88 protein-coding genes and 4 tRNA genes (2 of these 92 running past the window's edge) are annotated in these 91,955 nt (G+C 59.3%); 52 read left to right on the plus strand and 40 right to left on the minus strand.

Features of this window, described 5'->3' with window-relative positions:
• Together AABM55_RS03510 and AABM55_RS03515 are read left to right on the plus strand one after the other, a co-directional pair.
• On the plus strand, positions 1-2,266 hold the 3' portion of the coding sequence (locus AABM55_RS03510) for a Lon protease family protein (protein WP_054595507.1). It extends 179 nt beyond the left edge of the window; 2,266 of the gene's 2,445 nt are visible here — the last part of the coding sequence; its start codon lies off the left edge, out of view; the stop codon is at positions 2,264-2,266.
• Positions 2,267-2,537: 271 nt separating this feature from the next.
• Positions 2,538-2,879, plus strand: a complete 342-nt coding sequence (locus tag AABM55_RS03515; RefSeq protein ID WP_019691608.1) for a hypothetical protein — start codon at positions 2,538-2,540, stop codon at positions 2,877-2,879.
• 3 nt (positions 2,880-2,882) lie between these two features.
• Here the strand turns inward: AABM55_RS03515 and AABM55_RS03520 are convergent, their stop codons facing one another.
• Entirely contained in the window at positions 2,883-4,712 is a 1,830-nt protein-coding gene (locus AABM55_RS03520) for a hypothetical protein (protein ID WP_347928842.1), read from the minus strand.
• A gap of 161 nt (positions 4,713-4,873) precedes the next feature.
• Between AABM55_RS03520 and AABM55_RS03525 the strand changes: the two genes are divergently transcribed.
• The 3 genes from AABM55_RS03525 (at position 4,874) to AABM55_RS03535 (ending at position 6,656) form a co-directional block, all read left to right on the plus strand.
• Positions 4,874-5,362: a TIGR00645 family protein gene (locus AABM55_RS03525; RefSeq protein WP_019691610.1), complete on the plus strand. Its 489-nt coding sequence runs from the start codon at positions 4,874-4,876 to the stop codon at positions 5,360-5,362.
• Positions 5,363-5,617: 255 nt separating this feature from the next.
• Positions 5,618-5,911, plus strand: coding sequence for a DUF6482 family protein (locus AABM55_RS03530; protein ID WP_054598231.1), 294 nt, complete (start codon positions 5,618-5,620; stop codon positions 5,909-5,911).
• Positions 5,912-6,038: 127 nt separating this feature from the next.
• A complete protein-coding gene (locus tag AABM55_RS03535) occupies positions 6,039-6,656 on the plus strand; it encodes an FKBP-type peptidyl-prolyl cis-trans isomerase (protein WP_054595509.1) in 618 nt (205 codons plus the stop codon).
• 128 nt (positions 6,657-6,784) lie between these two features.
• Here the strand turns inward: AABM55_RS03535 and AABM55_RS03540 are convergent, their stop codons facing one another.
• The 3 genes from AABM55_RS03540 to AABM55_RS03550 all read right to left on the minus strand — a co-directional run bounded on the left by AABM55_RS03540 (position 6,785) and on the right by AABM55_RS03550 (position 8,752).
• Positions 6,785-7,042 carry a hypothetical protein gene (locus AABM55_RS03540; protein ID WP_054595510.1) on the minus strand — a complete coding sequence of 86 codons (258 nt, stop codon included), beginning with the start codon at positions 7,040-7,042 and terminating at the stop codon, positions 6,785-6,787.
• Positions 7,043-7,247: 205 nt separating this feature from the next.
• Positions 7,248-7,589 (minus strand): zinc ribbon domain-containing protein YjdM, encoded by a 342-nt coding sequence (locus AABM55_RS03545; protein ID WP_054595511.1) that lies wholly within the window; start codon positions 7,587-7,589, stop codon positions 7,248-7,250.
• A 194-nt stretch (positions 7,590-7,783) separates the two neighbouring features.
• Positions 7,784-8,752, minus strand: coding sequence for a polyprenyl synthetase family protein (locus tag AABM55_RS03550; RefSeq protein ID WP_054595512.1), 969 nt, complete (start codon positions 8,750-8,752; stop codon positions 7,784-7,786).
• Between the two features lie 240 nt (positions 8,753-8,992).
• Between AABM55_RS03550 and rplU the strand changes: the two genes are divergently transcribed.
• The 5 genes from rplU (at position 8,993) to AABM55_RS03575 (ending at position 12,737) form a co-directional block, all read left to right on the plus strand.
• On the plus strand, positions 8,993-9,307 hold the full coding sequence (rplU, locus tag AABM55_RS03555) for a 50S ribosomal protein L21 (RefSeq protein WP_003176051.1): 315 nt from the start codon (positions 8,993-8,995) through the stop codon (positions 9,305-9,307).
• Between the two features lie 35 nt (positions 9,308-9,342).
• Positions 9,343-9,600 (plus strand): 50S ribosomal protein L27, encoded by a 258-nt coding sequence (rpmA, locus tag AABM55_RS03560; protein WP_003176049.1) that lies wholly within the window; start codon positions 9,343-9,345, stop codon positions 9,598-9,600.
• Between the two features lie 195 nt (positions 9,601-9,795).
• Positions 9,796-11,019: an Obg family GTPase CgtA gene (cgtA, locus tag AABM55_RS03565; protein WP_019691616.1), complete on the plus strand. Its 1,224-nt coding sequence runs from the start codon at positions 9,796-9,798 to the stop codon at positions 11,017-11,019.
• Positions 11,020-11,142: 123 nt separating this feature from the next.
• Complete coding sequence (proB, locus tag AABM55_RS03570) at positions 11,143-12,261, plus strand: glutamate 5-kinase (RefSeq protein ID WP_054595513.1); 1,119 nt, start codon at positions 11,143-11,145, stop codon at positions 12,259-12,261.
• A gap of 11 nt (positions 12,262-12,272) precedes the next feature.
• Complete coding sequence (locus tag AABM55_RS03575; RefSeq protein WP_019691618.1) at positions 12,273-12,737, plus strand: CreA family protein; 465 nt, start codon at positions 12,273-12,275, stop codon at positions 12,735-12,737.
• Between the two features lie 120 nt (positions 12,738-12,857).
• On the opposite strand, the gene rpsT is transcribed toward AABM55_RS03575, so the two are convergent.
• Positions 12,858-13,136: a 30S ribosomal protein S20 gene (rpsT, locus tag AABM55_RS03580; RefSeq protein WP_003185593.1), complete on the minus strand. Its 279-nt coding sequence runs from the start codon at positions 13,134-13,136 to the stop codon at positions 12,858-12,860.
• Between the two features lie 251 nt (positions 13,137-13,387).
• Here rpsT and murJ point away from each other — a divergent pair, with 251 nt between their 5' ends.
• The 6 genes from murJ (at position 13,388) to ispH (ending at position 20,870) form a co-directional block, all read left to right on the plus strand.
• Entirely contained in the window at positions 13,388-14,926 is a 1,539-nt protein-coding gene (gene murJ, locus AABM55_RS03585; RefSeq protein WP_347928844.1) for a murein biosynthesis integral membrane protein MurJ, read from the plus strand.
• A 129-nt stretch (positions 14,927-15,055) separates the two neighbouring features.
• Positions 15,056-15,994, plus strand: a complete 939-nt coding sequence (gene ribF / locus AABM55_RS03590; protein WP_347928845.1) for a bifunctional riboflavin kinase/FAD synthetase — start codon at positions 15,056-15,058, stop codon at positions 15,992-15,994.
• A gap of 13 nt (positions 15,995-16,007) precedes the next feature.
• Positions 16,008-18,839 (plus strand): isoleucine--tRNA ligase, encoded by a 2,832-nt coding sequence (ileS, locus tag AABM55_RS03595; protein ID WP_054595516.1) that lies wholly within the window; start codon positions 16,008-16,010, stop codon positions 18,837-18,839.
• Positions 18,832-19,344 carry a signal peptidase II gene (gene lspA / locus AABM55_RS03600; RefSeq protein ID WP_019691622.1) on the plus strand — a complete coding sequence of 171 codons (513 nt, stop codon included), beginning with the start codon at positions 18,832-18,834 and terminating at the stop codon, positions 19,342-19,344. Before ileS ends, lspA begins: the two co-directional genes overlap by 8 nt.
• A gap of 7 nt (positions 19,345-19,351) precedes the next feature.
• Entirely contained in the window at positions 19,352-19,789 is a 438-nt protein-coding gene (fkpB, locus tag AABM55_RS03605) for an FKBP-type peptidyl-prolyl cis-trans isomerase (protein WP_173860013.1), read from the plus strand.
• A gap of 133 nt (positions 19,790-19,922) precedes the next feature.
• Positions 19,923-20,870 carry a 4-hydroxy-3-methylbut-2-enyl diphosphate reductase gene (gene ispH, locus AABM55_RS03610; protein ID WP_347928846.1) on the plus strand — a complete coding sequence of 316 codons (948 nt, stop codon included), beginning with the start codon at positions 19,923-19,925 and terminating at the stop codon, positions 20,868-20,870.
• Here ispH and AABM55_RS03615 read toward each other — a convergent pair.
• On the minus strand, positions 20,847-21,395 hold the full coding sequence (locus AABM55_RS03615; RefSeq protein ID WP_054595519.1) for a GspH/FimT family protein: 549 nt from the start codon (positions 21,393-21,395) through the stop codon (positions 20,847-20,849). The genes ispH and AABM55_RS03615 overlap by 24 nt on opposite strands.
• Before the next feature lie 123 nt (positions 21,396-21,518).
• Between AABM55_RS03615 and AABM55_RS03620 the strand changes: the two genes are divergently transcribed.
• The 7 genes from AABM55_RS03620 to thiO are packed head-to-tail and all read left to right on the plus strand — an operon-like array spanning position 21,519 to position 28,356.
• Positions 21,519-21,992: a GspH/FimT family pseudopilin gene (locus AABM55_RS03620; RefSeq protein ID WP_054595520.1), complete on the plus strand. Its 474-nt coding sequence runs from the start codon at positions 21,519-21,521 to the stop codon at positions 21,990-21,992.
• On the plus strand, positions 21,989-22,435 hold the full coding sequence (gene pilV, locus AABM55_RS03625) for a type IV pilus modification protein PilV (RefSeq protein WP_347928847.1): 447 nt from the start codon (positions 21,989-21,991) through the stop codon (positions 22,433-22,435). Before AABM55_RS03620 ends, pilV begins: the two co-directional genes overlap by 4 nt.
• Positions 22,432-23,142, plus strand: a complete 711-nt coding sequence (locus tag AABM55_RS03630) for a prepilin-type N-terminal cleavage/methylation domain-containing protein (RefSeq protein ID WP_347928848.1) — start codon at positions 22,432-22,434, stop codon at positions 23,140-23,142. Before pilV ends, AABM55_RS03630 begins: the two co-directional genes overlap by 4 nt.
• A gap of 11 nt (positions 23,143-23,153) precedes the next feature.
• Positions 23,154-23,633: a PilX N-terminal domain-containing pilus assembly protein gene (locus tag AABM55_RS03635; protein WP_347928849.1), complete on the plus strand. Its 480-nt coding sequence runs from the start codon at positions 23,154-23,156 to the stop codon at positions 23,631-23,633.
• The gene (locus AABM55_RS03640) at positions 23,620-26,781 is read left to right on the plus strand and encodes a PilC/PilY family type IV pilus protein (RefSeq protein ID WP_347928850.1); all 3,162 of its coding nucleotides are present in this window, start codon (positions 23,620-23,622) and stop codon (positions 26,779-26,781) included. The genes AABM55_RS03635 and AABM55_RS03640 overlap by 14 nt, the downstream gene beginning before the upstream one ends.
• 15 nt (positions 26,782-26,796) lie before the next feature.
• Positions 26,797-27,198, plus strand: coding sequence for a type IV pilin protein (locus tag AABM55_RS03645; protein ID WP_054595524.1), 402 nt, complete (start codon positions 26,797-26,799; stop codon positions 27,196-27,198).
• Between the two features lie 57 nt (positions 27,199-27,255).
• Positions 27,256-28,356, plus strand: a complete 1,101-nt coding sequence (gene thiO / locus AABM55_RS03650; RefSeq protein ID WP_347928851.1) for a glycine oxidase ThiO — start codon at positions 27,256-27,258, stop codon at positions 28,354-28,356.
• 52 nt (positions 28,357-28,408) lie between these two features.
• Here thiO and AABM55_RS03655 read toward each other — a convergent pair whose 3' ends face one another.
• The 4 genes from AABM55_RS03655 to AABM55_RS03670 all read right to left on the minus strand — a co-directional run bounded on the left by AABM55_RS03655 (position 28,409) and on the right by AABM55_RS03670 (position 32,705).
• The gene (locus AABM55_RS03655; RefSeq protein WP_347928852.1) at positions 28,409-29,755 is read right to left on the minus strand and encodes a sigma-54 dependent transcriptional regulator; all 1,347 of its coding nucleotides are present in this window, start codon (positions 29,753-29,755) and stop codon (positions 28,409-28,411) included.
• Positions 29,752-31,341, minus strand: coding sequence for an ATP-binding protein (locus tag AABM55_RS03660; protein WP_347928853.1), 1,590 nt, complete (start codon positions 31,339-31,341; stop codon positions 29,752-29,754). The genes AABM55_RS03655 and AABM55_RS03660 overlap by 4 nt, the downstream gene beginning before the upstream one ends.
• On the minus strand, positions 31,331-31,564 hold the full coding sequence (locus AABM55_RS03665; RefSeq protein WP_054595528.1) for a PP0621 family protein: 234 nt from the start codon (positions 31,562-31,564) through the stop codon (positions 31,331-31,333). Before AABM55_RS03665 ends, AABM55_RS03660 begins: the two co-directional genes overlap by 11 nt.
• Positions 31,565-31,688: 124 nt before the next feature.
• Complete coding sequence (locus AABM55_RS03670; protein ID WP_054595529.1) at positions 31,689-32,705, minus strand: outer membrane protein assembly factor BamD; 1,017 nt, start codon at positions 32,703-32,705, stop codon at positions 31,689-31,691.
• A gap of 152 nt (positions 32,706-32,857) precedes the next feature.
• Between AABM55_RS03670 and rluD the strand changes: the two genes are divergently transcribed.
• The 7 genes from rluD to AABM55_RS03705 all read left to right on the plus strand — a co-directional run bounded on the left by rluD (position 32,858) and on the right by AABM55_RS03705 (position 37,950).
• Positions 32,858-33,820 (plus strand): 23S rRNA pseudouridine(1911/1915/1917) synthase RluD, encoded by a 963-nt coding sequence (rluD, locus tag AABM55_RS03675; protein WP_054595530.1) that lies wholly within the window; start codon positions 32,858-32,860, stop codon positions 33,818-33,820.
• A complete protein-coding gene (gene pgeF / locus AABM55_RS03680) occupies positions 33,817-34,542 on the plus strand; it encodes a peptidoglycan editing factor PgeF (RefSeq protein WP_347928854.1) in 726 nt (241 codons plus the stop codon). Before rluD ends, pgeF begins: the two co-directional genes overlap by 4 nt.
• Before the next feature lie 129 nt (positions 34,543-34,671).
• Positions 34,672-37,236 carry an ATP-dependent chaperone ClpB gene (gene clpB / locus AABM55_RS03685; RefSeq protein WP_054595532.1) on the plus strand — a complete coding sequence of 855 codons (2,565 nt, stop codon included), beginning with the start codon at positions 34,672-34,674 and terminating at the stop codon, positions 37,234-37,236.
• 296 nt (positions 37,237-37,532) lie between these two features.
• Positions 37,533-37,608: transfer RNA gene (locus tag AABM55_RS03690), tRNA-Asn, on the plus strand.
• Positions 37,609-37,617: 9 nt separating this feature from the next.
• Positions 37,618-37,694: transfer RNA gene (locus AABM55_RS03695), tRNA-Pro, on the plus strand.
• 5 nt (positions 37,695-37,699) lie between these two features.
• Positions 37,700-37,775, plus strand: a tRNA-Lys gene (locus AABM55_RS03700).
• Between the two features lie 98 nt (positions 37,776-37,873).
• A tRNA-Pro gene (locus AABM55_RS03705) sits at positions 37,874-37,950 on the plus strand.
• 120 nt (positions 37,951-38,070) lie between these two features.
• Here AABM55_RS03705 and AABM55_RS03710 read toward each other — a convergent pair.
• The 3 genes from AABM55_RS03710 to AABM55_RS03720 form a co-directional block, all read right to left on the minus strand.
• Positions 38,071-39,369 (minus strand): NAD(P)/FAD-dependent oxidoreductase, encoded by a 1,299-nt coding sequence (locus AABM55_RS03710; protein ID WP_347928855.1) that lies wholly within the window; start codon positions 39,367-39,369, stop codon positions 38,071-38,073.
• Positions 39,370-39,429: 60 nt separating this feature from the next.
• Positions 39,430-39,603 (minus strand): DUF3094 family protein, encoded by a 174-nt coding sequence (locus AABM55_RS03715; RefSeq protein ID WP_054595534.1) that lies wholly within the window; start codon positions 39,601-39,603, stop codon positions 39,430-39,432.
• 76 nt (positions 39,604-39,679) lie between these two features.
• The gene (locus AABM55_RS03720; protein WP_054595535.1) at positions 39,680-40,306 is read right to left on the minus strand and encodes a DUF1780 domain-containing protein; all 627 of its coding nucleotides are present in this window, start codon (positions 40,304-40,306) and stop codon (positions 39,680-39,682) included.
• A 252-nt stretch (positions 40,307-40,558) separates the two neighbouring features.
• Between AABM55_RS03720 and AABM55_RS03725 the strand changes: the two genes are divergently transcribed.
• The 3 genes from AABM55_RS03725 (at position 40,559) to AABM55_RS03735 (ending at position 44,132) form a co-directional block, all read left to right on the plus strand.
• Complete coding sequence (locus AABM55_RS03725; RefSeq protein WP_347928856.1) at positions 40,559-41,902, plus strand: aromatic acid/H+ symport family MFS transporter; 1,344 nt, start codon at positions 40,559-40,561, stop codon at positions 41,900-41,902.
• A gap of 74 nt (positions 41,903-41,976) precedes the next feature.
• A complete protein-coding gene (locus tag AABM55_RS03730; RefSeq protein WP_347928857.1) occupies positions 41,977-43,245 on the plus strand; it encodes an OprD family porin in 1,269 nt (422 codons plus the stop codon).
• Positions 43,242-44,132: a methyl-accepting chemotaxis protein gene (locus AABM55_RS03735; RefSeq protein WP_347928859.1), complete on the plus strand. Its 891-nt coding sequence runs from the start codon at positions 43,242-43,244 to the stop codon at positions 44,130-44,132. Before AABM55_RS03730 ends, AABM55_RS03735 begins: the two co-directional genes overlap by 4 nt.
• A gap of 20 nt (positions 44,133-44,152) precedes the next feature.
• Here AABM55_RS03735 and AABM55_RS03740 read toward each other — a convergent pair whose 3' ends face one another.
• The gene (locus AABM55_RS03740; protein WP_347928860.1) at positions 44,153-44,392 is read right to left on the minus strand and encodes a DUF2790 domain-containing protein; all 240 of its coding nucleotides are present in this window, start codon (positions 44,390-44,392) and stop codon (positions 44,153-44,155) included.
• A 121-nt stretch (positions 44,393-44,513) separates the two neighbouring features.
• Between AABM55_RS03740 and AABM55_RS03745 the strand changes: the two genes are divergently transcribed.
• The 3 genes from AABM55_RS03745 (at position 44,514) to AABM55_RS03755 (ending at position 46,542) form a co-directional block, all read left to right on the plus strand.
• The gene (locus AABM55_RS03745; protein WP_347928861.1) at positions 44,514-45,446 is read left to right on the plus strand and encodes a LysR family transcriptional regulator; all 933 of its coding nucleotides are present in this window, start codon (positions 44,514-44,516) and stop codon (positions 45,444-45,446) included.
• A gap of 130 nt (positions 45,447-45,576) precedes the next feature.
• The gene (locus AABM55_RS03750; protein ID WP_347928862.1) at positions 45,577-46,263 is read left to right on the plus strand and encodes an energy-coupling factor ABC transporter permease; all 687 of its coding nucleotides are present in this window, start codon (positions 45,577-45,579) and stop codon (positions 46,261-46,263) included.
• A 63-nt stretch (positions 46,264-46,326) separates the two neighbouring features.
• Positions 46,327-46,542 (plus strand): hypothetical protein, encoded by a 216-nt coding sequence (locus AABM55_RS03755; RefSeq protein ID WP_054595542.1) that lies wholly within the window; start codon positions 46,327-46,329, stop codon positions 46,540-46,542.
• Between the two features lie 9 nt (positions 46,543-46,551).
• On the opposite strand, the gene yacG is transcribed toward AABM55_RS03755, so the two are convergent.
• The 5 genes from yacG to pilB are packed head-to-tail and all read right to left on the minus strand — an operon-like array spanning position 46,552 to position 51,165.
• Positions 46,552-46,752 carry a DNA gyrase inhibitor YacG gene (gene yacG / locus AABM55_RS03760; protein ID WP_054595543.1) on the minus strand — a complete coding sequence of 67 codons (201 nt, stop codon included), beginning with the start codon at positions 46,750-46,752 and terminating at the stop codon, positions 46,552-46,554.
• Positions 46,749-47,372, minus strand: a complete 624-nt coding sequence (gene coaE / locus AABM55_RS03765; RefSeq protein WP_054595544.1) for a dephospho-CoA kinase — start codon at positions 47,370-47,372, stop codon at positions 46,749-46,751. Before coaE ends, yacG begins: the two co-directional genes overlap by 4 nt.
• On the minus strand, positions 47,369-48,241 hold the full coding sequence (locus AABM55_RS03770; RefSeq protein ID WP_347928863.1) for an A24 family peptidase: 873 nt from the start codon (positions 48,239-48,241) through the stop codon (positions 47,369-47,371). The genes coaE and AABM55_RS03770 overlap by 4 nt, the downstream gene beginning before the upstream one ends.
• A gap of 2 nt (positions 48,242-48,243) precedes the next feature.
• On the minus strand, positions 48,244-49,461 hold the full coding sequence (locus AABM55_RS03775; protein WP_054595546.1) for a type II secretion system F family protein: 1,218 nt from the start codon (positions 49,459-49,461) through the stop codon (positions 48,244-48,246).
• A gap of 3 nt (positions 49,462-49,464) precedes the next feature.
• Entirely contained in the window at positions 49,465-51,165 is a 1,701-nt protein-coding gene (gene pilB / locus AABM55_RS03780; RefSeq protein ID WP_347928864.1) for a type IV-A pilus assembly ATPase PilB, read from the minus strand.
• A gap of 226 nt (positions 51,166-51,391) precedes the next feature.
• Here pilB and AABM55_RS03785 point away from each other — a divergent pair, with 226 nt between their 5' ends.
• Together AABM55_RS03785 and AABM55_RS03790 are read left to right on the plus strand one after the other, a co-directional pair.
• A complete protein-coding gene (locus AABM55_RS03785; RefSeq protein ID WP_054595548.1) occupies positions 51,392-51,802 on the plus strand; it encodes a pilin in 411 nt (136 codons plus the stop codon).
• A gap of 277 nt (positions 51,803-52,079) precedes the next feature.
• Positions 52,080-52,436: a BON domain-containing protein gene (locus tag AABM55_RS03790; protein ID WP_347928865.1), complete on the plus strand. Its 357-nt coding sequence runs from the start codon at positions 52,080-52,082 to the stop codon at positions 52,434-52,436.
• Between the two features lie 111 nt (positions 52,437-52,547).
• Here AABM55_RS03790 and AABM55_RS03795 read toward each other — a convergent pair whose 3' ends face one another.
• The 16 genes from AABM55_RS03795 to dksA form a co-directional block, all read right to left on the minus strand.
• Entirely contained in the window at positions 52,548-52,847 is a 300-nt protein-coding gene (locus AABM55_RS03795) for a DUF2845 domain-containing protein (RefSeq protein WP_054595550.1), read from the minus strand.
• 2 nt (positions 52,848-52,849) lie between these two features.
• Positions 52,850-55,792, minus strand: coding sequence for a DUF748 domain-containing protein (locus tag AABM55_RS03800; RefSeq protein ID WP_347928866.1), 2,943 nt, complete (start codon positions 55,790-55,792; stop codon positions 52,850-52,852).
• A gap of 106 nt (positions 55,793-55,898) precedes the next feature.
• Entirely contained in the window at positions 55,899-56,915 is a 1,017-nt protein-coding gene (locus tag AABM55_RS03805) for a class I SAM-dependent methyltransferase (RefSeq protein ID WP_347928867.1), read from the minus strand.
• 244 nt (positions 56,916-57,159) lie between these two features.
• On the minus strand, positions 57,160-58,032 hold the full coding sequence (locus AABM55_RS03810; RefSeq protein WP_347928868.1) for an oxygenase MpaB family protein: 873 nt from the start codon (positions 58,030-58,032) through the stop codon (positions 57,160-57,162).
• A gap of 63 nt (positions 58,033-58,095) precedes the next feature.
• The gene (gene acs / locus AABM55_RS03815; protein WP_347928869.1) at positions 58,096-60,033 is read right to left on the minus strand and encodes an acetate--CoA ligase; all 1,938 of its coding nucleotides are present in this window, start codon (positions 60,031-60,033) and stop codon (positions 58,096-58,098) included.
• Between the two features lie 174 nt (positions 60,034-60,207).
• Positions 60,208-61,872: a glucose-6-phosphate isomerase gene (gene pgi, locus AABM55_RS03820; RefSeq protein WP_145022128.1), complete on the minus strand. Its 1,665-nt coding sequence runs from the start codon at positions 61,870-61,872 to the stop codon at positions 60,208-60,210.
• Between the two features lie 244 nt (positions 61,873-62,116).
• Positions 62,117-62,497 (minus strand): aspartate 1-decarboxylase, encoded by a 381-nt coding sequence (panD, locus tag AABM55_RS03825; protein ID WP_003228271.1) that lies wholly within the window; start codon positions 62,495-62,497, stop codon positions 62,117-62,119.
• A gap of 158 nt (positions 62,498-62,655) precedes the next feature.
• Entirely contained in the window at positions 62,656-63,516 is an 861-nt protein-coding gene (gene panC, locus AABM55_RS03830; RefSeq protein WP_054595556.1) for a pantoate--beta-alanine ligase, read from the minus strand.
• The gene (gene panB / locus AABM55_RS03835; RefSeq protein WP_054595557.1) at positions 63,513-64,313 is read right to left on the minus strand and encodes a 3-methyl-2-oxobutanoate hydroxymethyltransferase; all 801 of its coding nucleotides are present in this window, start codon (positions 64,311-64,313) and stop codon (positions 63,513-63,515) included. Before panB ends, panC begins: the two co-directional genes overlap by 4 nt.
• A 325-nt stretch (positions 64,314-64,638) precedes the next feature.
• Positions 64,639-65,121: a 2-amino-4-hydroxy-6-hydroxymethyldihydropteridine diphosphokinase gene (gene folK, locus AABM55_RS03840; RefSeq protein WP_347928870.1), complete on the minus strand. Its 483-nt coding sequence runs from the start codon at positions 65,119-65,121 to the stop codon at positions 64,639-64,641.
• A gap of 4 nt (positions 65,122-65,125) precedes the next feature.
• Positions 65,126-66,529, minus strand: a complete 1,404-nt coding sequence (locus AABM55_RS03845) for a polynucleotide adenylyltransferase PcnB (RefSeq protein WP_054595559.1) — start codon at positions 66,527-66,529, stop codon at positions 65,126-65,128.
• Between the two features lie 712 nt (positions 66,530-67,241).
• Positions 67,242-68,675: a sigma-54 dependent transcriptional regulator gene (locus AABM55_RS03850; RefSeq protein ID WP_054595560.1), complete on the minus strand. Its 1,434-nt coding sequence runs from the start codon at positions 68,673-68,675 to the stop codon at positions 67,242-67,244.
• 22 nt (positions 68,676-68,697) lie between these two features.
• Positions 68,698-71,652, minus strand: a complete 2,955-nt coding sequence (locus tag AABM55_RS03855; protein WP_162491270.1) for a sensor histidine kinase — start codon at positions 71,650-71,652, stop codon at positions 68,698-68,700.
• Complete coding sequence (locus tag AABM55_RS03860; RefSeq protein WP_003176118.1) at positions 71,636-71,812, minus strand: hypothetical protein; 177 nt, start codon at positions 71,810-71,812, stop codon at positions 71,636-71,638. Before AABM55_RS03860 ends, AABM55_RS03855 begins: the two co-directional genes overlap by 17 nt.
• 77 nt (positions 71,813-71,889) lie before the next feature.
• Complete coding sequence (gluQRS, locus tag AABM55_RS03865; RefSeq protein ID WP_347928871.1) at positions 71,890-72,786, minus strand: tRNA glutamyl-Q(34) synthetase GluQRS; 897 nt, start codon at positions 72,784-72,786, stop codon at positions 71,890-71,892.
• A gap of 84 nt (positions 72,787-72,870) precedes the next feature.
• Complete coding sequence (dksA, locus tag AABM55_RS03870; RefSeq protein ID WP_054595563.1) at positions 72,871-73,317, minus strand: RNA polymerase-binding protein DksA; 447 nt, start codon at positions 73,315-73,317, stop codon at positions 72,871-72,873.
• A gap of 332 nt (positions 73,318-73,649) precedes the next feature.
• On the opposite strand from dksA, the gene AABM55_RS03875 reads away from it, so the two are divergent.
• Together AABM55_RS03875 and sfsA are read left to right on the plus strand one after the other, a co-directional pair.
• Positions 73,650-74,822, plus strand: a complete 1,173-nt coding sequence (locus AABM55_RS03875; RefSeq protein WP_054595564.1) for a pyridoxal phosphate-dependent aminotransferase — start codon at positions 73,650-73,652, stop codon at positions 74,820-74,822.
• The gene (gene sfsA, locus AABM55_RS03880) at positions 74,822-75,535 is read left to right on the plus strand and encodes a DNA/RNA nuclease SfsA (protein ID WP_347928872.1); all 714 of its coding nucleotides are present in this window, start codon (positions 74,822-74,824) and stop codon (positions 75,533-75,535) included. The genes AABM55_RS03875 and sfsA overlap by 1 nt, the downstream gene beginning before the upstream one ends.
• Positions 75,536-75,547: 12 nt before the next feature.
• Here sfsA and AABM55_RS03885 read toward each other — a convergent pair whose 3' ends face one another.
• Positions 75,548-75,865 carry a Rieske (2Fe-2S) protein gene (locus AABM55_RS03885; protein WP_054595566.1) on the minus strand — a complete coding sequence of 106 codons (318 nt, stop codon included), beginning with the start codon at positions 75,863-75,865 and terminating at the stop codon, positions 75,548-75,550.
• A gap of 185 nt (positions 75,866-76,050) precedes the next feature.
• On the opposite strand from AABM55_RS03885, the gene AABM55_RS03890 reads away from it, so the two are divergent.
• From AABM55_RS03890 to AABM55_RS03905, 4 genes are read left to right on the plus strand one after another with little or no spacing between them, the layout of a single operon-like run.
• The gene (locus AABM55_RS03890; RefSeq protein ID WP_347928873.1) at positions 76,051-76,938 is read left to right on the plus strand and encodes an ABC transporter substrate-binding protein; all 888 of its coding nucleotides are present in this window, start codon (positions 76,051-76,053) and stop codon (positions 76,936-76,938) included.
• A 50-nt stretch (positions 76,939-76,988) separates the two neighbouring features.
• The gene (locus AABM55_RS03895; RefSeq protein ID WP_347929988.1) at positions 76,989-77,972 is read left to right on the plus strand and encodes an iron ABC transporter permease; all 984 of its coding nucleotides are present in this window, start codon (positions 76,989-76,991) and stop codon (positions 77,970-77,972) included.
• A complete protein-coding gene (locus AABM55_RS03900; RefSeq protein WP_054595569.1) occupies positions 77,972-78,739 on the plus strand; it encodes a heme ABC transporter ATP-binding protein in 768 nt (255 codons plus the stop codon). Before AABM55_RS03895 ends, AABM55_RS03900 begins: the two co-directional genes overlap by 1 nt.
• Before the next feature lie 9 nt (positions 78,740-78,748).
• Complete coding sequence (locus AABM55_RS03905; RefSeq protein WP_347928874.1) at positions 78,749-79,600, plus strand: ChaN family lipoprotein; 852 nt, start codon at positions 78,749-78,751, stop codon at positions 79,598-79,600.
• A gap of 255 nt (positions 79,601-79,855) precedes the next feature.
• On the opposite strand, the gene AABM55_RS03910 is transcribed toward AABM55_RS03905, so the two are convergent.
• The 3 genes from AABM55_RS03910 to AABM55_RS03920 form a co-directional block, all read right to left on the minus strand.
• Positions 79,856-80,128, minus strand: a complete 273-nt coding sequence (locus AABM55_RS03910) for a TfoX/Sxy family protein (protein ID WP_019691679.1) — start codon at positions 80,126-80,128, stop codon at positions 79,856-79,858.
• 224 nt (positions 80,129-80,352) lie between these two features.
• Positions 80,353-80,697 carry a pentapeptide repeat-containing protein gene (locus AABM55_RS03915; RefSeq protein WP_054595571.1) on the minus strand — a complete coding sequence of 115 codons (345 nt, stop codon included), beginning with the start codon at positions 80,695-80,697 and terminating at the stop codon, positions 80,353-80,355.
• A 90-nt stretch (positions 80,698-80,787) separates the two neighbouring features.
• Positions 80,788-82,344, minus strand: a complete 1,557-nt coding sequence (locus AABM55_RS03920) for a bifunctional aminoglycoside phosphotransferase/ATP-binding protein (RefSeq protein WP_347928875.1) — start codon at positions 82,342-82,344, stop codon at positions 80,788-80,790.
• Between the two features lie 117 nt (positions 82,345-82,461).
• Here AABM55_RS03920 and mrcB point away from each other — a divergent pair, with 117 nt between their 5' ends.
• From mrcB to AABM55_RS03935, 3 genes are read left to right on the plus strand one after another with little or no spacing between them, the layout of a single operon-like run.
• Positions 82,462-84,786, plus strand: a complete 2,325-nt coding sequence (gene mrcB, locus AABM55_RS03925; RefSeq protein WP_103320101.1) for a penicillin-binding protein 1B — start codon at positions 82,462-82,464, stop codon at positions 84,784-84,786.
• A gap of 16 nt (positions 84,787-84,802) precedes the next feature.
• Positions 84,803-85,561: a M48 family metallopeptidase gene (locus tag AABM55_RS03930; RefSeq protein WP_054595574.1), complete on the plus strand. Its 759-nt coding sequence runs from the start codon at positions 84,803-84,805 to the stop codon at positions 85,559-85,561.
• Complete coding sequence (locus AABM55_RS03935; protein WP_347928876.1) at positions 85,561-85,896, plus strand: YqcC family protein; 336 nt, start codon at positions 85,561-85,563, stop codon at positions 85,894-85,896. The genes AABM55_RS03930 and AABM55_RS03935 overlap by 1 nt, the downstream gene beginning before the upstream one ends.
• 22 nt (positions 85,897-85,918) lie before the next feature.
• Here AABM55_RS03935 and AABM55_RS03940 read toward each other — a convergent pair whose 3' ends face one another.
• Positions 85,919-86,341 (minus strand): DUF4124 domain-containing protein, encoded by a 423-nt coding sequence (locus AABM55_RS03940; protein ID WP_347928877.1) that lies wholly within the window; start codon positions 86,339-86,341, stop codon positions 85,919-85,921.
• A gap of 399 nt (positions 86,342-86,740) precedes the next feature.
• Between AABM55_RS03940 and AABM55_RS03945 the strand changes: the two genes are divergently transcribed.
• The 5 genes from AABM55_RS03945 to msrP form a co-directional block, all read left to right on the plus strand.
• Positions 86,741-88,465 (plus strand): acetolactate synthase 3 large subunit, encoded by a 1,725-nt coding sequence (locus AABM55_RS03945; protein ID WP_054598234.1) that lies wholly within the window; start codon positions 86,741-86,743, stop codon positions 88,463-88,465.
• A gap of 2 nt (positions 88,466-88,467) precedes the next feature.
• A complete protein-coding gene (gene ilvN, locus AABM55_RS03950; RefSeq protein WP_003205610.1) occupies positions 88,468-88,959 on the plus strand; it encodes an acetolactate synthase small subunit in 492 nt (163 codons plus the stop codon).
• A 48-nt stretch (positions 88,960-89,007) separates the two neighbouring features.
• Entirely contained in the window at positions 89,008-90,024 is a 1,017-nt protein-coding gene (gene ilvC / locus AABM55_RS03955; RefSeq protein WP_003185459.1) for a ketol-acid reductoisomerase, read from the plus strand.
• 144 nt (positions 90,025-90,168) lie between these two features.
• Positions 90,169-91,026 carry a CDP-diacylglycerol--serine O-phosphatidyltransferase gene (gene pssA, locus AABM55_RS03960; protein WP_054595577.1) on the plus strand — a complete coding sequence of 286 codons (858 nt, stop codon included), beginning with the start codon at positions 90,169-90,171 and terminating at the stop codon, positions 91,024-91,026.
• A gap of 63 nt (positions 91,027-91,089) precedes the next feature.
• On the plus strand, positions 91,090-91,955 hold the 5' portion of the coding sequence (gene msrP / locus AABM55_RS03965; RefSeq protein ID WP_347928878.1) for a protein-methionine-sulfoxide reductase catalytic subunit MsrP. Its footprint extends 148 nt past the window's final position; 866 of the gene's 1,014 nt are visible here — the first part of the coding sequence; its start codon is at positions 91,090-91,092; its stop codon lies beyond the right edge, outside the window.

A 91,955-nucleotide genomic window follows, 5' to 3' on the forward strand; every position in this document is an offset into this window, starting at 1 on the left:
CAACGTGTTTGTCATGGGTGAGCCCGGTACCGGCCGGTTCTCTTTCGTCAAACGCTACCTGAAAGCCGAAGGCAAACGCCTGCAGACCCCGGCGGACTGGGTCTACGTCAACAATTTCGATGAGCCGCGCGAACCTCGCGCACTGGAGTTGCCATCGGGGACGGCCGGTGCGTTCATCACCGACATCAACGGCCTGATCGACAACCTGCTGGCGACGTTTCCAGCAGTCTTCGAGCACCCGTCCTACCAGCAAAAGAAGAGTGCCATCGACCGCGCCTTCAATCAGCGCTACGACCGTGCACTGGACGTGATCGAGCGCCTGGCGCTGGAGAAAGAAGTCGCGCTGTACCGTGACAGCACCAACATCGCTTTCACCCCGATGAGCGAAGGCAAGGCGCTGGACGAAGCGGAATTCGCCCAGTTGCCGGAGGCCGTTCGCGAGCGCTTCCACGACGACATTTCCGGACTGGAAGAACGGCTGAACGAAGAGTTGGCCAGCTTGCCGCAGTGGAAGCGCGAGTCGAGCAATCAGCTGCGCCAGCTCAACGAAGAAACCATCACGCTGGCCTTGCAGCCATTGCTTTCGCCGCTGTCGGAAAAGTACGCAGAAAACGCGGCGGTGTGCGGTTACCTGCAAGCGATGCAGGTGTATCTGCTCAAGACGGTGGTCGAGCAACTGGTCGATGACAGCAAGACCGACGCGGTCGCCCGTAAGTTGCTCGAAGAACAATATGGCCCGAGCCTGGTGGTCGGTCATCCGCACAGTGGCGGTGCCCCTGTGGTGTTCGAACCGCACCCGACTTACGACAACCTGTTCGGCCGTATCGAGTACAGCACTGATCAGGGCGCGCTCTACACCACTTATCGGCAGTTGCGTCCGGGCGCGCTGCACCGGGCCAACGGCGGCTTCCTGATTCTGGAAGCCGAAAAAATGCTCAGCGAACCCTTTGTCTGGGATGCGCTGAAGCGGGCCTTGCAGTCACGCAAACTGAAAATGGAATCGCCGCTGGGCGAGCTGGGCCGACTGGCCACGGTGACCCTGACGCCGCAACATATTCCGCTGCAGGTCAAAGTCGTCATCATCGGCGCGCGCCAGCTGTATTACACGCTGCAAGACCTCGATCCGGACTTCCAGGAGATGTTCCGGGTTCTGGTGGACTTCGATGAAGACATCCCGATGGTCGATGAGAGCCTCGAGCAGTTTGCTCAGTTGCTCAAGACCCGGACCTCGGAAGAAGGCATGGCCCCGCTGACCGCCGATGCGGTGGCGCGTCTGGCGACCTACAGTGCGCGGCTGGCCGAGCATCAGGGCCGTTTGTCGGCGCGCATTGGCGATCTGTTCCAGTTGGTCAGCGAGGCGGACTTCATTCGCGATCTGGCCGGTGACGAGATGACTGATGCCGGGCACATCGAACGTGCGCTCAAGGCCAAGGCCACTCGCACCGGGCGTGTGTCGGCACGGATTCTCGATGACATGCTGGCCGGGATCATCCTGATCGACACCGCTGGAGCGGCGGTCGGCAAGTGCAACGGGCTGACGGTGCTGGAGGTCGGCGACTCGGCGTTCGGCATACCGGCGCGAATCTCTGCCACGGTTTACCCCGGTGGCAGCGGCATCGTCGACATCGAGCGTGAGGTCAACCTCGGGCAGCCGATCCACTCCAAGGGTGTGATGATCCTCACCGGGTATCTGGGCAGCCGTTACGCCCAGGAATTCCCGTTGGCGATTTCGGCCAGTATCGCGCTGGAACAATCCTACGGTTACGTCGATGGTGACAGTGCATCGCTGGGCGAGGCCTGCACGTTGATTTCGGCATTGTCGAAAACCCCGCTCAAGCAGTGCTTCGCGATTACCGGTTCGATCAACCAGTTCGGTGAAGTGCAGGCGGTGGGCGGGGTCAACGAGAAGATCGAAGGCTTCTTCCGTCTTTGCGAGGCGCGTGGCTTGACCGGCGAGCAGGGCGCGATCATTCCTCAGGCCAACGTTGCCACGTTGATGCTCGATGAGCGGGTGCTGGCGGCCGTGCGTGCCGGGCAGTTCCATGTCTATGCGGTGCGTCAGGCCGATGAGGCACTGAGCCTGCTGGTGGGCGAGGCCGCCGGCGAGCCGGACGAAGAGGGTCAGTTCCCTGAGGGCAGCGTCAACGCGCGCGTGGTGGAGCGTTTGCGGGTGATCGCGGAAATGATCAGCGAAGATGACTTGAAAGAGGCCGAGAAGGAACATGTGCAGGCGCAGGAAATATTGGCTGCGGCCAAGCCTGCCTGACACCCGAAGCTGTACACAGCCATTGTGGCGAGGGAGCAAGCTCCCTCGCCACGGGGTTTGTGCATGGTACTGGGTCGTCATTGTGATAGCGCTTTTTGCCGCCCGCATGGCGTCAAAAAACCAACAACGACCATTCGGCGCCTTCTAAGCTCCGTCAACTTGCTGACTCGACTTTTCTTCTATGCTCAGGACAAGGACATCGACAGTCATCACTGGATCGAGACAGCCTTCCCGTGGAGGCTGAATACCCGATTTACCGAGGGTCGCCGCCATGCCGCGCAACCTCTGCCTCACCCGCCAATGCCTGGGCCTGGTTACCCGTATTGAATGCAGTATTCGTCCGCTTGCCGGGGACACCGGTATGTGGACCTTGTTGTTTGCCGCCGGAATGGCCGGTGAACAACCTTCCGCCATCAAGGCCCAAGGCCCGTTTCATGGTCCTTTCGTGGCCGAGTCGATACTCGATACCATCGTTGAAAGCCTGACTCTGCACGGCTATCAGCTGGCCGATGACCCGCAAATCTGGTGTTTGCACTTGCAAGCCCAGCTGCGGGAAATCAATGGTGGACGCTGCCGAAATCCGGGTGGTTTCCAGTTCAACCCCGAGCATTAGTGACTATTCGACAGGGTTGGGGTTTTCGGCCTTGTCGAGCTTGACCTCGAATCCGTATTCGACGGTATTGAGGTTGGTGCGCTGGTAGGTTTCCAGGCTGCTCGGCTGACCGTAGAAATAATGCACCTCAAACACCGCCGGGCCTTCTGCGCTGGCGTCGTGGCTGACCGCAAGAATCTCCTTCAGGTAATTTCCGCTCGCGTCCTTGGCGAAGAAGCGCCAGTTCTGGGCGGGGAATACTTTCTGGTCAACCACCAGGGCGTTGCCTTTGAGCTCCAGGCCTTTGGGCAGTTTCTGGGTGTCGAGGTTGTCTTTTGCAATATTGGCCAGAAACAACGGCATCGAGCCGACAGCATACGCCGGCGTTTCGGGGAACAAGGTCAGGTCGTAGGTGATGGTGGCGCGTAGCGGGTCGATTTCGAAGGCCTCGGCTGGTAATTCGATGGGCTCGCCACGTTTACCCTTATCGTCCTGGGTGAAGAAGGTCACGGGGGTGTCGCCAGGGCTGAAGGAGGAGCCGAGCAGTTCGTCGTTGAAGGTTTTCGGGTGATCGAATTCGATACGTGCCGCACTGGCGTCCTCGACGGACTGATTGACGTGGATGTTCTTTTTCAGCTGTTCCTCATCCAGTGCGGCGCCTTTGAGCCAGGTTGCGGCCTGATCGTCGTACACGACCACGGGCAGGTTCAGGCTCTGGATGGTTTTATCCGTGGTATTGCGGTCGAAGCGGCGTACTGGCAGTTCCAGGTCTTTGCGGGTGACGGTGACGGCCGAGAAGTCGAGGACGTTGACTTCGAGGTTTTCGATGGGACCGTTGAAGTACACCTTGGTGTAATGATGAGTCTGCTTGTGCTCGAACGCCTGTTGCTCGTCTTCTAGCTGTTTTTCGAACGCATCGCTCCAGGCGGTCTGCTTCTGCATCTCGGCCAGTTGTTTTTGATAGAACCCGATTTGTGCGGCATCTTCGTTGATCGAGCCCGAGCGTGAGAGAAGCTGCCCGGTCGTGTCCCTGGCCTGGACAATCAGCGGATTGAGCGGAGTATCGCTGACGTCTGGTGCCAGTGCTGCGCTGTTGTTGACTTCGATCTCGGCGTAGTTCTTTTCGAGGGCCTTCAGGGTGACGCTGATGTTGTCGTCAGTGCGGGTCTGGCCCACGTCCTTTTTCGTCAGGTCGAAGGTGAATATCTTGCGCGGTGCAATGACCTCGACTTTACCTTTCAGGGTTGTCGGTTGCGGCTGGCTTTTGCTGTCGATGTTCTCGCCCTCGACAAAAGGGTAGGCCACGGTCAGGTCATCCGGATTGGTCAGGCCGGCGCTTGAAGGGCTCAACTGAATGCCGGGATCGGTTTCCGACCATTCGGGCTGGAAAGGGACGACCTTCTTGTTGCTTAGCGTGACCGACTGCCATTCCAGCCCATGCGGAAAGGGGAACTCGGAAGGCATGTTGAAGCTGAAGGGAAACACCGGCTGCAAGTCGGTCAGATACTCGGAGCTGGAGTCCTTGCGCAATACGAACAGGCCATTGATGTAGGTGTCGACCAGCGCCTGTGGGCTGGGATAGTGCTTGAGCAGGGCCATGGCATCTTCACCGTATTCGGTGGCGATCGGCTTGATGGCAAGCTTTTGCTGTGCGCGCTCGAGCAGCAGCAACGAGCCACCGAGGTTGGCCACGGCATCCTTGAGCTGGGGATCCTGAATCGCGTCCAGCGACTTCTCGAACTGTGCAGTCTTCTCCTCGAGGCTTTGCGGGCGCTTCTCATCGCTGGGTGAGCAGCCGCCGATCAGTACCGCAAGGCAAAGGCCGACAGTCGTTAAAGGCAATCGCAAATCCATTTTCCGGTTTTCCTCTACAACGCAAATAAACAATGCGAATGCTTTGGACACTAGCAGAAAAACGCTTTGGCAGACTCGCAGGTTGTGGATTTGTCTGCGGTTTATGGGGTTTTGAGCGGCTGATATACTCGCCGCCGTTTAAAACCCTTGTGTGAGATTCAATGGAACGTTTTGTCGAAAATGCAATGTACGCCTCGCGCTGGCTGCTGGCGCCGATCTACTTCGGTTTGTCCCTGGGCCTGCTGGCCCTGGCGCTGAAATTCTTTCAGGAAGTCTTCCACGTTATTCCCAACGTGTTCTCGATGGCCGAGTCCGATCTGATTCTGGTGCTGTTGTCGCTGATCGACATGGCGCTGGTGGGCGGCTTGCTGGTGATGGTGATGATTTCCGGCTACGAAAACTTCGTGTCCGAACTCGACATTGATGAAGGCAAGGAGAAGCTCAACTGGTTGGGCACGATGGACTCTTCTTCCCTGAAGATGAAAGTCGCGGCCTCGATCGTGGCGATTTCCTCGATTCACCTGTTGCGCATCTTCATGGACGCCAGGAACGTCGATCCCGAGCACCTGAAGTGGTACGTGATCATTCACATGACCTTCGTGATCTCGGCGTTTGCCATGGGCTACCTGGACAAGCTGACCAAGCACTGATCCGCTTTGGAATGTCCCCTGTGGCGAGCGAGCTTGCTCGCGCTCGGCTGCGCAGCAGTCGTAAAACCTGAGGGCGCGATTTACCTGATTAACTGCATTGGCAGGTTTCAGGACCGCTTCGCGCCCCAGCGCGAGCAAGCTCGCTCGCCACAGCCATTGTGAAACGGACGGGCGGCGGCGTTTGTGGCTTGTGCTTTTGTGCGCCGAGGCATATCCCTGTAAATGTCTTGGCTCGCCATCGCGCGGGGTGCGCTCATGAACCTGCAAGAGTTGAACGCCTATGCCATCGCCGGGAAGGTCGATGAGCTGAATCTGATTTCGATGGAAGGCGGGATCTATCTGTTAGAGGCACGGATACATGGCGCCGCTCATCCAATCGACGACACCCATGGGCAAACACTGCATTTGCGTTCGGTAGAGCATGCTCGTGAAGTCCTTCATGCCTTTCCCAAGCTGACGTTCAACCTGATTCACACCTCGGTGCACGATGAGATGTGCGGTCTGGGCACCAGCGGGGAAGAGAGCCTGAAGTTGCCCATATCCCAATAGCGCTGACAGCCCTGATCACCGCAATGGCATCTGTGCTAGTCTGCTCGCCCTTTTGGTTCCGGGCGCTCCGGGATGCGCTGTGCACGCACGGCAATGTCCCGAGCCGTCCGCACAGCGGAGCAGTGTCATGTCCGAAGTAAATCTGTCCACCGACGAAACCCGCGTCAGCTACGGCATCGGCCGTCAGTTGGGCGACCAACTGCGCGACAACCCGCCACCGGGCGTTAGCCTGGACGCGATCCTGGCCGGTCTGACCGACGCATTCGCCGGCAAGGAAAGCCGCGTTGGCCAGGAAGCAATGTCTGCCAGCTTCAAGGTCATCCGCGAAATCATGCAAGCCGAAGCTGCTGCCAAGGCTGAAGCGGCCGCTGGCGAAGGCCTGGCATTCCTGGCTGAAAACGCCAAGCGTGACGGCATCACCACTCTGGCTTCCGGCCTGCAGTTCGAAGTACTGACTCAAGGTGAAGGCGCCAAGCCAACCCGTGAAGATCAAGTGCGTACTCACTACCACGGCACGCTGATCGACGGCACTGTGTTCGACAGCTCCTACGATCGTGGTCAGCCTGCAGAATTCCCGGTTGGCGGCGTGATCGCCGGCTGGACCGAAGCCCTGCAACTGATGAACGCCGGTAGCAAATGGCGCCTGTACGTGCCGAGCGAACTGGCTTACGGCGCACAAGGCGTTGGCAGCATTCCGCCGCACAGCGTTCTGGTGTTCGACGTCGAGCTGCTCGACGTTCTGTAAGCCCCCGAATGTGTAGAAGCAGAGCTTGCTAGCGATCGCATCACCGCGGTTTTACCGTTGAGCCGGGTCGGTCGGGTGCGACCCCGGCACATCGCGAGCAAGCTTTGCTCCTACGGGGTTTACGTCACTCATATTTCGAACTTGGTGTTCGAATCATTCATCGGGCGCAATGCCCGGGCATAGCAGAACAGAAACAGGTTGCGCACCAGTTCCTTGAGCACCACTGGCTCGCTGGAACTCAGGCCATTGAGGTCGAGGTCGCCCTGGTCCTGCAGCTCACTCAAGGCTTCTTCTTCCAATACCGCACACACTTCCCCGGTTTCCCGATGCAGGATCCTGAGGTACGGGTGTGGACGATCCAGCCATGCATCGATCAAGTAAGTCATGATGCTCATCTCCTTTTTAATGGTTTGATGAGAATAATTCCTATTCAATTAATAGCAAGTACCTATTGGCGGTTTCTGCTGTTTTCTGTAGGGGAATTGCTGAGGGTCAAAACGGCTGGCGTTTTGCTATTGGGCAGGATTGCTGGGGGATCGGGCGAGGGTGAGGCTCCATCCCACGCAGGGCGCAGGATGGAATACAGCAGGTTCAGACTTTTCTGACGAACTCGGATTTGAGCTTCATCGGGCCGATACCGTCGATCTTGCAGTCGATGTCGTGGTCGCCATCGCACAGGCGGATGTTCTTGACCTTGGTGCCGACCTTGACCACCAACGATGTGCCCTTGACCTTGAGGTCCTTGATCACGGTGATGGTGTCGCCATCTTGCAGGACGTTGCCGACCGAATCCTTTTTCACGGTTTCATCGGACGCTGCGTCGGCTTCGCCGTTGGCGGACCACTCGTGGGCGCACTCTGGGCAGATCAGTTGGGCGCCGTCTTCATAGGTGTATTCGGAATTGCATTTCGGGCAGGGTGGCAACGTGCTCACTAAAGCTCCTTGGATTCAGGATGGCTAAAAGCGCACATTATATAGGGTTTTAGGCGGGTATGGGGTCAACACTTGCAGCAGGCTGTCTTCGATGTCGCACTATCGGATAGAGGCATCTGTAGGAGCACGGCTTGCCAGCGATGGCGTTCTTGAGATCGCTATCGCGAGCAAGCTCTGCTCCTGCAAAGAGCGGGTCAGTGCGTACGGGCGACCGCAAACTCGCTCAACTCGACCAATGCATCCCGGTATTCGCTGGCAGGCAGCATTTCGAGGCATTTGATCGCACGGGCCACGTAATCGCGGGCCAGTTGTGCGGTGTAGTCCAGCGAGCCCGAGGCTTCCACGGCAGCGCGGATGCTTTCCAGGTCTTCGATACCGCCTTTCTGAATCGCCCGGCGCACCAGTGCCGCTTGCTCCGGCGTGCCTTCGCGCATGGTGTAGATCAACGGCAGGGTCGGCTTGCCTTCGGCCAGATCGTCACCGACGTTCTTGCCCAGGGTTTCTGCGTCGCCTTTGTAATCCAGCAAGTCGTCGACCAGCTGGAAGGCCACACCGAGGTGGTCGCCAAAGGTGCGCAAGGCTTCGCTCTGTTCTGGTGTAGCGCCAGCCAGGGCCGCGGCACTGTGGGTCGAAGCCTCGAAAAGCATCGCGGTTTTGCCGCGGATGACTTCCATGTAGGTTTCTTCGGTGGTGCTGGCGTCGCGCACCTTGGACAGCTGCAAGACTTCGCCTTCGGCGATGATCCGCGTGGCTTGCGAGAGAATCTTCATCACCGGCATCGAGCCCAGTTCGACCATCATCTCGAACGAGCGCGAGTACAGGAAATCACCCACCAGCACGCTCGGGGCATTGCCCCACATGGCGTTGGCGGTCGAGCGGCCACGGCGCATGCCGGACATGTCGACCACGTCGTCGTGCAGCAGGGTGGCGGTGTGCAGGAATTCGATGGTGGCGGCCAGCAAGCGCATGTCGTCGCCTTCGCGCCCCAGGGCCTTGCCACACAGCAACACTAATAAAGGGCGCAGGCGTTTACCGCCAGCCGAGGTAATGTAATCGCCGATTTTCGATACCAGCGGCACTCGGGAAGTCAGCTGCTTCTTGATGATGCCGTCGACGGCGTTAAAATCGTCCGCCACCGCGCGGTAGAAAGCTTGGGGTTGCATCAGCGACAGTCGCTCCAGAAGGGTTGCGCGGCATGCTAGGACCCACGTCCGGGCCTGTCAAGGCGCGATGGACGGCCACTTGCAACGCGCTCGTGGCTTGCGTACAATCGCGCACCCTGAACTTCCTGGGCAGCACCTGCCTTACGCAATTGCATTTGGGTCGTTCCATCCCATGCAGCCATGCCAGCCAATACCTCTTCTTATAAAGAGCTGGGTGAGCAGGATTATCGGAGAAATACCATGTCGTACGCAGTAATCGTTACTGGTGGCAAGCAATACAAGGTCGCCCCAGGTGAATACCTGAAGATCGAGAAACTGGAAATCGCTACCGGCGAATCCGTAACTTTTGATCGCGTTCTGTTGGTCGCCAATGGCGATGACGTGAATATCGGCGCTCCAGTTGTTGCTGGCGCTACCGTTGTGGCTGAAGTGATCTCCCAAGGTCGTCACGATAAAGTCCGCATCATCAAGTTCCGTCGTCGTAAGCACCACATGAAGCGTATGGGCCACCGCCAGTGGTACACCGAGATCAAAATCACCGGTATTCAGGCTTAATTTCAGCCTAATTCCTCACTAGGAGAATTGAACTCATGGCACACAAAAAAGCTGGTGGTAGTACCCGTAACGGTCGCGACTCAGAAGCCAAACGCCTTGGCGTGAAGATGTATGGCGGCCAGAAAATCATTCCGGGCAACATCATCGTGCGTCAGCGCGGCACCCAATTCCACGCCGGTTACGGTGTTGGCATGGGTAAAGATCACACCCTCTTCGCGAAAATCGAAGGCGTGATCAAGTTTGAAGTAAAAGGCGCGTTCAACCGCCGTTACGTGAGCGTTGTCGCGGCTTAATTGCGCGATCGCTGGAAAAGCCCTGTCTTGCGACGGGGCTTTTTCGTTTGTGGGGTGAGTCTCTTGCAAAACTGTTTGTATGGGCTGCCGGCGCTGGATTATGCGGTCGTTGATTGAGGTCGCTGCGCTCATTTTTGCAAGAGTCTTATGTCTTAGTGTTTTTCGGCTCGTCCGTATGGCGAGAGGCGTTTTGTTATGAAGTTTGTTGATGAAGTATCGATTCGAGTAAAAGCTGGCGACGGCGGCAATGGCTGCATGAGTTTCCGTCGGGAAAAATTCATCGAAAACGGCGGTCCTAACGGCGGTGACGGTGGTGACGGCGGCTCGGTCTACATGATCGCCGACGAAAACCTCAACACCCTGGTCGACTACCGTTACACCCGGCACTTCGATGCCGAGCGTGGCGCCAACGGCGGCAGCACTGACTGCACCGGTAAAAAAGGTGAGGAGCTGGTCCTGCGGGTTCCGGTCGGCACCACGGTCATTGACTCTGCTACGCAAGAAGTCATTGGCGACCTGACCAAGGCTGGTCAGCGTCTGTTGGTGGCGCATGGCGGCTGGCACGGTCTGGGTAACACCCGTTTCAAATCCAGTACCAACCGCGCACCGCGCCAGACTACGCCAGGCAAGCCGGGCGAGCAGCGTGATCTCAAGCTGGAAATGAAGGTGTTGGCCGACGTGGGTCTGCTGGGCTTGCCGAATGCCGGCAAAAGTACCTTTATCCGTTCGGTCTCGGCGGCCAAGCCGAAAGTTGCCGATTATCCGTTCACCACGCTGGTGCCAAACCTCGGCGTGGTCAGCGTCGATCGCTGGAAGAGCTTCGTCATTGCCGACATTCCGGGTCTGATCGAAGGTGCGTCCGATGGCGCGGGCCTGGGGATTCGCTTCCTCAAGCACTTGTCGCGTACTCGCCTGTTGCTGCACCTCGTCGACATGGCGCCGCTGGATGACACCAGTGCTCCGGACGCGGCTGAAGTCATTGTCAGCGAGCTGACCAAGTTCAGCCCTTCGCTGGCAGAGCGTGATCGATGGCTGGTGCTGAACAAGTGCGACCAGATCCTTGAAGAAGAGCACGAAGAGCGGGTCAAGGAAATCGTTGATCGTCTGGAGTGGACCGGTCCGGTCTACGTGATCTCGGCCATTGCCAAAGAAGGCACCGAGCGCCTGACGCGCGACATCATGCGTTACCTGGAAGATCGTGCCGATCGTCTGGCTAACGACCCGGTCTACAAGGAAGAGCTGGCCGATCTCGATCAGCGCATCGAAGACGAAGCCCGTGCCCAGTTGCAGGCGCTGGATGACCAGCGTGCCCTGCGCCGCAGCGGCGTGAAGTCGGTCCATGACATCGGTGACGATGACTGGGATGAAGAAGATGTGGATGATGAAGATGGTCCGGAAATCATTTACGTGCGCGACTGATTCGTTGCAGTAAACTTAAGCGCCGCTCTATCGAGCGGCGTTTTGGTATCTGGAAATCGGTAGTCACGAATAACGTTACGGGCAGCGCTGGGTCGCGCTGTCCTCAAGCTAAGGTTGAAGATGATGCGGAGCAAGGTGACAGGTGCGCAGCGTTGGGTCGTGAAGATCGGCAGCGCTTTGCTGACGGCTGACGGCAAGGGTCTGGATCGCGCAGCAATGAGCGTCTGGGTTGAGCAGATGGTCGCGCTGCATGAGGCGGGTGTCGAGCTGGTGCTGGTGTCCTCGGGGGCGGTGGCGGCAGGTATGAGTCGCCTTGGCTGGACCGCACGACCCAGTGCGATGCACGAGTTGCAGGCGGCTGCCGCCATCGGTCAGATGGGGTTGGTGCAGGCCTGGGAGTCGAGCTTTGCCGAGCATGGCCGGCACACGGCGCAGATTCTCCTGACTCACGATGACTTGTCTGATCGCAAGCGTTACCTCAACGCCCGCAGCACCTTGCGTGCGCTGGTCGATCTCAAGGTCATTCCGGTGATCAACGAGAACGATACGGTGGTCACCGACGAAATCCGTTTCGGTGACAACGATACGCTGGCGGCGCTGGTGGCCAACCTGGTCGAGGCTGACCTGTTGGTGATCCTCACTGATCGTGACGGCATGTTCGACGCCGATCCGCGCAACAACCCTGATGCCAAGCTGATTTACGAAGCGCGCGCCGATGATCCGGCGCTGGACGCGGTCGCGGGCGGCACTGGCGGTGCGTTGGGTCGTGGCGGTATGCAGACCAAGTTGCGCGCGGCGCGTCTGGCGGCGCGTTCGGGGGCTCACACGATCATCGTGGGCGGGCGTCTTGAGCGTGTGCTGGATCGTCTGAAGGCGGGCGAGCGCATCGGCACCTTGCTGTCGCCTGAGCGCGGCCTGCTGGCGGCGCGCAAGCAGTGGCTGGCCGGGCACTTGCAGACTCGCGGCACGCTGGTGCTGGATGAGGGGGCGGTCACGGCGTTGTCTCGGGGTAATAAAAGTCTGCTGCCGGTTGGCGTCAAGCTGGTTCAGGGCAGCTTCCGTCGCGGTGAAATGGTGGTGTGCGTGGCGCCGGACGGTCGTGAGATTGCTCGTGGTTTGGCCAACTACAGTGCGCTTGAGGCGCAAAAAATCATCGGTCAATCGTCTGAGGCGATTGTCGGTTTGCTGGGTTACATGGCGGAACCGGAGCTGGTTCACCGCGATAACCTGATTCTGGTTTAAGGAAAACGCGAATGCGCATGGCAAAAGGATTGTTGGGGTTGCTGTTGGCGATGCCGCTGCTGGCTTCGGCTGAAGAAATCGGTCAAGTATCGACCGTGTTCAAATTTGTCGGGCCGAATGACCGCATTGTCGTCGAGGCATTTGATGATCCGAAGGTCGATGGCGTGACCTGCTACCTGTCGCGAGCCAAGACGGGTGGTGTGAAGGGTGGTCTGGGGTTGGCCGAGGATCGGTCGGAAGCGTCCATTGCTTGTCGTCAGGTCGGCCCGATCAGCTTCAAGGGTGAGCTCAAGGATGGCGAAGAGGTGTTCAAGGAGCGCACATCGCTGGTGTTCAAGACCATGCAGGTGGTGCGTTTCCTCGACAAGAAGCGCAACACCCTGGTGTACCTGGTCTACAGCGATCGCCTGATCGAAGGTAGTCCGCAGAATGCCGTGACCGCGATTCCGATTTTGCCGTGGGCGCACGCTCAGTAATCTGATGCAAATCCAGTGTGGGAGCGAGCGGGCTCGCGCCCACTTTTTTTGCACTGCATTCGCTAAATCGCAGGCAATAAAAAACCGACCCTGGGGTCGGTTTTTTAATGAGCGTGTCGCTTAGGCAGCAGCGGCAACGTTCAGAGCCTTGACGTGGCCATTCAGGCGGCTCTTATGGCGAGCAGCTTTGTTCTTGTGGATGATGCCTTTATCGGCCATACGGTCGATAACTGGCACAGCCAGAACGTAAGCGGCTTGCGCTTTTTCAGCGTCTTTTGCGTCGATGGCTTTAACTACATTCTTGATGTAGGTACGAACCATGGAACGCAGGCTGGCGTTGTGGCTGCGACGCTTCTCAGCCTGTTTTGCACGTTTTTTGGCGGAAGGTGTGTTGGCCACCGTCGAGCTCCTCGAAAGACTTTTTAGGAAATAGCAAACAAAATAGGCCGCGAATCATGCCGATGAGTTGAAGTCTTGTCAAGGGCGGGTGATGCGTTCCGCTGAGTGGTCGATCTAAAGAGGCGGGATATTTATTTCCGGCGCTTGACCTGTAAACTCGCGAGCTTTGGCTCTGTGCTGTTGCGGCGCGGAGTATCGCATAAGTGGGCGGTTTGTTCGCCTGCTGTTTATCGACAGGCAAAAACTCTTCAATGAACCTGCTTAAATCGTTGGCCGCCGTCAGCTCTATCACGATGCTTTCCCGGGTTCTGGGGTTCGTCCGTGACACGCTCGTCGCACGCATATTTGGCGCCGGGATGGCCACAGACGCCTTCTTTATCGCCTTCAAACTGCCCAATCTGTTGCGGCGAATCTTCGCCGAGGGGGCGTTTTCCCAGGCCTTTGTGCCGATCCTGGCGGAATACAAAAGTCAGCAGGGCGAGGAGGCGACACGAACTTTCATCGCTTACGTGTCGGGCTTGCTCACGCTGGTACTGGCGCTGGTCACGATTCTGGGGATGGTCGCGGCGCCCTGGGTCATCTGGGCAACGGCCCCGGGGTTTACCAATACGCCGGAAAAATTCCAGCTGACCTCCAGCCTGTTACGAGTGACCTTTCCTTATATATTGCTGATCTCGCTGTCCTCGCTGGCCGGGGCGATCCTCAATACCTGGAACCGTTTTTCGGTGCCGGCCTTCGTGCCGACGCTGCTCAACGTCAGCATGATCGTCTTCGCATTGTTCCTGACGCCGTACTTCGATCCGCCGGTAATGGCCCTGGGCTGGGCCGTGCTGGTCGGTGGCCTGGCGCAATTGCTCTATCAACTGCCGCACCTGAAAAAAATCGGCATGCTGGTGTTGCCGCGCCTTAATCTGCGCGATACCGGTGTCTGGCGGGTGATGAAACAGATGCTGCCAGCGATCCTCGGGGTCTCGGTCAGCCAGATTTCGCTGATCATCAACACCATTTTTGCCTCGTTTCTGGTGGCGGGTTCGGTGTCCTGGATGTATTACGCCGACCGCCTGATGGAATTGCCATCCGGCGTTCTCGGTGTGGCATTGGGCACGATTTTGCTGCCGACGCTGGCCAAAACCTACGCCAGCAAGGATCGCCACGAATACTCGCGTATTCTCGATTGGGGTCTGCGCCTGTGCTTCGTGCTGGTGCTGCCGTGCTCGCTGGCGCTGGGGATTCTGGCGGAGCCGCTGACCGTTTCGCTGTTCCAGTACGGTCAATTCAGCGCATTTGATGCCTCGATGACCCAGCGCGCCCTGATTGCCTACTCGGTCGGTTTGCTCGGGATTATCGTGATTAAAGTGCTGGCGCCGGGGTTCTATGCGCAACAAAACATTCGCACACCGGTAAAAATCGCGATTTTCACGCTGGTCGTCACTCAGCTGTTCAACCTGGCCTTGATCGGCCCGTTGAAACACGCAGGGCTGGCCTTGGCCATTAGCTTGGGTGCATGTATCAACGCCGGTTTATTGTTCTATCAGTTGCGCAAACAGAAGATGTATCAGCCACAGCCAGGCTGGGGCCTGTTCGGGCTCAAACTGGTGGTTGCGGTGACGGTGATGTCCGTGGTTCTGCTGGGGGCGATGCATTTCATGCCGGCCTGGGGCGAAGGGCACATGCCGGGGCGCTTCCTGCGTCTGGGGGCTTTGGTCGGTGCTGGTGTGGTGACCTATTTCGGTATGTTGGCGTTGATGGGCTTCCGTCTGCGGGACTTCAATCGCAAGGCGTTGAACTGAAGACGCGGCATCAATAATCGCGGGTCGGGCGCCAGTTTTGTCGGTTCGATCACTTTGGGTTACGGTGTTGCCTGTTGTCGGCCGCCGGGTGTGGTTATAATCGACCACTTTATGAGCAAGAAGCGCGTTATGCAGCTGGTTCGAGGCCTCCACAATTTGCGCCCCCAGCATCGGGGCTGTGTCGCCACTATTGGCAACTTTGACGGTGTTCACCGTGGTCACCAGGCTATCCTGGCCCGACTGCGTGAGCGTGCGCTCGAGTTGGGTGTACCCAGCTGCGTGGTGATTTTCGAGCCGCAGCCGCGTGAGTTTTTCGCCCCGGACACGGCTCCAGCCCGTCTGGCGCGCTTGCGCGACAAGCTGCAGTTGCTGGCCGCCGAGGGTGTTGACCGGGTTCTGTGCCTGGCTTTCAATCATCGTTTGAGCAAGCTCAGCGCTGCCGAGTTCGTTGACACCATTCTGGTCGATGGCCTGGGTGTGCAGCATCTGGAGGTCGGTGACGACTTCCGTTTCGGCTGTGACCGGGTAGGGGATTTCGATTTCCTGCTACAGGCCGGGGCCGTCCAGGGGTTCACCGTCGAAGCGGCGCAGACCGTTGAACTGGACGGGTTGCGTGTCAGCAGCACGCAAGTGCGTAATGCCTTGGCCGCCGCTGATTTTACCTTGGCCGAGCGCTTGCTCGGTCATCCGTACGGGATTGCCGGGCGGGTCCTGCACGGGCAGAAGCTGGCGCGCCAATTGGGTACGCCAACCGCCAACGTGCAACTCAAGCGTCGTCGTGTACCGCTGACCGGGGTTTACCTGGTGAGCGTCGAAGTCGACGGCAAGACCTGGCCGGGCGTCGCCAATATTGGTGTTCGGCCAACGGTTGAAGGTGATGGCAAAGCCCACCTTGAAGTCCATATTCTAGATTTTGCCGGCGATCTGTATGACCGGCGTTTGACGGTGGTTTTCCACCACAAGCTGCGCGAAGAGCAGCGTTTCGCCTCTCTGGAGGCGCTTAAGACGGCGATCAATGCGGATGTCGCCGCCGCCCGTGCCCTAGCCGCACCTAGCGCCAATCGCTAATGAAGAGCCTTAAATGACCGACTATAAAGCCACGCTAAACCTTCCGGACACCGCCTTCCCAATGAAGGCCGGCCTGCCTCAGCGCGAACCGCAGATTCTGCAGCGCTGGGACAGCATTGGCCTGTACCAGAAGTTGCGTGAGATTGGTAAGGATCGTCCGAAGTTCGTTCTGCACGACGGTCCTCCGTACGCCAACGGCACCATTCATATCGGTCATGCGCTCAACAAGATTCTCAAGGACATGATCATCCGCTCGAAGACCCTTTCGGGTTTCGATGCGCCTTATGTTCCGGGCTGGGACTGCCACGGTCTGCCGATTGAGCACAAAGTCGAAGTGACCCACGGCAAGAACCTCACGGCGGATAAAACCCGTGAGCTGTGCCGTGCCTACGCCACCGAACAGATCGAAGGCCAGAAGTCCGAGTTCATCCGCCTGGGTGTGCTGGGTGACTTCGCCAACCCGTACAAGACCATGGATTTCAAGAACGAGGCCGGCGAAATCCGCGCCTTGGCGGAAATCGTCAAGGGTGGTTTCGTGTTCAAGGGCCTCAAGCCTGTGAACTGGTGCTTCGACTGCGGTTCGGCCCTGGCTGAAGCCGAAGTTGAATACGAGAACAAAAAGTCCTCGACCATCGACGTCGCCTTCCCGATTGCCGACGAAGCCAAACTGGCTGCCGCCTTCGGCCTGCCATCGTTGGGCAAACCGGCTTCGATCGTGATCTGGACCACCACCCCGTGGACCATCCCGGCCAACCAGGCGCTGAACGTTCACCCAGAGTTCAACTACGCCCTGGTCGACGTCGGCGACAAATTGCTGGTGCTGGCTGAAGAGCTGGTCGAGTCGTGCCTGGCTCGCTACAACCTCGAAGGCTCGGTCATCGCCACCGCCACTGGTGCGGCGCTGGAACTGATCAACTTCCGTCACCCGTTCTACGATCGCCTGTCGCCGGTTTACCTGGCCGAGTACGTCGAACTGGGCGCCGGCACTGGCGTGGTTCACTCCTCGCCGGCCTACGGTGTAGACGACTTCGTGACCTGCAAAGCTTACGGCATGGTCAACGACGACATCCTCAATCCGGTGCAAAGCAACGGCGTTTACGTGCCGTCGCTGGAGTTTTTCGGCGGCCAGTTCATCTGGAAGGCCAACCCGGCTATCGTCGACAAGCTGACGGAAGTCGGTGCGCTGCTGCACACCAGCATCATCGAACACAGCTACATGCACTGCTGGCGTCACAAGACCCCGCTGATCTACCGCGCTACGGCGCAGTGGTTCATCGGCATGGACAAACAGCCGGCAACGGGCGACACCTTGCGCAAACGCGCGATCAAAGCCATCGAAGACACCAAATTCGTACCGGCCTGGGGCCAGGCGCGCCTGCATTCGATGATCGCCAACCGTCCGGACTGGTGCATCTCCCGTCAGCGCAACTGGGGCGTGCCGATCCCGTTCTTCCTGCACAAGGAAAGCGGCGAACTGCACCCACGTACCGTCGAGCTGATGGAAGAGGTCGCCCAGCGCGTCGAAGTCGAGGGCATCGAAGCCTGGTTCAAGATGGACGCAGCCGAGTTGCTCGGTGACGAAGCGCCGCAGTACGACAAGATCAGCGACACCCTCGACGTCTGGTTCGATTCGGGCACCACGCACTGGCACGTCCTGCGCGGTTCGCACCCGATGGGCCACGAGAACGGTCCGCGTGCCGACCTGTACCTGGAAGGTTCCGACCAACACCGCGGCTGGTTCCACTCGTCGCTGTTGACCGGTTGCGCCATCGACAACCATGCGCCGTACCGCGAACTGCTGACCCACGGTTTCACCGTCGACGAAGCCGGTCGCAAGATGTCCAAGTCCCTGGGCAACGTGATCGCGCCGCAGAAAGTCAACGACACCCTGGGCGCCGATATCATGCGCCTGTGGGTCGCTTCGACCGATTATTCGGGTGAAATGGCGGTTTCCGACCAGATCCTGCAACGCAGTGCGGACGCCTACCGGCGGATCCGTAACACCGCGCGCTTCCTGCTTTCCAACCTGACCGGTTTCAATCCGGCCACCGACATCCTGCCGGCAGAAGAAATGCTCGCGCTGGATCGTTGGGCCGTGGACCGTACCTTGCTGCTGCAACGCGAGCTGCAAGAGCACTACGGTGAATACCGTTTCTGGAACGTCTACTCCAAGGTGCACAACTTCTGCGTGCAGGAGCTGGGCGGTTTCTACCTCGACATCATCAAGGACCGTCAGTACACCACTGGCGCCAACAGCAAGGCCCGCCGTTCGGCGCAAACTGCGCTGTTCCACATCTCCGAAGCGCTGGTGCGCTGGATCGCGCCGATCCTCGCGTTCACCGCTGATGAGCTGTGGCAATACCTGCCGGGCGAGCGCAATGAATCGGTCATGCTCAACACCTGGTACGAAGGCCTCAGCGAGTTGCCGGAAGGCTTCGAACTGGACCGCGCCTACTGGGAGCGGATCATGGCGGTCAAGGTCGCGGTCAACAAGGAAATGGAAATCCAGCGCGCGGCCAAGGCCGTGGGCGGTAACCTGCAAGCCGAAGTGACGCTGTTCGCCGAAGAGGCGCTGAGCGCCGACCTGGCCAAGCTGAGCAACGAACTGCGCTTCGTGCTGATCACCTCGACCGCGAGCATTGCACCGTTCGTGCAAGCGCCGGCCGACGCGGTTGAAACCGAAGTCAGCGGTCTGAAACTCAAAGTGGTCAAGTCGAGCTTCGCCAAGTGCGCCCGTTGCTGGCACTGCCGTGAAGACGTTGGCGTGAACCCCGAGCATCCGGAAATCTGCGGTCGTTGCGTCGACAACATCAGCGGCGCTGGCGAGGTTCGTCACTATGCCTAATGCTGCTAGCCGTTTCGGACGGCTGAGCTGGCTCTGGTTGAGCGTGCTGGTTCTGGTCATTGACCAGGCCAGCAAGTTCCACTTCGAAAGCTCGCTGACCATGTACCAGCAAATCGTGGTGATCCCTGATTACTTCAGCTGGACCCTGGCCTACAACACAGGCGCGGCCTTCAGTTTCCTGGCTGACAGCTCCGGCTGGCAGCGCTGGTTGTTTGCCCTGATCGCGGTCGTGGTCAGTGCGGTGCTGGTGGTCTGGCTCAAGCGTCTGGGGCGCAACGACACCTGGCTGGCGATTGCGCTGGCACTGGTGCTCGGCGGCGCGCTGGGCAACCTGTACGACCGCATTGCCCTGGGCCATGTGATCGATTTCATTCTGGTGCATTGGCAGAACCGCTGGTATTTCCCGGCGTTCAACTTTGCCGACAGCGCCATCAGCGTCGGGGCCGTGATGCTCGCGCTGGATATGTTCAAAAGCAAGAAGACCGGAGAAGCCGTTCATGACTGAACAGGTATTGGCTGAGCAACGCATCGGCCAGAACACGGAAGTCACTTTGCACTTTGCATTGCGCCTGGAGAACGGCGACACCGTCGACAGTACCTTCGACAAAGCCCCGGCGACCTTCAAGGTCGGCGACGGCAACCTGCTGCCAGGTTTCGAAGCTGCGCTGTTTGGCTTCAAGGCGGGTGACAAGCGTAATCTGACGATTCAGCCAGAAAACGCCTTTGGCCAGCCCAACCCGCAAAACGTGCAGATCATCCCGCGTTCGCAGTTCCAGGATATGGAACTGTCCGAAGGCCTGCTGGTGATCTTCAACGATGCGGCGAATACTGAGCTGCCCGGTGTGGTCAAGGCATTCGATGACGCTCAGGTGACCATCGACTTCAACCACCCGCTGGCTGGCAAGACATTGACCTTTGACGTAGAAATCATCAACGTCAAAGCGCTGTAACCTGTAGGAGCTGAGCGTGCTGGCGATGAGGGCCTGACATTCAACATTGATGTTGACTGACAATCAGTCATCGCGAGCAAGCTCAGCTCCTACAAATGATCTAATTTCTTGCGCGCAAGACACGAGGCACAGCATGCAAATCAAACTCGCCAACCCCCGTGGCTTCTGCGCCGGCGTGGACCGGGCGATCGAAATCGTCAACCGCGCCCTGGAAGTCTTCGGGCCGCCAATCTATGTGCGCCACGAAGTGGTCCACAACAAATTCGTCGTTGAAGACCTGCGCGCACGCGGGGCAATCTTCGTTGAAGAACTGGATCAGGTGCCGGACGACGTCATCGTGATTTTCAGCGCCCATGGGGTTTCCCAGGCCGTTCGTACCGAAGCTGCAGGCCGTGGCCTGAAGGTCTTCGATGCGACTTGCCCATTGGTGACCAAAGTGCACATCGAAGTGGCGCGCTACAGCCGCGACGGTCGTGAGTGCATTCTGATCGGCCACGCCGGTCACCCGGAAGTCGAAGGCACCATGGGCCAGTACGACGCCAGCAACGGTGGTGCGATCTACCTCGTCGAAGACGAAAAGGACGTTGCCGCGTTGAATGTGCGCAATCCTGAAACACTCGCCTTCGTCACTCAGACCACCTTGTCGATGGACGACACCAGCCGTGTGATCGATGCCTTGCGCACTCGCTTCCCGGCCATTGGCGGCCCACGCAAGGACGACATCTGCTACGCCACGCAAAACCGTCAGGACGCCGTCAAGCAACTGGCTGACGAATGTGACGTGGTGCTGGTGGTCGGCAGCCCGAACAGCTCCAACTCCAACCGCTTGCGCGAGCTGGCTGAGCGCATGTCTACCCCGGCGTACCTGATCGACGGTGCCGAAGACATGCAGCGTAGCTGGTTCGATGGCGTCGAACGTATCGGCATCACCGCCGGGGCCTCGGCACCGGAAGTGCTGGTTCGTGGCGTTATCGAGCAACTGCAGGCCTGGGGCGCGATCGGTGCCGATGAACTGGCCGGTCGCGAGGAGAACATCACCTTCTCCATGCCCAAAGAGCTACGCGTTCGCTCCCTGCTCTGATTCCTCACCTCCCGCACACAAGGCCTGCTCGGCCTTGTCGCTGCGCAGGCTGACGCGGCCGCTTCTGGACAGCACCACCTGGTGATGACTGACCGGCTCGCGGTCCGCGCAGATGTGCAACGTCCCGGCCTGAAAGGCACCGCTGGGCAACTGCGGCTCGCCCAGACCGCTGAACCGTACAAAACTCCTCACCGGCCGATTGCCCACAATCGGCACCCCGACGCTTGTCTGGCGCTCGAGCAACAGCGGGTTGCTGCTGTCCTGATGCCCCTCGCCACTAATGTCCAGAATGATTCGCCAGCCTTGACCCCAATCGTCGTTCAACGCGTGGATGACAAGGGTCTGATTGCGCAGGATGGCCTCGGTGCGGGCGTTGCGCATGCCGCTGGCGAGTGTTTGCGCCGCGGTCTCGCGACTCACTGATTGCGTGTACTCGCTGAGCACCGGACTGACCTGGTGCAGAACGATCGCTGCGATTGCCAGTCCGATAAGCAGTTCTATCAGACCGAAACCCTTCTGATGCATGGCATCTCCTTCCCTGGAGAGGGCGTTGGGTTGTGCAACGAATGTCAAAACAACCCTGCGGCTACCGGTTGAATGTTCTAGCTTGATACAGCTAGGTGTAGTCGTTGGCAGCGGAGGGCAGCGATGAATCATCGTACAAAAGGTTTCACGCTGGTCGAATTGCTGGTGATCCTTGCGGTCATGGCGATTCTGCTCACCCTGGCGGTACCGGCGTTCAACAGTTCAATACAGAACGCCAAGGCCGATACCGAAATCAGTGATTTGCAGCGAGGACTCAATTACGCCCGCCTGGAGGCGATCGACCGGGGCATCACCACGCGCATCCGGCCAACAGCCGGCGGCAGCGTCTGGACCGGGGAGTTGACGGTGTACGACAGCACCGGTTCACCGGCGAATGTATTGCGGGTTATTCCGGCGATGAGCAGCGGCGCCACTCTGACGCTAACCTCTGGAGTGACCAGCATCGATTTCAACAACTTGGGTGGGCTGTCGGCGCCGGCCACGGCAGTGCTGTTCAATTACGTATCAGGGGCGCAGAGCCGGACGCTCAGCGTGTGTCTAAACGGACGGATTGTCTTGGGTGGAAGTTGCGGATGACAGGAGCGGGATCGCGTGCACAGGACGGCATGACACTGATCGAAGTGTTGGTTGCGCTGTTGATTCTGAGCGTAGGGCTATTGGGCGCGGCGGCGACTCAGTTGAATGCGCTGAAGTACACCGACAGCTCGCTCATGAGCAGCCAGGCGAGCTTTATCGCCTACGACATGATGGACCGTATTCGCGCCAATTCTGCGGCCGACTACACCGTCACGCCGCCGACCTCGGGCAATTTGAATGTCACCCGGGATCAGGACCTGTATGACTTCACCACCAATATCATCAGCTTCGGCGGCCCGACCGCTACGGGCAGCATTACCCTGAACCAGCGGGTGTATACCATCACCATTACCTGGGATGACTCGCGGGCAGCCGCCGCTACTTCGACTCGCAGCTTTGTCCTGAGCAGTCGTGCCACCGTCGATCCAGTGACGACGCCATGAATCGTTCTTCCCGAGGGTTTGGTCTGATCGAGCTGATGATCGCCATGGCGATCAGCCTGATCGTGGTGCTCGGCGTGGCGCAGATTTTTATATCGGCGAAAAGCACCTACATCAGCCAGAGCACTTCTGCCGGGATGCAGGAGGATGCGCGGTTTGTCCTGAGCAAAATGATTCAGGAAATTCGCATGGTCGGGATGTTCGGTTGCCTGGGGACGATTACCGACGCGAGCTCGGCCGGCGACTTCAATGCCAACCAGATCACCCCCATCAGTTGGGACAACACCGCGCTCAAACTGACCCTGGTGACGTCGGATGTCGGCGGCAACGGTGGCGTGCCTACCTGGACTGTGGTGTCTGACTGCCGAACCAGCGCAACGGCCTACTCAGGGGCGCACACCCCCGCAGCCGGGCAACTGGCGTTTCCGATCCGACGGTTGGCCTATAGCCTGAGCAATGGCCAGATCCTGATGACCTCTGGCACCGGCGGTGCATCGGCGGTACTGGTGAACAACGTCAGTGCTTTCAACGTGACCTTCGGCATGGCCACCAGCGCCACCGATGTTGCCGCGTCGAGTTACAGCAGCAATCCGACCGACCCGACGCGAATCCGCAGTGTGCGTTTGACCCTGACCCTGACGGATCCCAACAACCGCGTGCGCAATCAGACTTTCAACGTGGTTGCCGCTTTGCGCAACCGGTTGATGTAGGGGCGATGCCGATGATCCGTCCTCCCCTCAAGGCACGCGCCCAACGCGGCATGGCACTGCTGATGAGCCTGGTGTTTCTGCTGCTGTTGACGCTGATTGGTATCTCGTCGATGCAGAACGCCACGCTCCAGGAAAAAATGGCCGGCAGCGTGACGCTGCGCAATCAATCTTTCCAGGGCGCAGAGGCAGCGTTGCGGATCGGTGAAAGCGCCGTACAACTGAGCGCATACACCCTGGCGGCCTGCGCCAACACCACCCAATGTGCCCCGCCGGCCGAATCTTCAGTGATCACGGCTGCTGGCTTCAACGCCACCTCCGGGGTGACCTGGATCGCTGCCGGCAGCGGCTTTTACGGTGTGCAGAACCTGGGCACTACGTTGAGCGCCGTGAATATCCCGAGCAACACTTCGGCGACGCTCTATCGGGTCACGGCCGTCGGGTTGGCGGGTACTTCGCGCAGTGTGGTGGAGAGCATCTATGCGAAATACTGAGGCTCGTCGTCGGGAGCCGCGCCGTTGGTTGACGCAGTTAGTCTGCGGCTGGCTGCTGGGGCTTTATCTGGCCGCACCGGCGTATGCCTTCACGCCATCGGATTCACCACTGCTCGGCGCGTCGGCAGTCGCGCCAAACGTACTACTGCTGCTTGATGATTCGGGGAGCATGAACAGCATCATCTATGCCTCGGGGTTTGCCCCGACCGTTTCACGAACTCCGGCCCAGCAATGTAACGCGCTCTTTGGCTTGTGCTTTAGTGGCTCGGCTATCGTTGGCGATCCGATCCTGTTGTCCAGTTTGCCCCAGTCGGGATGTTCCAGCGGTTACTACGCGTTCTACAAAAACAGCCTGACGCCACTGTGCCTCAAGCTCCCTGACCCGGTGGGCAGCGGCAATACCCGTTATTCCGACAACTACATTTCCTACCTGGTGAGCCTGGCCAACGGCAACAATCGCGACTTCACCGACGGCTCGATACCCAATGACTACCGAATCAACGTGGCGCGCAACGTAGCCACGGCGCTGATCACCAGTAATCGCGGGCTGCGTTTCGGTCTGGCAACCTATAACTCGCCGAATACCCATGGCAACAGTGATGGTAATCATGGCAACGGCGCTGGCAGTGGTCTCGGCAACAATAATGCCGGTAATGGCGGTTACATCGTCAACGACATCAGTGATCTGACGGTGGTCAGCGGCAGCGTGACCCAGGCCCAGGCGGACGCCAACTACAACGCGCTGATCTCTTCTGTCGGCGCCCTGAGCGCGATATCCAATACACCACTGGCAGAAACCTACTACGAAATCACCCGCTATTTTCGCGGCATGACGCCGTACTACAACTCCGGGCCAGCCACCTACACCAGTCCGATCCAGTACCGCTGCCAGAAGAACTACGGGGTGGTCATCACCGATGGTCTGCCGACGTACGACCGGAGTTTTCCGAACGACGATCCACTCGGTGGCACCCGGCTGCCCAACTGGGACGGGATCAACAATGACGGTAACGACCTAAACGGCGATGACGAGGGTGACACCCTGTACCTGGACGACATCGCCAAATTCGCGTTCGACATCGACATGCGCTCCACTGGTACCGATCTGGCGGGCAAAAGCTGGAGTTCCCCGGACTTCCCCAAGCAGAACCTGAACACCTACACGGTGGGGTTCGCGACCGCCAATCAGATGTTGGCGGATGCCGCCCGTTACGGGCAGGGCAAGTACTATCAGGCAACCGACAGCGCCAGCCTCAACACCGCGCTATCGGCAGCCTTGAGCAACATCTCCACCAAGGCTGGCTCGGGTGGCAGCGGCGTCGCCAGCAGCAACACGCTGACCAGTGGCTCCAGCTATTTTCAGACCGGCTACGACCCCAAGGACTGGCGTGGCACGATCAAGGCCTTTGGCTTCACCTCAAGCGGAGCCGTGGACACCACTTCTGTGCTGTGGACCACCGACACAGCCATTGTTCCCGGCGCGACGGCGCCGACTTATCAGTCCTGGAACACCACAACCAACGCCGCGGTTACCCTGGCCTACGGCAACTTTTCCAGCACCCAGCAAACCAGCCTCGGCCAGAACTTGCCGACCGGTATCAGCGGCAGCGATCTGGTGGAGTGGAGCAAGGGCACCAATAAAACCGGCTTGAAGGTGCGTAGCGTGCTGCTGGGGGACATCATCAACTCGCCATTGGCGCTGGCATCGCCCACTGACAAAACTGCTTCGGACCTGGCCGGCAGCACCAGTTACAGCGCGTTCCTGACCAGCAAAGCCGCGAACATGAACACCAGCCTGGTGGTGAATGCCAACGATGGCTTCGTCAATGTCATCAACGCCGGCAACGGTGCACGGCTCTACGGCTACATGCCTTCCAGCGTGCTGTCGTCGCTGCATTTCATCGCCGATACCGCCTACATCAATGGCACCAGCCACAAGTTCCTCAACGATGGCCAGGTCGGTGTATTCGATGCCCAACTCAACAACGCCTGGAAAACCCTGGCCCTGGGTGGTGTGGGGGCGGGCGGCAAGACCTTTTACGCCGTGCAGCTGTTTGATGGGACGGCGGGGAACGTGACCAACGCCTTGTGGGAAATCAGCGCGCCGACCACCGCCAACACTGCGAACGCTTTCAATGATCTGGGTTATGCCTACGCACGGCCGGAAGTGGCACGCTTGGCCGATGGTCGCTGGGCGGCCTTCATCTCCAATGGCTACGGCAGCAATTCGGGTGTTGCCGCGCTGTACGTGGTGGATATTCGCGATGGTTCGCTGATCAGGAAAATCGTTATCGACAGCACCGAAACCACCAATGGCCTGTCATCGGTCAAGCTCAAGGTCGACTCGCAAAGCATTGTGCAGGCGGCCTATGGCGGTGATTTGAAAGGCCGGATGTGGAAGTTCGACTTGAGCAGCTCGAACCCCGCCAGCTGGGGCGTGGCCTTTTCCGGTAAGCCGCTATTCACTGCACCGGGCGGCGCGACGCAGCCGATTACTGCGCAACCGTTGCTGGCGGACCATCCGATCAACGGCAAGGAGGTGTTTTTCGGTACCGGGAAATTCAACGAGACTGCTGACAAGCTCAGCAAGGACCAGCAAGCGTTTTATGGGGTGTGGGATGCCGATGGAGGTTCGGGGCAGATCAGCGTGTCGAGCTTGCAGGCGCAGGCTGTGACCGGGGTTTTCACGGGGACCGCCGGGGGGCAGTTCATCACTACCTCACAGAACCCCGTGACCTATCCGGCGCAGAACGGCTGGTACTTGCCGCTGGTGTACAACAATGCCCTGACCGGTGAGCGGGTGATCAACCAGGCGGCCCTGGTGCTCGGGCGAATTGTATTTACCACGGCCAGCATCGACACCACGGACCCCTGTTCAAGCTTTGGCAACGGCAAACTGGTCGAACTCGATGCGTTCAGCGGTAAGATGCTCAACTATGCGGTGCTCGACACCAATGGCGATGGCCTGGTCGACACGAACGACACGATCTCCAGCGGGGTGATTTTTACCGGTGGTATTCCGACGCTGAATGCGATCGTCAACAGTGCAACCCGCAAGATCGTGAACGACTCCAGTGGTGGCATCACCACTCTGGTTGAAAAATCCGGCGGTGGTAGCCGTCGAATCATGTGGCGACAAATACAGTAAGTGAGAGTTGAGGCAATGCGCAGATCCAACCAAGGTTTTACCCTGATCGAAATTATGATCGTGATTGCGATCATCGGGATTGTGGTGACCATTTCCGCTCCACTCCTTACCGAGTACGTGAAGCGAAGCCATCGCACCGAAATTGCCGGGCTGCTGTCCGAGCAGGCACAAAACCTTGAACGGTTCTATTCGAAAAACAATGTGTACAGCAACGCTACCGGGCTGAGTGCCGGCAATGACTACTACACCATTACCCCGACACTGACCGATCAGACCTTCTTGCTCACCGCCGTGCGCAAGGCCGGGTCAACGATGGCCAGTGACAAATGTGGGGATTTCACCCTCAGCAACACCGGCGTCAGAGGCATGAACAATGCGACGACCGGGCTGACCACCAAGGATTGCTGGGGTCGCTGAGTAACTTTCCTCGGGCGCGTTTGGCGCCCCCTGTCTTTTTTATCGTTGGATCAGATGATGGCCAAGCAACAGCAAGTGGTGATTGTCGGCGGTGGGGTGATCGGCCTGCTGACCGCGTTTAATCTGGCGTCGCACGTGCAGAGCGTGGTCCTGCTGGATCGCTCGAACGTGGGGCAGGAATCTTCGTGGGCCGGTGGCGGCATCGTTTCGCCGCTGTACCCGTGGCGCTACAGCCCGGCGGTCACGGCATTGGCCCACTGGTCCCAGGATTTTTATCCACAACTGGCTGAACGTCTGTTTACGAGCACCGGGGTCGATCCCGAGGTGCACACCACGGGCCTGTACTGGCTGGATCTGGATGACGAGGCTGAGGCGCTGGCCTGGGCAAAACGCGAAAATCGTCCGCTGAGCCCTGTGGATATTTCGGCTGCTCACGATGCCGTGCCGGTATTGGGGCAGGGGTTCTCGCGGGCAATCTACATGGCCGATGTCGCTAATGTGCGTAACCCGCGACTGGTGAAGTCGCTCAAGGCAGCCTTGCTGGCGCTGCCCAACGTGACCATTCATGAACAGTGCGAGGTCAGCGCGTTCATCCGTGAAGGCGATGCGGTAGTGGGCGTCGAGACTTCAAAAGGCTCGATCCATGGCGATCAGGTAGTACTGACCGCTGGCGCCTGGAGCGGTGATTTACTGAAAACCCTGGGCCTGGATCTGCCGGTCGAGCCGGTCAAGGGGCAGATGATTCTCTACAAGTGCGCGTCTGACTTCCTGTCGAGCATGATTCTGGCCAAGGGCCGTTACGCCATTCCGCGCCGAGACGGGCATATCCTGATCGGCAGTACGCTGGAACATGAAGGGTTCGACAAGACACCGACCGAGTCCGCGCTGGAAAGCCTCAAGGCCTCGGCGGTCGAGCTGATTCCGGCGCTGGCCGAGGCCGAAGTGGTCGGGCATTGGGCGGGGCTGCGGCCGGGTTCGCCGGAAGGGATTCCGTACATTGGCGCAGTGCCCGGATTTTCCGGGTTATGGCTCAATTGCGGGCATTACCGCAACGGGTTGGTGCTGGCGCCGGCGTCGTGCCAGTTGTTTGCGGATGTAATGCTGGGGCGCGAACCGGTTATCGATCCGGCGCCTTATGCGCCGGCCGGGCGGATCTAGTCCTTCAGGCAAAAGCACAGCCTGTGGCGAGGGTCGTCTATATAAAACGGCCTCAGTCCAGCCCCAGCTTTTTCAGTCGGTAACGCATTGACCGAAACGACAGGTTCAGCCGTTGGGCCGCCGCTGTGCGGTTCCAGCGGGTTTCTTCGAGCGCCTGGAGAATCAGTTTGCGTTCGACGTTCTCCAGATACTGCTCAAGGTTGTCGATTTTCGTCAGGTCCGGCAATCCGGTGTCGGCGCTGCAATTGCCATCAGTCAGGCGCAGGTCGCTGGCTTCGATCTGCTTGTTTTCGCACAGGGTGTACGCGCGTTCGAGCATGTTCTCCAACTCGCGGACGTTACCCGGAAAACGGTAGTGCTTGAGTGCATCGAGGGCTTGCGGCTGGAGATGGGCGGCCGGCAAGCCGCTGACTGCCGCGAGACGCTTGAGTACATGACTGGCCAGCAGCTCGATGTCGTCACGGCGCTCGCGTAGCGGCGGGACGCGCAACTCGATGACATTCAGCCGATAGTACAAATCCTGCCGAAAGCGCCCAGCGGCCACTTCGGCGTCCAGATCCCTGTGGGTCGCACAGAGTATTCGCACATTAATGATGGCTTCCTGCTGTCCGCCGATGCTGCGTACCGCCTTCTCCTGAATCGCGCGCAGCAACTTGACCTGCATCGCCAGCGGCAAGTCGGCCACTTCATCGAGAAACAACGTCCCACCGTTAGCCGCCTGGAACAGCCCGGGTTTGTCTTCGATGGCGCCGCTGAAACTGCCTTTGCGATGACCGAAAAACTCGCTTTCCATCAATTCGGACGGAATTGCCCCGCAGTTGACCGGCACAAATGGCTGGCCGCTGCGTGGACCTTGTTCATGAATCAGTCGGGCGACCAGCTCCTTTCCACTGCCGGATTCGCCGCTGATGTACACCGGTGCCTGGCTGCGCGCCAGTTTGTCAATTTGTGTGCGCAGGTTGCGCATGGGCACTGAGTCGCCGAGCAGCCGGCGATCGATGGCACTGGCAGCGTCGCCCGCGACCGGCAAGCGCAGGGCGCTGACCACCAGCTCGCGCAGTCGGGTGAGGTTCACCGGTTTGGTCAGGAAGTCGAAGGCACCGGCTTTCAGCGCGTTGATGGCGGTATCAAGGCTGCCATAAGCGGTGATCATCGCCACAGGCACGTAGGGATGGGTCAGCTGAATGTGCTGCACCAGCTCCAGGCCGGTACCGTCGGGCAACCGCATATCGGTCAGGCACAGGTCGAACCGCTCCTGGGCCAGCAACGACCGCGCTTCGCCGACATTACGCGCGCTCAGCGTATCGAGTTTCATTCGGCCGAGGGTGATTTCCAGAAGTTCGCGAATATCCGGTTCGTCATCGACGATCAGGACTTTTTGCCGTGGGCTTGTCTTCAACTTTGTTTCCGTCCGTGAGCAAAGGTGATGCGAAAGCAGGCGCCGCCTTGGCGTGGTTTGAAGTCTAGGCGGGCCTGGTTGCTTTCGCACAGCTCACGGGACAGATAGAGACCCAGGCCAGTACCCTGGCTACTGGTGGTGAAGAACGGTTCGAACAAATGCGCTTGCTGCTCCGCTGAAACGCCGGGGCCATTGTCCAGCACATCCAGGGTTGGAAGCTGACTGTCGGGGTCGATAAACAGCGTGAGCCAGACTTCGGCCTGTTCATGCGCAAGGGCGCTGTGGCGCCAGGCATTGCGCAACAGGTTATCGAGCACCTGAGTCAGTTGGTCTGGGTCTATCAAGGTGGTGAAGGGGCCTGGACCGGCGTTCAGATGAATCTGTTGGCGATCCGTTGCTCCTTCGCGCACCGTGCACACGAACTGCTCCAGCCACTGCTTCAAGTCGAGCCGTTGCGGTACGACTTGCTGGCGCCGTGAAAGCTGCAGGACGTTTTCTATCACTCGGTTCATGCGTTGAGAATGGTCCTGAATAATCTGCGTCAGACGCCGGTCGGCGCCGATCAGTTCCTCAGACTCGTTCAGCAACTGCGCCGCGTGGCTGATGGCACCCAATGGGTTGCGAATTTCATGGGCAATGCCTGCGGTCAGCCGCCCCAATGCTGCAAGCTTGAGTTGCTGGGCTTGTTGCGCGACCTGGGCAAGGTCTTCGAGAAATACCAGGGTCTGGCGTTGTTCGTTCAGGCCCAGCGCGATGAAGCTCGGTTGCAGTTCCAGGCCAGTGCGGGCGACTTTCAGGCTTTGTGGGCGCAAGGTCGGGTTGTTGAGCCAGAGTTGCAGGCGCTCGACCAAGGCTGTCGAATAATCGTCGATGAGTTGGCCGTCGAGGTGTGTCTGGCCAAACAGACTCAAGGCGCTGTGATTGGCCAACTGAACCCGGCGCTCACTGTCGAGTACCAGGATGCCGGTGCGCATGCGTTGCAGGATCAGCGCATTGAGCGCTTCCAGGCTGACCACTTCGCTGGCGCGCTGCTGGGCCAGACTCTCGCTGACCTCCAGTTGTCGGGTCAGGCCTTGCACCAGCAAGGCTGCGGCAAAGCACAGGGCGCCCAGGGTGCCGGCTTGCAAGTAGTGATTGGCGCCAGTCGGGTGGCTGCCGCTCAGGGAGAAAGTCAGGGAAATGATACCGATGGCGGCGACTGCCGCGAGCAGCAGGCCGATGCGCCGGCGCAGCAGTGTATTGCCGATCGCCACGGACACGATCAGCAGATTGCCGATGGCGCTGGGGACGCCACCTGCGGCATAGAACAGCGCTGATAACAGCAGGATATCAACCAGCGTGAGGCCGAAGATCTGTGCGGGTTGTCTGGGGTTTCCCGCAAATACCACCAGCAGGATATTCAGAATCAGGTACAACCAACTGCCATTGCGCAGCAGGTCGTCGTTGGTGAACTCCAGCAACTGGTTGTCCATGTTGCTGGAGATCAACAGCACCAGTAGGAGGCCGATGCTTAAACGGTAGAGATGATAGAGGCGCAGCAGTCGCTGGGCCTGTTTGTCGCCAGGGCTCGAGATCTCAGCGATCACGTGAACTCGGGCCTTGCTCGAGGTGAGCCTGGCTGCAATACCACTGTTGTTGAAGGCTCAGCGCGCGGTCGCGTGGCAGGTGTACGCCGCAATGGGCGCAGCGAACCATGGGCGGTGCATCGAGTTCGCTGGACGTATGGGAGGTTTCGTCTGGGCGCTTGAACTTGCGCCAGAACCATACTGCTGCAGCAATCAGGGCAATCCAGAACAGTAAACGAAGCATGATGAACCGCTTTGCAATGAATAATCCGGCAGTTTAGCCAAGGACTGGAGAAGCGCACAGCGCAATAAAACGCGGGCATAAAAAAGGGAGACTCGAAAGTCTCCCTTTTTGGTGCCCCAAGGTGTCAGTCGAACACACCGAAGGTCAGGCGGCTGAACCATGAGCGGTCGCTGCTTTTGCCTTCGGCCTCGTGCGGCTGTTCTTCAACCGCATCGCCTTCTTTAGGCTTGAGCTCGGCAGGGATCGCGTCCTTGGCATCCTGGAACTGCTTCATCACGTCCTGGTTGGCGCGGGTTTCGCCCGGCGGCAGCGGTGGGCGGGACTCGATCAGGCCCAGAGTGGCCTTGCTCAGCCACGAACGGTTGTCGGCTTCGGCAACGCGTGGTACGAACTGACCGTCGACCAGGGTCGGGTGGTTCGGGTAGTTGAGCTTCAGGGTTTCGAGGCTGGTGTTGGCCAGTTCGTCCAGGTGCAGGCGCTGGTAGGACTCGACCATCACCGCCAGGCCGTCACCGACCGAAGGGGTTTCCTGGAAGTTTTCCACTACATAACGACCACGGTTGGCCGCTGCAACGTACGCCTGACGGGTCAGGTAGTAGTCGGCTACGTGAATTTCGTAGGACGCCAGCAGGTTGCGCAGATAAATCATGCGCTGCTTGGCGTCTGGCGCGTAGCGGCTGTTCGGGTAACGGCTGGTGAGCTGGGCGAACTCGTTGTAGGAGTCACGTGCGGCGCCCGGGTCACGCTTGGTCATGTCCAGCGGCAGGAAGCGCGCCAGCAGGCCGACGTCCTGGTCAAAGGAGGTCAGGCCCTTGAGGTAGTACGCATAGTCGACGTTCGGGTGCTGCGGGTGCAGGCGGATAAAACGCTCGGCGGCAGACTTGGCAGCCTCCGGCTCGGCGTTCTTGTAGTTCGCATAAATCAGTTCGAGTTGAGCCTGATCAGCATAGCGGCCGAACGGATAACGCGATTCCAGAGCCTTCAGCTTGGCGGTGGCGCTGGTATAGCTATTGTTATCCAGATCGTGCTGGGCCTGCTGGTACAGCTCGACCTCGCTCAGGTTTTCGTCGACGACTTCCTTCGATGAGCAAGCAGCGGTCAATGCGAGGATGGCGATCAGCAGCAGGTGTTTCACTTGCATGGCGGCTTGCGTCCCTATGACGGCCGCTGTCTTGGGCGGGGCCGTCCTGTTATGATGAGTGCCCCGTTGAAAAGCCTCGGGGCAAAAGACGCCGTATTTAACCACAAGCGCGCAGCCGAAACCAAAGGCTGTAGCCGACGCCTAGTCTGAGCATGTCCGATAAAATTGAACTTCGCGCAGAGGTGCCGTCCGAACTGGGCGGCCAACGCCTCGATCAAGTCGCCGCACAATTATTCGCTGAGCACTCGCGCTCGCGCCTTTCCGCCTGGATCAAAGACGGCCGCCTGACTGTGGATGGAGCGGTTATCCGCCCGCGAGACATCGTCCACGGCGGCGCCATTCTTGAACTCACTGCCGAGCAGGAAGCTCAGGGCGAATGGATCGCTCAAGACATCGAGCTGGACATCGTCTATGAAGATGACGACATCCTGGTGATCAACAAGCCTGCGGGCCTGGTGGTGCATCCTGCCGCCGGTCACGCCGACGGCACCTTGCTCAACGCCTTGCTGCACCACGTGCCGGACATCATCAATGTGCCGCGCGCCGGTATCGTGCACCGTCTGGACAAGGACACCACCGGTCTGATGGTGGTGGCCAAGACCATTCAGGCGCAGACGCAGCTGGTTACGCAGTTGCAGAGCCGCAGCGTCAGCCGGATCTACGAATGCATCGTGATCGGCGTGGTCACTGCCGGCGGCAAGATCAACGCGCCGATCGGTCGTCACGGCCAGCAACGCCAGCGCATGGCGGTGATGGAAGGTGGCAAGCAGGCGGTCAGTCATTACCGCGTGCTCGAGCGTTTCCGCTCCCACACTCACGTGCGGGTCAAGCTGGAAACCGGTCGTACGCACCAGATTCGCGTGCACATGGCCCACATCAACTTCCCGTTGGTCGGAGATCCTGCCTACGGCGGTCGCTTCCGTATTCCGCCGGCAGCCAGTGTGACCATGGTTGAATCGCTGAAACATTTCCCGCGTCAGGCGCTGCATGCGCGTTTCCTGGAACTGGATCATCCGACCACCGGTAAGCGCATGAGCTGGGAGTCGCCATTGCCGGACGATTTCGTCTGGTTGCTGTCGCTGCTCAAGCAAGACCGTGAGGCGTTCATCGGATGAATGACTGGCTGATTCCTGACTGGCCCGCGCCGGCCGGGGTAAAAGCCTGCGTCACCACCCGGGCGGGCGGCGTCAGTCTGGCGCCGTTCGACAGCCTCAATCTGGGCGATCACGTCGACGACAACCCTGAAGCGGTTGCCGAGAACCGCCGTCGCCTCACCGATCATTTCTCTATTCAACCGGCCTGGTTGCAACAGGTTCACGGGGTTACCGTGGCCTATGCCGACCCGACTGCAGTGGCGACGGCCGATGCCAGCTGGACGGCCACGCCGGGCATCGCCTGTACGGCAATGACGGCGGACTGCCTGCCAGCGTTGTTCTGTGATCGCGCTGGCACCCGTGTCGCTGCCGCTCACGCCGGTTGGCGCGGTCTGGCGGCGGGTGTGCTGGAGGCCACCGTCGAAAGCCTGGCCGTAGACCCTGCCGAGGTGCTGGTCTGGCTCGGCCCGGCCATTGGTCCGAAAGCGTTCGAAGTCGGCCCGGAAGTTCGCGAAGCCTTTGTCCGGCAACTCGCGGAAACCGATCAGGCCTTCGTCCCGAGCCATAACGCCGGCAAGTTCATGGCCGACATCTATACGCTGGCGCGCCTGCGCCTGGCAGCCTGCGGTGTTACTGCTGTTTACGGTGGCGGCTTCTGCACCGTGACCGATCCACGCTTCTTCTCTTACCGCCGCAGTCCGCGCACCGGTCGGTTTGCTTCCCTGGTCTGGCTCGAACGCTAGACTTATCTGATCTGCGTCAATCAAACGCTGCTTGAATCTTCCAGAATTGACCGCATCTAGTGGGGTATCTGGCAGGTTTCTCTATTTAGGTGTGTCCATCGCTCCGGCCTGCTCAAAGGAAGGTGACCAATGCGTATAGACCGTTTAACCAGTAAGTTGCAGTTAGCCTTGTCCGACGCCCAATCCCTGGCTGTCGGCCTCGACCATCCGGGTATTGAACCTGCGCACCTGATGCAAGCGCTGCTGGAGCAGCAGGGCGGCTCGATCAAGCCGTTGCTGATGCAAGTCGGTTTTGACATCAACAGCCTGCGCAAAGAGTTGAGCAAAGAGCTCGACCGTCTGCCAAAAATCCAGAATCCCACCGGCGACGTGAACATGTCGCAGGACTTGGCGCGTCTGCTCAATCAGGCCGATCGCCTGGCCCAGCAGAAGGGTGACCAGTTCATCTCCAGCGAGCTGGTACTGCTCGCTGCCATGGACGAGAACAGCAAGCTCGGCAAGTTGCTGCTCGGTCAGGGCGTGAGCAAGAAAGCCCTGGAAAACGCGATCAACAACCTGCGTGGCGGCGAAGCGGTGAATGACGCCAACGTCGAGGAATCGCGTCAGGCGCTGGACAAATACACCATTGACCTGACCAAGCGTGCCGAAGAAGGCAAGCTCGACCCGGTGATCGGCCGTGACGACGAGATTCGCCGGACCATCCAGGTCCTGCAGCGCCGCACCAAGAACAACCCGGTGCTGATCGGCGAGCCTGGCGTGGGTAAAACCGCCATCGCCGAAGGCCTGGCCCAACGCATCATCAACGGCGAAGTGCCGGATGGCCTGAAAAGCAAACGCTTGCTGTCGCTGGACATGGGCGCGCTGATTGCCGGTGCCAAGTACCGTGGCGAGTTCGAAGAGCGCCTGAAATCCCTGCTTAACGAGCTGTCGAAGCAGGAAGGCCAGATCATCCTGTTCATCGACGAACTGCACACCATGGTCGGCGCCGGTAAAGCCGAAGGCTCGATGGACGCCGGCAACATGCTCAAACCGGCCCTGGCCCGTGGCGAGCTGCATTGCGTCGGCGCGACCACGCTCAACGAGTATCGCCAATATATCGAGAAGGACGCGGCCCTTGAGCGGCGCTTCCAGAAGGTCCTGGTGGACGAGCCGAGCGAAGAAGACACCATCGCGATCCTGCGTGGCCTGAAAGAGCGCTACGAGGTTCACCACAAGGTGGCGATCACCGACGGCGCGATTATTGCGGCGGCCAAGTTGAGCCATCGCTACATTACCGACCGTCAGTTGCCGGACAAGGCTATCGACCTGATCGACGAAGCGGCCAGCCGCATTCGCATGGAGATCGACTCCAAGCCGGAAGTGCTGGATCGTCTGGAGCGGCGTTTGATTCAACTGAAGGTTGAATCCCAGGCGCTGAAGAAAGAAAGCGACGAAGCGGCGAAGAAGCGTCTTGAAAAGCTTCAGGAAGAAATCGTTCGTCACGAGCGCGAGTACTCGGACCTCGAAGAAATCTGGAATTCGGAAAAAGCCGAAGTGCAGGGTTCTGCGCAGATCCAGCAGAAAATCGAACAATCCCGCCAGGAACTGGAAGCTGCCCGCCGCAAAGGCGACCTTAACCGCATGGCCGAATTGCAGTACGGGGTGATCCCGGACCTGGAACGCAGCCTGCAAATGGTCGACCAGCACGGCAAGAGCGAAAACCAGTTGCTGCGCAGCAAGGTGACTGAAGAAGAGATCGCCGAAGTCGTGTCGAAATGGACCGGTATTCCGGTGTCGAAAATGCTCGAAGGCGAGCGCGACAAACTGCTGAAGATGGAAAGCCTGCTGCACCAACGCGTGATCGGCCAGAACGAAGCCGTGGTGGCGGTGGCCAACGCCGTGCGCCGTTCGCGTGCCGGGTTGTCCGACCCGAATCGCCCAAGCGGTTCGTTCATGTTCCTCGGCCCGACCGGTGTCGGTAAAACCGAGTTGTGCAAAGCCTTGGCCGAATTCCTCTTTGATACCGAAGAGGCGATGGTTCGGATCGATATGTCCGAGTTCATGGAGAAACATTCCGTGGCGCGGCTGATCGGGGCACCACCGGGCTACGTGGGCTACGAGGAGGGCGGTTACCTGACCGAGGCGGTGCGTCGCAAGCCGTATTCGGTGATCCTCCTGGACGAGGTCGAGAAGGCCCACCCGGACGTGTTCAACGTGTTGCTGCAAGTGCTGGAAGATGGCCGTCTGACCGACAGCCATGGGCGTACCGTGGATTTCCGCAATACGGTGATCGTCATGACCTCCAACCTGGGCTCGGTGCAGATCCAGGAACTGGTCGGTGATCGTGAAGCGCAGCGTGCAGCGGTGATGGATGCAGTGTCGACGCATTTCCGTCCGGAGTTCATCAACCGGATCGACGAAGTGGTGATCTTCGAGCCATTGGCACGGGATCAGATTGCCGGCATTACCGAGATCCAGTTGGGTCGCCTGCGCAGCCGTCTGGCCGAGCGCGAGCTGAAACTGACGCTGAGCAGCGAGGCACTGGATAAGTTGATTGCGGTGGGTTACGACCCGGTTTATGGCGCACGGCCGCTCAAACGAGCGATCCAGCGCTGGATCGAAAACCCGCTGGCACAGCTGATTCTGGCCGGCAGCTTCCTGCCGGGCACCACTGTGACGGCCACTGTGGCGAACGACGAAATCGTTTTCAACTGACCGTTCGCTGCACGGTAATGAAGGAGGCCCCGCATCGCGGGGCCTTTTTTTTCTTAGGGTGTTGAACTGTAAGGAAAAGGCTTGTAAAGTGCGCCCCGCAGTAAGTCACCCCAGCGGTTTCTTCTCCCCAAGGAGAAATCTGAAATAAGTTGCAAATCATTGTCTTGAAAGCAATTTAGGGGGTTGACAGAGGTGCTTAAGATTGTAAAATAGCGCGCCTCAGACACACGAACGCAGCGATGCGAACGGGTCGAAGAGGTGAGGCAAGCTTCACAGTTGTAATTGAAATATGTAGTTCCGTGATAGCTCAGTCGGTAGAGCAAATGACTGTTAATCATTGGGTCCCAGGTTCGAGTCCTGGTCACGGAGCCAATTTCAAACCGGGGTATAGCGCAGTCCGGTAGCGCGCCTGCTTTGGGAGCAGGATGTCAGGAGTTCGAATCCCCTTACCCCGACCATTTTTGGGTCGTTAGCTCAGTTGGTAGAGCAGTTGGCTTTTAACCAATTGGTCGTAGGTTCGAATCCCACACGACCCACCATTTTTGAAACCAGTTAGCGCTGGAATCGAATCTTAAGATCAGAGGCCAAAAGCGCTGATCGAAGAAGGCGCTCTTTTAAAAGGGTGCCTTTTTTTTACCGGGGTATAGCGCAGTCCGGTAGCGCGCCTGCTTTGGGAGCAGGATGTCAGGAGTTCGAATCCCCTTACCCCGACCATATTAAAAATCCTCGTATCGAAAGATACGGGGATTTTTTTTGCCTGCTGAAATCCGGTATCGCTACAAATGATCGTTCCCACGCACTCGTAGGAACGATCAATTAACGGACGAGAGGATCTTAATGCAGCTTGAGCCGCGGTTCAGTGCCGCGACCAATCCTGCTGCCGAGCATCAGCATCGCTGTGCGGAACGGGCCGTACAATGCGACCTGGTGCATGCGGTACAGCGACACGTAAAACATCCGCGCCAGCCAGCCTTCGAGCATTACGCTGCCGGTCAGGTTGCCCATCAAGTTACCCACAGCCGAAAAACGCGACAGCGAGATCAGGGAGCCGTAATCGGTGTACTTGTACGTCGGCAACGGCTTGCCTTCGATGCGCAGTTTCAACGATTTGGCCAGCAGCGAGGCTTGTTGGTGCGCGGCTTGCGCACGTGGCGGCACGTTGCGATCGGTGCCCGGTTGTGGGCAGGCCGCGCAGTCACCGAAAGCAAAGATATTTTCGTCGCGGGTGGTTTGCAGGGTCGGCAGCACTTGCAGCTGGTTGATCCGGTTGGTTTCCAGGCCGTCGATATCCTTGAGGAAACCCGGCGCACGGATCCCGGCTGCCCAGACTTTCAGGCTGGCCTTGATCTCCTGGCCGTCGGCAGTGATCAGCGCATCAGCGGTGACTTCACTGACGGCTGCATTAGTCAGCACCGTGACGCCGAGTTTTTCCAGGGTTTTATGCACAGGGCCGCCGATCCGCTCCGGCAGGGCAGGCAGCACCCGTGGGCCAGCTTCGATCAGGGTGATGTGCATGTTTTCCGGAAGAATCCGGTCCAGGCCGTATGCCGCCAGTTCGTGGGCCGCGTTGTGCAGTTCCGCCGCCAGTTCAACGCCGGTGGCGCCCGCGCCGACGATGGCCACGCTGATCTGTTGCACCGCATCGGATTGCCCGGCGTGGGCGCGCAGGTAGTGGTTGAGTAATTGCTGGTGGAAGCGCTCGGCCTGTTTACGGGTGTCGAGGAACAGGCAGTGTTGCGCCGCGCCCTGGGTGCCGAAATCGTTGGTGGTGCTGCCGACCGAAATCACCAGCGAGTCGTAAGCCACTTCGCGTGCCGGCACCAGTTCCCGGCCATTTTCATCGTAGGTAGCCGCCAGCTGGATTTTTTTCTGTGCGCGATCGAGCCCGCTCATGCGCCCCAGCTGGAACTCGAAGTGGTTCCATTTTGCCTGGGCAACATAGTTGAGTTCGTCTTCGGAAGAGTTCAGCGAACCTGCCGCCACTTCATGTAACAGCGGTTTCCAGATGTGCGTCAGGTTCGCGTCGACCAGCATCACACTGGCCGTGCCACGCTTGCCCAGAGTCTTACCCAGACGGGTAGCCAACTCCAGACCGCCGGCGCCGCCGCCAACGATGACAATACGATGAGTCATGGGGATATCTCGCAAGGCTAAAGGAAATCGGTGCAGTTACCCGAGCGAGCGCCACGCTGCTCATAGCGTCAGGTAACTGATAAGTCGGCTCACAAGGCCCAGGCCAATGGTCACTGCCAATACCACCACGAGGAGCATCCACGGCCGGAAAGGCCGGCGCTCGACTCGGTTCTGCGACAGTTGCAGATACTCTTCGACATGCTGCTGGTCGTCGGGTTTCAGGCGGCTGGTCATGATAAGGCCTCGTCAGGTAGACGTTGCTAAATGTATAGAAGCTACAGCGGGGGCGCCAACAATTGCTGTCGTGGGTTCACAGGCTGATCCCGACGTCGAAGAGGATGCTGCGTCCCAGGTTACCGCGCAAAAAGTCCGGTGCATCCGGGTGAGCGAACAGCACTCGAGCGAAGGTCGGGCCGACCAGCGACAACGAGCGCCACCCCTGGCGCAGGTATTCGGTGGGCGGCGGGAAATGGCTGTTGAGGTCGAGCACTTCGCGCTTGAGGCTGGCGAAGGCGATGATGTCCAGTTCGCCCAGGTCCATCCCGCGTTCTTTGTAGTTATGGGCTTTTTTGCGCAAGGTCGGTGCCAGTCTCAGCAAGAACTCGTTGGCTGGAATACGCCTGGGCTTGGCTTCGCGGCGCACCAGTTGGCTCAGGGAGAATGCACTGCGCCGGCGTTGCAGCTCGTCGCGCCACTCGTCATTCAACCGTCGACCTTCGTCGAGCACGAAGAACACCTCGAAATTTGCCTCGCGAAACAGTACATCCGGCGGTTCACCGGCGGGGGTGAATTCGTCGACGCGGTAGGGAATGTTCAAGCCTTGCAGCAGGCGTTGGCAAACCCAACGCTCACGCTCCCATTTGCGGGCATTGGAAAGGAACGCGTTGGCTTGCTCGGCCGCGATGGTCAGCAGGCGCAAATAATCTGAGTCATCCATAGGCCAAGCTTAGCGTTCAAATGCGATCGCAAAGAAGACAGTTTGTCGGAGAGGAAAAACTTTCCCGAGTCTTCATCGTTGCAAGCATCCGGCGATTTTCCTCCAAGGCCCGGTCCAGGGCACTGCACAAAACGGATAGCGATCTGCACAAAGCGGATATTGCCGCGCGCCAGACGTCCCTACCCTCGGCTTTACGGACGTTTACCGCGTTACCGAAGCTCTTAAAAAAACAACAACAAGAGAAAAGATGCCATGCGCACGATCGACGTACATGAGGTTATCGACAACGCACGCTTCAACCGTTTTCACTGGAGGGTGCTGTGCTGGTGTGCCCTGATCATCATCTTCGATGGTTACGATCTGGTGATCTACGGCGTGGTGCTGCCGATGTTGATGAAGGACTGGGGGCTGAGTCCTCTGCAGGCAGGTGCATTAGGCAGTTATGCACTGTTTGGCATGATGTTCGGGGCGCTGTTTTTCGGCCCGCTGTCGGACAGGATCGGCCGCAAAAAAGCCATCACCCTGTGCGTGATGCTTTTCAGCGGTTTTACCGTACTCAATGGTTTTGCCGGAAACCCTACTGAATTTGGCATTTGCCGGTTCATCGCCGGGCTGGGGATTGGCGGGGTGATGCCCAACGTGGTGGCGCTGATGAACGAGTACGCGCCGAAAAAGATCCGCAGTACCCTGGTGGCGATCATGTTCAGCGGCTACTCGCTGGGCGGCATGCTCTCGGCCGGGCTGGGCATCGTTCTGATCCCGAGCTTTGGCTGGCAGTCGGTGTTTTATGTGGCGATTGTGCCGTTGCTACTGTTGCCGCTGATCATGTATTTCTTGCCCGAGTCGGTAGGTTTCATGCTGCGTCAGGGCCGCAATGAACAGGCGCGCAAGGTTCTCCAACGGGTTGACCCGGCTTATGTTGCGCACGCCACCGATCAACTGCACATGACCGAAGTAAAAGGCCGCGGCACCCCGGTTTTACAGCTGTTTCGTGAAGGCCGGGCGATGCGCACGCTGATGTTGTGGCTGGCGTTTTTCTGCTGCCTGTTGATGGTGTATGCCTTGAGCTCCTGGCTGCCGAAACTGATGGCCAACGCCGGTTATAGCCTGGGTTCGAGTCTGTCATTCCTGCTGGTACTGAACTTCGGGGCCATCTTCGGCGCGGTCGGCGGCGGCGTGTTGGGTGACAAACTCAACCTGCCGAGGGTCTTGGCGGTGTTCTTCAGCATCGCCGCCGTATCGATCACCTTGCTCGGCTTCAACAGCCCGATGCCGGTGCTCTATCTGCTGATCGCCATCGCCGGCGCCACCACGATCGGCTCGCAGATCCTGTTGTACGCCTGCGCCGCGCAGTTCTATTCCATGGCCATTCGTTCTACCGGATTGGGTTGGGCTTCGGGTATCGGCCGCAACGGGGCCATCGTCGGCCCGCTTCTGGGCGGTGCGTTGCTGGGAATAAGTCTGCCGCTGCAACTGAATTTCATGGCGTTCGCCTTGCCGGGGGCGATCGCCGCCATCGCCATGGCCGTGTTCGCCATCAGCTGCCAACGCAGCAGCAAAGGCGTCGCCTCGAGACTGGTGCCGACCAGCGTCTGACTCCCACCACCCGCATCGCAACGCTGCGGGTGGCGCACGCCAACCTGTCGATCAATAACAATAAGAGAAAAGCGATGAAACAGATTCTCCCCACACTGGGTTCAGCGGTGTCCCTGGCGGTCGTCTCGGGTTTTTCCAGTGGCTTGATGGCCGCCGAGGGCGGCTTTATCGAAGACGCCAGCGCCACCTTGCAGGCGCGCAATTACTACTTCAGCCGGGACTTTTCCGACATTGTCGGGGCCAACAAACAGTCGAAAGCCGAAGAGTGGGCCCAAGGCTTCATCCTTAACGTCAAATCCGGCTACACCCAAGGCACCATTGGTGTCGGCGTGGATGTCATCGGCTTGCTCGGCCTCAAGCTCGACAGCAGCCCGGACCGGGTCAATACCGGGCTGTTGCCGGTACAGAGCGATGGGCACGCGGCGGATGATTACAGTCGTCTGGCCGGTGCGTTGAAGCTGCGTTACTCAAAGACCGAATTGAAGGTCGGTGAATTGCAACCCAACCTGCCGGTGCTGGCCTTCAGCGATATTCGCTTGCTGCCGCCGACCTACCAAGGGGCGAGCATCAGCTCTAGCGAGATCAACGGCCTGACCTTGCAGGCAGGGCATTTGAGTTCGACCAGCCTGCGCAACGAGTCCGGCGAGCAAAAGATGCAGGCGATGCTCGGTCATGTGCCGCAGCGCCAGGCCAGCAGTGACGGCTTCAACTTTGCGGGCGCCGATTACGCCTTCAATGACAAACGCACCTCGGTCAGTGCCTGGTACGGGCAACTGGAAGATATCTACAACCAGCGCGTCCTTGGTCTCAAACATAGCGAACCGATGGGCGACTGGACCCTGGGCGCCAACCTCGGTTACTACGACTCCCATGAGGACGGCAAAAAATTGCTGGGTAACATCGACAACCGGGCGTTCTTCTCCTTGCTCTCGGCCAAGCATGGCGGCCATACGTTCTATGTCGGTTATCAGGGGATGTATGGTGATAGTGCCTTCCCACGAGTCTTCGCCAACATCTCGCCGCTGGGCAACGAGGTGCCGACCTACGAGTTTGCCTACACCGACGAACGCTCCTGGCAGGCGCGCTATGACTACGACTTCGCCGCCCTCGGGGTGCCGGGGCTGACCAGCACTGTGCGTTACATCACCGGCAACAACGTCGACACCGGCAAGGGTTTCGAAGGCAAGGACCGCGAACGCGATCTCGATCTCGGTTATGTGCTGCAGAGCGGCACCCTCAAAGGTCTCGGGATACGCGTGCGCAACGCCGTGGCGCGTTCCAACTACCGCAGTGATATCGACGAAAACCGCTTGATCCTCAGTTACACCTGGACGCTGCTATGACCGGCGCGCAAGAGCGCGGGCCGCGCAAGATCGGTGCGGGTTTACTGTTGATGAGTGCTGGCGTGGGCGCTGTGCTGTTGGCCTGGGGCGATAACGAGCGGCTGCTGCTGGCTGGCGGGATCAACCTCGCATTGCTGTTCGCTGCGGCGCTGTATCGTCGACAGCCACCGGTGACAGTGACGCTGCCGCTTGAGTCTGAAACTCCCGTGCCGAGCGTGGAGCTGATCGAGCCCCCGACCCCGGCAGTGCAACCCGAGCGCGAATGGCCCGGTGCGATTGTGCACCTCACGCTGGAGCAATTGACCGAGTCGGTGCTGCAAACCGAGGAAGACATGCGTTTTGCCAATCAGCTGGCGCGCACGGCCGGTGAGCGGGTGAAGGCGAGTGCGCTGAGCATGCAGTCTTCGGCCAGTGTGCTGGGGGACCTGAACCTCTATATGCAGCGTCTCGATCAAGTATTCGATGAACTCGGCGCTCAGTCGATGCGCATTGGTGCAATTGTCGGCAGCATTCAGGACATTTCCCGTCAGACCAATCTGCTGGCGTTGAACGCAGCCATCGAGGCGGCGCGGGCGGGCAGCCATGGTCGAGGCTTTGCGGTGGTGGCGGACGAAGTGCGCAATCTGTCACGTCAGGCGGCGGATTCCAGTGCGCAGATCAGGCAGATCGCGACGGGCCTGGAACAGTCCGCCGAGCATGCGCGCCAAGGTATCGAGCAGTTGGCCGGTTCAACGCGTCTGGGGCTGGAAAAGGCCGAAGTGGCGCTGCACTCGATGGGCGAACTGCAAAGTGGTGCGCTGGCCCGGGTCGAAGTGGTCGAGCGCATCATGGCGCGCTTGGCCGGGCTGCATGATCTGGCCTTGCAGGCGAAACGGATGGTCGTTTGAGTCGTGCCGCGAGCCAGCGATCACAGGTTGCTCGTGCAGCTGCCCATGACCTGATACGTCACGCGGTGGGTCTGGCCTTGATGATCGATGTAGACCATGGTCGCCGGCACTACGTCGCAGGCGGTGGCGGTGTTTGTCACGGAAAGCACCTTGGCGATGTCCAGCGGTTGCGCCGGGTTGTACGGAGTGGCGGGTTCGTTGCCGGCGGCCATGGCGGAGGTGGCGACAACGGTCAGAAACAGGCTGATCAAGGTTTTCATTTTTGTGTACTCCGTGTGGGTTCCGATGATTGAAGTCTATGCCTTGCCCGCTACCGATAAAGGGGCAAGTGCCTGATGCAGCCTTACGTGAAACGCAACAGTCAGTGCCCGAGGAGGGCCTATGGATTTGCTCAATAACTTGCGGGTGTTTGTCCGCGTGGTGGACAGCGGCAGCTTTACCGCTGCCGCCGACGCGCTTGAACTCTCGACCGCGCAAGTGTCCCGGTTGGTCGCGGACCTGGAGCAACATGTGCAGGCGCGCCTGCTGCAACGCACCACTCGGCGTTTGAGCCTGACCGAGGCCGGCGAGCGCTTTTTGCTGCGCAGTCGGCAAATACTCGAAGAGATGGAAGAGGCTACGGCCGAAGCGCGTGGCGCTCATCTCAAGCCCAGCGGTCGGTTGCGGGTTCACAGCATGCATGGCCTGGGTGTGCTGATTACGCCGCTGATCGCTCGATACACCGAACTCTATCCTGATGTGGTGTTCGAGCTGACCTTGTCGCAACGCAATCCGGATCCGCTGGAAGGAGGCCATGACGTGGTGATTTCGATTGCCCATGAGCTGGCCGACTCGCAGTTTGTCGCCCAGGTCGTCGGGCAGATTTACAGCGTGCCCTGCGCCTCCCCCGACTACCTGCAACGCCAGGGTGTGCCAGGCAACCCGCTGGCACTGAACGATCATCGCTGCCTGCGCATGCTGGATCCGTTGTACAGCGATCAATGGGTGTTCCATGACGAGGAGGGGGAGCACCGCGTTAGCCCGGCGAAGACCTTTCAGTGCAATGTTGCCGAGTCGATGGTCAAGGCTTCCGAGGCGGGGATGGGGGTCAGTCTGTTGCCGTTTTATACCGCGACACGGCCGTTGAGCGACGGCACGTTGCTGCGCCTGCTGCCGAGCTATCGCCCGCGTGAGCGCAATGTCTACGCGCTGTACCCGTCGCGGCGCTTTCTCGATGCGAAGGTCCGAACCTGGGTGGATTTTCTCAAGGCGGAGCTACCGCGCCTGTTCGCCGAGCATGAGGCAGTGATGAGCGATCCACGCCACTGGGCCTGAGATCTGAGGGCGCGCGCAGGGCGGTGTAGACTCAAGGCTTGTTTCGGTTCAGGAAGGAGTCTGGAGTGAAGGTCTGCTCAGTAGGGTTACCGGGTTTTGTGCCGTTGTGGGCGTGGGAGTGCCTGCCGCGATGATCGGTGCCGCACTGCTCTCGCCCGAAACCCTCACGGTCGGCTGGCTGATCTACGTGCCAGTGCTGATCTGGGCCGTTGCCCGAGCACCGTGGGTCGAGTTGTTCACGGACAGTCGGCGTCAGCATTTGCTGTTTGGCACCGTGTTCGCGTTGTTCGTCCTCTGGCTGGTGCGACGGGACTTCGACACCGGCGTGTCTTATCACATCATCGGCATGACGGCGGTGACGTTATTGCTGGACTGGCCGCTGGCGATTGTCGGCGGGCTGGTGGCGCAGGTGGGGCTGGTGCTGCTCGGGCGTCAGGACCTGGCCGCGATGGGGGTCAATGGTGCGTTGCTGATTCTGTTGCCGGTGCTGGTCACCGAAGGCTGCGCGATCCTGGTGGAGCGGGCGCAACCGCATAATCCCTTTGTGTATATCTTTTGCTCGGGCTTTTTGGCCGCCGGGCTTTCGGCGTTGCTCTGCCTGCTGGTGGGGTTGGGGCTGTTGTGGTTCGACGAGCGTTTTGCGATGCCGGAATGGCTGGAGGATTTTGTCGGTTACCTGTGGCTGATCATTTTCCCCGAGGCGTTTATCAACGGCATGGTGATCAGTTCGCTGGTGGTGTTCTGTCCCGAGTGGCTGGAGACCTTCAACCGCACGCGTTATTTGTCGGCGCCGTGGAAGGACGACGACAAGCCTTGATCCATATCAAATGTTCGAATCGGCTGCGATTCCATGCTCTGGAAAATCCTCAGGAGCAGTGGCATGAGCGTTTACGAATGGGCAAGGCAGGAATTGCGCAACAGTCTCGAGTCGGCGCATGAGGCGGGGTTTGAACCGGGGTTGAGCCTGCGTGCCTTGCTCAGTGCGGTGGTGCAGCAGAGCAAGGGCGTACGCAGTGTCGAGGATCTGGCCGATGAGTTGCAGTTTCTGGCGGAGAATCTCGACGACAGCCAGGACTACGGGTTCATGCGGCCCTGAGGGGCGGGATCAGTGGCGCGGGTCGAAATCTTCCGAGAACAACTCGTCTTCAGAGTCGGGGCTGACCGGAATCTTGTGTTCTTCCGAGGCCCAGGCGCCCAGATCGATCAGTTTGCAACGGTCCGAGCAAAACGGCCGGAAGGTGCTGGTCGCGCTCCATTCAACAGGGGCGCCGCAGGTTGGACATTCGACGACAGGGGGTTGGCTCATGACTGGCCTCCACGCAAAGTAAGGTAAAAGTGATGCAGGCGTTCGACCTCGCTGTGCAGCCAGGCGAGGTCGCGGTCATTGACCACCACATCGTCGGCATGGCTGAGGCGGTCCTGACGGCTGGACTGGGCCTTGAGGATCGCCTGGACCTGCTGTTCGCTGGTCTGGTCGCGCTGCAAGGTTCGTTCGATCTGTAAGTGTTCCGGTGCGTCGATCACCAGCACTCGCTGGGTCATTTTGTACTGCCCGGACTCGATCAACAGCGGCGACACCAGAATCGCATAAGGTGATTGTGCGCGTGCCAGGTGCGCGGCGATTTCCTGAGCGATCAGCGGATGCAGCAACGCTTCGAGCCAGCGGCGTTCTTCGGGGACTTCAAAGATCAGCTTGCGCAGTGCTGCGCGATTCAATTGGCCATCGGCTTGCAGCACGCCGACACCGAAGTGCTCGGCAATCTGCGCCAGCGCCGGGCGACCGGGTTCGACCACCCAGCGTGCGGCATGATCGGCATCCACCGCGTGCACACCCAGATCGATGAAGTGCTGGGCCGCCGCGCTTTTGCCGCTGCCGATGCCACCGGTCAGACCGAGAATCCAGGGTTTTTCCACAGGGGTATTCATTTGAAACCGACAAACTGCCAATAGAAGCCGGTTATTTGACCACCCCAGAGCAAGGCAATCCAGCCGGCAATTGCCAGATAGGGTCCAAAGGGGATCGGCGTCGAGGTGTTGGTATCTTTCAGGCGCAGTAAAATCACTCCCCCCACAGCACCCACCAGCGATGAAAGCAGGACCGTCAGCGGCAGAATCTGCCAACCGCCCCAGGCACCGAGCAGCGCCAGGAGCTTGAAGTCGCCGTGACCGATACCTTCCTTGCCGGTTATCAGTTTGAACAGCCAATACACCGACCACAGCAGCAGATAGCCGGCCACCGCCCCCCACATCGCTGCCTGCAAAGGCACGAAAAGCTCGAAGCTGTTGACGATCAGACCCAGCCACAACAACGGCAACACCAGCACATCCGGCAGCAATTGGTGGTCGGCGTCGATCAGGCACATCGCCAATAACCCCCAACTCAGGACCAGCCCCCACGCAGCTGTCCAACCGAAGCCGAAGTGCCAGGCGACAAACGCCGACAGCACGCCGCAGGCCAGTTCGGTCAAGGGATAGCGGGCGCTGATCGGCGCTTTGCAATTTGAGCACCGGCCGCGCAGTGCCAGGTAACTGAGCAGAGGAATGTTCTCCCAGACGCGGATTCGATGGGCGCACTGCGGGCAGTGTGAATGCGGCAACATCAGGTTGTAGGTCGGGCCCGGTGCTTCAGGGGGTAAACCCAGTACATCCAGGGCTTGTTGCCGCCAGTCGCCCTCAAGCATTTTCGGCAGGCGCCAGACCACCACGTTGAGAAAACTACCGATCACCAGCCCAAGCACTAGCGCAGTGACAACGAATGCCAGTGGGTAACCGGCCATGAATTCACTCAAGGGCATGTTCAAATCGCTGAGCCGAGTTGGAAAATGGGCAGGTACATGGCAACCACCAGCCCGCCGACAATGACGCCGAGCACCACCATGATGAACGGCTCCAACAGGCTGGTCAGGCTGTCGACCATATTGTCGACTTCAGCTTCATAGTAGATCGCAACTTTGTCGAGCATATCGTCGAGTGCGCCAGACTCCTCGCCAATGGCGGCCATTTGAATCGCCATGTTGGGGAAAATCCTGCTGGTGCGCATCGAGAAGTTCAATTGCATGCCGGTGGAGACATCCTGTTTGATGCGCAGAACCGCCCGTTTGAACACGATATTGCCAGTAGCACCTGCTACCGAATCCAGAGCTTCGACCAGGGGGACGCCTGCGGCGAAGGTGGTCGACAGGGTACGGGCAAAGCGCGCCACCGCCGATTTGTAGAGCAGTGCGCCGAGTATCGGCATTTTCAGCAGTTTGGCATCCAGCCAGTCGCAAAAGCGTTGCGAGCGCTTGAGCGCATGGCGAAAGCTCAGGGCCCCGATGATCAGGCCGCCGAGTAACAGCCACCACCACGCCTGCATGAACTCGGACAGACCGATCACCATCAGGGTAAAGGCCGGGAGTTCTGCACCAAATCCGGAAAACACCGACTGAAATTGCGGGACCACTTTGACCAGCAGAATGCCGGTGACGATGATTGCGACAAAGACCACGGCCAGCGGATAGGTCATGGCTTTTTTGATCTTGGCCTTGAGGCTTTCGCTTTTCTCCTTGTAGGTCGCAATCCGCTCCAGCAGCGTGTCGAGCGCGCCGGCCTGCTCGCCCGCGTCGACCAGGTTGCAGTAGAGCTCATCGAAGTACTGTGGTTTTTTACGCAGCGCGGTGGCGAAGCTGTTGCCGGCGGCGACTTCCTGTTTCACCTCGTCCACCAGCTTGCGCATGTTCGGGTTGTCGAAGCCCTCGCCGATGATGTCGAACGACTGCAGCAGCGGCACACCGGCTTTCATCATGGTCGCCATTTGCCGGGTGAAGAGAGCAATGTCCAGCGGCTTGATACGGTTGCCGAGGTTGAACAGCGAAGCGGTTTTTTTCCGTACTTTGCCCGGGTTGATCCCTTGTTTGCGTAGCTGCGCCTTGATCAAGGCCGGGTTATGACCGCTCAGCTCGCCGGTTACCTTGCTGCCTTTCCTGTCGGTGCCTTCCCAGGCGTAGACGCTGACCTTGATTGCTTTGACCGCCATGACTCAATCCTTGGTGACCCGGTTGATTTCTTCGAGGCTGGTGATGCCCTGCATGGCCTTGAGCAAGCCCGAGGTGCGCAGGTCGTTGAAGCCGTCCTTGCGCATCTGCGTATCGATTTCCAGAGAATTGCCTTCAGCCATGATCAGCCGTTGCAGCTGCGGGGTGTTTTTCACCACTTCATAGATTCCGACTCGCCCTTTGTAGCCGTTGTTGCAGAGATCGCAACCGACGGGTTCGTAGATCGTGAAGGAGCCGATGCGTTCCCGTGGGAAGCCTTCCTTGATCAGAGTTTCGTCGGGAATCGAGAGGTTTTTTTTGCAGTGGGGGCACAGCTTGCGGGCCAGGCGCTGGGCAATGATCAGGTGCACGGCCGTGGCGATGTTGAACCCCGGGATGCCCATGTTGTGCAGCCGGGTCAGGGTTTCAGCCGCGCTGTTGGTGTGCAGGGTGGAAAGCACCAGGTGTCCGGTTTGCGCAGCCTTGATCGCGATTTCGGCGGTTTCCAGATCGCGGATCTCGCCGACCATTATCACGTCCGGGTCCTGGCGCAGAAATGAGCGCAATGCCTGAGCGAAATCCAGGCCCTGCCTGGGATTGACGTTGACCTGGTTGATGCCTTCCATGTTGATCTCTACCGGGTCTTCGGCGGTGGAGATATTGATGTCGACGGTATTAAGGATATTCAACCCGGTGTACAGCGACACGGTTTTCCCTGAACCCGTCGGCCCGGTGACCAGAATCAGCCCTTGAGGTTGCTTGAGCGCCGCCATATACAGGTCTTTTTGATCGGGCTCGTAACCCAGCGCGTCGATGCCCATCTGTGCACTGGAGGGGTCGAGAATCCGTATCACGATTTTTTCGCCCCACAACGTTGGCAGGGTGTTGACCCGAAAATCGATGGATTTGCTTTTCGACAGGTGCATCTTGAGCCGCCCGTCCTGGGGTTTTCGACGTTCCGAAATGTCCAGGCTGGCCATCACCTTGAGACGGGCAGCGATGCGGTTGGCCAATTGAGTCGGCGGCCTGGCAACTTCGCGCAGCATGCCGTCGGTCCGTACCCGCACCCGATAGATTTTTTCGTAGGGCTCGAAATGCAGGTCCGAGGAGCCGCCCTTGATCGCGTCCAGCAGCATCTTGTTGACGAAGCGCACCACCGGGGCATCGTCGGAGTCCTGGCCGGTGACAGCGTCCTGGCGCTGGTCGTCGACGGCTTTGATGTCCAGGCCCCCGAGGTCGATATCGGCCATGTCTTCCAGGCCCGTGCTGTGGCTGTCGAAGAATTTCTCGATGGCGTCGCTGAGCTTGTCGTCTTCGACCAGGATCGCTTCGGTGGTGAGCCCGGTGCTGAACTGGATATCGTTGATCGCCTGCTGATTGCTCGGGTCGGAAATGCCCACGAACAGTTTGTTGCCGCGCCGCCAGAGTGGCAGGGCGTGGTGCTGGCGAATCAGCTTTTCACTGACCAGGTCTTTGGGCTGGGAGTCTTTGTCGAGACAGTTGAGGTCGAGGAAGGCGACGCCGAAATGCTCTGAGGCAATTTCCGCAACCTGGCGACTGCTCACCATTTTGTTCTGTACCAGATAGCTGACCAGGGAAACGCGATTGCGCTGAGCTTGCTGATACGCCTGTTGCGCGCTTTTGTCAGTGAGCAGTTCGGCCAGCACCAATTGCTTGGCCAGACCGCTGAGGGCGATGTCATTCATTCGATTACCAGGCACAGACCGTTCAAGACTTATAGCCTAGTCAACGGATGGAACCTCACCAGCGCTCTTGAGGTGACAAAAAGTGTCAGATAGTGCGGTTCCTCGGGGTATGTGCCGGGCTTTTGCCGATCTGACACCCTGTAAGCCGGGGGCGAAGGGGTTGGCATGTGCTGTGCTTTGACTGGTTCAGGACATGAGATTTCGCCTCATGCATGGAGCCTGTTCTATGAATAATCAAAAAGGTTTTACCCTCATCGAGCTGCTGATCGTGGTGGCGATCATCGGCATTCTGGCGACGTTCGCGTTGCCGCTGTATTCCAAGTATCAGGCGCGGGCGAAGGTCACCGCGGGGCTGGCGGAAATTTCAGCACTGAAGGTGCCTTTTGAAGACATTATCAATCAGGGCACCGACCCGACACTGGCGCTGATCGGTGGTACGGCAACTACCGGTAACTGCACAATCACGGCATCGGGTACTGCTTCCAGCGGTGCAGGTACTATTGTTTGCACGATTGTCAATGCACCAGGTCCGGTGCTCAGCAAAACCATCACGCTGACGCGGACACTGGCCGGTGGCTGGACCTGCGCGACCACCGCGCTGCAGGACTACGCGCCCAAGGGTTGCACTGGCGTCTGATCCTGTATCGAAGCCTCAATGCCTCGCCTCTACGGACGCGAGGCATTTTCTCGACCGTTCGATGGCATCGCGGTAATTCGATAAAACCCGCAACTTGCATGTCAACAACGCCCGGGTCATGCATTTTGCATGACTCCAGTTATTTGGTTTTTTTATAACGCATTGATTTTTATTGGTTTATTTAGCTGTCTCAAGTTGGCACGGCCTTCGCACTGTCTCTGTTAACCCTGCTGAGAAGGCATGCAGCAGACTTTCTGGAAGAACAGGAGTTACTCGTATGAAGACGTTCGCTATCGCTGCCGCCGCTGCAACCGCTCTGACCCTGACCATGGCCAACGCTGCATTTGCGCAGACCACTCAAGCCACACAGTCGCCGATGGTGGTGGCTGCCGGTGAAATGACCAAGGCCGAGGAAGCAACTTCCGATACCTGGATCACCACTAAAGTGAAAAGCGATCTGGTCACCGAGAAGGGGATTCCTGGCACCGACATCAAAGTCGAAACCAACAAAGGCGTCGTTTCTCTATCGTCGAAAGTAGCCATTACCCAGTCTCAGAAAGATATGGCCGTCGCTATCACCAAGAAAATCAAAGGTGTCAAAGCTGTATCGGCTGATGGCCTGTTGGCCCAGTAAGACTGAAGGTTTCCCGCCGGAGCGGGGAGAAGCAAAAGATCGCAGCCTGCAGCAGCTCCTACAGACCATGATTTTGGCGTAGGAGCTGCCGCAGGCTGCGATCTTTTCCAATCAGTTTCCGCGTTTGCTGGTGATCCGTACCAGGCGGTTGCCTTCAAAGCGCAGGTATTGGTACATGCCGCTGTTCGGACCGTAGGTCCATTCCTCAACCGGGACTTCTTCCCGGCGATTGGCGCTGCGTTTGTAGCCCAACGCATCACGTGCAACCGGCTCGCCACATTTGTGCAGCACTTCACTGGTGCGATCGCCGACGCTGATCAACTGACTGCCGCAGCGCAAGGTATCGGTCTGGGCTTGCACCTGGCTGGCGAAGAACGCCAGTGCCAGGCTGATCAGCAATCGGCTATTCATGCTTACTCCGCATCCAGGTGCATGGGCGTGACGACTCGGCCATCGCTTTCGGCTTCGCCCAGGTTAGCGTCAACGAAATACACCCGGTCATCGGCGAGCTGGGCTTTGTCGACCAGGTAGTCCTTGATGGTGCTGGCGCGATCCTGACCCAGTTGGCGCAGCAGCGCGGTGTCTGAAGACCAGAACTTGATCACGCCTTCACGCAGTTTGGCGGTGCGCTCTGCTTTGCCCAGTTGCGTCCATTCGGCCGGTGGCTGGGTTTTCAGGCGTGTGCGGTAAATGGCTTCGAGCAGCGGGCCTTTTTCGCTGTCCGGGACTGCCAGCAACGAAGCTTGCGCAGGGACTTTGTCGCCGCGACGCTGGAGCATTTTGTAGTAGTTGTACTGGTATTCACGTTCCAGTCGCTGTTCGGCAATCAAGGGGCCATCGCTCTTCTCGGCGGCGGTACCTTCGATTTCCAGGCGCAGGGCCGGACGTTCCTTGAGCGCTTTGGCCAGGGTATCGAGCGCCGACTCGGCGTTCTTGCTCAGCTCACTTGAACCGGGTGCGAACGACACGCTGCCCAGGTCCTCGGCCCCACTGCCGTTGACCAGCCCGCCAATGAGCTTGAAGGGTGCCTCGGCCGCGCGCACGATCAGGTTGCGCAGGGTTTGCCAGATGATCGGCATGATGCTGAATTGCGGGTTGTTCAGATCGCCTGTTATCGGCAGATCAATGGAAATTTTGCCATCGCTGTCCTTGAGCAAGGCGATGGCCAGTTTCAGCGGCAAGCTCACGGCGTCCGGGCTGTCGACTTTTTCGCCCAGTTGCAGTTGCTCCACCACCACTTTGTTTTCGGCTTTCAACTGGCCTTTGACGATCTGGTAGTGCAGGTCGAGATTGAGCCGGCCCTTGCGGATCCGGTAACCGGCAAATTTGCCGGAGTAGGGGGTCAGGGTGGTCAGTTCGACGCGTTTGAAACTGGTGGCGATATCCAGCGCGGTCATCGGGTCGAACGGGGTGACGCTGCCCTTGATGGTCACCGGGGCGTAGCGGTCGACTTTGCCCTTGATGTCGACGGCGGCAGGTTTGACCTGGCGGCTGTCGATGGTGCCGATCTGGCCGTTGAGCTGTTGAATGGCGGTGGCAAAGTTCGGTGTCAGGCTGAAGTCGGCGAAGTTCGCCGAACCGTCGTTGATCGCAATCGCGCCGATGTGGATACCCAGTGGCTTGTCCTTGCTTGCAGCAGGTTTCGCGGCGGCGGTTTTACTGCCGTTGTCGGGCGATTGCGGGATCAGCAGGTCGTTGATGTTGGTGGTGCGATCATCGTTGATCATGAAGCGCACATACGGCTGTTGCAGGTTGATCTTGTCGATCGACAGGCTATCGCCATGTTGGTAGTTCAGGCCTTCGACCACCACTTGCTGCCACTTGAGGAAGTCGCGGGTTTTCAGAGTGTCCAGGGTGTGCAATTGGTCGACCTGAGCGCGGCCGGTAACGCTGAACGCCAGTGGCTCGGTGCTTTTCAGGTCAACCGCCAGGTCGCTGCCGAGCATCCCGGAACGCAGCTCCAGACGAATGAACGGGTTGATATAGGACTGGGCGACGCGCAAGTCGATGTCTTTGGTCTGGACCTTGAGTTTGGCGCTGATCGGCGCGAGGTTGACCTCGCCATTCGCGAGAATCTTGCCCTGCTTGCCCAGGCCGGTATCGACCTTGAGGGAGAACGGCGAACCATTGAGGCTATCGAAATTCTTCACGTCGACGTTCAGCGGGCCAAGCTCCAGTGCCACCGCCGGCTGGGCCTGACGGTCGGCCAAGTGCACTTGATAGTTGCGCAGCTCGACATCCTTGAGCAGCACTTGCCAGGGCTTGCTCGGCACCGCCGGATCGGGTTTTGGTTGCGGCGAGTCTGCCGCCGCCGGAGCCTTGGTTGACTCGGGTTTTGTGGCCGGTTTGGTCGGTTGGCTGGCGAAGAGCTTCTGCCAGTCGAGCTGGCCATCGGCTTCGCGGGCGGCCCAGGTTTCGAGCTTCTGGCTGCGGATCTTGCCGACGATCACTTGTTGCTTGACCAGATCGACCGTGGTCTCGCTGACGTCCAGACGTTCGAGGCGCACCAGCGGCCGGCCATCCGGGGCCTTGATGGCGAACGGAGCAACGCTGACCGAGGCGTTGTTCAGCAGCAGTTCGGTTCCCTGCGTCAGGTTGAACTTGTAATCGGTGCTCAGGTTCAGCGTTCCGTCTTCAAGCACCAGCGGCAATGCGTCACGCACGTAAGGCCACCAGGATTTCATTTTGCCGTCGGTGACTTTCAGTGTGCCTTCGGAGCTGATGGGCACCAGGCTGATGTGGCCGGTCCAGTCGATCCGGCCACCCGCCGGGCCAGCTGCGACGAGGGTCATGGCGGCGTTGTCGTCGGGCAGGGTACTGAGGTTGTTCAACTCCAGATTGAGCGTGTCGTACAGGAATTCGATCGGCTCGCTCGGGCGCAGGTCCTGGAAGTGCACATAACCACTGGCCAGATTGATGTGGTCGATGCGCAGCGGGAAGGGTTTGGCGTTCGGGTCCGCAGGCGTCGGCTCACTGGCTGGCAACTTGAACAGTTGCGTGAGGTTCAGGCTGCCGTCCTTGTTGAACAGAATCTCGGTTTTCGGCTTGTCCAGCTGCACATCGATCAAGTGCAGTGCACGAGTCCAGAGGCTATCGATTTGCAGGTTGGCGTACAGGCGCTCGAAGGCAAGCTGTTCCTTGCCCGGCTCGCCGATGTTCAGGCCCCACACGGTCAGTTCAAGACTGAAGGGATTGAGTTCGATCCGTTGAATGTGCGCAGGCACCGCCGCGTAGTTGGCCAATTGTTGATTGGCGATCCGCAAGGCGATGCCCGGTAAAATCAGAAACCCCAACACGCTGTAAAGGGCGACGGCAATCAACAAGGCGCCGATGGCGCGAATCAATCCTTTGGGCATGTTCGGCTTCAACTATCGGAATCGGGAGTGGCTTGGAGTATGGCATGCGATTCTGGTTCCAAAGCAATCACCTTGAACAGCAAATGTCAGGTTTTTTCGAAAGAGCTCAGAGTTGCAGGATCAGGGTTTTCAGCGGCGGCTGCTGATCCATCGACGGAAAGTCGCTGCCAGGTGTCAGCACTTTCCAGTCGCGCACCGGGCGTCCGGCCTTTTCTGCGCAGCGCAGCACCTGCTCACGCCAGTCGTCCATGCTGACTTTTGCCAGGTTGTTGCAGCAGATCAGCACGCCATCGTCGGCGGTGGCCAGTAGCGCCGGTTTGAGCAAACTCTGGTAGTCGCGCAGCAGGTCAACGGTGCCGAATGCACTTTTGGCCCAGGCGGGTGGATCGAGCAGGACCAGGTCGTACTGACGCTGTTCCAGGCGCGGATAACTGGGCAGTTTCTGTCCACGGCGCTGGCTGATCGGCAGGCCGGCGAGTTGGCGGATGGCCGGGAAGTAATCGGACTGTACGAACTGCATGCTTGGCAATTGCGGGTTGAGCAGACCGTTCTCACGGCCGACTGCCAGGTTACCCTCGGCGAAATCCAGATTGCACACCTCGCGTGCACCGCCAGCCGCCGCGGCAAGGCCGACGCCGCAGGTGTAGGCGAACAGGTTCAGCACGCTTTTGCCGGCGCTGTGGTCCTTGACCCAGCCGCGGGCGTTGCGCAGGTCGAGAAACAGCAGCGGATCCTGTCCGGCGTGGCGACCACGGACCCGGTAGTTCAGGCCCCATTCGTGGCCCACCATGTCGACAAGCGCGGCCTCTTCGGCGCGGTAGACCGTGTCTTCGCGATCAATGCGCGAGTTACCCCGCGAGCGGTCGTTATAGACCAGCAGGGTGTTGAGGTTGAGGTGCTGATTGATGACCTCGTGCAACGTGAGCAAGTCATCGCGTTCCAGCGACTGGTGAAAGCTCTGGACCAGCAGTTGCGGGCCGTAACGGTCGACGGTCAGGCCGCCGGCACCTTCCTGGCTGCCATGAAACAGTCGATAGCAGTCGGTGCCTTGCGAGTGGAGCTCGGCGAGCAAGTCTTGGCGATGATCGAGGGCGGCGCGCAGCGCCTGATTCAAGGAAGACATGGACGCGCCTTGCTGGGGAATTTGGCGCGAGAGTTTAACAGGATTGTGATCGATGGATCCCCTGTGGCGAGGGAGCTTGCTCCCGCTCGGGTGCGCAGCGCCCGTAAAACATTCGACCGTGCTCTGTCTGAAAGAACTCGGCTGCAGGATTTGGGAGCGCTTCGCGCTCCAGCGGGAGCAAGCTCCCTCGCCACAGGGTAATTGTTTGGCGAGGACTTGGTGTTCGATCGGCAGCAGTACGCATTCAGCTGGGGATTCCCATCCGCCGTTTGGCCCGCTGCACCGAACCATTGCGCACCGCCCAGCGCAGCATCGGGGCACTGCGATTGACGCTGGCGCGAATCAGTTTGCGTTGCAGCGGATTCTGGCGGACACCAAGCATGTCACTGGCCCAGTCGGGCAGCAGGTCGATGCCCGCTTGCATCATCAGCCCACCGAAGGGCCTGGCCAGGCGGCTGGGTGACGGTGCAGCGAGGAGCAACCGCAGCACTTCGCGGCTGCGTTCATCGCACAGTAGTTGTGGGCGAATTCGCTCAAGGTATTCGCTGATTTCCCGCCGTGAGCGCGGAACATCGCGGGCGCCCAGACGCTCGGCGACCAAGGCGATCTCGCTGTAGTAACGGTCCTGATCGGCGGGCGAAAGATTCGGATTGCGGTAGCGCAAATGTGCGGTGAGGAAACTGCTGACCTCGGCCACATGGACCCAGGTCAGCAGGTCCGGATCGCTGGCGGCATAAGGGCGCCCATCGGGCGCGGTGCCGACCACTTGCAGGTGAATGGTGCGCACTTTCTCGATCAGCCACTCGGCGTCCTGACGCGAACCGAAGGTGGTACCGGAGATGAACTGCCCGGTGCGGCGCAGTCGACCGAGCATGTCCTCACGGAAATTCGAGTGGTCCCAGACCCCGGCCAGTGCCAGCGGGTGCAAGGCTTGCAGCATCAAGGCGCTGATGCCGCCGATGAGCATGCTGCTGAAGTCGCCATGCACTTGCCAGCTCACCGAGTCGGGGCCGAAGAGCCCGGGATCGCCCTTGGGGTTTTCCAGGTCGAGCTTGCCCAGCGAAAGGCCGGACAGGCTCATGATCTGGGTTTCGATACGGCTACGGATGAATTCCATGACGACTCGGTGGCTATGGCATTTAAAAAGTGCGCGGCCAACGGCCGCGCTTGGGTGAACAGATCATTGGTTCAGACGCTTGTCGATCAGCCCGGCGACCACGCTGGGGTCGGCCAGGGTCGAGGTGTCACCGAGGCTGTCGAGCTCATTGCAGGCAATCTTGCGCAGGATGCGCCGCATGATCTTGCCCGAACGGGTTTTCGGCAAGGCCGGCGCCCATTGAATCAGATCGGGTCTGGCGAAACTGCCGATTTCCTGGCTGACGTGGGCCAGCAGTTCTTTCTTCAATGCGTCGCTGGGTTCGATGCCGTTCATCGGCGTGACAAAGGCGTAGATGCCCTGGCCCTTGAGGTCGTGGGGGTAACCGACCACCGCAGCCTCGGCGATGCTGTCATGCAGCACCAGTGCGCTTTCGACTTCGGCGGTGCCGATGCGGTGCCCGGAGACGTTGATCACATCATCGATGCGTCCGGTGATCCAGTAGTCGCCGTCTTCATCGCGCCGTGCGCCGTCGCCGGTGAAGTAGTAGCCGGGATAGGGTTTGAAATAGGTATCGATCATGCGTTGCGGGTCGCCATAGACACTGCGGATTTGCCCTGGCCAGCTTGATTTTATGGCGAGCACGCCGCTGCCGGCGCCGCTGATTTCCTTACCGTGTTCATCGAGCAATACCGGTTGCACGCCGAACATCGGCCGGGTTGCGCAACCGGGTTTGATCCGTTGTGCACTGACCAGCGGGCTGAGCATGATGCCGCCGGTTTCGGTCTGCCACCATGTGTCGACGATCGGGCAGCGCTGCTCGCCGACTGCGTTGAAATACCAGTCCCAGGCTTCCGGGTTGATCGGCTCGCCAACGCTGCCCAGCAGCCGCAAACTGGCGCGTGAGCTGTCTTTCAACGGCTCCAGGCCTTCGCGCATCAGGGCTCGCAAGGCGGTGGGTGCGGTGTAGAAGATGTTCACCTGATGCTTGTCGATGACCTGCCAGAACCGCGAGCTGTTCGGGTAGCTTGGCACGCCTTCGAAGATCAGTGTGGTCGCGCCATTGGCCAGTGGCCCGTAGACGATGTAGCTGTGGCCGGTGACCCAGCCGACGTCGGCGGTGCACCAGAAGACTTCACCGTCGCGGTAGTCGAACACGTACTTGAAGGTCATCGCCGCTTGCAGCAGATAGCCGCCAGTGGTGTGTAGCACGCCTTTGGGTTTACCGGTGCTGCCGGAAGTGTAAAGGATGAACAACGGGTCTTCGGCGTCCATGGGTTCTGGCGGGCAGTCGTCGCTGACGTCGCGTAGGGCCTGGTGATACCAGAGGTCGCGGCCCTCGACCCAATTGACCTCGATCTGAGTGTGTTCGACCACTACGACAGTACTGACGGCCGGGCAACTGAGCAGGGCTTTGTCGACGTTCTGTTTGAGCGGTACGTATTTACCGCCACGTACCCCTTCATCGGCGGTAATCACGGTGCGGCAGTCCGCGTCGAGGATCCGGTCACGCAGGGAATCGGGGGAAAACCCGCCAAAGACCACCGAGTGCACGGCGCCGATGCGTGCACAGGCGAGCATTGCGTAGGCGGCTTCAGGGATCATTGGCATGTAGATGCACACCCGGTCGCCTTTTTTTACGCCACGGCTTTTCAGCACGTTGGCCAGGCGGCAAACGCAGTGATGAAGTTTTTGGTAGGTGATGTGCAGCGATTCAGCCGGGTCGTCGCCTTCCCAGATGATCGCGGTCTGTTCGCCGCGTTGGGCGAGGTGGCGATCGATGCAGTTATAGCTGACGTTGAGCTGAGCACCGGCAAACCATTGTGCCGCGCCGGTTTTGATATTCGTGTGTTGAACGCTTTGCCAGGGGGTCGACCAGTCAAGAAAACGCTTGGCCTGTTCGGCCCAGAAAACCTCGGGTTGCTCGATGGATTGGCGGTACAGGCGCTGGTAGTCGTCCTGACTCAGTTGCGCAGCCTGGCGGACGGCATCGGCTTTGGGGAACGTGCTGATATCGAACATGGCGGTTCCTTATGCTTGTATTGCACAAGTGATAAAGATGCGCCGAGTGACTATCGGGTTCAAGAGGGGAGCTACGCGACCCTCGTAGGAGCAGAGCTTGCTCGCGATGAACGATGATGCGGTGTATCGGATACACCGCAGCGCCTGCATCGCGAGCAAGCTTTGAGGGTCAAATCACCCGCGGTGACGACCGCGGAAGTAGTTGATCAGGCCCTGGGTCGAAGCGTCTTCGGCCGGGGTTTCTTCGCTGCCGACCAGGCGGCTGTAGACGCCTTTGCCCAGCTCCTTGCCCAACTCAACACCCCATTGGTCGAAGGCGTTGATGCCCCAGATCACGCTCTGCACGAACACCTTGTGCTCGTACATCGCCACCAGCGCGCCAAGACGACGCGGGCTGATGCGCTCGACCACCAGGGTGTTGCTCGGGCGGTTGCCCGGGATCACCTTGTGCGGCGCGAGTTTTTGCACCTGGTCTTCGGCCACGCCTTTTTCACGCAGCTCGGCTTCCGCCTCGGCGCGGGTCTTGCCGAGCATCAGCGCCTGGCTTTGCGACAGGCAGTTGGCGTACAGCCACTGATGGTGGTCGGCAACCGGGTTGAAGCTGACGATCGGCACGATGAAGTCGGCTGGAATCAGCTGGGTGCCTTGGTGCAGCAACTGGTGATAGGCGTGTTGACCGTTGCAACCGACGCCGCCCCAGATGACCGGACCGGTATCGGTGGAAACCGGCGTGCCGTCCTGACGTACGCTCTTGCCGTTGGACTCCATGTCCAGTTGCTGCAAGTGCTTGGTGATGTTGCGCAGGTAGTGGTCATACGGCAGGATCGCGTGGCTTTGCGCGCCCCAGAAGTTGCCATACCAGACACCGAGCAATGCCAGCAGCACCGGCATGTTCTGTTCGAACGGTGCGCTCTGGAAGTGCTGGTCCATGGTGTAGGCGCCGGACAGCAGTTCCTTGAAGTTCGACATGCCGATGGCCAGGGCAATCGGCAAACCGATGGCCGACCACAGCGAGTAACGCCCACCAACCCAGTCCCACATCGGGAAGATGTTTTCTTCGCGAATACCGAAGGCCACGGCCGCAGCGTTGTTGCTCGAAACGGCGATGAAGTGGCGATACAGCTCGGCTTCGGAGCCGCCCTGAGCCAGGTACCAGGCGCGAGCGGCCTGGGCGTTTTTCAGGGTTTCGAGGGTGTTGAAGGATTTCGAGGAAACGATGAACAGCGTGGTTTCGGCACGAATCTTTGCCGACAGCTCATGGAATTCGCTGCCGTCGATGTTCGCCAGGTAATGGCAGCGCACGCCTTTCTGGGCGTAGGACAACAGCGCTTCGGACACCAGTTCAGGGCCGAGGAACGAACCACCGATGCCGATGTTCACCACGTCAGTGATCGGCTTCTCGGTGTAACCACGCCACAGGCCGTCGTGAATGCGCCCGACCAGCTCGGTGATCTGGTTCAGCACTTTGTGCACGTCAGGCATGACGTTGACGCCATTGACCGACAGCTTGTCGCCCACCGGGCGGCGCAGGGCCGTATGCAACGCCGGACGGCCTTCGGAGGCATTGACGATTTCGCCGTTGAACAACGCCTTGATCGCGTCTTGCAAGCCGACTTCGTTCGCCAGGCCCACCAGCAGATTGCGGGTTTCGGTGTTGATCAGGTTTTTCGAGTAATCAAGAAATAGTCCACAGCTGCTCAGTGTGAACTGGGTAAAACGCTGCGGGTCGGCATTGAACGCTTCGCGCATGCTGAAATCCTGCATGGCTTGGCGGTGATCATTCAGCGCCTGCCAGGCTGGCAGAGCGGTAACGTCATGAGGAGTGCGGTAGTACGCCATCGCTGCGGGTTTCCTTTTACTTGGACTGCCTTTAGGACACTGAAAAATCCGGAATGTCCTGTTTGATGACAGGCGCCCTCCGGTTGAACTGCGAATAAACGATTTAATAGCGCAGGGCGATTACAGTAAACCTCGCGGTGTGATCTGTCTTGGCTTTGTCTGACCTGTGGCCGGTACTATTTTGTACCGGCACTTAAGGTCGCCAGGCAGGCGGGCTTTCAGTGTTCGGAGTACGGGGGAGGGCTCAGGCGACCTGAACCGGGATGGCATTGCTGGTATGGCTCAGCTCGTTGCCGGGGGCCATGTAGAGCATGCGCGGTTTGAAATTGAGCAGTTCGGCTTCGCTGTAATGAGCGTAAGCGCAGATGATCACCCGATCACCGACCTTGGCCTTGTGTGCGGCGGCACCGTTGACCGAGATCATGCGCGAGCCTTCTTCGCCACGAATGGCGTAAGTGGTGAAGCGTTCGCCGTTGTCGACGTTGTAGATCTGGATCTGTTCGTACTCACGGATCCCGGACAGGTCCAGCCATTCGCCGTCGATGGCGCAAGAGCCTTCGTAGTCGAGCACTGCGTGGGTAACTTCGGCGCGATGCAGCTTGGCTTTGAGCATGATGGCGTGCATGAGTGTTTCCCTTGGTCAGATCCGAACGGCGGGCAGTTTGCCCGAAGCTTTTGAGGCCGGCAATACACCGCAAAAGATCGCAGCCTGCGGCAGCTCCTACACCGAATCGTATAATTCTGTAGTTGCTGCCGCCGGCTGCGATCTTTTGATCTTGCCCTTTAAACCGGAGCGTCGAGGTTCAGGTGCAGGTTGTCGATCAACCGGGTCGTGCCCAGGAAAGCGGCCACCAGGATCACCAGGTCACGGTCATCCACGGTCGCTGGGCGCAGGGTCAGTGCGTGGCGGATTTCCAGGTAATCAGGACGCAACCCGGCGGCCTGGAGCTGCTCGATCTTCCGGGCCAGGAGCGCCGGGTAATCGCGTTCGCCCTGTTTGATGGCTTCGGCGATGTCGCTCAGCGTGCGATACACAATTGGCGCGACGGCCCGCTGTTCTTCACTGAGGAAACCATTGCGCGAGGACAGCGCCAGACCGTCGGCGGCTCTTACGGTGGGTTCGCCAATGATCTGGATCGGCATGTTCAGGTCATGCACCAGCGCGCGAATCACCGCCAGTTGCTGGAAGTCCTTCTGACCGAAGACCGCGAGGTCTGGCTGGACCATGTTGAACAACTTGCTGACCACCGTCGCCACGCCTTCGAAATGCCCGGGGCGGCTGGCGCCACACAGGCCTTCAGACAGCAGTGGAACGCTGACGCGGGTCTGGCCGGCCATGCCGTCCGGGTACATTTCCTCGACGGTTGGGGCGAACAGCAGGTGACAGCCGGCTTGCAGCAGTTTCTCCTGATCGGCGGCCAAGGTCCGCGGATACTTGTCGAGGTCTTCGCCGGCACCGAATTGCAGCGGGTTGACGAAAATGCTTGCGACCACAAAGTCCGCTCGTTGGGCGGCTTTGGTGACCAGTGCGACGTGACCGCTGTGCAGGTTGCCCATGGTCGGTACGAAGCCGATACGTTTGCCTTCGCCGCGAGCGCGGGCGACGGCGGCACGCAGTTCGCGTACGGTTTTGACAGTGTTCATGCAGAGAATCCGTGTTCGGCGCCAGGGAAGGTTGCGGCTTTGACTTCAGCGACGTAAGCGCTCAGGGCGGCGTGAATGCTGTCTTGGCCGGCCATGAAGTTCTTCACGAACTTCGGTGCGCGGCCGCTGAGGGACAGGCCGAGCATGTCGTGCAGTACCAGCACCTGACCGTCGGTGGCATTGCCGGCGCCGATGCCGATCACCGGAATCTTCACCGCTTGAGTGATTTCGTGGGCCAGCTCGCTCGGTACACATTCGAGCAACAGCATCGCCGCGCCGGCCTGTTCCAGGGCAATCGCGTCGGCACGCATCTGCCGGGCCTGGTTTTCATTGCGGCCCTGAACTTTATAGCCGCCGAGAATGTTCACCGACTGTGGCGTCAGCCCCATGTGCGCGCACACCGGAATACCGCGTTCGGCCAGCAGACGAATCGACTCGGCCAGCCACAGCGCGCCTTCGACCTTGACCATGTGTGCACCGGCCTGCATCAACTGGGCACTGTTGGTCATCGTTTGCTCGATGGTGGCGTAGGCCATGAACGGCAGGTCCGCGAGGATCAAGGCATCGGTGTTGCCACGCTTGACCGCGGCGACGTGGTAAGCCATTTCGGCGTTGGTCACCGGCAGGGTGCTGTCGTGTCCTTGCAACACCATGCCAAGGGAGTCGCCCACCAGCAACACTTCAACACCCGCCTCATTGCAAGCGTGGGCGAAGGTAGCGTCGTAGCAGGTCAGCATGGTGATTTTTTCACCCTTTTGCTTGAGGCTCTGCAATGTGGTCAAGGTGATAGCTGGCATGTAAGAAATCCTCATTCAGGCGCTTGGAAAACTACTGCGGGTAACGCGCGTGATTCTTCATTTACTCAGGCGCACGGTCTTGTGTCGTGCTTTAAAAGCCTGGATTGCGCCCTGTAGTGCCGGGTTGCCGGCAGCGGGACGCCTATAGTCGTGAGGAGAACTCGGGAAGTCAATTGGATGTGTTACCGCAATGTTACGCCGTTGGTGTTACCGGCGTTACTGATGCGATTCAGCATAGATCTGTAGGCGCTGAGCTTGCTCGCGATGAACGATTACGCGGTCTGTCTGGAAACCGCAGTGTTGCCATCGCGGGCAAGTCTTGCTCCTACGGGGCCAGGCGTTCCAGCCCGACGAACGGGCATGCAGCGAGCAGGTCGCGCAGGTGACGACCGTCGGCCAGTTGCAGGTCAGCTGGCGCCAGTTCGGCCAATGGGTACAGCACAAAGGCTCGGGCCTGCATGTGGTAATGGGGGACTTTGAGGCGGGGCTCGTCGATCAGTCGATCGCCGAACAGCAGGATATCCAGATCCAGCGTGCGCGGGCCCCAGCGTTCATGACGCTCGCGACCCTGGTCGATTTCGATGGCTTGCAGTGCATCGAGCAGCTCAAGCGGCGTCAGCGTGCTGTCGAGCGCGGCCACCGCGTTGGTATAACGCGGCTGGCCTGGCAGCAAGGAGTCGCTTTGATAGAAGGACGAAACCCCCACCAACGCTGTCTGGGGTAACTGCGCGAGCGCTTCGACGGCGCTGCGCAATTGTTCCGCGGGAGCGGCGAGGTTGCTGCCCATGCCAATGTAAATGCGTTCCATCGATTTACTCGCCCGACGCACTCGGTACGCCAGCGGCACGTTTGCGCTTGGCGCCACCGCTGCGGCGACGTTTACGCGGCGCACCGCTGGCACCGTCGTCCTTGCCGCTGAGGTCGCGGATCATGTCGCGGCGTTCGCTTTCGTTGGCGTCCTGATAGTCCGTCCACCATTCGCCCAGGCCATTGGTCTGTTCGCCAGCGCTTTCACGCAGTAGCAGGAAGTCGTAACCGGCACGGAATCGCGGGTTGTCCAGCAACAGGTCGGCACGTTTGCCGCTGCGGCGTGGCAGGCGCTCCTGCATGTCCCAGATCTCGCGGATCGGCATGGTGAAGCGCTTTGGAATCGCGATCCGCTGGCATTGCTCGCTGATCAGTTCGTGAGCCGCTTCCTGCATGGCCGGAATCGGCGGCATGCCACGATCCTGCAAGCGCAGTACGCGGGCCGGCAAGGCTGGCCAGAGCAGGGCGGCGAACAGGAACGCTGGCGTCACCGGCTTGTTCTGCTTGATCCGCAGGTCGGTGTTGATCAGCGCTTCGCTGATCAGGGTGTGAGTGTAGGTCGGGTTGTGTTCCAGGGCTTCGGCGCTGGCCGGGAACAGTGGGTCGAACAATTGCAGATCGACCAGCATCTCGAAGGTGTCCGCGGCATGACCCGAAAGGAACAGCTTCAACACTTCTTCGAACAAGCGCGCCGACGGGATCTCGCGCAGCATCGGTGCCAGGTTACGGATTGGCGTGGCACTGTGCTTCTCGATGCCGAAGTCCAGCTTGGCGGCGAAACGCACCGCACGGAGCATCCGCACCGGGTCTTCCTGGTAACGCTGGGTCGGGTCGCCGATCAGGCGGATCAGGTGATTGCGGATGTCGTGTACGCCGTTGGCGTAGTCGAGAATGCGTTCGCTGACCGGATCGTAATACAGGGCGTTAATGGTGAAGTCGCGGCGTTGCGCGTCTTCCTCCAGCGTGCCGTAAACGTTGTCGCGCAGAATGCGCCCGCTTTCGTTACGCGAGGACTGGTTGCTGTCTTCTTCTTCGTCGTTTTGCGGGTGATTGGCGCGGAAGGTCGCGACTTCAATGATTTCGCGACCAAAATGGATGTGCACCAGTTTGAATCGGCGCCCGATGATCCGCGCATTACGAAACTCGGCGCGAACCTGCTCCGGCGTGGCGCTGGTGGCGACGTCGAAATCCTTGGGTGTGATGTTGAGCAGCATGTCGCGCACACAGCCACCGACCAGGTAAGCCTGGTAGCCGGCGCTCTGCAGGCGTTCGACGATGTTCACCGCATAACGGCTGAACTGAGCCCGTTGCAGCGAGTGTTGGCTGCTGTTGAGCACTTCAGGCGTGCTGCGAATGTGTTGCGTACGACGCAAGGGAGAACGGAATGACTGGAACAGCTTCTTCAGCATGGGATGCACTGTTTGAAGGAATGTTCGGCCAAAACGAAGAATGACCGCATGATGGGCCGGGATTCTAGCATTTAGTCGGGGGATGGTGTAGGAAGCTGCGCAAGGTCTCTGTAGCAGCTGTCGAGCCTGTGAGGCCAAACGCCAGAAACTACAAGGGGAGCCGAAGCTCCCCAAGAAGTAGTTGCATGCTCTATTTTTATTTTTGGTTTCGGGCTTCTTGTTTTTGTGTCGCGCCCTTGTCATGAAGGTTTCCTTCATGACCCTCCCAATCGGGAGCCAAGAGCAAACGGATTGCTTTGGTCGCTGTGCTGCAATGATCTGTGCGATCCAACCAGTTCAGGCTCTGCCTTAGGGCAGTTTTTGTTGTTCTCGGCCTGGTTGCGGGGCAAGCCCCAAATACAACGCCTCTCCAAAAGAATCAGTTAGCTACGCCTCTCGCCGTCTTGTTTTTGTTGTGCGTGAGTCGATTCGTCTTATTTTTATTGTCTTGTGCATTGCTTGTTATTGTTCTTGTACCAAACATATAGCAGGTGCCGTGCCAACTTTTGCGAGCCCCAGTAAAACAAGGGGTTAGGTGCCTGGGTCGCCTTTTTCAGGGCCAAAAAAAACCGGGGCTTCGTTACCGTAAGCCCCGGCTTCTGTTACGAGAAAAAGCTGCGGTAACAGTTTTTTCACATTGTCATGTGTTACTCGCACACTCGACAGGTGACGTTCAGCTTTCGCTGGTCGCGCCGGTCTTGCGTCGTGGGATACCCAGGCGCTGACGACGCTCCCACAGGCATTTGCGGCTGACGCCGAGTTTGCGAGCCAATTCGGTTTCGGTCATGTGATCCTGGTGTTCGAGGACGAAGTGCTGGAAGTAGTCTTCCAGTGACAGGTCTTCGGTGGGCTCGTGGCTGGTGTTGCCGGTGCTGCCCTGTTGCGGTGCCAGGCCGATGAACTCGTCATCTTCAAGATCGCTGAGCTCGATATCGATGCCCAGCAACTCGGCAGAAATCTCCGGGCTCTCACACAGGATGACGGCACGCTCGACAGCGTTTTCCAGTTCACGCACGTTGCCCGGCCAGGAGTAATGACGAATTGCCTGTTCGGCGTCCGGAGCGAATTTCAGGTCGGTGCGATTCACGCGCGCGCTCTGGCGGGCGAGGAAAGCATTGGCGATTTCGTTGACGTCCGCGCCACGCTCACGCAGGGCCGGCAGTTTCAGGGCGATAACGTGGAGACGGTAATACAGGTCTTCACGGAACTGGCCGATCTTGGCCAGGCTCTTCAGGTCACGGTGAGTCGCAGCGATCAGGCGTACGTCGACCTTCTGCGATTGCACCGAGCCCACGCGGCGGATTTCACCTTCCTGGAGCACGCGCAGCAGGCGCGCCTGGGCTTCAAGTGGCAGTTCGCCGATTTCATCAAGGAACAAGGTGCCGCCGTCGGCGGCTTCAACCAGGCCCGCGCGCCCGGCGCTGGCGCCGGTAAACGCGCCTTTCTCGTGGCCGAACAGCTCGGACTCGATCAGGCTTTCCGGGATGGCTGCGCAGTTCACCGAAATCATCGGCGCCTTGGCGCGTTTGGACAGGTTGTGCAGGGCGCGGGCGACCAGCTCTTTACCGGTGCCTGATTCGCCCTGAATCAATACATTGGAATCGGTGGGAGCCACTTTACGGATTTTGCCGTACAGATCCTGCATCGGTGGGCACGAGCCGATGATGCCGATTTCGCCATTGCTGTTATCGACAGCGGACTTCGCCGAGCCGCTGGCTTTGCCGACCGCAGGTTCGCCCACGGAGCTTTGCGCCGATTGCCGGTCACGCAGGATGCGTGCGACGGCCTGGAGCATCTCGTCATGGTCGAAAGGCTTGGCGATGTAGTCCACCGCGCCCATCTTCATTGAGTCGACTGCCGAGCGCAGGCTGGCGTAGCTCGTCATGATCAGCACCGGCTTGCCCTGGCCCAGCTTGATCAGCTCGGTGCCCGGTGCGCCAGGCAGGCGCAGGTCACTGACAATCAGGTCGAACGTGGGAATGCTGAAGCGTTCTTGTGCTTCCTGCACTGAACCGGCTTCGCTGACCTGGTACTGGTTACGTTCCAGCAGGCGGCGCAAGGCGGAGCGGATAATTGTTTCGTCTTCGACGATCAAAATGTGCGGCATTGATTCGATACTCTCGACGGTCTCAGTTCACAGCGGACGTCGCTTCGACATGACGCGGTAAGGTCACCCGGATACGGGTGCCGCGTTGGCTTTGTGTGTCAGCCGGGCTGTCGATGGTGATTTGTCCATAATGCTCTTCAACGATGGAATAGACCAGTGCAAGGCCCAGACCGGTGCCTTCGCCAGGATCCTTGGTGGTGAAGAAGGGTTCGAACAATCGGTCCATGATGCTCGACGGGATACCACTGCCCTCGTCTTCCACGATCAGGTCGATCGTGTGTTCGTTGGCTTCACTTTTTACTCGAACCGCACTGCCGGCCGGCGATGCGTCGCGGGCGTTGGACAGCAGGTTGATCAATACCTGGGCGAGCCGCTGCGGATCGCCATCGACCCAATGCTCGGGATCGCACAGGTTAAAGAACTGCACTTCGAAGTTGCGGCGGTTCAGCGCCAGCAGACCAATGGCATCCTGGGCCACCTCGGCCAGACAGACCGGTTCGTCATTGTGCTGATGGCTGCCGGCGTGGGCGAAGCTCATCAGCGACTGAACGATGCGTGACACGCGTTTGGTCTGTTCGAGGATTTGCCCGCTGATTTCCTTCAGTTCGCTGTCTTCTTCGCGCTCTTCGCGCAGGTTCTGCGCCAGACACGCGATGCCGGTGATCGGGTTGCCAATTTCATGGGCCACGCCGGCCGCCAGTCGACCGATACTCGCCAAACGTTCGGAGTGCACCAGTTTGTCTTCGAGCATCTGGGTTTCAGTCAGGTCTTCGACCAGCAATACCAGACCGCTGTTACCGGGCGCGAGCGGTTCGTCGATCGCCGCTTTGTGCAGGTTCAGCCAGCGCGTCTGACCGTCCAGAGCCAGGTGCTGTTTGTGCAAATGCTCGTCGGGAAGATTGATGAAGCCTTGCAGCAGTTCTTTCCACGGCTCGCCGAGGGTGCCCAGGCGTGAACCGACCACGCGTTGCGCGGCGATCCCGGTCAACTCCTCCATGGCCTTGTTCCACATGAGGATTTCCTGATCCTTGGCCAGCGAGCAAACACCCATCGGCAACTCTTGCAAGGTCTGGCGGTGATAGCGGCGCAGGGCATCGAGTTCGGCGGCAAGGCCGGTGAGGCGCGAGTGATAGTCCTCGAGGCGGCTTTCGATGAAGTGAATGTCTTCGGTGACGTAGTTTTCGCCGCCAGCCTTGTACGGCAGGAAGGTTTCGACCATGTCTTGCGCAACGCTCGGGCCCATCAGGCCGGAGAGGTTGGCTTCGATTCGGTCACGCAGGCGGCGCAAGGCATATGGGCGACGCTCGTCGAACGGCAGATAAAGGTCGCGCAGGGCCTGTTCGACTTCTTTCTGCGCGGCTTTGGCGCCCAACGGTTTGGCCAGTTGGGTGGCGAACTCCTGGGGTGAGGCGGCGTGCAGTTCGCGGCGTTGAGGGCGGCGTACGTTGTCCACGGCGCAGGCTTCGGCGGCGCTGGCTTCTTCGGTACTGGCGTTGGTGAACAGCGAGATCAGCGTGAACATCAGCACGTTGGCCGCCAGCGACGCGATCGCCGCCATGTGCCAACTGGTGTCGTCGAGCACGTAGATCATGTTCAGCAATGGGATATAGAAGCCCTGCAGGTTGCCGACCAGCGGCAACAGCATGGTTACCAGCCAGACCAGAATCCCCGCCAGCAACCCGGCGATGAAGCCGCGACGGTTGGCGGTCGGCCAATACAGGACGGACAGTACGCCGGGCAAAAACTGCAGGGTGGCAACGAATGCGACGATGCCCAGGTTGGCCAGGTCCTGCTCGGCGCCCAGCAGCAGATAGAAACCATAGCCGGCCATGATGATCGCGACGATCAAGGCGCGGCGGGTCCATTTCAGCCAGCGGTAGATGTTGCCTTCGGCAGGCGGCTGATACAGCGGCAGCACCAGGTGGTTCAGGGCCATCCCGGACAGCGCCAGGGTGGTGACGATGATCAGGCCGCTGGCAGCTGACAAACCACCGACGTAGGCCAGCAGTGCCAGCGCCTTGCTGTTGGCGGCGATGCCGACGCCGAGGGTGAAGTATTCCGGGTTGGTGGTGGCGCCAAGTTTGAGGCCAGCCCAGAGAATCAGCGGTACGGCCAGGCTCATCAGCAGGAGAAACAGCGGCAAGCCCCAACTCGCACTGACCAGCGAGCGCGGGTTGAGGTTTTCGGTGAAGGTCATGTGGTACATGTGCGGCATCACGATCGCCGAGGCGAAGAACACCAGCAGCAGCGTGCGCCATGGGCCTTCTTGCAGCGGCGTGTGCAGGGCGGCGAGGGCGGTCTGGTTTTGCAGCAACCAGACTTCCAGCTGTTGCGGACCGTCGAACACGCCGTACAAGGCGTAGAGGCCAACGCCGCCAATGGCGATCAGCTTGATCACCGATTCAAAGGCAATCGCGAACACCAGGCCTTCGTGTTTCTCTCGGGTCGCTATATGCCGCGAGCCGAAGAAGATCGTGAACAGGGTGATCAGCGCACAAAAACTCAGGGCGACCCGATGCTGCACCGGCTCACGGGTGAGGATGCCAATCGAATCGGCGACCGCCTGAATCTGCAACGCAAGCAACGGCAGCACGCCGATCAGCATGAAGATGGTGGTCAGCGCGCCGGCCCAGGTGCTGCGGAAACGAAACGCAAACAGGTCGGCCAGGGAGGAAAGTTGATAGGTACGGGTGATCTTCAGAATCGGGTAGAGCAACACCGGCGCCAGCAGAAACGCCCCGGAAACGCCGAGGTAACTGGACAGGAAGCCATAACCGTATTGATAGGCCAGGCCGACCGTGCCGTAGAACGCCCAGGCGCTGGCGTAGACACCCAATGACAAGGTGTAGGTCAGCGGGTGGCGAATGATCGCTCGCGGGATCATTCCGCGTTCACTGATCCAGGCAACACCAAACAGCACCGCCAGGTAGGCGGCACTGATCAGGATCATCTGGGTCAGGCTAAAGCTCATCGGCATCTTTTTGGCTCTGCAGGATGAAGGTCACGACGATCAGAATCAGCCACAGCAGATACGGGCGATACCAGGCGCCAGTGGCGTCGATCCACCAGTCCATGATGGCTGGGGAGAACAGATAGATCCCCACTACCAGGAGCAGGACCAAGCGATAGATGTACATCCCGGCCTCTCTTTATTGTGCGCGTGCCCGAAAACGTGCGGCGATGGTAACGGATGGGCGCCAACCTGCAAGCTTAGTCAGCGTAATTGCGCTTCGGGTAGTGTCAGTGTGCGCGGGATTAACGCCGCATCCCAGTGCCTGATGCCCCAGTTCAATACTTCCCTGGGGCTGGCGTTATCGAGTTCGTGGCCGGGTTTTTGTCCCAGTGCGCGCAGGGCGCGCAGCAACAGGGGGGTCGCCTGATCTTCGGTCAATGGCGGCGAGCGGTAGGACTTGCCGAGCTTGTTGCCGTCCGGCTGGGTAATCAGCGGCAGGTGCAGATAGCGCGGTTGCGGTAGACCGAGCAGTTCTTGCAGGTACAACTGGCGCGGGGTGGAATCGAGCAAGTCGGCACCGCGGACAATATCGGTGATGCCTTGCCAGGCGTCGTCGAGCACCACTGCCAGTTGATAGGCGTAGAGCCCGTCGCGTCGACGGATGACGAAGTCGCCGACCTCACGGCCCAGGTGCTGGCGGTATTCGCCTTGCACGCGGTCGGTGAAGTGATATTCCAGTTCCGGGACGCGCAAGCGGATTGCGGCGTCTTCGCTGGCATGACCGGCGTTGCGGCACAGACCTGGATAAATCCCGTGATAAGGCGCCAGTTTTTTCCGCGAGCAGGTGCAGGCGTAGGCCAGGCCATGGTTGAACAGTTGATTCAACACCTGCGCGTAGGCGTCGTGGCGGTCGCTCTGGCGAACCATTTCGCCGTCCCATTCGAAACCGTAGCTTTCCAGTGCCTTGAGGATCGCCGCTTGGGCGCCGGGTTCCTCCCGAGGCGGGTCGAGGTCTTCCATGCGCAACAGCCAGCGGCCGCCAACCGAGCGGGCGTCAAGGTACGAGGCCAATGCCGCGACCAGCGAGCCGAAGTGCAGGTGCCCGCTGGGGGTGGGAGCGAAGCGCCCGATGTAGGCGGGGGATTTGATGGCAGTCATGGGCGCGATGTTAATTGAAAGAACAAAACAGTCAGAAACAAAAACGGAGCGTTCGCACGCTCCGTTCTTCGTTCAAGCGGCCACTTACTTGCCGACTTGCTTTTCCTTGATCTCTGCAAGGGTCTTGCAGTCGACGCACATGTCAGCGGTAGGGCGTGCTTCCAGGCGTTTGACGCCAATCTCGACGCCGCAAGACTCGCACCAGCCGTATTCTTCGTCTTCGATCAGTTGCAGGGTCTTGTCGATTTTCTTGATCAGCTTGCGCTCGCGGTCGCGGGCACGCAGTTCGAGGCTGAATTCTTCTTCCTGACTGGCACGGTCGGCCGGGTCGGGGAAGTTCGCCGCTTCGTCCTTCATGTGATCAACAGTGCGGTCGACTTCCTGCATCAAGTCCTGTTTCCACTTCTGCAGGATCTTGGTGAAGTGTTTGCGCATGGGCTCGCCCATGTACTCCTCGCCCTTGCTTTCAATATAGGGTTCGAAGCCGCTGATCTTTGGCTCAGTGCTTTGCTGCTTTGCTTGGGTGGGCATGAAATGGACCGCCTCTACTCTTGTAATCCATTGCGCAGGATTGCTCCATCACCGACACCTGCCGGCCCTGCGGCTGCAAGCGGGCGAACTTACCAGATCAAATCGGAGCGCGCTACTCCCGGATGTCGAGGCTGCGGTCCGTAAGGCTTGCAAATGTTTGCAAAGCCTTGTCTGGCGGGTCTGGAGGCCTGATCAGATATTGATTTTAGTCAATCCTGAGGCTTATGTATCAGCTCTTTTACGGGTGAACTTCCGGTTGTGACCGCTTTAGGTTCTCGCTCGTTCCCGGGCTTGGGTAGAATCAATTCTTTTCCCCCGTTGAAGGAAGGCTAATGGCTCAGCCCTACAGTGCGCGCAGCCGCGCTATCGAACCTTTCCATGTCATGGCATTGCTGGCGCGCGCCAATGAATTGCAAGCGGCCGGGCACGACGTGATTCACCTGGAAATCGGCGAACCGGATTTCACCACCGCCGAGCCGATCATCAAGGCCGGCCAGGCGGCGCTGACGGCGGGGAAAACCCGTTACACCGCGGCTCGTGGCATTCCAGAGCTGCGTGAAGCCATTTCGGGCTTTTATGAACAACGTTACGGCTTGAACATCGACCCGCAGCGCATCCTGATCACGCCGGGTGGTTCTGGCGCGTTACTGCTGGCCAGCGCCTTGCTGGTCGATCCCGGTAAACACTGGCTGCTGGCCGACCCGGGTTACCCGTGCAACCGGCATTTCCTGCGGCTGGTGGAAGGTGCGGCGCAACTGGTGCCGGTCGGCCCGGACGTGCGCTATCAGCTGACGCCAGGTCTGGTCGAGCGTTACTGGGACCACGACAGCGTTGGCGCACTGGTCGCTTCACCGGCCAACCCGACCGGAACCATCCTGACCCGCGATGAGCTGGCCGGGCTGTCTGCGGCAATCAAAGAGCGCCACGGCCATTTGGTGGTGGACGAGATCTATCACGGCCTGACCTACGGCACCGACGCTGCCAGTGTGCTGGAAGTCGATGACAGCGCTTTTGTGCTGAACAGTTTCTCCAAGTATTTCGGCATGACTGGCTGGCGCCTTGGTTGGCTGGTCGCCCCGGAGGCTGCGGTCGGCGAGTTGGAAAAACTCGCGCAGAACCTTTACATCAGCGCGCCGAGCATGGCCCAGCACGCAGCACTGGCCTGCTTCGAGCCGGACACCATCAGCATTCTCGAAGAGCGCCGGGCCGAGTTCGGGCGCCGACGTGACTTCCTGTTGCCAGCCTTGCGCGAGTTGGGTTTCGGGATCGCCGTGGAGCCGGAAGGCGCCTTCTATCTGTATGCCGACATCAGTGCCTTTGGCGGTGATGCGTTTGCCTTCTGCCGGCACTTTCTGGAAACCGAACACGTTGCCTTCACCCCGGGCCTGGATTTTGGTCGGTATCAGGCCGGTCATCACGTGCGGTTCGCCTACACCCAGAGCCTGCCGCGTTTGCAGGAGGCGGTTCAGCGGATTGCCCGTGGCCTGCGGAGCTGGCAAGGCTGATGCATTTCAATCCTCCTCTGGAAGAAGGTCGGCTGATTCGTCGCTACAAGCGTTTTCTCGCCGATATCGAAACCGTTGGCGGCGAGTTGCTGACTATTCACTGCCCAAACACCGGGTCGATGTTCAACTGCATGGTCGAAGGCGGGCAGGTCTGGTTCAGCCGCTCCAATGATCCGAAACGCAAGTTGCCCGGTACCTGGGAAATCAGCGAGACCCCGCAAGGGCGGCTGGCCTGCGTAAATACCGCGCGGGCCAATACCTTGATTGAAGAGGCGCTGCGTGGCGGTTTGATCACTGAACTCAATGGCTTTACCGGGCTCAAGCGTGAAGTGCCGTATGGTCGGGAAAACAGCCGCATCGATTTCCGCCTCGATTACCCGAGCGGCCCGGCCTTCGTCGAAGTCAAAAGCGTCACGCTGGGCTTCGATGGCTCAGCGGTCGCGGCGTTTCCGGACGCAGTGACTCAGCGCGGTGCCAAGCACTTGCGCGAGCTGGCGTGCCTGGCGCGGGACGGTATTCGTGCGGTGCAGTTGTATTGCGTCAATCTGACCGGCATTGACTCGGTGCGCCCGGCCGAGGAGATCGATCCGGGTTACGCGGCCGCTTTGCGTGAGGCGAAAGCGGCCGGGGTTGAAGTGTTGGCGTACGGTGTGAGCCTGACCTCGCACGAGGTACGTGTTGACCGTCGACTGGAGGTGTTGCTGAGCTCTTGAAGATAGTCGTTCCTAAAGTTGAACCCAGATTCCCATGCTGTCTTCGCGGCATGCCAGGGCACTGAGGGACTGCCCGGCACAGGGCCCGGCCACGCATTCACCGCTTTCGATCAGAAACAATGCACCGTGAGTGGCGCACTGGATCAGGCTGGCGCTGGGGTCGAGAAACTGGTCCGGCTGCCATTCCAGGCCGACACCGCGATGCGGGCAGCGATTTTCGTACACGTAGACCCGGCCTTCACGGCGTACGGCAAACAACTTCTGGCCATCGATCTCGAAACCACGGCTGCTGGCATCGACCAGCTCGGCGCTGGAGCAAAGAAACTTCATGACTATCCTCAAGTGCCAAAGGCTCTGGCCTCTGGCGGTGATGCGTGCGCGCTCACTGGTTAGCAAATGTGTCTGCGCTTGACGTGCAAATGCAAACAATTATCAAATGGGTGTTTCGCCCGTGGCGGCTGCGTAGCTGACGACGCCTTGATCCTGCGGGAAAACTCCACAAAGGAAACCCTGTTATGCGCCTGAGTACCAGCGCTATTGCGCTCTGTGTCGGACTTTTGCTCAGCCATGGGGCTCAAGCGACCGAATTGCCGCAACGCTGGGTCAGTGCCGGCGGGGCTTTGTCCGAGTGGGTGAGTGCGTTGGGCGGCGAGTCGAAACTGGTCGGCGTCGACAGCACCAGCCAACATCCTGAATCGCTCAAGGCCTTGCCGAGTATCGGTTATCAGCGGCAATTGTCGGCAGAGGGCATTCTGAGTTTGCGGCCGCAACTTCTCATTGGCACCGAAGAAATGGGCCCGCCGCCAGTGTTGTCGCAGATTCGCGGTGCCGGGGTGCAGGTTGAGTTGTTCTCTGCACAACCTGACTTGCCAACTCTGCAAGGCAACTTGCAGCACCTGGGTAAATTGCTCGGTAGCGAGTCGCAGGCCACCGCCCTGTTCGACAGTTATCAACAGCAACTTGAACAGCAGAAAGCCTGGGTCAGCCAGGTTCAGGCCAAACAAAAGGCGCCGGGCGTGTTGTTGTTGCTGGGGCATGCTGGCGGCAAGCCGCTGATCGCCGGCAAAGACACCGCAGCCGATTGGCTGTTGCAGCAGGCGGGTGGGCATAACCTGGCGACCCATACCGGTTACAAGCCTTTTTCCGTTGAGTCCCTCGCAGGCCTGACGCCAGACGTGCTGGTGTTTGCCGACCGGGCGCTGACCGGTGACGCCGCGCGTGCCGCGTTGTTCAAGGAAAACCCGATTCTCGCGTCGACGCCGGCGGCCAAGGCCGGGCGGGTGTTCGAGCTGGACCCGACGCTGTTGGTTGGCGGCTTGGGACCGCGCTTGCCGGAAAGCCTGGTAAAGCTGTCCGCCGGGTTCTATCCCGCTGAATCGGCCAAGGCAACCATCGCCCCATGAGTACTCTGGTCAAACCTCGTTCGTTGTTCATCGGGCTGAGCTTGCTGTGTTTGTTGGCGATCTGGTTGTCATTGGCCCTGGGCCCGGTCAGCTTGCCGCTGCTCGATACGATGCGCGCCGCAATGCGGATGATCGGTCTGCCGGTTCCTGCCGAGGGATTGGAGCAGGCTGAACTGATCCTCGGGCAGATTCGCTTGCCGCGTACTTTGCTCGGTCTGGCGGTGGGCGGGGTGCTGGCGTTGTCTGGCGTGGCGATGCAGGGTTTGTTCCGCAATCCGCTGGCCGATCCGGGGTTGGTCGGCGTTTCCAGTGGTGCAGCCTTGGGCGCGGCGATTGCGATTGTCGGCGGCTCGCTGTTTGGCGGCTTGCCTGAGGCGATCGGTCCTTACCTGTTATCGCTGTGTGCGTTTCTGGGTGGGCTCGGGGTGACGGCGCTGGTTTACCGTCTTGGTCGGCGTAACGGCCAGACCAACGTGGCAACCATGTTGCTGGCAGGCATCGCTCTGACGGCGCTGGCCAGTTCGGCGGTGGGTTTGTTCACCTATCTGGCGGACGACGCGACCTTGCGTACGCTGACCTTCTGGAACCTGGGCAGCCTGAATGGCGCCAGCTATGCGCGACTCTGGCCATTGTTGTTGGTGAGCGCCGCGGTAGCGCTGTGGTTGCCGCGCCGGGCCAAGGCGTTGAATGCGTTGTTGCTCGGTGAGTCCGAGGCCAGTCATTTGGGTATCAACGTCGAAGGGCTCAAGCGCGAGCTGGTGTTCTGCACCGCGCTGGGCGTCGGTGCCGCTGTTGCGGCGGCAGGGATGATCGGTTTTGTCGGGCTGGTGGTGCCGCATCTGGTGCGACTGTTGGCGGGACCCGATCATCGCGTGTTATTGCCGGCCTCAGTCCTGGCAGGCGCCAGCCTGTTGTTGTTTGCCGATCTGGTGGCGCGCTTGGCGTTGGCCCCGGCTGAATTGCCGATTGGCATCGTTACGGCGTTTATCGGCGCACCGTTCTTTCTGTATTTGCTGCTACGAGGTCGCGCCTGATGCTGCGAGTGGAAAACCTGCAGATCTGCCGCGGCAAGAAAATCGTCCTGGCCGATATCGATCTTGAGCTCAAGCCGGGCGAAGTCCTCGGAGTGCTGGGCCCCAACGGCGCGGGCAAAAGTACCTTGCTCGGCGCGTTATGCGGCGAGTTACGTCCTGATCATGGTCGTGTCTGGCTCGATCAGCGCGAGCTAAGCCAATGGGATGGTGCACAACGGGCGCAACGCCTGGCGGTATTGCCTCAGACCTCGACCCTGGATTTTGCGTTCCGCGTCGAGGAAGTGGTCGGCATGGGCCGTTTACCGCATCAAACAGGCCGGGTGCGCGATGACGAGATTGTCGCTGCTGCCTTGCAGGCTGCCGATGTCGGGCATTTGAGTGGCCGCAGCTACCTCGCCCTGTCCGGCGGTGAGCGCCAGCGTGTGCACCTGGCGCGGGTGCTGGCGCAGCTTTGGCCGGGGGAGGCTGGGCAAACCTTGCTGCTCGACGAGCCGACGTCGATGCTCGATCCGCTGCATCAGCACACCACCTTGCAGGCGATTCGGGAATTTGCTGATCGCGGAGCGGCGGTGCTGGTGATTCTGCATGACCTGAATCTGGCGGCGCGTTACTGTGATCGCATTCTGTTGCTCGAAAGTGGCCGTCCGCATGCATTGGACACACCGCAGCAGGTGCTGCGGCCGGAGCCGCTCAAAGCCGTGTTCGGGCTGGATGTGTTGGTGCAGCCGCACCCGGAGCGCGGGCATCCACTGATCATCGCCCGTTGAGGTGAGCTCATGCGTGGGATATTGATTCTGGCGCTGTTGTTACTGGTGTCATGCCAAAACATGGCACCCAGTGCCGTGGATCAACCGGCTGGGGTGATTCGCGATCTGCATAGCGGTCAGCGTCTGAGCGCGCAAGCGCTGGTCGAGCGGTTGGCCGGGGCGCCACGGCTGATCGTTGGCGAGCAGCATGACAATCCTGATCATCATCACGCACAGCTGTGGTTATTGCAGGCACTGTCCCAGCGCCGGACTCAGGGCAGCGTGCTGCTGGAAATGCTGACGCCGGACCAGCAGGCACGTGTCGATGAAATCCATGCGTTGGACACCGCTCGCTGGCCCGCCGATTTGCCGGCGGCGTTGGCCTGGCAATCGGGTTGGGACTGGAATCTGTATGGGCCGATTGTGCGCTTTGCCCTGGCTCAGCCCTATCCGTTATTGGCGGCGAATCTGGACTCGACTGACGTTCGGCGTATGTACAAGCAAGCGCCGGCCGTAAGCGGAACCCGGTCGAATGCGCCAGCGGTCAGGAATGAGCTGCTGGCGCAAATCCGTGAGTCTCATTGCGGGTTGTTACCCGAAAGCCGGATGCCGGCCATGCTGGCGGTTCAGCAACAACGTGATCGGCAAATGGCCGAACAACTGCTGGCAGCGCCCGCGCCGGCATTGTTGTTTGCCGGCGCTTATCACGCGCGGCTGGACATTGGCGTACCGTTGCATGTGCAGGATCTTGGTGAGCATTCGGCGCCCGTGGTGGTGATGCTGGCGGAGAAGGGAGCTGTGGTCTCGTCGGCATCGGCGGATTACGTCTGGTACACGGCCGCCCGACCCGTTCAGGACTATTGCGCGCAAATGCGTCAGTAACAAGCAGTCGGCATATCTCGCGAAGCACTTTTCGACAGGCAAAAAAAGACCCGGCAAGAGCCGGGTCAAATAACCGTGATTAGCCTGATGAGGAGATAATCTGAGAGTCCGAACCAATGGTCTTTCAGAAGATCAGCTGATCTCGCGATCAGTTGCGATAATCATAACGATTCTCATTTCTAAGTCAATCGCTGTTTTCCGAGTTCTTTGCTCTTTTGCTAAACACTTGTTTGGATCGCCTGTAAATGCTGGGCTTTAGACCTTGTGACGTGACGAAATGGCTTCAAGCTGTTTATTGAGTGCTTCCTTGCGATCAGCGGGGATATCGTTCCAGTGCACATCCATCAGCGCCCCCTCAATCGCATACAACAACACCTTCGAGGCGCGAAACCCGCGAGTGCGTACCGCACGATAAGCATCTACCGCGCCCAGGCGGCGCAAGTCCGAGGCGCTGTGGATGCCCACGGCATGCAGCCATTGCGCCGATGTCTTGCCAAGGTTTTTCAGGTGTTGCAGTTCATCATTCATCAAGCCTCCTTGCGACAGCCGAAGAGTGCGTGGGCAAGCCTCACAGGAGTGTAGCGGTCAGTAGGAAAAGCGTGGTTGTTTGGTCAGTTTGAACGCAAAAGCTTCTAAGGCGTTCTACCAGATAGTTCTGGAAAGGGCGGTAGCGGCGGCAGGAAAGGACTTGGGAGATCAGGCATGCAGTCCGGCGCGCAGCAGGGGCACCGGACTTCAGGTGACGGCAGGTGTTAGCGGGTGCGGTAGCGCAGGCGAGTGCCGAAATTCATCGACATGAGAATTTCGTCAGCGCTCAGCTCGGAGGGAAAGTAAGCGCCAGAGATTTGTGCGTGGGCCAGGCTCGCGCCTTCGAGGGAGGCATCACGAAAATCAATGCCGCGCAGGTCGGCAGAGCGGAAATAGGCATCGCTGAAATCAATACCTTCGGCGTTCAGCTCGCGCAGGTCGAGGCCACGAAAGTCGCCGCCCACCATATCGATAGGCCCGGACTTGGGCCTTTCGCGATTGAAGCCTTCGATGTCGTCTTTGTGCAGCAGGGCATATAGCGGGGTGTCGAGAAGTTTCGGCTGGCTCATGGTGTCACCTGTTGGTTTTATGACGCCAGTATAGTGCCACTATTTTGCAGGCGTGAAGCCGGTTAGGGCTTCGCGCCTGAATTTAGTTTCTTACAGCCCCGGCAGACGCTGACGAATTTGCGCGACCACGGTGTCGAGGGTCCCGCTTTCATTGGTCTGAACGCGTTTGCTGCAGAGAATCTCTGCCGGAGTCAGCGGCTCGCGGCTGGCTTGTTGAGCTGCGATAACAGCCAGATTGGCGTCAGATGGATCGTTTTTGTCTGCTTGACGCTGTGCGAGCCAGCTCTCGATCACGGCTTGTGGTGCGTTGCAATCGAGGATCAGGAATGGCGCGCCGGTCGCTTCGGCGATTTTTGCCGCGTTATCGCGTTGTTCACGCTTGAGGTAAGTCGCGTCAATGACCACCGGGAAACCGGCGCGCAGAATCACGCCAGCGATTTCATGCAGGCGGGAATAGGTGCTGGCACTGGCGTCGGCGCTGTAGATACCCGCTTGCAGGTCGTTCGGTACGTGCTGTTCGCCGAACAGGCGCTTGCGCTCGACGTCGGAGCGCAGGCGAATCGCGCCCAGTGCTTCTACCAGGCGCATGGCTACGTGGCTTTTACCTACGGCAGAAACACCGTGGGTGATCGCCATGAAGCGCGATGGAATGGTGCTGTAACTTTCCGCCAGGTTGGCGTAGTTGCGGTACTGGCGCAGGGTGGTGGCGCGCTGCACCGGATCGGCCTCGGCGGGCATGCTGAACAGGGCGACCTTGGCGCGAACCAGTGCGCGGTAGGCTTTATAGAAGTTCAGCAGCTCAAGGCCCTGATAGTCGCCGGTCAGCTCCAGGTATTGGCTCATGAAGCGCCGAGCCAGGCTTTTCAGGCCACGGTCTTCAAGGTCCATCGCCAGGAAACCGGTGTCGGCATAGACGTCGGTGAAGCGGAACGGCTCGTTGAATTCGATGCAGTCGAAAATCACCACGTTGCCGTCGATCACGGTGACGTTGCCCAAATGGATATCACCGTGGCATTCGCGGATGAAACCTTCGGCCTTACGTTGTACCAGCAGTGGTTTCAGGCGTTCGAAACTGCTTTCGGCCCAGGCTTGCAGGGCGTCGAGTTGCAGCAGGTCGGCTTTTTCGCTGAGGAACGGGCGGATTTGTTCGAAGTTCTGCCGCACCGGTGCCATGACGCTTTCAGGCGTGCCGGCTTCATGAGCTGCCGGAACCTTCGGGGTGCTCAGGTGGAACCGGGCGATCTGGGTGGCCATCTCGTCGATGTGCGCAGTCGTCAGTTCGCCATTGGCCTGCAGGTTACTGAGCAACTGGCTTTGCGGGAACTGGCGCATTTTCAGCGCGTAATCGAGCACTGGACCGGTGCCGCCCAATTGCGGCGCTTCAATGCTGCCGGTGATCGGCAGCACTTCAAGGTACAAATCGTTGGTCAGACGCTGGTTAAGGCGCAGTTCTTCGCTGCAGAAATGTTCGCGTGACTCGAGACTGGTGAAGTCGAGGAAGCCGAAATTGACCGGCTTCTTCACTTTATAAGCATAGGGGCCAGTGAGCAGCACCCATGAGATGTGCGTCTCGATGACCTGGAATCCCTCTACAGGATGCGGGTAGAGGGCCGGGTTTTGCAGGGCAGCGATCAAGGACTGGCTCACAGGTGATCCTTCAGAGTCTGGAAAAATTCAAGGGCAACATTATGGCGGCTAGCCGGGTTAACGCAAACCTCGCTGGGCTCATGTTGATCGGGAATAAAGTGCGTATAATCCGCCGCCATGACTCGTACCCGATCCCCTCGTACCCCTAAAAAACCTCCTTCTAGCGGCCTGCGCCCCTGGTTAGGCTGGGCGCTCAAGCTCAGTCTGGTCGGCCTCGTAGTGCTGGCAGGCTTCGCGGTTTACCTTGATGCCGTGGTCCAGGAGAAGTTCTCCGGCAAGCGCTGGACCATTCCGGCCAAGGTTTATGCGCGCCCGCTCGAACTGTTCGTCGGACAGAAACTGAGCAAGGATGACTTTCTCACCGAGCTCGATGCCTTGGGTTATCGCCGCGAAAGTGTGGCCAATGGACCTGGCGCGGCATCGGTCAACGGCAATACCGTCGATTTGAACACCCGTGGGTTCCAGTTCTATGAGGGCCTGGAGCAGGCTCAACCGGTACGTGTGCGCTTCTCGGGCGATTACGTCGCCGAGCTGTCGTCGACCAACGGTTCAAAACTGTCGGTGGTGCGCCTCGAGCCGCTGTTGATCGGTGGCCTTTACCCGAAAAACCTCGAAGACCGCATCCTGATCAAGATCGATCAAGTGCCACCGTATCTGCTCGATACGCTGGTGGCGGTGGAAGACCGTGACTTCTATCACCACTTCGGTGTGTCGCCAAAATCGATCATGCGGGCCGTTTGGGTCAACACATCGGCCGGGCAAATGCGTCAGGGCGGTAGTACGTTGACGCAGCAACTGGTCAAGAACTTCTACCTGACCAACGAGCGCAGCCTGAGCCGTAAGCTGACCGAAGCGATGATGGCGATGCTGCTTGAGTTGCACTACAAAAAGCCGGACATTCTTGAGGCTTACCTCAATGAAGTGTTCATCGGTCAGGACGGTCAGCGCGCCGTGCACGGTTTTGGTCTGGCCAGTCAGTTCTTCTTCAGCCAGCCGCTGTCCGAACTCAAGTTGCATCAAGTCGCGTTGCTGGTAGGTATGGTCAAAGGGCCGTCCTATTACAACCCGCGTCGCTACCCGGAGCGCGCGCTTGAGCGACGCAATCTGGTACTCGATCTGCTGGAACAGCAAGGTGTCGCTACTGCCGAGCAAGTCGCTGCGGCGAAGAAGATGCCGCTGGGCGTGACCAAGCGCGGCAGCCTGGCCGACAGTTCGTTCCCGGGCTTCCTCGATCTGGTCAAGCGTCAACTGCGCGAAGACTACCGCGACGAAGACTTGACCGAAGAAGGTCTGCGGATTTTCACCAGTTTCGACCCGATCCTGCAGATGAAGGCCGAAGCCTCGGTCAACGATACCTTCAAGCGCCTTGCCGGCCGCAAAGGTTCGGATGATGTTGAAGCGGCGATGGTCGTGACCAATCCTGAAACCGGTGAAGTCCAGGCGATGATCGGTAGTCGCCAGGCCAGCTTCGCCGGCTTCAACCGGGCGCTGGATGCCGTGCGGCCAATCGGTTCCCTGATCAAGCCGGCGGTATACCTGACCGCGCTTGAAAAGCCGAGCCAGTACACCTTGACCAGTTGGCTGTCCGATGAGTCCTTCTCGGTCAAAGGCGCAGATGGTCAGGTCTGGAAACCGCAGAACTATGATCGTCGCTCCCACGGTACGGTTTTCCTGTACCAGGGGCTGGCGCACTCCTACAACCTGTCGACTGCGCGTCTGGGCTTGGAAGTCGGTGTGCCGAACGTCCTGAAAACCCTTGGGCGTCTGGGCATCACTCGCGAGTTTCCGGCCTTCCCGTCGATGTTGCTGGGAGCGGGTGGCATGACGCCGATTGAAGTGGCAACCATGTACCAGACGCTGGCCAACGGTGGTTTCAACACGCCGATGCGCGGGATTCGCAGCGTACTGACCGCCGAAGGTCAGCCGCTCAAGCGTTATCCGTTCCAGATTCAGCAGCGTTTCGATCCGGCTTCCATCTACCTGATCCAAAGCGCCATGCAGCGCGTGATGCGTGAAGGTACCGGTAGCTCGGTTTACAACGTGCTGCCCAAGACGCTGACGCTGGCGGGTAAAACCGGTACCAGTAACGACTCGCGAGACAGCTGGTTCGCCGGTTTCAGCCAGGATCTGCTGGCAGTGGTCTGGCTGGGGCGCGATGACAACGGCAAGACGCCGTTCACCGGTGCCACGGGCGCGCTGCAAGTCTGGACCAGTTTCATGCGCAAGGCCGACCCGTTGCCGCTGGATATGCCGCAGCCGGATAATATCGTTCAAGCCTGGGTCGATTCGCGCACCGGCCAGGGTTCTGAAGCCAGCTGCCCAGGCGCGGTGCAGATGCCGTATATTCGCGGCAGCGAACCGCCTCCTGGCGCTGCGTGCGGTGGTTCAGGCCCCGCGTCAGGCGAATCGGTGATGGATTGGGTCAAGGGCTGGATGAATTAAGCAAAGAGGGATTCAAGTGAACAAGTGGTTTATTCCAGCGGTTACGGTGACAGCCCTGGCTTTGCTCAGCGGTTGCTCCAATGTGCAGCACGGCTCGATTCCAGTGGTCGACTCCGGTACGGCCGTGTCCAACAGTGAGCGGATTTCTGCCAATGGCGGTTTCCGTAAAAGCACCGTGAAACGGCCGGCACAAGCCCAGACTCAGGCGATCCCGCAGGGTGACACTGGCGTGGTGGTAATGATCCCGGGCGGTGGCGCGACGACGTCGACGCCAATCAGCACGCAGCCGATCAGTCCTGGCCCGACCAGTTCCGGTCCGATTACTCCGGGGACGTATGACAGCGGACCGATGCAGTCGGCACCAATCAATCAGGGTAACTACAGCATGCCATCGACGCCGAGCGGGATTCCTCCTGCGAGCAGCGGCGGCGGTTTGTCTGCCGACGAGCAGCTTGACGGTCCGGTACTGGCCTTGCTGACCACCGCGCAGCAGCAACAGGCGAGCGGCGATCTCAATGGTGCGTCTTCCAGCCTCGAGCGTGCCCAGCGGGTTGCTCCGCGTGAGCCGCAAGTGCTTTATCGTCTGGCGCAGGTGCGCTTGGCCCAAGGTGATGCAGCGCAAGCCGAGCAGTTCGCTCGCCGAGGTTTGACGTTTGCCAATGGACGTCCGGATCTGCAGGCGAGCCTGTGGGAACTGATCGCCCAGGCGCGTGAGAAACAGGGCGACTCCGCTGGCGCGGCGCAGGCTCGTCAAAAGGCCAAGGTTTCGCTCTGATGGATGTCCGTTTTCCGAAGATCGCCGAACAGCTGCTGCTGATCGAGCGTGAGTTGCGTCTTCAGGGCTGGTGGGGCGAGGTCTCGCCAAGCGCTGAGGCGCTGGCCAGCGTCGAGCCATTTTCCGTCGATACGCTGGATTTCGAGCAGTGGCTGCAATGGATCTTCCTGCCGCGCATGAAGATCATCCTTGAGAACAACCTGCCGCTGCCGAACGCCTCGGGCATTCAGGAAATGGCCGAGATGGTCTTTGCTTCGCGTAATGTCCAGGGCAAGGATCAGCGGTTGCAAGCCTTGCTCAAAGAGTTCGATCAGCTCATCACGGCCTCCCGCTAAGCCGGAAACTGCCAGTGCCTAACTACTGGCAGTTATCCTTGATCTGTTTTTGTGTTTCGGTGATGCGTTCCTGACGCTGTTGGTCTGTCAGGCGACGCATCTCACCGTCGACTTCCTCACGTAACCTCGGATTGTTCTGCAGTTGAGCCAGGTTCGTTCGTGCCTGTTCGCAGAACGTCTTGAGCTGGGCTTGCTGCTCTGCGACCTGCTTTTTCACTGTGCTATCGATGGCCTGTTGATCGCCTGTCGCGCTGTTGCGCGGCGGGGTGGTCGGTTTGCCAGCGGGCAGGGCGGGTTTCACTACGGTGGTGGCTTCCTGCCCTTGAGGCGGCTGTGCATCGAAATGGGTAACGCCCTGGCCATCAATCCATGTGTAGATCGGACTGGCCATGCACAAAGGGCTCAGGCCAATCAGCAGACTGGCCGTGAAGATCAACGTTCGCATGCCGTTTCCTTGTCGTGGGTTGCGCAATTGAAGCTAACACACCTGCTGTTTATAGGTTTTTTCTTGCGTTCTCATGCGCTTAGTTCGAATAAAGCACATTGACGGCTTGACTTGCAGAGGGCGAAACAGAAGAATCCAAAGTCCGCTGTAGAGGGACTGCCAGAAGCAGGCCCGCTCGGCAGATCATGAGGCGCATATCCGCGCCGACCTGTTACACCCGCAACGCGTTACCTCGCGCTGGGTGGGAAAGCCCCGCAACACTTGGGACGATCCCAATACTTGCTCAGTCAGTGCTGACGTAGTCGGCGACCACCGTCGCTCATGCTCTGCCGAGAAGTAAACCTATTAAGACCCGTCCCCTTATGTGGGCGGTATTCTGGCGTTTTAGAGGTGAACAACGTGGAGCTTTTATCTGGCGGTGAGATGCTCGTCCGCTTTTTGCGTGACGAAGGCGTCAAATATATCTACGGGTACCCGGGTGGTGCTCTCCTTCATGTATACGATGCCCTGTTCAAAGAACCGGAAGTGACCCACATCCTGGTTCGTCACGAACAGGCTGCGACCCATATGGCTGACGGCTATGCCCGTGCTACCGGTAAAGCCGGCGTAGTACTGGTGACCTCCGGGCCGGGCGCAACCAACGCCATCACCGGTATTGCCACGGCCTACATGGACTCCATTCCGATGGTGATCATTTCCGGCCAGGTGCCTAGCACCATGGTAGGCACCGATGCGTTCCAGGAAACCGACATGATCGGTATCTCCCGGCCGATCGTGAAGCATAGCTTCATGATCAAGCACGCGTCGGAAATCCCGGAAGTCATGAAGAAAGCGTTCTACCTGGCGCAATCCGGTCGTCCCGGTCCTGTCGTTGTCGATATCCCGAAAGACATGACCAACCCGGCCGAAAAATTCGAATACGTCTTCCCGAAAAAAGCCAAGCTGCGTTCCTACAGCCCGGCGGTTCGTGGTCACTCCGGGCAAATCCGCAAGGCAGCAGAAATGCTTCTGGCGGCCAAGCGTCCCGTGCTGTACTCGGGCGGCGGCGTGATCCTTGGCGGTGGCTCCGCGCCGCTGACCGAACTGGCGCAAATGCTCAACTTGCCAGTGACCAACACCCTGATGGGCCTGGGTGGCTACCCTGGCACCGACCGTCAGTTCATCGGCATGCTCGGCATGCACGGTAGCTACACCGCCAACCTGGCCATGCACCATGCTGACGTGATTCTCGCTGTCGGCGCGCGTTTCGATGACCGCGTGATCAACGGCCCGGCCAAGTTCTGTCCGAACGCCAAGATCATTCACATCGACATCGATCCGGCTTCGATTTCCAAGACCATCAAGGCAGACGTGCCTATCGTTGGCCCGGTTGAGAGCGTCCTGACCGAAATGGTCGCGATCCTCAAGGAAATCGGCGAGACCCCGAACAAGGAGTCTGTTGCCAGCTGGTGGAAGCAAGTTGACGAGTGGCGTGGTGATCGTGGCCTGTTCCCGTATGAAAAGGGCGACGGTAGCGTTATCAAGCCGCAAACCGTGATCGAAACCCTCTGCGAAGTGACCAAGGGCGATGCCTTTGTGACCTCCGACGTGGGCCAACACCAAATGTTCGCGGCGCAGTACTACACGTTCAATAAGCCGAACCGCTGGATCAACTCCGGTGGCCTGGGCACCATGGGCTTCGGTTTCCCGGCGGCGATGGGCATCAAGTTGAGCTTCCCGGATGCCGACGTCGCCTGCGTGACGGGCGAGGGTAGTATCCAGATGAACATTCAGGAACTGTCCACCTGCCTGCAATACGGTTTGCCGGTAAAAATCGTCATCCTGAACAACGGTGTTCTGGGTATGGTTCGCCAGTGGCAGGACATGAGTTACGGCAGCCGTCACTCGCACTCCTACATGGAATCGCTGCCTGACTTCGTCAAGCTGGCAGAGGCCTATGGTCACGTCGGCGTGCGCATCACCGACTCGAAGGATTTGAAGTCGAAGATGGAGGAAGCGTTCGCCATGAAAGATCGCTTGGTGGTGCTCGATATTTCGGTCGACACCAGCGAGCACGTCTATCCGATGCAGATCAAAGACGGCTCCATGCGCGATATGTGGCTGAGCAAGACGGAGCGTACGTAATCATGCGGCATATTATTTCCTTGCTTCTGGAAAACGAACCGGGCGCTCTGTCTCGTGTAGTCGGCCTGTTCTCGCAGCGCAACTACAACATCGAGAGCCTGACCGTGGCACCTACCGAAGACCCGACCCTGTCGCGTCTGACGCTGACCACTGTTGGCCACGATGAAATCATCGAGCAGATCACCAAGAACCTGAACAAACTGATCGAAGTGGTCAAGCTGGTCGACCTGTCGGAAAGCGCTCACATCGAGCGCGAACTGATGCTGGTCAAGGTCAAGGCCACCGGCGCCCAGCGCGCCGAGATCAAACGCACTACCGATATTTATCGTGGACAGATCGTCGATGTCAGTGCCAGCGTGTATACCGTTCAATTGACCGGTACCAGCGATAAGCTCGACAGTTTCATTCAGTCGATCGGCACTGCCTCGATTCTGGAAACCGTACGCAGTGGCGTCACCGGGATTGCCCGTGGCGACAAAGTACTCAGCATCTAAACCAAATTAGCGAATGGCCTGAACGGCCTGGATATATAGGGGAAATTCATGAAAGTTTTCTACGATAAAGACTGTGACCTGTCGATCATCCAGGGCAAGAAAGTTGCCATCATCGGTTACGGTTCCCAGGGTCACGCTCAAGCGTGCAACCTGAAAGACTCCGGCGTTGACGTTACTGTCGGTCTGCGTAAAGGTTCGGCCACTGTTGCCAAAGCCGAAGCTCACGGCCTGAAAGTGACTGACGTTGCTTCTGCTGTTGCCGCTGCCGACCTGGTCATGATCCTGACCCCGGACGAGTTCCAGTCTGCCCTGTACAAGAATGAAATCGAGCCGAACATCAAGAAAGGCGCCACCCTGGCCTTCTCCCACGGCTTCGCGATCCACTACAACCAGGTTGTGCCGCGCGCTGACCTCGACGTGATCATGATCGCGCCGAAGGCTCCGGGCCACACCGTGCGTTCCGAGTTCGTAAAAGGCGGCGGTATCCCTGACCTGATCGCTATCTATCAGGACGCTTCCGGCAACGCCAAAAACGTAGCACTGTCCTACGCTGCCGGCGTTGGTGGTGGTCGTACCGGCATCATCGAAACTACCTTCAAGGACGAGACCGAAACCGACCTGTTCGGCGAACAAGCCGTTCTGTGCGGCGGTACCGTTGAACTGGTCAAAGCCGGTTTCGAAACCCTGGTTGAAGCTGGCTACGCGCCAGAAATGGCCTACTTCGAATGCCTGCACGAACTGAAGCTGATCGTTGACCTCATGTACGAAGGCGGTATCGCCAACATGAACTACTCGATCTCCAACAACGCCGAGTACGGCGAGTACGTTACCGGCCCTGAAGTCATCAACGCTGAATCCCGTCAGGCCATGCGTAATGCCCTGAAACGTATTCAGGACGGCGAATACGCCAAGATGTTCATCAGCGAAGGTGCTACCGGCTATCCTTCGATGACCGCCAAGCGTCGTAACAACGCTGCACACGGCATCGAGATCATCGGCGAGCAACTGCGCTCGATGATGCCGTGGATCGGCGCCAACAAAATCGTCGACAAAGCCAAAAACTAAGTCACGAGCTTGTACAGAAAACGCGGCTTAGGCCGCGTTTTTTCGTTTGAGTGGTCGGTTCTGGTATAAAGCTGCATCGTTTGCGGCCGAACCGTTGTCGCAGACACCTGTCGAAACTTTCCACACCGTTGCAAGGTAATGTCCATGAGCGAACGTCCCGAAGAGCCAAACCAGGCCTCTGACGCCGAAAGCCTGCTACCCATCGATGAGCATGTCGAAGAAGGGCATGACGCTGAAGGCCGTAAAGTCCGGCATCGTGGTATCTATCTTCTGCCGAATTTGTTCACCACTGCGAACCTGTTCGCAGGGTTCTACTCCATCATCAACTCGATGAGTGCCCAGAGCGCCTTGAGTGCCGGTGATGCTGCAAGCGCGAGCAAGTATTTTGCTTTCGCGGCGATTGCGATTTTCGTCGCCATGGTCCTCGACGGCCTTGATGGCCGGGTAGCGCGCATGACCAATACCCAAAGCGCCTTCGGTGCCGAGTACGACTCGCTGTCGGACATGGTTGCCTTCGGTGTTGCGCCGGCGTTGCTGGCATTCGGCTGGGCACTGGGGGATATGGGCAAGGTTGGCTGGATGGTTGCCTTCATCTATGTCGCAGGCGCGGCATTGCGTCTGGCGCGCTTCAATACCCAGGTCGGCACTGCAGACAAGCGCTACTTCATCGGTCTGGCCAGTCCGGCTGCGGCAGGTGTGGTTGCAGGTATTGTCTGGGCATTCAGCGATTACGGGATTCAGGGCTCCAAGATGTCCTTCCTGGTTGCTCTGATGGTTGCAGCCGCCGGGATGCTGATGGTCAGCAACATCAAGTACAACAGCTTCAAAGAGCTGGACCTGAAGGGGCGTGTACCTTTCGTAGCGATCCTGGCGGTGGTGCTGGTGTTTGCAGTAGTCTTCAGCGATCCGCCGCGCATTCTGCTGCTGGTTTTTCTCGCCTATGCAGCTTCTGGTCCGGTGCAGTACCTGTTGCATCTTCGTCGGCACAAAAACGCCGAGTGATGTAATTTCCCCCATACTCCGCAGTCTATTGGTGCATCTGTCCTCCAATTCTGCGGAGTTGCCATGTTATTCAAGTTTCCCAAGTCGTCCGACTCTCATGAGTCGGACGTCACGCCTGAGTCTCTCTATCTCTCTCGTCGCAGTGTGCTTGGTGGGGCGATCGCCGGTATGGCGGTCAGCGGCCTGCCACGATGGGCCAGTGCTGACAACGCGGCTCGGTACGCGGATGTCGAGCCGGGCAAGGCGCCTTCCTGGTTTTCCGAAAAACTCCCTGCCACCAAATGGGAGGCGGTTACCGTCAAGGATGAGGCGATCACGCCGTTCAAGGACGCGACTCACTACAACAACTTCTATGAGTTCGGTACCGACAAGGGCGATCCAGCGCAAAACGCTGGCGCACTGAAAACCGAGCCGTGGTCTGTGGTTGTCGATGGCGAGGTGGGTAAGCCAGGGCGTTATGCGCTGGAGGACTTCATGAAGCCGTATCAGTTGGAGGAGCGCATCTATCGTCTGCGCTGTGTAGAAGCCTGGTCGATGGTGATTCCCTGGATCGGTTTTCCCATCTCGGCGTTACTTCGCCAGGTCGAGCCGACATCCAAAGCAAAGTACATTCGTTTTGAAACCTTGCAGGACCCCAAGACCATGCCCGGGCAGCGTTCTGGTTTCGCCTTGATCGACTGGCCTTATGTAGAAGGGCTACGTCTGGACGAGGCGATGAATCCGTTGGCGATTCTTGCCGTCGGCATGTACGGCCGCGAGCTGCCCAATCAGAATGGCGCGCCTTTACGCTTGGTGGTGCCGTGGAAGTACGGGTTCAAGAGCGTCAAATCCATCGTACGTATCAGTCTGGTCAGCGAGCAACCGAAAACCACCTGGCAGAGCATTGCATCCGATGAGTATGGCTTTTACGCGAACGTGAACCCTACGGT

It is taken from the genome of Pseudomonas helvetica, assembly GCF_039908645.1.
Taxonomy (GTDB): Bacteria; Pseudomonadota; Gammaproteobacteria; order Pseudomonadales; family Pseudomonadaceae; genus Aquipseudomonas; species Aquipseudomonas helvetica.

Excerpts from the sequence above, each read along its gene's own strand:
- clpB (WP_054595532.1), top strand. The coding sequence starts at position 34,672 with ATGCGTATAGACCGTTTAACCAGTAAGTTGCAGTTAGCCTTGTCCGAC.
- AABM55_RS03775 (WP_054595546.1), bottom strand. The coding sequence starts at position 49,461 with ATGGCGGTCAAAGCAATCAAGGTCAGCGTCTACGCCTGGGAAGGCACC.
- AABM55_RS03805 (WP_347928867.1), bottom strand. The coding sequence starts at position 56,915 with ATGTCTTCCTTGAATCAGGCGCTGCGCGCCGCCCTCGATCATCGCCAA.
- murJ (WP_347928844.1), top strand. The coding sequence starts at position 13,388 with ATGAACCTGCTTAAATCGTTGGCCGCCGTCAGCTCTATCACGATGCTT.
- AABM55_RS03735 (WP_347928859.1), top strand. The coding sequence starts at position 43,242 with ATGACCGGCGCGCAAGAGCGCGGGCCGCGCAAGATCGGTGCGGGTTTA.
- AABM55_RS03750 (WP_347928862.1), top strand. The coding sequence starts at position 45,577 with ATGATCGGTGCCGCACTGCTCTCGCCCGAAACCCTCACGGTCGGCTGG.
- AABM55_RS03915 (WP_054595571.1), bottom strand. The coding sequence starts at position 80,697 with ATGAGCCAGCCGAAACTTCTCGACACCCCGCTATATGCCCTGCTGCAC.
- AABM55_RS03885 (WP_054595566.1), bottom strand. The coding sequence starts at position 75,865 with ATGAAGTTTCTTTGCTCCAGCGCCGAGCTGGTCGATGCCAGCAGCCGT.
- AABM55_RS03790 (WP_347928865.1), top strand. The coding sequence starts at position 52,080 with ATGAAGACGTTCGCTATCGCTGCCGCCGCTGCAACCGCTCTGACCCTG.
- AABM55_RS03665 (WP_054595528.1), bottom strand. The coding sequence starts at position 31,564 with ATGCTTCGTTTACTGTTCTGGATTGCCCTGATTGCTGCAGCAGTATGG.
- AABM55_RS03845 (WP_054595559.1), bottom strand. The coding sequence starts at position 66,529 with ATGCTGAAGAAGCTGTTCCAGTCATTCCGTTCTCCCTTGCGTCGTACG.
- AABM55_RS03890 (WP_347928873.1), top strand. The coding sequence starts at position 76,051 with ATGCGCCTGAGTACCAGCGCTATTGCGCTCTGTGTCGGACTTTTGCTC.
- ilvN (WP_003205610.1), top strand. The coding sequence starts at position 88,468 with ATGCGGCATATTATTTCCTTGCTTCTGGAAAACGAACCGGGCGCTCTG.
- AABM55_RS03910 (WP_019691679.1), bottom strand. The coding sequence starts at position 80,128 with ATGAATGATGAACTGCAACACCTGAAAAACCTTGGCAAGACATCGGCG.
- thiO (WP_347928851.1), top strand. The coding sequence starts at position 27,256 with ATGGCCAAGCAACAGCAAGTGGTGATTGTCGGCGGTGGGGTGATCGGC.
- AABM55_RS03550 (WP_054595512.1), bottom strand. The coding sequence starts at position 8,752 with ATGCAACCCCAAGCTTTCTACCGCGCGGTGGCGGACGATTTTAACGCC.
- AABM55_RS03770 (WP_347928863.1), bottom strand. The coding sequence starts at position 48,241 with ATGCCCTTGAGTGAATTCATGGCCGGTTACCCACTGGCATTCGTTGTC.
- AABM55_RS03540 (WP_054595510.1), bottom strand. The coding sequence starts at position 7,042 with ATGACTTACTTGATCGATGCATGGCTGGATCGTCCACACCCGTACCTC.
- rplU (WP_003176051.1), top strand. The coding sequence starts at position 8,993 with ATGTCGTACGCAGTAATCGTTACTGGTGGCAAGCAATACAAGGTCGCC.
- pssA (WP_054595577.1), top strand. The coding sequence starts at position 90,169 with ATGAGCGAACGTCCCGAAGAGCCAAACCAGGCCTCTGACGCCGAAAGC.
- folK (WP_347928870.1), bottom strand. The coding sequence starts at position 65,121 with ATGGAACGCATTTACATTGGCATGGGCAGCAACCTCGCCGCTCCCGCG.
- AABM55_RS03515 (WP_019691608.1), top strand. The coding sequence starts at position 2,538 with ATGCCGCGCAACCTCTGCCTCACCCGCCAATGCCTGGGCCTGGTTACC.
- AABM55_RS03755 (WP_054595542.1), top strand. The coding sequence starts at position 46,327 with ATGAGCGTTTACGAATGGGCAAGGCAGGAATTGCGCAACAGTCTCGAG.
- gluQRS (WP_347928871.1), bottom strand. The coding sequence starts at position 72,786 with ATGACTGCCATCAAATCCCCCGCCTACATCGGGCGCTTCGCTCCCACC.
- sfsA (WP_347928872.1), top strand. The coding sequence starts at position 74,822 with ATGCATTTCAATCCTCCTCTGGAAGAAGGTCGGCTGATTCGTCGCTAC.
- ribF (WP_347928845.1), top strand. The coding sequence starts at position 15,056 with ATGCAGCTGGTTCGAGGCCTCCACAATTTGCGCCCCCAGCATCGGGGC.
- AABM55_RS03645 (WP_054595524.1), top strand. The coding sequence starts at position 26,797 with ATGCGCAGATCCAACCAAGGTTTTACCCTGATCGAAATTATGATCGTG.
- AABM55_RS03630 (WP_347928848.1), top strand. The coding sequence starts at position 22,432 with ATGAATCGTTCTTCCCGAGGGTTTGGTCTGATCGAGCTGATGATCGCC.
- panC (WP_054595556.1), bottom strand. The coding sequence starts at position 63,516 with ATGAACACTGTCAAAACCGTACGCGAACTGCGTGCCGCCGTCGCCCGC.
- AABM55_RS03935 (WP_347928876.1), top strand. The coding sequence starts at position 85,561 with ATGGATGTCCGTTTTCCGAAGATCGCCGAACAGCTGCTGCTGATCGAG.
- AABM55_RS03850 (WP_054595560.1), bottom strand. The coding sequence starts at position 68,675 with ATGCCGCACATTTTGATCGTCGAAGACGAAACAATTATCCGCTCCGCC.
- pilB (WP_347928864.1), bottom strand. The coding sequence starts at position 51,165 with ATGAATGACATCGCCCTCAGCGGTCTGGCCAAGCAATTGGTGCTGGCC.
- mrcB (WP_103320101.1), top strand. The coding sequence starts at position 82,462 with ATGACTCGTACCCGATCCCCTCGTACCCCTAAAAAACCTCCTTCTAGC.
- AABM55_RS03810 (WP_347928868.1), bottom strand. The coding sequence starts at position 58,032 with ATGGAATTCATCCGTAGCCGTATCGAAACCCAGATCATGAGCCTGTCC.
- AABM55_RS03740 (WP_347928860.1), bottom strand. The coding sequence starts at position 44,392 with ATGAAAACCTTGATCAGCCTGTTTCTGACCGTTGTCGCCACCTCCGCC.
- coaE (WP_054595544.1), bottom strand. The coding sequence starts at position 47,372 with ATGAATACCCCTGTGGAAAAACCCTGGATTCTCGGTCTGACCGGTGGC.
- rluD (WP_054595530.1), top strand. The coding sequence starts at position 32,858 with ATGTCCGATAAAATTGAACTTCGCGCAGAGGTGCCGTCCGAACTGGGC.
- AABM55_RS03520 (WP_347928842.1), bottom strand. The coding sequence starts at position 4,712 with ATGGATTTGCGATTGCCTTTAACGACTGTCGGCCTTTGCCTTGCGGTA.
- AABM55_RS03855 (WP_162491270.1), bottom strand. The coding sequence starts at position 71,652 with ATGCCGATGAGCTTTAGCCTGACCCAGATGATCCTGATCAGTGCCGCC.
- AABM55_RS03905 (WP_347928874.1), top strand. The coding sequence starts at position 78,749 with ATGCGTGGGATATTGATTCTGGCGCTGTTGTTACTGGTGTCATGCCAA.
- AABM55_RS03525 (WP_019691610.1), top strand. The coding sequence starts at position 4,874 with ATGGAACGTTTTGTCGAAAATGCAATGTACGCCTCGCGCTGGCTGCTG.
- ilvC (WP_003185459.1), top strand. The coding sequence starts at position 89,008 with ATGAAAGTTTTCTACGATAAAGACTGTGACCTGTCGATCATCCAGGGC.
- pilV (WP_347928847.1), top strand. The coding sequence starts at position 21,989 with ATGACAGGAGCGGGATCGCGTGCACAGGACGGCATGACACTGATCGAA.
- AABM55_RS03615 (WP_054595519.1), bottom strand. The coding sequence starts at position 21,395 with ATGCATCAGAAGGGTTTCGGTCTGATAGAACTGCTTATCGGACTGGCA.
- AABM55_RS03575 (WP_019691618.1), top strand. The coding sequence starts at position 12,273 with ATGCGCATGGCAAAAGGATTGTTGGGGTTGCTGTTGGCGATGCCGCTG.
- AABM55_RS03940 (WP_347928877.1), bottom strand. The coding sequence starts at position 86,341 with ATGCGAACGTTGATCTTCACGGCCAGTCTGCTGATTGGCCTGAGCCCT.
- AABM55_RS03640 (WP_347928850.1), top strand. The coding sequence starts at position 23,620 with ATGCGAAATACTGAGGCTCGTCGTCGGGAGCCGCGCCGTTGGTTGACG.
- AABM55_RS03900 (WP_054595569.1), top strand. The coding sequence starts at position 77,972 with ATGCTGCGAGTGGAAAACCTGCAGATCTGCCGCGGCAAGAAAATCGTC.
- panD (WP_003228271.1), bottom strand. The coding sequence starts at position 62,497 with ATGCACGCCATCATGCTCAAAGCCAAGCTGCATCGCGCCGAAGTTACC.
- AABM55_RS03730 (WP_347928857.1), top strand. The coding sequence starts at position 41,977 with ATGAAACAGATTCTCCCCACACTGGGTTCAGCGGTGTCCCTGGCGGTC.
- AABM55_RS03620 (WP_054595520.1), top strand. The coding sequence starts at position 21,519 with ATGAATCATCGTACAAAAGGTTTCACGCTGGTCGAATTGCTGGTGATC.
- AABM55_RS03720 (WP_054595535.1), bottom strand. The coding sequence starts at position 40,306 with ATGGATGACTCAGATTATTTGCGCCTGCTGACCATCGCGGCCGAGCAA.
- AABM55_RS03670 (WP_054595529.1), bottom strand. The coding sequence starts at position 32,705 with ATGCAAGTGAAACACCTGCTGCTGATCGCCATCCTCGCATTGACCGCT.
- lspA (WP_019691622.1), top strand. The coding sequence starts at position 18,832 with ATGCCTAATGCTGCTAGCCGTTTCGGACGGCTGAGCTGGCTCTGGTTG.
- AABM55_RS03710 (WP_347928855.1), bottom strand. The coding sequence starts at position 39,369 with ATGACTCATCGTATTGTCATCGTTGGCGGCGGCGCCGGCGGTCTGGAG.
- yacG (WP_054595543.1), bottom strand. The coding sequence starts at position 46,752 with ATGAGCCAACCCCCTGTCGTCGAATGTCCAACCTGCGGCGCCCCTGTT.
- AABM55_RS03725 (WP_347928856.1), top strand. The coding sequence starts at position 40,559 with ATGCGCACGATCGACGTACATGAGGTTATCGACAACGCACGCTTCAAC.
- AABM55_RS03800 (WP_347928866.1), bottom strand. The coding sequence starts at position 55,792 with ATGCCCAAAGGATTGATTCGCGCCATCGGCGCCTTGTTGATTGCCGTC.
- AABM55_RS03860 (WP_003176118.1), bottom strand. The coding sequence starts at position 71,812 with ATGTACATCTATCGCTTGGTCCTGCTCCTGGTAGTGGGGATCTATCTG.
- ispH (WP_347928846.1), top strand. The coding sequence starts at position 19,923 with ATGCAAATCAAACTCGCCAACCCCCGTGGCTTCTGCGCCGGCGTGGAC.
- rpmA (WP_003176049.1), top strand. The coding sequence starts at position 9,343 with ATGGCACACAAAAAAGCTGGTGGTAGTACCCGTAACGGTCGCGACTCA.
- AABM55_RS03795 (WP_054595550.1), bottom strand. The coding sequence starts at position 52,847 with ATGAATAGCCGATTGCTGATCAGCCTGGCACTGGCGTTCTTCGCCAGC.
- AABM55_RS03530 (WP_054598231.1), top strand. The coding sequence starts at position 5,618 with ATGAACCTGCAAGAGTTGAACGCCTATGCCATCGCCGGGAAGGTCGAT.
- AABM55_RS03785 (WP_054595548.1), top strand. The coding sequence starts at position 51,392 with ATGAATAATCAAAAAGGTTTTACCCTCATCGAGCTGCTGATCGTGGTG.
- AABM55_RS03635 (WP_347928849.1), top strand. The coding sequence starts at position 23,154 with ATGATCCGTCCTCCCCTCAAGGCACGCGCCCAACGCGGCATGGCACTG.
- pgi (WP_145022128.1), bottom strand. The coding sequence starts at position 61,872 with ATGGCGTACTACCGCACTCCTCATGACGTTACCGCTCTGCCAGCCTGG.
- AABM55_RS03875 (WP_054595564.1), top strand. The coding sequence starts at position 73,650 with ATGGCTCAGCCCTACAGTGCGCGCAGCCGCGCTATCGAACCTTTCCAT.
- proB (WP_054595513.1), top strand. The coding sequence starts at position 11,143 with ATGCGGAGCAAGGTGACAGGTGCGCAGCGTTGGGTCGTGAAGATCGGC.
- AABM55_RS03715 (WP_054595534.1), bottom strand. The coding sequence starts at position 39,603 with ATGACCAGCCGCCTGAAACCCGACGACCAGCAGCATGTCGAAGAGTAT.
- pgeF (WP_347928854.1), top strand. The coding sequence starts at position 33,817 with ATGAATGACTGGCTGATTCCTGACTGGCCCGCGCCGGCCGGGGTAAAA.
- dksA (WP_054595563.1), bottom strand. The coding sequence starts at position 73,317 with ATGCCCACCCAAGCAAAGCAGCAAAGCACTGAGCCAAAGATCAGCGGC.
- ileS (WP_054595516.1), top strand. The coding sequence starts at position 16,008 with ATGACCGACTATAAAGCCACGCTAAACCTTCCGGACACCGCCTTCCCA.
- panB (WP_054595557.1), bottom strand. The coding sequence starts at position 64,313 with ATGCCAGCTATCACCTTGACCACATTGCAGAGCCTCAAGCAAAAGGGT.
- AABM55_RS03745 (WP_347928861.1), top strand. The coding sequence starts at position 44,514 with ATGGATTTGCTCAATAACTTGCGGGTGTTTGTCCGCGTGGTGGACAGC.
- AABM55_RS03535 (WP_054595509.1), top strand. The coding sequence starts at position 6,039 with ATGTCCGAAGTAAATCTGTCCACCGACGAAACCCGCGTCAGCTACGGC.
- cgtA (WP_019691616.1), top strand. The coding sequence starts at position 9,796 with ATGAAGTTTGTTGATGAAGTATCGATTCGAGTAAAAGCTGGCGACGGC.
- acs (WP_347928869.1), bottom strand. The coding sequence starts at position 60,033 with ATGTTCGATATCAGCACGTTCCCCAAAGCCGATGCCGTCCGCCAGGCT.